The organism is Paenibacillus sp. FSL H7-0918, from assembly GCF_038007025.1.
Taxonomy (GTDB): domain Bacteria; phylum Bacillota; class Bacilli; order Paenibacillales; family Paenibacillaceae; genus Paenibacillus_AQ; species Paenibacillus_AQ odorifer.
The window spans coordinates 1-115,343 of the sequence record NZ_JBBOWJ010000002.1 but is presented as its reverse complement, the minus strand read 5'-3'; the positions used below and the strand labels follow the sequence as shown (position 1 = coordinate 115,343).

Sequence of the window (115,343 nt, the reverse complement as noted above, 5' to 3'; positions counted from 1 at the left end):
CTTTGGTTCCTAACCTAGTGCATAATATTACAGTTGGTCTGGAAATTGTGCCGGGCCCCCTAAAGGAAGCATTGGTCGAAGGGATTTTCAAAGTATTGGATGGGGAAGTAGATCTGCGGCCATTAGCGTTTGCGGGAGTAGCCGTAGTTGGACTTTTAATGGTGACAGTTGGGCCCGTTGCAGTTGTTACTGCGGCGCTTACTGCAGCGTTAGCTGCGCTCGTTGTCACTATAAAAGCTCTGGTTGCGCTTTATGTGATTGGTTTTGTAATTGACAGTGTGATTCCCTGGATTGAGCAAAGGGTGGAGGATATCAAGGAGAGAGTAGTTTCCTTTTATAATCAAAGTGTTGAATTTGTAACGAATATGGTGACAGAAGCTGTCCGAGTGACTAATTTGATCGGTGATAAAATTGCGGAGTTTTCACAAAAGGTAAAGCACGCAGTTTCTGATTTTATGACGAAAATGAAAGAGGGCTTCAATCGTTTTGTAGAGAATGCCATTCAATATGTTGAAGCTCAGAAGGAATATTGGATTAGTGTAAAAGACAAAGCGATGAAGAAAATGGGGGATATATTCCAAAGTGTAAAATCTAAAATTAAGAAAACAAAGGAAGAATTTATCGCTGGCGCACGCACGATTAAAGATTCAGCGATCAGCAATGTTAAATCGACCGTAACGAAAACCATTACGAAGATTGCAGTTGCATCTGCTAGTGTCATTCAAGGAGCTAAGATCTTGGCGAATATGGATAAACTGGAGAGTCTGCAGAAAAGTCTGGTGCGTAAGGAAGAGAGCATTGCTGAAGTCGTCGAGAGGATATTATCTATAGCTTCTGGAGTAAGTTCTAACGTGGGCAGGGCTTACAGTGAATCTTATGTTCAAGCTCAATTAAGAGAAGTTCAACGTTTAAGCAATGAAGTCCGGACGCAGAAAAATCGTGTAACAACAGCGATAAACGGAAAAACTGCAGGTTTAAGATACACTGTTACAAAATATCGAGAGATTGAATCTAAAATTGTTGCTGCTGCCCGTGCAAGTACTACCACAATACACCTGAACTAATTATATCAGGAAATAGAAAGATAAATTTGAGAGGAGCAATTATATGAAAAAAATAATTAGTTCGCTGCTTTTATTACTAATGGTATCCCTGATGACTTCTGCATTTTCAGGTTTTGCAGCAAGTCTTCCATTGAGAGTAGTAGTAAATGGAGAAAAAGTTATTTTTCCAGACGCCCAGCCTTTTATCGATGCGCAGCAAAGGGTACAGCTACCCGTGCGTTTTATAAGTGAAGCGCTTGGAGCTAAGGTGTTATGGGACAGTAAGGCTAAAAAGGCAACAATCTCGCTTGAAGGCAAAACAATGGGTGTCTATATCGGGAAAAAGAGTTATGAGCTCAATGGAAAAACAAAACAAATGGACACGGCTGCATTGTTCAAACAGTCAAGAACTTTTGTCCCACTTCGATTTGTATATGAAGGACTCGGTGTAAACGTGAAATGGGATGATGCTGTGAAGACGGTCTACATCACTACTCCTTCAGGTGAAATAGCTACCTCTGATAAGCCTGCTACGGGAGAATCAACGAATGGAGCCAAGACGGTAACGATTCATGGGTTTGAAATCCCGTATACCCATCTGGGGGCCAATCTAGAGTCGACTTATATTACCGATTCACAGCTGACAGTATACAACAATGATGATCGGAAAGCAGGTCAGTATCTTTTTCAAATTACAATTACATTTACTAATATAGGCTCTGACCCTGCACTGGAGGCGAAGGAAGCAGAGAATATTCTTAGACAAAACATTGAGGGCGATGTCGTAGATTCGATTATGAAGTATGTTAGAACAAAAACAAAAAGAATGGATGAGCTAGAATATAAAGTCTTCCAAAGCAAAGATTATAAAATTGATGTAGACTCTCCTGGTATGGGGGATATAGGAATCGCAGTATGGCCGAAGTAAGAGAGGTGAAGGTATGAAAAAATCGATATGGCTTAGTATAGTGACAATATTCTTATTCCAATCTATAGCTTCTTCAGTTTTCTCTGAAGAGTCAGTGAATGATACTTCTAACAATCTTCCAAAAACAGCGACAGCTGTTATCGAGAAGATCAATAAAGATATGGCGGAGCTCTATAAAAAATCTAATTATTACACAATGGAGACTAATAAAGGAAAGTTAAGAGAGGATTTGTTACAAAACCAGATAAAATCTAACAATAGTAATTTTGAGATTGTCTATGGTGGAAATCATGAATGGCTTGAGCATAGCAATATGTTTGCTTTTTCCGGGTATTCGATTGATGGGGACTCGGTCTCAACTGAGGGAGCTCCATGGTATGCTGGATGGAGCGGGATTCAAATTCAGAATTTTAATATGATTAAGGAACCTTGGAAGGACTCGGGCGTAAAATCAAGCTACAAAATTAGAAAAAATGATTTTGATGCATTTGTAGGTAGGGATATTGAGTATCTAGTGAATTCCGGCGGGACTTTTGAGCAGGCTATTCTTACTGGACTAAACCTGAGCTATGCCGGTAAGAAATATGAACGGTTCATCTATAACAATCAAGACAAGGAGTATAAAGACAGGGTTGTATACACTCAGAATACTACACCGTCTAAGGGAGGGCGATGGATAGATTATGTTCACGTCCTGCAACCGCCTACCTATCTGTCTTGGGGATCAGGGAGGATTTACATCCAAGGTTCCAACGGAAATATTACTTACTTAGGCATTCCTATCGCACCGTTTATTTTGCAGGTAAATGATTTATCCCCTCATTTCGAAACTTTGCCAACCGGCGCGGTAGCTGGACAAGAGGTAACCGTTGGAATCAGACTCAGATCCAGCTTCGCCACCCAGAAAACAACAGATTACGCTTGGAAGATCACGAGTAACGGAAAGGAAATCCCTGTAAGATACCATGGTCATGCGTCAACGTTAGCAGGTGAAATTATGCTTGCGGCTAATACGGCTGACAATATTCTTTTCGCGACATTTACAATGCCTGATGAGGACGTATACATCCAGTTTAATCTGAACAGGCTGAAGTCACCTAATGAAGTCTTTTACGGAAATAATGAGATTTACGGATGGATTAAGAAGGTCAACTCGATGCCAACAACTAAAGGCTCCTTCGATCTGGATTATAATGTGTTATCGAAAAAAGTGAAATTCGGGTTAGCCGATGGCGCTGCTATAAAGGCTGTTCTACAACCGCAATATTCTGATTTTACTTGGAGTGGGAATGCTACAGGCGCTTTGGAAGTAATCAATAATTCGGATACTATCTATCGTTATTTCCGTGTGGAGAATAATCCGCTGGTTAACGATGCCGCCAGTACTATAGTTAGACAACCTGACATCATAGCTAGTCTACAGCGCCCTGATTTTGGTGATGATCCTGTTAACGGTAAGTGGTACATTAATCCGGCTCCGTATACACCTAATCAAAAGTCAGGTAATATCAGTTTCCAGGGTACTGTGAGCAGAAATTTCACTCGTAATTATCAGGTGTGCAGCACAACAAAGAACGGGGAAGGTAAAGATGTTGAATCTTGTCAAACATATACGGAGAGCGGCAGCACTTCAGCTCCGTTTACACCAGGTGAGGATGTCAAAACCATTCGGACTTATATTTATAATGGGGCCAAACAAATAGCACCTAAGCTGTACAAGAATTCAATAGACAAGAATAAAGCGGATTCTTTGATTCGAAAGCTCTTCTGGACAAGTGAGCCTTACAATTATAATGTAATCCGCTGGATGGCTCATGAAGATGAAAATAAGAACTTACAGGATTGGACGAAAGTAAAGGGGCAATTCGAGCGAATCTTCACACAACAGGCAAGCGGAGATATCGGCTGGAAGGTAGAGAATAGCATGGCTCAAGCTTATAAGAAAGCCAGAGCTACCGCTAAAAAGATGCTTAACGACAAATCTAATTATGATACCGCCGTGTTTGCGACGGATAAGCAACTTCAAGGGTATGATTATCCGATTAAATCCGGATATTATTTTAATCCTGTTGGAACGTATACCTTTACACTGGAGACAGTTACGTTTAAAGATACGGATAAAGACACGAAGGACCATAAGGATCTTGTTGAGGAACTTACGAATTCTTTCCGATATGAAACTGATCTTATGTATATCAATAATGATAAAGTTGCGGTCAATCTGCGGAATGAACCACTGAGCAAAAACGGGAATAACTTTGCAAGAAAGCCAGCAGCTTTATCCGTAGAGGATAACACCGGAGTGAATGATGCGAAGTTGCTGACGGTGGAGAACAGCTTTACTAAAGATGTGGAAGAGATCCCATATTCACAAGAAAGAGAAAGTGATAAAGGCACCCATGAATTCTGGAAGAATATATTAGAGGGTTACTCACAGTCTAGTACACTGGGAAGCTTCAACAATTTCAAATACCGTGAATATGTGGGCTTGAATCAGAATATATACAAGATCACGGAAAAGTCTACGGTGACGATTACGATTAATAAGGACCATATTCCTGTCTATACTACAGCTGAAATGCCAGATGGGAAGTACTATGTTAAGGCTTGGCTGGCAGATGTGGAGCTCTCCAAGAGTACCAACGCGTACAAATCACTGGGCAAGCTTGTCGGCATTAAGCCGCTGGATCAAATTGAGGTTACGGTAAAAGGCTCTATGTTTGATGACTTAAATAATTAAACATCAATAGTCTCCCTTCATGCAAAAAAGCATGAAGGGAGTTTTATTATTGTGATAGCGCTTCATCCAACGTATAATAAGGGCTGTTGATTGTTTTATTTTATATTAATTTTTATTTTCAAACTGGATGGCGGATTATTGCTTAATGGAGAAGGGAGATAGTTGCTATGAAGTTATTGGGAGCGATTGAAGCAGGCGGAACGAAGTTTGTATGCGGAATTGGTTATGAGGACGGTACCATTCTGGACCGAGTTAGCTTTCCGACAACAACACCGGAAGAAACGATGGGACTCGTAATTGACTATTTTAATGGGAAGAATGTAGAAGCTTTTGGTATTGGATCGTTTGGACCGATTGATCCCGTGCTGGACAGCCCTACTTATGGTTACATAACAACGACACCAAAACCTCACTGGGGACAATATAATTTGGTAGGTACAATGGCTGAGCAATTTAACGTGCCGATAGGTTTTGATACGGATGTGAATGGTGCAGCGCTTGCGGAAAGTAAATGGGGAGCGGCTAAAGGTCTGGACAGCTGCCTTTATATTACGGTTGGGACAGGTATTGGAGCGGGAGCAGTAGTTGGAGGTCAGATGGTGCATGGATTGTCTCATCCTGAGATGGGACATATTCTAGTTCGCAGACATCCAGAGGACACGTTTGAGGGCTACTGCCCTTATCATGGCGATTGCCTTGAAGGGTTAGCCGCAGGTCCGGGGATTGGCAAACGCTGGGGACAACCAGCAGGCGAGCTACCTGTTGACCATCCAGCTTGGGATATGGAAGCTCATTATCTTGCACATGCACTTATGAATTACGTGTTGATTCTGTCTCCCGAAAAAATCGTAATGGGCGGTGGTGTCATGAAGCAAAGCCACTTGTTCCCGCTAATTCGTACCAAGCTGCAGGAGCTGCTGAAGGGTTATGTTCAGCATCCAGCGCTAAATACCGACATCGATAATTATGTTGTGCCACCGCAGCTTGGAGATAACGCAGGACTTGCAGGTGCGATTGGACTGGCAACTTTAGCTTTGGCAAGAAACTAGTATAAAAAGATATTGACTGTTAGGAAATATATGGTATTGTAGGATCTAACAGTATAGCATTTAATGAGGGAGCACCTCTTTCACGTTTATCGTGAGAGTGGTGCTTTTTTGCGTTTTCCGAGTCTGACAGTGTGGCATTCACATCAGCGAATAAGTAGCTCAGACCGGTAGGTATAGTGCTTGCTGAAGACTAGAAAGGCAGGGATGAATATGCAAATTGTATTTATGAATCGCTTATCCAGAATATCCGGGGTGGATCAAGAGGTGTTCGCTCAGCTATGGATTGGAGAGGAAGAAGGAGTGTGGAGTCTGGGCTGGCGTGATTTTTCAGGCGGTGAGGAAACACAGGAGCATTTGTGGTACGCGGGTGGTTCATGGAATGAAATGCTTTGTGTTTACAGGCATGAGCTGGCGGTGAAGATGGGGGATGGCTATCGGCCGTTGATTGATGGCGTATTTCATGAAGAAGACGGCCTTACCGGGCGTAATCAGGAGCAGCTAAGGCTGCAATATTACAGTGAATATAATGGGAACGAAGCTATATATGAGGAGTTATGTGCTTGGCGCCGCAGCCGAGCTTCTAGTGAACGGAAAGCCCCTTACATTCTTGCCAGCAATCGTTTGTTACGTTTGATAAGCACTTTCTTGCCACATACACCAGAGGAGCTGCTGCAGATCCCTGGTGTAGGGGAAGGAAAGGCAGCCCAATATGGCACGGATTGGTTGGCTATAACCTCTACGGCTGCAAGGGAACATTCCTTTCCTTTGAATTGGGTACACCAAGAAATTGAGGAGGATTCTTTTGTATCCTGGCTCTATAAACAGAAAGAGGTCAAATATAAGAAACAGCTAGAAAGACTGCGATTACGGCGAATTCTGCTGCAAGGGATCGAGAATGGGTTAGGGTTAGAACAGCTTAAGGTGAACAGTGGAGTGAACCGTCGCGAACTGATTGAAGCGGTAGAGGAGCTGGAAAGAGAAGGTTATTGCGTGGAGAAACTGATCGAGGTAGAACTGAAAAATGTGCCGCAGAATGAGCAGGAGGCGATATGGAATGCCTATGCAGAGGTTGGAGATCTTTTTCTAAAGCCAGTGCTGCATAAGGTGTATGGGGAGGATTTTTCAGCAGCAGAAGGGCTGGATAGCTATTATGAACGTCTGCGGCTGATCCGCATTCGTTTCCGGCGGGAGCAAGCTCCTAAAGTGGGCATGGCGACCAGTTTCTAGTAGCTTTTTATCATATCAAAAAGACGAAGGCTTCCTTACACCATAGGGTTAAAGGGCCTTCGTCTTGCCTATTCGTCCGTTTATTTTCATAGCCATTCTTTCTTGCGGAATACATACAGCATCCCACAGCCTAACGTCAACATTAGACCTATAACGGCAAAATAACCGTATTTCGTATGCAATTCCGGCATATGATCAAAGTTCATCCCATAGATTCCGGTAATTACGGTCAAAGGCATGAATATCGTTGTAATCGCGGTAAATACTCTCATAATTTCATTGGCGCGGTTGGCGATACTGGATTGGTAGGCCTCACGTAAGTTGCCCATGAGATCGCGGTACGTCTCAAAAGTTTCGGATATTTTAACTGCATTTTCATAAATGTCGCTAAAGTATTTCTGCAGCTGATCATCAATCAGACGGAGGTCTTTTTTATTCAGGGTATTGATAACCTCTTTCTGTGGTCCCAGCATCTTCTTTAACCATAAGATCTCACTTCGCAGACCGATAATCTCACTCAGATGAGATTTCTTGGTATGCATTAGGATATCCTCTTCAAGCTTCTCAATCCGGGCTTCAATTCGGTCACCTACGGAGAAATAATTATCTACGACAAGGTCGATAAGCAGGTAAAGGAATTGGTCGGGTTCGCTAACCTCTTGTTCCCATAACATGGGCTTCAGGACGCGTAGCTCGTGAATCTTTTGTTTCGTTACAGTAATAATATAATGTCTGCCCAAGAATATATTGAGCGCCCGCAGGAAGATTTCCTCATCATCAAAGCGGATGCTGTTTACAACAATAAAGTAATGACTTTCGTATATTTCGATCTTTGGACGTTGATCCTCTTCACTAAGGCAATCCTCAACAGCGAGATCATGCAGGTTGAACAGGGGCTGAAGCAGCTCCAAATCCTCCACATCTGCATCAATCCAATAGAACCCTTCTGTTGGGGGTGTCAATGTTTCATCAATTTCATCAATAGGTGTAAAAACCCCTGCATTCACCAGCCGGATTTTCATCTGATTCCACTCCTTCTATCCCCGGGTCTTCACCAGGGACTGCTAATTAAGCACAGAGAAAAAATCAGCTTGGCCGGCGTTACAATCAATACAAGAGGCCGAATGACGATTCGAGGGCATGAAGAAGAACTGCTCCCGCCGCCGGCAAGCTGATGATTATCCTGTGTGGTTGCTCATTCTGTACACTTAATTGCGAGCTCGGGTCGCCTTCCATTCTTCTTCTCACCTCTTCTTTTCGTTCAGGTATGAAATACTTGTCTAGTATAACAACGGAGTATGCCTCTTTCAAGCAAATTTATTGTTACTTTGAGGCTACTTCAGCATTGTATGGACTTGACGAAAAGGAGGTTCATGATTTAAAGTAAATTTTAAAGAAATTTAATTGAATACAGCTAAATCTTATCAAGAGCAGGTGGAGGGACTAGCCCTATGAAACCCGGCAACCGGCGTGTGAACGCACGGTGCTAATTCTTGCGGAACTTTGCTGACGACTAAACCCCGTCCAAAAGTTTCTGGCAGATGAGAGAGGCGCATATGACTGTAGATATGACCTTTCTCGTTTTCCGAGAAAGGTCTTTTTATTGTTCAGAAAGCCGCGATGTGACAACATAACCTAAATACAGTTAAGGAGTGGAAAGACAATGCCAATTAAAATTCCCGACAGTTTACCAGCAAAAGAAATACTATCCGGTGAAAATATTTTTGTGATGGATGATAGTTTGGCTTTCCATCAGGATATCCGCCCACTAAGGATTGCTATTCTGAATCTCATGCCGACTAAAGAAACGACGGAGACTCAATTGCTGCGTTTAATAGGAAATTCACCGCTACAAGTTGACGTTACCTTGCTGCACCCACGCTCACATACTTCTAAGAATACTTCTGCTGAGCATTTGAGAAGCTTTTACAAAACTTTTGACGAGATCAGCCACCGCCGTTTGGATGGTCTTATTGTTACAGGAGCACCCGTAGAGCAAATGGAGTTTGAGGAAGTATCCTATTGGGAAGAGCTAAAAGAGATTTTTGAATGGAGCAAGGATAATGTGACCTCGACCATGCATATCTGTTGGGCGGCACAGGCAGGGTTGTATCATCATTTTGGTGTTCGTAAAGTGGCTTTGCCTGAAAAATGTTTTGGAGTATTCTCCCATACGATTAACCAAAATAACATTAAATTGCTGCGCGGCTTTGACGAGGTATTCCATGTACCGCATTCCCGTCATACCGATGTCTCCCGCGAAGATATTGAGAGCAATCCAGATCTGCAGATTCTGGCGGAATCCGAAGAAGCTGGTATGTATCTAGTAGCTACGACCGACGGCAAACAAATATTTGTGACCGGACATTCCGAATACGATCCATTATCCTTGAAATGGGAATATGATCGTGATTTGGAGAGGGGCATGGAGATGGCCTTGCCGAAACACTATTTCCCTAAAGATGATCCAGAACAAACACCTCCTGCAGTGTGGCGTGCACATGCCAACTTATTATTCTCTAATTGGCTCAATTACTATGTATATCAAGAGACACCTTACGATATCGACCCGATTGTTTATTAAGATCAGCGCTACATTACAATTTAGGAGGCATTTATCATGGACGACAAACTTAGGATTGAAAGCAGACTGGCACAAATAGGTTCACAAGAAGATCCGGCTACCGGAGCCATTAATTTTCCTATCTATAATGCTACGGCATTCCGTCACCCGAAGCTTGGGCAGAGCACAGGTTTCGATTATAGCCGTACCAAAAGTCCAACCCGTTCCGTACTAGAGAATGCGGCTGCGGAATTGGAGTCTGGTGATGCAGGTTTTGCCTGTAGTTCTGGGATGGCAGCTATTCAAACCATATTTACCCTGTTTGGGCAAGGCGATCACTTGATCGTTTCGCTGGATCTTTACGGCGGGACCTATCGTTTGTTTGAACGAATTATGTCCAAGTTTGGAATCACTGCTTCCTATGTAGATACGAATGATTTGGATGCGCTTGAGGCTTCACGTCTTCCAAATACGAAGGCGATATTTATTGAAACGCCAACGAATCCTTTGATGATGGTTACGGATATTGCAGCCGTTGCTACTTGGGCCCGTCATCATGGGCTGCTCACAATTGTAGACAATACACTGCTGACTCCATTTTTCCAGCGTCCTCTGGAATTAGGTGCGGACATTGTAGTCCATAGTGCTACCAAATATTTGGGCGGACACAATGATGTACTTGCTGGTCTTATTGTATCTAAAGGAGCTGAATTATCCGCTGAAATAGCGATTCTACATAACTCTATTGGCGCTGTGCTTGGGCCAACAGACAGTTATCAGCTGATGAGAGGCATGAAGACACTGGCCCTGCGTATGGAACGGCACGAGAGCAATGCGCTAGCAATTGCCCGCTATCTACAAGAGCATCCGGCGATTGCGGAAGTGTTCCATCCAGGCCTGCCGGATCATCCGGGATATGAAATCCAGAATCGCCAGTCCTCGGGCAATACCGGAATTTTTTCTTTCAAATTAAAAGATGCCAGATACGTAGAACCTCTGCTTCGTCATATCCGGCTTATTGCCTTCGCGGAGAGCCTCGGCGGGGTTGAATCGCTAATGACCTATCCTGCAGTACAGACGCATGCCGATATTCCTGTGGAAATTCGGAATGCGGTGGGTGTAGATGATCGATTGCTGCGCTTCTCGGTTGGCATTGAACATGCGGAGGATCTAATTGCTGATCTTGGTCATGCTTTGGAGGCTGCGCGGGCGGAAATCGAAACGAAGTAAAAGTAACGGCAACCCAGATCGGCACCGAATTGCTGGAAAATATCGAGGATCTATCTCAACGTTGATTTAGAGCTGGTGTTGGACGAAGGATGAAATAGAGCTGTCTCATAAGCCGGGAATTGGCTGCTGGGATAGCTCTTCTTTTTGGACTTTTTGCTATTGGACACAGCTGACCTTAGACACAGCATTATTACACATTTGAAATGTTAACGGACTCCACAGCAGCTATTGCGCTAAAAACCTGCCTTCATGAGTCTCTTGTCAAGGAATAGCGTCGCTGGAGTCCATAACTATGCTCCAAAGGCTAAATACTAACTAATAACGTCATCTGTGTCCGGCAGCCTCCAGGAATTTTGATTCACCGGGTGCAGGCAGCAATGTAAAGACTCTTTCTGCTGGATGGTATCTTGCTAAGAAAGTAAAAAGTTTTTCAAGCTGTTCAGATTGTGATACGATGAGGAAATGAACTGTTCATTTATTAAAATATAAGGTATAAGTTACATACTATACTTTATCCTTATGTTACTACGAGAAACGGTTGTTATCTCTAAAGGACGACAACGTTATTTTTCTTGTGATTTTGTGAATCTACCATATCCCTAAGGGTTTAAAAGGAGGATGCGAACGATGAGTACGATAGATCTTATTTTGGATAAAGCCCTGCGGGGTGACCGTCTCCAATTGGAAGATACCATCCGACTATTCGAGAGCAACGAAATTGAGAAAATGGGTGCTGCTGCAAACACTATTATGGAACGCTGGCATCCGGACCCGTTAGCCACATTTGTAATTGGCCGTAATATTAACTATACGAATGTATGTGATGTGTACTGCCGTTTTTGTGCTTTTTACCGCAGACCAGGCTCGGATGAAGGCTATGTGCTGCCAGATGAAACGATTTATCAAAAAATTGCTGAAACGATTGCTGTTAATGGTACAGAAATTCTTATGCAAGGTGGAACTAATCCTAACCTTCCATTTAGCTACTATACAGATATACTGCGCGGAATTAAGCAACGTTTCCCTGAGATTACAATGCACTCCTTCTCTCCTGCGGAGATTATGAAGATGAAAGAAGTATCAGGATTACCGTTGGAACAAGTGGTTCGTGAAATTCATGCTGCGGGTCTGGATTCCTTGCCAGGCGGAGGCGCAGAAATTCTTGATGACCGTACACGCCGCAAAATCAGCCGGCTAAAAGGCTCGTGGCGCGAGTGGATGGATGTAATGCAGACAGCACATAAAGTGGGTATGAATACAACAGCAACAATGGTGATTGGGCTTGGAGAAAGTATGGAAGAACGAGCTTTGCACTTACTACGTGTACGTGAGGCTCAGGATGAGTGTATTGCCAACAAATATGATTCTGAAGGTTTCTTGGCCTTTATCTCATGGACATTCCAGCCGGACAATACCAACCTGAAGCTGGACAGACAAACGCCTGAGGAATATCTGAAGACGGTAGCGATCAGCCGCCTTGTGTTGGATAATATTAAGAACTTCCAATCTTCTTGGGTCACTATGGGGCCAGAGGTCGGCAAGCTCTCCTTGCAATATGGCTGCAACGATTTCGGCAGCACAATGATTGAAGAGAACGTAGTATCTTCTGCGGGTGCGACTTACAAGGTAAACATCGAGTCGATTACTCAGCTGATTCGCGAAGCAGGCAAAGTTCCAGCACAGCGGAATACACGTTATGATATTCTGCGGGTGTTCGATGATCCTAATGCGAAGATTGATAATGATTTTGTAATGCAGAACTAATATATATTAATTATTAATCAACGCTTGATGCTTGTTAATCCTTAAGTGGATTACTGAGCATCAAGCGTTTTTTTGTAAGGTTAGGTTTACGATCATTAGCAAGTCTTATTGCAGAACACATCTGAATCTTCGCTTGTTATATCATCCGCTAGGCGTACGGACCCAGTGGACCTTAATTGCAAATTCAGCGCTTCTTGAGTCGGGGTTCGGACCCCAGCGACGCTATTCCTTGAAAAGAGCCTCATATAGGCTGGTTTTTAGTGCAATAGCGTCTGTGGGGTCCGATAGCATAGGGAAAATCGGAAAATGTGGCATATAAGAGCATCAGTGTCCGATAGAGCAGATGTATACGAACACTATGAACTAATGTTAACTACACAAACTAAGGTTGGTGTGGAGTACGCCTTTTAACGAAGTTTTATATAAATGTGAGCATAAAATTATTTTTTTATTTCTTTTTACCCATTCACATTATTATCCAAAAGTGATATCATAATCATATCAAAAGAATATCTAGTGGGGGTGCTTCTATGAAAGAGAAAACGCTTCGTCCTGTCAGTGGATTTTGGGTTCTCGCCTTAATTGCAGTTTGTTTAGCTGGGGGAATTTATGGTGCGGTTCAAGAGTATGTCGCAGTGCCAGTCATTCTGTTCGTTGTAGCTGGGGTATTATGTACAAGTGTTACGGTTGTGCAGCCCAATAAGTCGGTTGTAGTTACCTTTTTCGGGCAATATGTAGGGACTATCGTGACAAGTGGCTTGTTTGCAGTCATTCCGTTCAGTTTGCGCAAGACGGTTTCCCTCCGCGTACGTAACTTTAACAGTGTCAAGCTGAAGGTTAATGATGTGGAAGGTAATCCGATTGAAATTGCTGCAGTTATCGTATTTAAGGTAATTAACTCTGCAAAAGCGCTTTTTGATGTAGATAAATATATGGCGTTTGTGGAAATTCAAAGTGAAACAGCGCTGCGTCATGTGGCCAGTAAATACCCGTATGATAACTTCAATGAATCGGGCATGTCCCTGCGGGCCAATGCAGATGAGATTGCTAAAGAATTGGCAACCGAGCTGCAAGAACGTTTGTCGATATCTGGTGTAGAGGTCATTGAAGCGCGGCTCACACACTTGGCTTATTCCACAGAGATTGCCAGTACAATGTTGCAACGTCAGCAAGCATCTGCAATTCTGTCCGCTCGTCAAATCATTGTTGAAGGCGCCGTGGGCATGGTCGATATGGCGATTAAACAGCTTAAAGAGAGTGGCGTGGTTGAGCTTGATGAGGAACGCAAAGCGGCGATGATTAATAATCTGATGGTTGCGATCGTGTCGGAGCGCGGAGCGAGTCCGGTCATTAACGCCGGCTCGTTGTACTAAGGCGGTGCATCATGGCGGCCAAGAAAAGCTTTCCACTGCGGATTGATCCGGATTTACATGAGGCGCTGGAACGATGGGCGGGAGAGGAATTTCGCAGCGTAAACGGACATATCGAATACTTGTTGCGTGAGTCTTTGAAACGTGCAGGCCGCTTACCTGAAAAAAAACGGCGAGAGGAATAACCATAGAAGGGCTGTTTCAGCATCCATGTATTGGCTGCAAGAACAGTCCTTATGTGTGTCTTCTGACTGTGTTTCTATCATTTTGGACCCTTTTCTGACTTGACTGTCAGAGAGGACAGATTTATAATTACTCCATAATTCACGTTAACAGCATTGACGAAGATATGAGTTGATTGTTCTGGACCGTTCAGAGAGAGGAAACTTAGGCTGAAATTTCCTCCGGCATCCTGCTTTCGATTTACCCCTTTGTAGCTGCGGTTTTGAACTCCCTGCAATGGGATAGTAAGAGCTGCCGGTTCATGGTCGTTACTCCATGCTTACGAAGGATTCTATCTTCACTCCGCTTGAGGATTCAAGGGAGGCTAGAGAGAATCGAATTTGGGTGGAACCACGGGTGTAATCGCTCGTCCCTTTGCGGGACGGGCGTTTTTTTGTGTGCGTGGATATTGTTGTTCCGCAAAGGTTAAAGGGCCCTTAGGCTTAATTATATGAAGGAGGAATTAGCAATGTCAGTAAGTATTAAGCTTCCGGACGGTTCTGTCCGTGAATACGCAGAGGGTAGCAGTATTGATGATGTAGCAGCTTCTATTAGCAGTGGCCTGCGCAAAAATGCAGCAGCGGGGAAATTGAACGGTATCGTTGTAGATTTATCTACTCCCCTTGAAGAGGGCGCACTGGTAGAGATCGTAACTTTGGATTCACCTGAAGGTCTGGAGGTTATGCGTCACAGTACAGCTCACTTGATGGCTCAAGCGGTTAGACGTTTGTTCGGAACAAAAGAAGTTAAGCTTGGTGTAGGTCCGGTCATTGAAGATGGCTTCTACTACGATATGGATCTGGAACATCCTCTAAATCCTGAAGATTTGCTCAAAATCGAAAAGGAAATGGACCGCATAATTTCGGAGAACCTGCCGATCGTGCGCAAAGAAGTTAGCCGCAAGGAAGCCCTTGAAATTTTCGGTGAGCTAGGTGATCCTTACAAGCTGGAATTGATCGAGGCATTGCCTGAAGATAGCGTAATTTCTATCTATGAACAAGGAGAATTCTTCGACCTATGCCGTGGACCCCATGTGCCGTCGACTGCTAAGATCAAAGTCTTTAAATTGATGAATGTAGCCGGTGCTTACTGGCGCGGCGACAGCAAGAATAAGATGCTTCAACGCGTATACGGCACAGCTTGGATTAAAAAAGCTCAGCTTGATGAGCATCTTCGTCTGCTTGAAGAAGCGAAGAAACGCGATCACCGGAAGCTTGGTAAAGAGCTTGAAATCTTTACATTTAATCAATTGGTAGGACAAGGCTTGCCAATCTGGTTGCCTAAGGGTGCTAAATTGCGCAGTATTCTGGAGCGTTATATCGTAGATCTGGAAGCAAGTCTTGGCTATCAGCATGTATACACACCAGTTCTGGGTAATGTTGAACTGTACAAAACTTCAGGACACTGGGAGCACTATCAAGAGGACATGTTCCCTAAGATGACTATCGACAATGAAGAATTTGTTCTTCGTCCAATGAACTGCCCGCATCACATGATGATTTATAAGAGCTCGATGCACAGCTACCGTGATCTGCCGATCCGTATTGCTGAGCTTGGTATCCAGCACCGTTATGAAATGTCAGGCGCATTGACTGGCTTACACCGTGTGCGCTCGATGACTCTTAATGACTCCCATATTTTCTGCCGTCTGGACCAAATTAAAGGCGAGTTCATTCGTGTAATCGAATTGATTAAACAGGTATACAGTGACTTTGGTATTAATGACTACCGTTTCCGGTTGTCCTATCGTGATCCTAAGGATACTGAGAAATATTATGCGAATGACGAAATGTGGGAAACTGCACAGCGGATGTTGCGTGAGGTTGTAGAGGAAGCTGGACTGCCGTTCTACGAAGCAGAAGGCGAAGCTGCATTCTATGGTCCTAAACTTGATGTGCAAATTAAGACTGTATTAGGTAAAGAAGAGACTCTGTCTACTGTACAAATCGACTTCTTGCTGCCTGAACGTTTTGAACTGGAATATATCGGCGATGATGGTCAAAAACACCGTCCAGTCGTTTTACACCGCGGAATCTTGGGTACAATGGAACGTTTCGTTGCCTTCCTGTTAGAGAACTTTGCGGGCTCGCTGCCGCTTTGGTTATCTCCACAGCAGGTTAAAGTAATTCCTGTATCGACAGCGTTCGACGATTATGCCAAGGAAGTTACAGACAAGCTGCGTCGCCGTGGTATCTCTGCTGAAGCAGATCTCCGCAATGAGAAGCTGGGTTATAAGATTCGCGAAGCTCAGCTTGAGAAACTGCCATACATGTTCGTAGTTGGCGAGAATGAGATGAACGCTCAGACGGTTTCCATCCGTAAACGCGGGGAAGGCGACATTGGAGCTAAGCCGCTTCAAGAAGTGATTGAGCTCTTGTCTCAGGAAATTGCTGATCGTGTGATCTCCTAGTTTCTTGTAATTATCAACACCAAAATTACGTCTAAATAAGACCTCTGTTATATGCCAATGAGGATCAACTTCTGATCTTCATGTATAAAATTTTGTGAATCGGGAAACCTTCGCTAATAAGGGGGAGGTTTTTCACATGAACAAAATGGGCATATTTCAGAGGTTTTGGTGTCTTTTTGTCACCATCGTTTTGCTATTGACCGCTGCTGGAATCATTCCAGAATCTAAGCAACAGGCAGTAGGGGCCATTGGGACAGGAGACACTTTACAGCACACGGGTATTAACAAAACGCTATCGAACGAGTTGCAATATACCAAGGCTAATTCTGTGTTTATGAGAACTACAGATGATAAGGTCATTCTTGCGACTGGCCGTGCCACACTTATGTCAAACGAGGCGCATTCCGTCGCACCTGTAATACCTGCAACAACAAAAAATAAACCAGCAGCGACGAAGGCACCGCAGAGCACCAAAGCTCCAACCACTAAAACAAACGGTGGCAGCGGATCTTCCAAACAGTTACCAAATTCTATTCCTGTAGCCGCACCTGCGGAAGACCAGATCATTACTTCAATGAAAGTGATGGCGACTGGATATACTGCGGGTTATGAATCTACAGGTAAAACATCTAAGCATCCCGAATATGGAATTACCTATTCAGGGGTAAAAGTGCGCAGAGACAAAAATACAGTCTCAACCATTGCTGCGGACCCTAAGGTTTTGCCGCTGGGGAGTATTCTTTATATACCGGGCTATGGATATGCCATAGTTGCTGATACAGGCTCGGCTATTAAAGGGCGGAAGATTGATCTGTATTTTGCTACTACGAAACAGGTGTATAAGGAATGGGGCAAAAAATCAGTTGTAGTTCAACTCATTAAGCGTGGTAACGGGACTTGTACGGAAGTCATGCTGAAGAAGCTGAGCCAAGCGATTGAGACTTACAAAGCAGTACCGCAATCCATGCTCGAAGAATCCATTTAAAGGGATTGAACTTATTTTCACTTGGTCATGCATAATAGTGACATCACCTTGCCATAATACGGACTGGGGCAAAGCAATTGCCTCTTCCGAGATGTTCTCTTAGTAAGCATATTCTATGCTGCATAAGAGAAAAGGAGGTGAATTCCGTGGCCAATAACAAGAAATCTAAAGTACAAGAAAATTACAAAACACCAAATGAAAAATACAATGCTGAGTTTGCTGTTGAGAATGACGGCGCTACTAAGCAAAGTGGAAATACTTCTAAACCAGCTCAGAAACCGCAACAATAATGCGCTGACTGAAGCAGAAGACTGCTGAAAAAAAGAGACTGTCCAATTCAGTTAATTACTGAGGGACAGTCTTTTTTCATATATAATGAAGTAAATAGAATTTTATCCCATTCATCTCAGTCTAGAGACTGAGGGGAAGTTCCTTCTCTCGCCGCTGTTTCTCAGTACTTCATTCCTGTAGACTAAGGCTATAAGATTGAAGAAGAGAGCGTTCCACTACTTTAAAGGGGAAATGAATGATGAAAAGAAGGTTCACCAGCCAGGTTTTAGGCGGCCTGATCCTGATAGGGATTGGAGCTATGTTTCTACTGAGACAATTAGGTTACACTGATTTCAGCTTAGGTTACCTGATTTCGAATTATTGGCCGGTAATTTTGATCCTAATGGGAATGAACCGGCTTTTAGGTACAGGGGATGGACAATCCAAAGGTTCTTCACCTATCGGCGGCTTTTTCTTTCTGGCGATCGGAGTGTTTTTCCTTGGACGGAATTTAGATTGGTTCGATATTTCGGCCGGGGATTTTTTCAAAATGTTCATTCCAGTTATGTTGATTGGCGGCGGACTTTATGTGATTTTTAAACCACGCGGTTCAGTACCACCTGTGCCACCAGCTCCACCGTCACCACCAGATCACTTTCCTTCAGGAAAAAGCTCACTAGATGTGGAGCCGCCCAAACCACTGGATTCCACACTTGATGAACAATTTGAGCAAAAATTCGGCAAGGCTTCTGGTCAACGCGACTGGAAGGACTATCTTCAAAAAGATGAAGAAGACGATGAGGACGAAACAGGATCTTATAAGTCCAGCGCTGAAGCACGTTGGCAAGAGAAGCAGGAACGACACGAGCGCAGACGTCAGGAACGTCATGAGCGTCATGCACATAGACATGGTAAATGGCATGAGGAATTCCATGAATCAAATAATCAAAAGGAATCGACCAATCGTTCTGCTTTTATCGGAGATGTCCACATGGGGCGCGAGCATTTCCAACTGAAGAACACGAATATCTCGCAGTTTATCGGCGATACCGTACTGGATCTGACGAATGCACAGATTGCTTATGGCGAAACGAGGATTAATATTTCCGCTTTTATAGGCGACATTAAAGTGTACATTCCGAATGATATGGATCTTGGCATCTCGGTGAACAGCAGTTCTTTTATCGGGGATATGGAAGTTCTGGATCAGTCTCGCAGTGGTTTTATGAGCAGTGTACAGTGCAAGACTCCTTATTATAAAGAAGCAGGCAAAAAAGTCCGTATAAATGTAAGTGCATTTATAGGTGACATTAAAGTTAAAACGGTGGGTTAGATGGGGACAATCTTCAGTAATACCAAATGGTTGCTGTTGTTTTACTTTTTGCTCACTGGAGCGGTAAGTGCAGGATTGATGTATGCAGGCACTTGCCTTGGTTATATCGAAGTGAAGGATTATCGGATGTGGCTGTACTTATGTCTCGGGATTGTGTTGTTCACCGTAGTTATCGGCTATATGGCAGGCCAGCGGATTCAGCGCCGGATTGATCATCTGGATCTGAATATGCTGCAGGTAGCCAAAGGAAATCTGTCCGTGCGGATGCCAGAAAGTGACGATCAGTCTTTTGCCCGAGTGTATCACGAGTTTAATGTCATGATGGATACGGTCGAGAATAAGATGCAGCTTCTACAGCGATTGGGTGAACAAGAGGTTATTGAGAAGGAACAGGCAGCGGAGAGTGCGGTGTTGGAGGAAAGAAGGCGTATGGCCCGGGATCTGCATGATACGGTGAGCCAACAGCTTTTTGCCATCCATATGTCGGCTTCTTCGCTGCCTAAAGTGCTGAAGGTCAATGAAGCTCAAGGTCAAATGGTCATGGACCAGTTGATTACAATGTCTCAGATGGCACAAAAACAAATGAGAGCATTAATTGCACAACTGCGTCCGGTGGAGCTGGAAGGTCGAAATCTGTTCGAGGCGCTGGAAAAATGGTTTCCCGATTATTGCCGCCAGAATGGCTTGAAAGGAATGAAGGAGCTCGAACTTCAGGGCGAGTTATCGGAAGCAATCGAACATCAGCTGTTCCTAATTATTCAAGAGGCGATGGCGAATATCGTGAAGCATGCCGGGGCTAGACTGGTGAGTCTATCGCTGCGTGAAGGATCAAGACAAGTTGTGTTGAGTATTAGTGATGACGGTCAAGGTTTTGAACATGTGCAGCAAAAACAAGGCTCCTACGGTCTCACCACCATGCGCGAACGGGCGGAGAAACTGGGTGGGCAAGTGGAGATTATTAGCCGCAAGGGTGCGGGAACGACGATCCGTGTACATATTCCTAAGTTTGTTCAAGGGAACCCAGAATTAGAGCAGAATAGATCGTTAGGAACAGATACACAGGACGAGGAGGAGTAGAGCATGAGTGTCATAAAAGTGTTGCTCGTAGATGATCATGATATGGTACGGATGGGCCTCAAAACTTATCTAATGCTGGAGCCTACATTCGAGGTCATCGGTGAGGCGGCGAATGGACAAGAGGCGCTGGAGATGCTGCGTGCGGGTGGACATGAAGGTCTGCCTGACCTCGTGCTGATGGATTTGATGATGCCAGTGATGAATGGTGCCGAGACCACAAGAGCAGTGCTGGCTGAATTTCCTGGCCTCAAAATCGTGATCCTCACCAGCTTCCTGGAGGATGATCTTGTTGTAGATGCTATAGAGGCTGGTGCAGTCAGCTACGTGCTCAAAACAGTGTCGGCAGAAGAGTTAATCTACGCATTGCAAGGGGCTTACCGCGGCATGCCAGTCATGACGGGTGATGTGTCACAGGCGCTGACCCGTGGTATTCGCCAGCGCACCGTGCAAGGTGATTCCTCCGGTTTAACAGAGCGTGAGAAGGAAGTCCTGCTGCTTATAGCTGAGGGCAAGACCAATAAGGATATCGGTGAGGAACTGCATATCAGCATCAAGACAGTGAAGACGCATGTCAGCAATCTGTTGATGAAATGCGAGCTTGATGACCGTACCCAGTTGGCTATTTACGCTCATCGGAAGGGCTGGGCTCAGGGGTAGGACTTGTAGACTAAGGTGCATTACTATTTGAAATGGTTTTAGAAGCTCGGGCCGCGATGTTTTTCGCGCCCGAGCTTCTTTTTTTACTTTCCTGCCTAATCTCCTCCCATTTGCCTATATCTTTTATCTGCGCTTAAATTGTTTTTAATGTGACCTTAAGGTTTAAAGTACAAAATAAGAACATGAAAACAAATTAATCCTTGTCACGGCGACAGGAAGCAGGAGGAAAGATAAACATGGACGATAACAAAAACAACTTCAATCGCGACAATGGACCAGCACCAGATCGGGAATGGGACAATAATAACAATAGCAGCAATAATAATAATTCATCTGAAGCAGGATCATCATCATACTACTATTCTTACGGACCTTTTAAATCTTTGAACAAAGATGAGAATAACGCTGACGGCGGCGCACAGCACTACAATCGGATGGAGCCAGAACGTGTCGAGGTTACACCTCCACAGCCTGTAAAGCCATTACCTTATAACACATCGCTTCGCACCACTGGCTATGATGGCAATGGTGGTGGCCGCGGAGGAAATGGCGGTGGCGGTTCTGAAGGTGGCGGTGGCTGGCAATATAATAAAAAACCAAAAAGCTCGTTAAAAACAGTGCTGGTATCATTCCTAGCCGGTATGGTCGTTCTCTCGGGCTCAATGTATATGGCAGACAGAGGTAACTGGTTTACGGGAGATACAGCTACAACGGTTGCTAGCTCCGGAACGAATGGAACGGCGAAGACAACGGGCGAGAGTGCAGGTGTTGCGCCTTCTACTTCTACTACATCCTTGGTGACTGGATCTCGTGATGTGACAGGTGTTGTTGATGCGGTGGGACCAGCAGTTGTTAAGATTGAGACACTAGTTAAATCTAATTCGCGTAATGGAAGCTCATCCAGCCCGAATCTGAGTGATCCCTTCTCACAATTTTTCTTCGGGGATCAATACAGTGGAAATGGTTCTTCCCAAAATGAACAGGATTCCAAATCAGGATCGGATTCTTCATCACAGCTTATCCCTTATGGAATTGGAACAGGCTTCATTTATGAGAAATCCGGCTATATTTTGACCAACCAGCACGTAATTGACAATGCCGATGTAATCCAAGTCACCGTGGATGGCGTAACCAAGCCTTATGAAGCGAAGCTGCTAGGTTCTAGCAAAGATCTGGATTTGGCTGTGCTTAAAATTGAAGGAGATAGTGATTTCCCTACAGTAGCACTGGGAGATTCGGATAGCATAAAGGTAGGTTCAGAAGTGGTTGCTATCGGTAACCCGCAAGGCTTCGACCATACTGTAACTTCCGGTGTTCTTAGTGCAAAAGGACGCAGTATTGATATTAACGAAGAAGATGGCAGTGGAACACGTAATTACAAAAACCTGCTGCAAACCGACGCTTCTATCAACCCGGGTAACTCAGGTGGGCCGTTGCTCAACATGAATGGGCAGGTAATTGGGATGAACGTAGCCGTCAGCACGGATTCTCAAGGTATTGGTTTCGCAATCGCTGTGAATACGATTAAAGAAGTCGTAGATAAACTGGAAGCCAACCAAGCCATTCCGAAAGAGCCAGTACCTTTCATTGGTGCAACTCTTATGACGATTACAGATGAGGTTGCTAAGCAAATGGGTACGGATATTAAAGAAGGTTCTGTGGTTGCAGATATCATCTATAAATCCCCAGCGTATACCGCTGACCTGCGCCCTTACGATATCATTACCGGTGCGAATGGAACGAAGTATGCAACCAACCAAGATCTGATTACTTTCATTCAAACGTTAAAAGTTGGTGACAAAGTAACATTAAATGTTGTGCGCGACGGTAAAACCATGGATCTCTCAGTTACCATCGGTAACAAAAATGATTTTGATACAACGACTACACAACAAAGTCAGCAGCAATAATACCGGACGGTAAGTCACACGGAAGGGGCGACCCTTCCGTTTTTGTCTAATTGTGATGTAAACTGCTACAATATATAAAAAGAACTGAACAATGGGGGCTGCTTGATGCGACCGAATATTCTAATTATTGATGATGACGAAAAGATTATTTCTATGCTGCGTAGAGGTTTAGCTTTTGAAGGTTACGATGTGAAAACAGCGGTGAATGGAGCGGATGGATTACGGGCAATCTTGAGCAGTGATCCGGATGTGGTAATTTTGGATGTAATGATGCCTCAGGTGGATGGCTTTGAAGTATGTCGCCGCTTGCGGGAAGGGGGCAGTAATGTTCCTGTTCTCATGCTTACCGCGAAGGATGAAATTGAGCACCGTGTAAAAGGGCTTGATCTGGGTGCGGACGATTATCTGGTTAAACCTTTCGCGCTGGAAGAACTGCTTGCACGTGTACGTGCGCTGCTTCGGCGTAAGAGTGAGCAAAACGAAGGTGGAGAGCAAGCGGTTTCTTATGAAGATATTACGCTGGATGTGGATTCACGTGAGGTTACCCGCGCCGGTAAAAGACTGGAGCTAACAGCAAAGGAATTTGAGCTGCTTCATCTTTTTATGCAAAATCCGAAACGTGTGCTTTCTCGGGATCTGATCATGGATAAAATATGGGGTTATGATTATAGCGGTGAATCTAATGTGCTTGAGGTATACATAGCTATGCTACGTCAAAAGACGGAGGAGCATGGCGGTAAACGCCTCATTCAAACGATCCGGGGTGCCGGTTACATTCTAAGAGGTGACAACTAACATGTCTATAAGATTGCGGCTGACTGCTTGGTATTCAGGGATTTTGGCCGTTATGCTGCTGGCCTTATCAGCCGCAATTTACGGTTTTGTTTATTTTAATACTTATGGGGACTTGAAGGATCGTATACAAAAACAGGGTGAGCAGCTTGTAACCAATCTCAATCCTAACTGGGCGTATGACGGTTCATTGCAAAGTGTGAGCATAAACCCCTTCTTCGGCAACAAACTGGAGGAAGCTAATATTCTGGTGCAAACCTATATCTATAATAATGAGAACCTGCAAAAGTCAGAGAACTTGCATTATCTAGATATCCAATTCGAAGTACCGAAACTGGAAGATATTGATAAAGCTCACGGGTTCAAACAGACTACGCTTGGCGGATATCATTTGATGGTTTATCAGATACCGATATATGACTTGAATAAGAGTCCTGTGGCCCTTCTGCAGGTGGCAACACCGTCAAATTCGGAAGACAAGCTCTTGGAGCGTTTAAAAAATATACTACTCGTAGGTTCTTTTGCTACCCTGATCGCGGCATTTACCTTCGGCTTGTTCCTTGCGCGCAAATCCATGAGTCCAATCGGCAAAGTAATTGAAGCTGCGAATGGGATTCAGACGGGGAATGATTTAAGCTCGCGGATTGAATACGATGGGCCGCCAGACGAGATAGGAAGACTTATTGAGACCGTTAACAGTATGCTTGGGCGTATGGAAGGATTCTACACAGAGCTGGAGGATTCGTATGCGGCTCAGCGCCGTTTCGTTTCAGATGCTTCACACGAGCTTCGGACACCGCTCACTACGATCCGCGGAAATATTGATCTGCTGCAAAAGGTTTGGGAGATGGAACCCGGAGAAGGGAAGATGAGTGAAGCTGAGATTCGCCAGCTATCGCTTGAATCGGTGCAGGATATCGCAGACGAGTCTAAGCGTATGAGCCGCTTGGTAGCGGATATGCTCTCGCTCGCGCGTGCGGATACTGGACGTACTTTTGATATAGAGCCCGTGGCACTGGAACCGATGATGAATGAGATTGCGCGCCGCGCCTCTTTCCTGCCCCGTCAAGCCGAGTGGGTTACAGGTGATATGTCAGTCTTAAATGGCAAATATATAGTTGGGAATAAAGATTATCTACAGCAAATGCTCTTTATTTTTATTGATAATGCTTTTAAGTACACGCCTTCAGGCATCGTGAGTTTGGATACCCTCTTCTATCAGAATCAGATTGGCATTCGGATCACTGATACAGGGATTGGTATGGATAAAGATGAGGTTCCATATATCTTTGACCGTTTCTATCGTGCAGATGAATCGCGTGGAATTACTGAAGGGATTGGGCTTGGCTTATCCATTGCTAAGTGGATTATTGACGAGCATGGTGGATCTGTGGAGGTTGTTACACGCCAAGGCGAGGGTACCACTTTTGTCATATGGTTGCCGCTTCTCTTTGCTCCGCCGCTGGAATAGGGTATAATTTAGAAGTGTCCTATTACAGAGGTCAATGAAAGCAGAAAGCTGGTGAACTCATGGAAGTCATTAAAATCTCTCCCCGGGGATATTGTTACGGAGTTGTCGATGCAATGGTTATGGCACGGCAGGCTGCGCAAAATCTCGATCTTCCCCGGCCGATTTATATACTGGGTATGATTGTTCATAACAGTCATGTCACGAATTCGTTCGAAGATGATGGCATTATTACTTTGGACGGACATAATCGTCTGGATATTCTGGATAAAGTGGATAGTGGGACTGTCATATTCACTGCACACGGGGTTTCTCCTGAGGTACGCAAGATGGCTAGGGACAAGGGTCTAACTACGGTCGACGCTACCTGTCCTGATGTCACGAAGACCCATGATCTTATTCAGGAAAAAGTAGATGACGGTTATGAGGTCATTTATATCGGCAAAAAAGGCCATCCGGAACCGGAGGGTGCTGTGGGTATTGCCCCTGAGCATGTGCATCTGATTGAAAAAGAAGATGAGATTGCTACGTTATCCATCTCTTCTTCACGTATTGTCATTACGAATCAGACTACTATGAGCCAGTGGGATATTAAACACATCATGAAAAAGCTTCTAGAGACCTTCCCAGGTGCTGAAGTGCATAATGAGATATGTATGGCTACCCAAGTACGTCAAGAGGCTGTGGCGGAACAAGCGGGGCAATGTGATCTGGTGATTGTTGTCGGTGATCCGCGAAGCAACAACTCCAATCGTCTGGCACAGGTGTCGGAAGAAATCGCTGGGGTTCCTGCCCATCGTATTTCTGATGTGTCTGAACTCCAAACAGAATGGCTAGAGGGTGTAAATATCGTCGGGGTCACTTCTGGCGCGTCCACACCTACACCTATCACCAAAGAAGTGATTAACTACTTAGATCAGTATGATTCGGCTAATCCGGAGACGTGGGAGATCAAACGTACAGTGAATATGGCGAAGCTGCTGCCACCGGTTAAGAATAAGAGTGCAAGTACTACTTAATGTAATGGGCTAGGCTCGAACTTATATATTATGAACGCTGCAACAAGAGCGCTTAACTTCGTCAGTCGAGGTTAAGTGCTCTTTTTTATCGAAAGAACGCTTCCGGCATAGGAATTAGAATATAGATTGACTATAATCGTTTTTTGAGGTAAAATTGCTTTAGTGATTAAAAGCATAAAAGCTTAAAAGCGAACACGCGTCGTAGCGCGATAGTACTTAGCGGAATTATTATAAATTTTAAATGTAGAGAGGGAGTTATAAATATGATCGTCATTACATCAAATCAAACACCGGAAGAGCAGGTTAAAGATATAATTGCCGTAATCGAAAAAGAAGGTTTGCAGGTGCATCTCTCCAGAGGAGCAGATCACACGGTGATAGGTTTAGTGGGAGGCGTCACTCCTAAGCTCGCCGAGCATTTGCGGCAAATGAAGGGTGTAGAGAACGTCGTGAAGATCTCCAAATCCTACAAGCTGGCCAGCCGGGATTTCCATCCTGAGGATACGATTATTGATATCAAGGGTGTGAAGATTGGTGGAGAAAACCTGGTGATCATGGGCGGACCTTGCGCCGTTGAGTCTCCAGAGCAGATTGATGAGATCGCCCGGCTTGTTAAAGCGTCTGGTGCTCAGGTACTTCGTGGAGGCGCGTTTAAGCCCCGTACAGGACCGTACAGCTTCCAAGGCGTAGGTGTGGAAGGTTTGACTATGATGGCTGAAGCAGGAAAGCGTCATGGGCTGTTGACCATTACAGAGGTTATGACACCAGAGTATGTTGATATCTGTGCGGAGCATGCGGATATTCTGCAGGTGGGTACACGGAATATGCAGAACTTTGATTTGCTGCGCAAGCTGGGGACCTGTGGCAGACCTGTTCTTCTAAAACGTGGCTTCAGTGCGACCTACGATGAGTTGCTCAATGCAGCGGAGTACATTTTGGCAGGCGGTAATAAGGATGTAATGCTCTGTGAGCGCGGGATTCGCACATTTGAGACCTACACTCGTAACACGCTGGATCTATCGGCTATTCCTGTGCTACAAAGCTTAAGCCATCTTCCAGTAATCTCTGATCCAAGTCACGGAACCGGTCGTCGTGAGTTAGTTGAGCCTATGGCCAAAGCTTCTGTTGCTGCTGGCGCAAATGGTCTAATTATTGAAATGCACACAGATCCGGACAATTCCATGACAGGTGATGGTGTTCAATCGTTATTTCCTGATCAGTTTGATAACCTGCTTAAGGATCTGGAAAAGCTGGCTCCAATTGTTGGACGTAAGTTTTCAACTTCGCCAGAAGCGGTTTCGGTCCTATAAAATTTAATCTAATAGCTTCCTCGGAAGCCCTCTTAACCCGCGAGCTAGTGGGAAAAGAGGGTTTTTTTGGAGTTGGATAAAATAAATGTGACATGGAAATATGCGAAAATAACAGATTTCACGAAAGCGTTAGAATATCTTACATTGCTGAAAGAAATACCTGACATAAGCATTGACGATGTTAGGTATGAGATTTATAATTACGACAGCAAAAAAAATTAAAACAAGAACATTTGCATACTGTGAGCGGCCTAATGTTCGGAACTTGGGGGAGGAAAAATTCATGTCGGTTGAAAAAGTGTTGCAAACAATTAAAGAGAACAATATCGAGTGGGTAGATTTTCGATTCGTAGATTTAGGTGGTCGTGCCCACCACATCTCTCTGCCAGCTTCTGAAGTGGAAGATGAAACTTTTGTAAATGGGGTAGCATTCGACGGTTCTTCCATCAAAGGTTTCCGTGGTATTGAAGAATCAGACATGGTTATGATGCCTGATCCGAATAGTGTATTCATAGATCCGTTTACAGCTCATCCAACGCTGAACGTGATGTGCGACATTTTCACTCCTGATGGCGAACGTTATGAGCGCGATCCTCGCGGTATTGCTGTGAAAGCAGAAGAATTCCTGCAAAAAAGCGGAGTAGGTACATCTGCATTCTTCGCGCCTGAATCAGAATTCTTTATCTTTGACGATGTTCGTTACGAAAGTGGCATGAACAGATCCTCATTCTTCGTAGATTCTGAAGAAGCGGCTTGGAATACGGGTCGTAAAGAAGAGGGCGGCAACTTGGCATTTAAAGTTGGTGTTAAAGGCGGATATGTTCCTGTAGCACCAGTTGACTCCCAACAGGATATCCGCAGTGAAATGTGCCGTCTGCTCGCTGAAGTTGGACTACGCATTGAACGTCATCACCATGAAGTAGCCACTGCAGGTCAAGCGGAAATTAACTTCCGTTTTGATACCTTGAAGAAAACTGCTGATAATCTCATGACTTATAAATATATTGTACAAAACACTGCACGTCAGTATGGCAAGGTAGCAACCTTCATGCCAAAACCGCTGTTCGGTGATAACGGTAGCGGAATGCACGTGCATCAATCCATCTTTGACGGAGACACTCCTTTGTTCTACGAAAAAGGCGCTTATGCTAACCTGAGCGAAATGGCTCTTCATTATATCGGTGGTATTTTGTACCATGCACCAGCATTGATCGCTTTGACTAACCCAAGCACCAACTCCTTTAAACGTCTGGTTCCTGGCTACGAAGCACCGGTTAACTTGGTTTACTCCAAAGGAAATCGTTCTGCAGCAGTTCGTATCCCGGTAGCAGCTGTGACACCAAAAGGCTGTCGTATCGAATTCCGCACACCGGATTCCACAGCTAACCCTTACTTGGCATTCTCCGCAATGCTGATGGCAGGCCTGGACGGAATCAAGAACAAGATTAACCCGCAAGAACTGGGTTATGGTCCTCTGGATAAGAACATCTATGAATTGTCTGATGCAGATAAAGAAAAAATCCGCAGCGTTCCAGGCAGCCTGAGCGAAGCGCTTGATTCTTTGGAAGCTGATTACGAGTTCCTAACAGAAGGCGACGTATTTACTAAGGACTTCATCGATAACTATATTGCTCTGAAACGTTCTGAAGCACAAGAGGTTGCCATTCGTGTTCATCCACATGAATACGCCTTGTACTTCGATCTATAAGATTCCTGCTATTATAATCTTTATAATAAAAGAAGCTGTCTCAAAAGTAGTGAATTCTACTTGGGGCAGCTTCTTTTTTATGAATCAGGAAAAGTAATGGATTTTACTGTGCCCTATGACTATATGCTAAGAAAGACTACACTAGCCCCCGTTCAGGAGCGCCGCAGGACTCTCTAATGATAAGCTCGGGCTCCACGCTGAAAGAACTCGTGCCGGATTGGTTGTTTATTAGATCATATAGCATTAGCGCTGCTAGGCGGCCGATCTTATCTTTATTTTGGCGGATGGTAGTCAATAGGGGTGTTGTATAATTGCAGGCCTCGATATCATCACAGCCAATAATTGCGACAGTTTCAGGAACGGCGATAGAAGCCTCTTTAAGGGCACGCATCGCCCCTATAGCAAGCTGATCGGACGCCGCGAAGATCGCTCTAGGTAAATTTCCATTCTCAATCATTCTACGCATCGTCTCATACCCGCTGGCCTCAAAGAAGTTACTTCCGTTTAAGAACCAATTCTCGTTAATAGGCAGTCCTAAATCTTCAAGAGCTTTGCGATAACCACTTTCGCGCATATTGGAGATGTCTGAATCTGAGGAACTGCCGATATAGCCAAGCTCTCGATAGCCCAGTAAGTAAAAGTGTTCCACCACTTTGGAGGACATTTTGAAATTATCCGACATGATAAAACCAGAGTTGTCACCGGTCAGCTTTAAATCTACGCCGATACACGGAATTGCACTGTTGTCTAATTCGCTGATAGAGGTTTCTAGCTCCTGTCCGGATAGAAGCACACACCCATCTACATTAAAATGCTGGCAACGGGCAAGATAATCGTTAGTATCGCCACTTTGGAATTTTTCATTGGAAAAAAAGATAAGGTCGTAACCTAGTAGTCCCATTTGTTTTTTGAATGAATTTAGCACCTCGATGAAAAAAGGGTGGGTAAAGTCGACATTCAGCATTCCGGCAAAAATCACTCCGATTAGATTGGATGATTTCGTAGCCAATGTTTTAGCTGAATTGGAGGGGGTATATCCAGTTTCTTTTATAATTTGTTGAACCCTTGTCTTGGTATCTTCCGAAATATCACTGTAGTTATTAATGATTTTGGATACTGTCGAAACAGAAACTCCAGCAATTTTCGCTATATCTTTGATGCTGTAGGCCAAATTAAGTCCCCCTTATAGTGAAAAATCTTCCGTAATATATGTTTAAAATCTACTCAAGGCTATTTTTTATGACTTGAATTTATGATTTACGAAATAGTTTCGTTACTTATTTTATAGTTCAATAAGATTATAGTCAATGGAATGTTTACTCCTAAACTAGGATTATGCTTGGTTTTAAAGGCTTTTTTGAATATTTGGTTCAAAAAACGTTCAAAAACGAACAAAGAAAAAAGACTTTACAAAGACAAATAACGATGTAATAATAAAAACACCGAAACCGCTTTCTGTGATATCGTCCTTACTGTTTCGTGATTTTCAGAAATTAGCATGTGGTTTCGTTAAAAGGGTCATAACAAATTATCTGGGGGGTAACAAAATGGTAAAGAAGCTTTCTGCGGTATTGTTGAGCTCAGCGCTAGTGCTCTCATTAGCAGCATGTGGAAACAGCAATAACAACGCGAATGGTGAGGCTACTCCGGGCAGCGGAACAAACAAGCCTGCATCTGGTGATAAGAAAGTGATTAAGATCTTACACTGGAAACAAGAGAATATTAACAAGGTCATTACAGAAATTAATAAAAAGTTTGAAGAAAAATATCCGGAATACAAAGTGGAGTACACAACCACGGGTCCGGATGATGAATTCAAACAAGCACAAAGAGCAAGAATTACTGCTGGTGACGTAGATGTTCTTGCCGATCTATCCGGTATGAGATTGTCCCCGAAAGATTGGACACCAGGTGCGAAAGTGCCAGACTGGCAACAATGGATTGATTCCGGACTGATTGCTGATCTGAGCAACGAAGCTTTCGTTAAAAACTACAATGCGAATGATATTGCTAAAGCCGGCACTTATAAAGATAAAGTGTATGCAATCCCAACCGGTAAAGTAGCAATGTCAGGATTCTTCTATAATAAAGAAATTTTTGAACAAAACGGTCTGACTGTACCTACAACTTGGACAGAGTTCATTAGTGTTCTAGATACATTGAAAGCTAAGAGTATTGTTCCAATCGTAGTGGCTGGTAAAGACGTATGGCCATTGAAACTGCCAGTGTTCGGTTTGCAAGCTAAGATTCTGGGTGGCGGCAACCAACAACAATGGATTGAGGGCGTTTGGAAGGGAACTTCGGCATTTAACGATGCTGAGGCTGTAGAAGTATTGGAGAAAATGAAGACGCTTCAAGATAACTACATCATCGACGGTTTCTTGGGTATCGACTATGCAACAGCACCTTCGTTTTTCGCAACAGGAAAAGCAGCTATGATTGCTGACGGAACTTGGGATGCTCCTACGATCGCGGCAGCAAATCCAGATGTGAAATTTGGTTACTTCCCAATCCCAGCTACAGAAGATGCTGCTAAGAATAATTCTCTTGTCGGTAAATACGATGTAACTTGGTATGCAGCAGAAAAAGGCCCGAACAAAGAAGGCGCTTTGAAATGGCTGGAATTCTTCTCTGAACCAGAAAACTACACAGAATATGTTAAAGCAGCAGGATTCTTGCCTACACAAGACAATATTGCCACTGAAAGTGATTTTATTGACAAAGAACTTGCTCCATACATGACTGGAGATTTCGAACTTGCTTATGAAATTATGATGATTAACCGTGACAACGTTGGTGAACACATTGCAGCTGAAGGCGTTCACACTGAGTATTTGGCACCAGGCGGCGAGTTTAAAACCGCTAAAGAGCTTGCAGACGTACAACAAAAAGAATGGGAAGCAGCAGCACCTAAATAAGTAGCTATCCCAATAAATAAAAAAGAATCTACAACATACTGTACACCAAACATGTTTTACAGCTTCGGGGTCTGTTTTGTGCAGGCCCCGATCATTTTATTGAATTAGGATTGGGTAGGTGAGAGAAATGTATCCGTTCGGGAAAGGTTTTAAACGATATATACCGCTTCTGCTGCTAATGATTCCATTATCATTGTATGTAATTTTCTATTTTGGCCCATCTATGATGACGGTCATCTATTCATTTACAGATATCACTAACGTTCCTGGAAGCAAGATGAGTTTCGTAGGCCTTGACAATTATTATGATGTATTTTACTCAGGAAATTCAGGCGAGCGTTGGGATTCCATTATACGTACTATTTATTTCATGGTCATTGTAACCATTGTACAGAACGGTGTCGGTCTGCTTATGGCCGTAGTTATCAATCAGAAGCTGAAAGGTGATTATTTCTATCGCGCGGTATTCTTTTTACCGGTTGTGCTTGGTGTGGCGGTAGTTGCACTGGTATGGGGCATGATGTTCGATCCGCTGAGTGGTCCGGTTAACCAACTGTATGATTCTTTGTTCGGTTATAAAGATATGTTCTTTGGAAGCTTCACTCATGCGTTCGGTTATATTATATTTACGCAAATTTGGATGTATATGGGATATTCGATGTTGATTTTCCTTGCGGGACTACAATCCGTACCGAAAGATTTGTATGAGGCTGGATATATAGACGGAACTACGAAGTGGCAATCTTTTAAAAATATCACATTCCCACTTATCGCTCCATCCTTTACGATTAACATTATTTTGTCTATTATCGGTGCGATGTCCACCTTTGATATTATTCTCGCAACTACGGACGGTCGCTTTAACACAAGAACGATGGCATATGACGTTTATAAAGAGACGTTCCGTGGTTCTCTACAGATGGGACTTCCTTCCGCGCTTTCCGTGGTTCAGTTCCTTATGATTCTGGTGTTTGTAGTATTTGCAGTGAAACAAATGCGTAAGAGAGAGGTGGAATATTAATGAAGGATTCCAAAACCGCCAAAACTCTCTCTTATATTCTGATTGCAGTGTTGCTTGTTTTGTATATCATGCCGTTGTTATTTGTAATCAATATTTCATTCAAGTCCTTTACAGAATATCTGTTAGATCCTATCGGTCTCGTAAAAAGTATTCAATGGGATAATTATAAAGAAGCTTGGCTACAGGGTAATTTCTCTAATTATTTCATAAACAGTCTGCTGTATACAGCCGTAGCAACAGTGCTGACCCTAATTGTTTCGTTATTCGGGGCCTTCCCGGTGGCGAGAAATTATGTGAAGTGGAGCGGGTTTATTTATTTGTTCTTCTTGATGTCTCAGTTCCTGCCGAATCCAATGGTCGCACAGTTCAAGCTGATGCTTACCATGAAACAGGAGCTAGGATTTGTAGGTTATGACACGAAGCTGGGTTACATTCTCCTTAAAACAGGCGGAACGGGTATCGTGTTCATGATGTTTGTAGGTTACATCAAAGGAATTAGCCGGGAGATGGATGAAGCAGCAGGTATGGATGGCGCTGGATATATGCGTTATTTGTTCCAGATCATCATGCCACTTATGAAACCAGTAATTGCTACAGGTGTTATTCTAACAGCAATTAGTATCTGGAATGACTTCGTGGGGCCGGTCATGTATTTACCGAGTCCAGAAAACTATCCAATCACCTTCGGGCTTAAAGAATTCCGCGGTCAATACGGAAACAACTGGCCTATGTTGGCGTGCGGGATCATGATCGTATCTGCACCGCTTATCATCCTATACACCTTCATTCAAAAGTATATCGTTGACGGTGCATTGGCAGGTGCGGTTAAAGCTTAAGTAGTTGTGTAAATGAGAGGATGGAGAGAATGGATCGTAATAAAATTCATGGCTTCGAATTCACCGGAAATGATGGGGAATTCAGGCTTCAGCAACCGGATCGCAGCAGTTTTCTATATTTCCCTCTAGTGAATGAAGGGGGAATGATGTCGACAGTAACTCCAAAACTTCATGGTCAGGTTACCACAGGTCATAATTCATTTTTAACACCGCCATTATCTGTTGAAGATTTGCATAATTCGCGGGCTTCCCGCAACTTCTGGGTATACGTAGACGGCAAGGGAGCTTGGTCGGCAGTGGGGAACTCCGCTAAGCAAAATGCCGATTTTTATACATCGTCTACTGATGAAGCAGTACTAGAGGCTGGTTTCTTGTGGCAACGCGTAACGCGTTGTAACGCAGAGATGGGTGTTAAAGCAGAAATCACCAGCTTTGTGCCAAGTGGTAATGATAAAGTCGAATTAATGAAGGTTACGTTGACCAATACAGCAGCAGAGGCTATTACGCTGACACCGACAGCGGTAGTTCCGATTTACGCGCGTTCGGCGGATGATCTGCGCGATCATAGACATGTAACCTCCTTGCTTAACCGGATTTATACTTCACCCTATGGTGTTGAGGTTCAGCCTGCGCTCTCCTTTGATGAGCGGGGACACCGCATCAATCACACTTCTTATGGAGTATTTGGTGCAGAGGGTGACGGCAGTCAACCTGCGGGGTTCTTTCCGGTGCAGGAGGAGTTCATTGGAGAAGGTGGAAGCCTGGATTGGCCAGAAGCTGTTATCCTGAACAACACGCCGGAGATTGGCAAGGGCGGAGGCGTACAAAGAGAGGGATATGAGGCTATCGGGGGTCTTCGTTACGAGACGCTTACTCTGTCTCCTGGTGACAGCCATTCTTATATAGTAGTTATGGCGATCCATAATGAGAGAATTGACGTGGATGCTTTGATGAACAAATATGGTACATCTGAAGCTTTTGATCATTTGCTTGAGGAGACTAAGGCCTTCTGGGCAGATAAAGTGAATATGGTAGAATTTCATACCGGTGATTCAGATGCTGACCAATGGATGAAATGGGTTACGATTCAACCCGTGCTGAGAAGACTTTATGGTAACTCCTTCTTGCCTTATCATGATTATGGAAGAGGCGGACGTGGCTGGCGGGATCTTTGGCAGGATTGTCTAGCACTCCTTATTATGGAACCGGCTGAAGTACGGAGCTTACTGCTGAACAACTACGCTGGGGTAAGAATAGATGGTAGTAATGCCACTATTATCGGTCAACAGCCTGGTGAATTTATTGCCGACCGTAACAACATCCCGCGGGTGTGGATGGATCATGGGGCTTGGCCGTTCTTAACTACTATGTTATATCTGGATCAGAGTGGTGATCTTGATTTCTTATTGCAGGAACAGACGTATTTCCGCGATACCTTTATGAGTCGCTGTAAGGAACGTGATACTTCATGGGATACCTCGCTAGGAAGTGATCTCAGAACAACTTCTGGTGAGGTTTATAAAGGTACGATTCTGGAACATATCCTGCTGCAAAATCTGGTTCCGTTCTTTAATGTTGGAGAGCACAATAATATCCTGCTGGAGGGTGCAGACTGGAATGATGGTCTTGATATGGGCGCAGACCGGGGTGAGAGTGTAGCTTTCACAGCATTCTACGCAAGTAACTTATTGGATATTTCTCGTGTGCTGCGTACGCTAAAGACTTCTAAAGGGCAAGAGACAGTTGAATTGGCAGAAGAAATGAAACTATTGCTAGATTCGCTTGGTGAGCAAGTGGATTATGAATCTGTATCAGGCAAGCATGAAAGACTTAATCAATATTATGCTGCCGCTCCGAACAAAGTTAGCGGTATTCGTGCAGCACTCGACATAGAGACAGTAGCGGACGATCTGGAACAAAAAGCAGAGTGGATCTTTAATCACTTGCGCCGCAATGAGTGGGTGGAAAGTGAACAAGGTGGAGGCTGGTTTAACGGTTATTATAATAATGATGGAGAACAAGTGGAAGGGGAATTCGCAGAAGGCGTTCGAATGACGCTTACAGGTCAAGTATTCCCGCTGATGGGTCATGCAGCTGCGCCAGAGCAAATTCCGCATATCATTGCCGCCGTGGATCGTAATCTACTGGATGACAAAATTGGGTACAGACTTAATTCCCGTTTTGGAGGCATCCAGCAGAATCTGGGTCGCGCCTTTGGCTTTGCCTTTGGACATAAAGAGAACGGTGCTATGTTCAGTCACATGACCATCATGTATGGCAATGCGTTGTATAAACGCGGATATGTGAAAGAAGGACATAAAGTATTAGAATCTCTGTATAGCTTAAGTACTGACTTTGCAAAAGCCCGCATATACCCAGGAATTCCTGAGTATATTAACGAGCAAGGCAGAGGGATGTATACGTATTTAACAGGATCAGCAAGCTGGCTGCTGTTAACTATGGTTACTGAAGTATTTGGTGTAAAAGGTAAGCTAGGTGATCTTTTGTTGGAACCGAAGCTTGTTAAAGAGCAGTTTGATTCCGAGGGAAAGGCCTCTATTAAGACAATCTTCGCGGATCGCGAGTTTGAAGTGGTCTATAAAGCCACAGGAAGCTTAAACTACGGGGAGTACCAAATACACGCTGTTACCCTGAATGGCAGCGAGGTGACGCTGCAGCGCGGCTCAGGAAGTGCGATTATTCCGCGTGAAGAGTTGCTCTCTCTGCAGACAGAGAAATGCCACTTGATTGAAGTGACATTGGCGTAGCTTTATACGATATTTTAAGACGTCTGCACCGTTATTCATAGCGGCTGCAGACGTTTTTTTCAATAATGAATATTTATTCATTGTAACAATGAACGAAAGGGCGCGTTAGGTATGGGTTACAGACTGTCAAATGGCATATTAACTGTCGATATCGCTGATATCGGAGAGTATAAGGGCACTCGTTTTGACTGGACAGGATTTATTACACAGGTGACATTAGAAGAGGGGAAACATACGTTTTGTGTGCCGGAAAGCTTGAAGCCAGACGAAGGAACTGGGGGCAAGGGGCTTTGTAATGAGTTTGGCATTTCCCGGGCAATTGGATATGATGAAGCACCAATCGGAGGCTGGTTTCCAAAAATCGGAGTCGGATTGTTACAAAAAGGAAATTCCCCATTATACAGTTTCAATGAGGAGTTCCCCTTAACCTCTTTTAGTAAGGATATCGAAGCAGGGAATGATGCGGTCACCTATACGATCCACCCAATGGAAAGCAACGGATATGCTGTGCAGCTAACCAAAACGATTTCTTTACAGGGGGATCAATTAATAATTGCATATGAACTGCATAACAAAGGGCAAAAGCCTTTCCATACGGAGGAATATATTCACAACTTCATCGGAATCGACGGGTTGAATATTGGGCAGGATTTCGAACTGCGTCTTCCGAGGGAAGTCAAGGTAGTAGAACCAGAATCCTCCTATACGAAAGAATTGCTAGAGGTATCCGGGAATACCCTTACTTGGTCAAAGGAACCGGATAAACCCTTTTATTGCAAGTTGAGCGGTTGGGAAGGTGAGGAAAATGAGTTCACCTGGGAGTTGGTTCATAAGCCTAGTGGAACAGGCGTGCGAGAGAGTGGGGACTTTCCAGTAGAACGTATGGCCCTGTGGGGAGAAGGTCATGTAGTCTCTCCTGAAGTATTTGTGAACATTAGTCTTTTACCGCGTCAAAGCAAGAGCTGGCGCCGATCTTACCGGTTTTTCACTGCGAAATGAGTACCGTCTTAACCTTTTATGTGAATAATTATACTTGCTGGTGCGGGAGAATATTGCTATCATAACCATATCCATATTGATAGGAGAGAAAGGGTGGGGAGCAGTTTTGAATAAGAGAGCATACAATTTTAATGCCGGACCGGCAGCATTGCCGCTTACGGTACTGGAACGCGCACAAGCGGAGTTTGTTGATTTCCGGGAAAGTGGAATGTCTATCATGGAGATGTCGCACCGTGGTGCAATTTACGAATCCGTGCATAACGAAGCGCAGGAACGTCTGCTTTCGCTCCTCGGCAATCCGAAGGGCTATAAGGTATTGTTCGTACAAGGCGGAGCAAGCACGCAGTTTGCAATGATCCCTATGAACTTGATTTCCGAAGGCCAAGTAGGTAGCTATGTAATGACAGGTAGCTGGGCAGATAAAGCTTATAAAGAAGCCAAATTGGTAGGAGGGGCTCATGTTGCTGCTTCTTCCGAAGATAAGAAATTCTTGGCTATACCTGAATTAAGTTCGATCAAAGCTGCGGAGAATGCTGCTTACCTTCATGTTACTTCCAACGAGACCATTGAAGGAACGCAATATGCAGAATTTCCGGATGCAGGCTCGATTCCGTTAATCGCGGATATGTCTAGTGATATACTTTGCCGTCCAATCGATGTGAACCAATTCGGAATGATCTATGCCGGAGCACAAAAGAACCTTGGACCTTCAGGCGTGACTGTAGTTATCGCGAAAGAAGAATTGCTTGCAGAATCACCTTCTAACATTCCTACTATCATGCGTTACAGCACTCATTATAAGAATAACTCTCTTTACAATACACCTCCATCTTTCTCTGTATATATGGTGAACGAAGTATTAAAATGGATTGAGGAGCAAGGCGGCTTAGCTGGCATCCATTCCAAGAACCTTGAAAAATCGGGTCTGTTATATGATCACATCGATGGAAGTGACGGTTTCTACCGTGGTGTTGCAGAACAAGGCAGCCGCTCTATTATGAACGTTACTTTCCGGATGCAATCAGAAGAACTCGAAAAGCAGTTTGTCAAAGCTGCTGAACTGGAAGGTTTTGTCGGCTTAAAGGGTCACCGCAGTGTTGGGGGCTTGCGTGCTTCCATCTACAATGCAGTTCCTTACGAAAGTGTAAAAGCACTATCCGATTTCATGAACCATTTCCGGCAAACTCAAGGTTAATGAATTCTATCTATAACCTTCCGCCTTCTTGGTGGAAGGTTTTCAGTTTGTTTGGAGAAGCTATGGTTAGGCACTAGAGTAAAACATCTGGCTATTAAGCCTTTAGAGAGGAAGGAACCATATAATGGCACTCCATATCGTATTAGTCGAGCCGGAAATTCCGGCCAATACTGGCAACATTGCGCGTACTTGCGCCGCTACCGGCACTCATCTTCACTTGGTTCGTCCACTCGGATTCCGTACAGACGATGCTACATTAAAAAGAGCAGGATTAGACTATTGGCATGCTGTTACTATTGAATATCACGACTCCTTTGCTGAGGTTTTGGAGAAATATAGCGAGGGGCGTTTCTTTTACGCAACGACGAAAGCAGAGAAAAGATACAGCGACTTTAAGTTCCAAGATGGCGATTTTTTTGTTTTTGGCAAGGAAACGAAGGGGCTTTCTGCAGAGATTCTAGAAGCAGGTAAAGAAACAAAAATGCGCATGCCAATGAGTGATGCTGTGAGATCTCTGAATTTATCCAATTCGGCAGCAATTATTGTGTACGAGGCGCTTCGACAATTGGATTTCCCTAATCTTATTTAAAAAAAGACAAATTTTTTATTTTTTTCAGCAGGATTCGACAATTAGGTAACGAAATATATTGAAAGAGCCGAAATAAGTAGTAGCTACTAAATAATTTTTCTTGAACAGGAGAGGTGTACGTTAGTTATGAAACCTGCTGGTGTAGTTCGCAAAGTGGATCAGTTGGGTAGAATTGTTCTGCCTAAGTCCCTGCGTAAAAGGTATCAGATGAATGAAGGCGACCCGGTTGAAATTTTGGTACAGGGTGACCATATCATCTTGGAGCGTTACCGTCCAAAATGTGTTTTCTGTGGATCGATGGATGGTGTAAGCGAATATAAAGATCGTTATATTTGTTCTGCATGCCTTTCGGAAATGACTCAATTGCCAAGACATGCCTAAGAAGTACATATTTTGAATTTTGACAGCCAAGAGCTTATAAAAAAACTGTCCTCTTCGTAGAACTCTTCTACTTGGGGGGCAGTTTTTTTATGTATACAAAAAATGCCCCCGCACCAAGTGGCTGCAGGGACATATCGGCTTTATAGGCCTTTTGTTTTGTCGTCGTTGTAAGATGAGGTAAGGATGCCGACCGTAAATAACACAAATACGAACATTACGATCCAAAAGGTTAATGAGAACGACATACTGGCACCTCCAATAGCGAATGTATTCGTTATCAAGATTATAACCTGCAATTTAATAAAAATAAACGCAAATGTGATATGTTACATAGACAATTTACTATATTATTTAAAAAACAGAAAATTCGTTGGCACAGCTCTTAGATTTCCATCGGATGGTTTATTGATAACTCTTCCGTTAAAGATCAATGAGGAAGATCCACCACCATCTAAATTATAAGCATCTACGAGACCCATATTCGATAATTTGTTCTGAATCTCCTCCAGCTGTGCACCAGAGCTGCCATACTCATTATATCCATCCGCTACAAAAAGCAGGATCTGATCATCTTTATATTTGCCGATCACGGTACGTGGTGCCCGATTAGGGGATGTTTTCCACTTTTCGGGTATGGGTGTTTTGATGTTGTTTTTAAGGAGGACAGGCACAAAGGTGGCGCCGAATACCGGATCTAGCTGATCTAATTGTGCGCGACTGTAGAATTTCCCGCCGATTAATTGCCCGGATTTGTTCAGCCCAACAAAACTTAGGTCCTTGTACGTCGGCTCAAAACCGTATAAATACTTTCCATCCACTACAGTTGTGCTTAAGGGATAACGTTTTCCGGATTGATCTGCAAAGCCGCCCGCATTAATACCAGCAATTGCACCATTACGCTGTACGGCATGCATAGTAGTTTCCGCACCGGAGGCTGTCTCCGCCAAGCTCATCTTCATAGCGGTCGGGTCCTTCAATTTGATTTTCAACGCATAAGCTTTGTAGTTTCCTGGATTCAATCGATATAACTCAACTCTTATACGGTCGCTAGTAACGATCTCTGAAGGTATACCAAGCTTGGCTGAAATCCTGCGGTTATAGATCAGTTCAGGCCGGGTCGCCTGAGTCTGTGCTGTTTCGACCAGCTTATTCATCGTAGTGGTAGTCTCTTTATATAGCTTGGCACTAGCGCTGACAGCATCAATGGTGTAAGCTGCGGAGGCCTCTGCCAGCGTCAGCTCTTTTTTTAAGGAAGCTGTTTCATTCACTGGCCCAGCGCTTGGTGTGAATTGTCCTACATCAAGGTCTAGCTGTAGCGGTGGTCGATACCACGACATACAAATAACCAAGCCTATGAACGGTGCAGTTAGAAGCATGAAGAAGCGGTTTACTCTTTTGACTGGCGTCATCATTTGATCAGATCCATTTCTTTCTTCAAAGCTTCTAACTGTTTGCTTACCTCACTCAATTGCGTATATAGCTTGTTGCTGTTATCTGTCTTGGCACTAGCATTATCTTTAGTGAAGGTTAATAGTTCGTTAAAGCTTTGCACTGTATTCTGCAATTCCTTCACTTCTTCAGAGAGAACGGCAATTTTTGCTTCATAGTCGGTCTTCAAAACGGTAAGCTGCTGCTGGCTCTGAGTACTAAGTTCGGTAAGCACCTGTTGCTTCAGATGGTTCGTGTAGCTGTATACAGCATATACGCCGAGTCCGATCATCATAATCCAGAACAGTAAAAACCATTTTACGGAAGGGCCGTTTCTCGCAGTAGTAGAGCGCGAGCGTACCGGAGACGTTTCCGCTAGCGGTTGCATTTTATCACCTCGGGTTGGTCTTTTTTTCAAGTCCCCATTCTATCAGACTTTGACAAGATTCGCAAAAATGTAAGAGAGTATGAAAACTAGAAAAAGTAATTGCATCCTATTAAACTACTGCGATACAATTTCTATAGATTGGAATTCTGATAGACGTACACAAGGTAACCAGCTAGAGATTATACAGACAAGTCATCATACAGCCTTGCTTGCGTTTTAACCGGAAACGCTGCGGCGCTTTCCTTTCTAGATGATTATATATAGAGCAGGGGGTCAGGGCATTAATGATGAAGGTTTGGCAGGTGGTCATTGTGGGGTGTCATCCTACAAGTATGCTGGGGACAAAATTGATTTTGGAAGAGGAAGAGGGGCTTAAGGTTCTGGGAATGTATTCCACTTGGGACGAAGGCGCTACCATCGTAAGGGAAAAAAATCCCGAGCTAGTGCTAGTAGATTATCATATGCCTGAGGGGAATATTGAGAGTGTGCTGTTAAATATGAAAAAAAGCTCACCAAACTCACATTTTGTCGTGATGACAGACGAAGACGGGCGAGAACTGCTTCAGCCCCTCGTAGAACTAGGAGCCAGCGGGATATTCTCGAAGGGAGCTTCTCCCCGTCAGCTTTTACAGCTGATCCTGGGTTTACGGGAGGGTTTTCTTTCAATGCCCTTGGAATGGATTGAAAAAGGAGCTTGGCCGATTTCGACATTTAAAGGATTAGATGATGTTTTGCAACTGACGGAGACAGAGATGTTTATCATGGAGCGAATCGTTCAAGGGATTACCTACGATAAAATTGCGCTTGAAATTGCGGTAAGCCGCCGGTCCATTGATAATTATTTGCGCAAAATCTATGTAAAGCTAGATGTTTCGACCCGGGCACAAGCGATTGAGAAATTCGCGCTCTTCTCAAGACAAAACAGGCAAATCTACGCCTAACCCACGCTTTACGACATAATGACGTATGGGGTGGAATATTCTTGGAGTAGAAGTAAGAATATCATGTTGAATGGGTAACCATCCCATCCTTGGATGAGGATGACGAAGCCGTTTCTACTTGGTAACAGGGAAGGGGGATTTCGCATGATTTACGAATTTTCTGCTCGCGCACACACATTGTTGTCGTCATCGCTTCTTAGTATCCGCACCCAAACACGGAGAAGCTCCATGATATCGCTAGCTGAAGAATTACCAGCGGAAGAACTATTCCCATTGTCACTGCTTGCTGAAGCAGCATCTACGGTGATTTCAGCAGATGCGGGAGCACTGCAATATGGTGATCCTGCAGGGTACGGACCGCTTCGGGAGTGGCTTGCAGGGGATTGGCTTAAAGAAAAAGGGGTAAATGTTGTTGAAGGTGGAGTTCTGCTAACAACGGGTAGCCAGCAAGCCATTGATTTGTTGTCGCGGGTGTATATTGATCCAGGAGATCGTGTATTAGTAGAAAATCCGACCTCTCCAGGATTTTTGCAGACTCTTCGGATGCAGGGGGCCGTTATTATTCCTGTACAGGGTGATTTGGACGGGCTTGATCCGGAGCATTTGCGGAGCCAGATCGAGCTGCATAAGCCGAAAATGCTGTTCGCAACCCCTAGCTTTACCAATCCAAGCGGCATTTTATGGAGTTTGGAGAGACGCCGCGCAGTATTGGATTTATGTATCGCATATAACATCTTGATTGTGGAAGATGATTCTTATGGGGATTTGCACTTCCAGAAGCAGGGTGAACACAAGGCTAAAAGATATCCGTCTTTGTATGCACTGGAAAATATCAGCGATGGCGGACACGTGCTTTATATCGGTTCGTTCAGCAAGACCGTTGCGCCCGCGCTGCGGACGGGCTGGGCGGCAGGCAGCCGAGTCTTGATCAGAATGATGTCTGCGGCTAAGCAGATGGCCGATTGGCAGTCGAGCGCATTAAATCAGCGGCTGCTGCATCATTTATTGGATGTGTCTGCGTTTGATCTGCGTGAGCATATCGCGCAGCTGAATCGAGAGTATAACACCCGTCTGAAGCTTATGGTGGAACTGCTCAAGCGGCCTGCTTGGAAGGGCAGCTCCTATGACCTTCCATCAGGAGGCATGTTCCTGTGGGTCGCACCACCAGAGGGAATGGATGTTATGGCGTTGCTCAAATGTGCGCTAGGTAAGGGAGTGGCTTTTTTGCCAGGTCCGTTATGTAGTGTAGATGGAGTCAGCAATCACCTTCGCCTTAACTTTAGCCATCCCGGGCGGGATGAGCTGCTGCTTGGCATGAATCTGATGAGCGAAGCGGTTAAGGAGTTCACAGCACGGAGTTAGGTAGTGGAATGAAAGTTGTGAATGAAATGATTGAAATGATGAAAACACAACACAAGACACTTTTAGAGCTAAAACAAGGACAGAATTACAAGTCGGCAAGACGAAGTTCGTGATGTGAGATTAATTAGGGAAATCCTCCCTAAAAATGGTCGATTTGAACTCTAAAATGGACTGTTTAGGGAATTTCTCCCTAAAAAATCAAGGGATTCCCCGTTTTAGGGGTAAATCTGCGAAAATCAGGGAGGAATTCCCTAAAATGCGGTTTTTAGCGTGTGAATCGAAGAATATTGGGGAGGATTTCCCTAATAACTTAGTCTGCCCTTTTCGGAATGGTGTTTTTAAAACTTATTTTGCTTTGAATGATTTAGTATTAGTGGATGTTGAATGTAGTATAGGGTTCTAATGTGAATGATTCAGCAAGAGTAGCTTGTTAAAGTAAAAGTAGAGAAAATGGTAATTAGTAAATAGCGCTCGTGTTCGAAGATTGTAAATAAGTTAGTTAAGTACAGTTAAGTACAGTTAAGTAGAGCCGGATGAGGTACGCATGAGATATGAACGTGGTAAGAGTGAGATGCAAACGTGGTACGAATGAGTTACTAATGTGATGAAAATGATTTGCGAACGTGGGAAGAGCGAGTTACGCACGTGTAATACGAATGTGGTATGTATGAGATAGAGCGTGGTACGCTCCAGATACTAATATGTTAAGTGTAAGTTAAGAACATGGAATGCACAGAGATAGGATTTAAATAAGATTAGACATTCGAAAAAGCATCCCGTAGTTGGGATGCTTTTTGGCGTTATGTACACATGTTATGTGTGCATCAGAATAATAAGTTTAAAGTTTGAGTAAATGATTAGAACCGAGCTAAAAGAGTAAGACCCGACTAAAAAGAAATAATCGATAGAAGGACTGTCCAGGCTAGGTTAGCTAATTAATGGGATGATTGGTGTTATTGGTTACGCCGCTTGTTATCGCGGCATATTCCACCAGCGCCGCATGACCAGCTGGGGTCAGGGTGTAACGCCCACGGCTTACCCGGTGAAACCAGCCGTAGTAGTTGTTCTGAAGCATAGCGGCGGCGGTGGGTACGCCGCTACGCTTCCGCAGCTCGGCCGGAGTGATGCCGGCCGAGCGGGGAGCGCTTCCTGCGGCCAATACGGCCGCTGGAAGCGTGCTTGAGGCAGCGCTAGGGGCACCGCTTCGCGTGCCTGCCGCCGCTGCCTCCCGTGCTGCCGCGTCCCCGGCAGCACGGCTCTCCGGCGCTGAGCTCAGCGCCGGAACCTGTTCAGCGGTGCCCGCCGCTGAACGTTTGACAGCTGCGAGCGAAGCCTTCGCAGCTGCCTTCTCTGCAGCGGCGGCGGCGTCCGCCTCCGCTGCTTGCAGAGAAAGCGCGACACGCAGCGCTTTCTCGCGGTAGGCCGTCACGAGCTTGACGCGCGTGCTGCCGCCGGTGTTGTAGTCTCCGCTGCGCTCGCGGAACTCATAGAGCAGGCGTTCGCGCCGCCGCTTGTTGCTGCGCTGCGCAGGCGGCTTCTCGTCTGGCTCTACGAGCACCTCGACCAGCGGTGCTTTGGTCTTATAAAAGATAACAGTGATCAGCCCAAGACCGAGCCGGCGGCATAATCCGCTAAGCTCGCCCCAGCGCTGGTTCACCGCTCCTTTTTTATCACGGACACGTTCCACTGCGAGATAGACGGTGGGACTGAGCTTCAACCGTTCTACCCCTTGCAGCAGTAAGGCGAGATTGAATGATTTTTTCATCTCCACGATCAGAGGCTGATCAACGTCCTCCCGAATCCCCACCAAATCGCAGGTCCGAACCTCACCTTTGATGCTGTAACCCTGCTTTTCAAAAAAAATCTTCAAAGGAGCATATAGCTCCGTTTCATGTCGTACCGCCATCTTGTCACTCCCGTAGGCCTTTATTTTCGGGTTTCCCAATAAGGTTTTACAGCCATTTTCTGATTCTCTATTATAGCACAGTAAAAAAGAGGTCAACTATTCCGCGCTTGCCGCATAGGTATGTAATACACTTTTTAACGCTATAGGAGAGCAAGTAGAAGAGCAAGTAGGAGCGCAAGAGGAGGCAGCGAGCAATGGACATTTTTGAGCGTATAGCTTCGTATCGGGCTGAGAACGACCGGTTGGCGTGGAGCGGCACCTTCAAGCAGTATATAGAACTGTTGAGAAAAGACCCCTCTCCCGCAAAAACCGCTCACTCCCGCGTTTATGACATGATTAAGTCGCACGGCGTAGAGGACATAAACGGACGCAAACGGTATAAGTTTTTTGAACAGGAGATTTTTGGACTTGATCGTGCAGTCGAAAAGTTGGTCGAGGAATATTTTCACTCTGCAGCACGTCGGCTTGATGTTCGCAAACGGATTTTGTTATTGATGGGACCTGTCAGTGGTGGGAAATCGACCCTGGTCACGCTGCTTAAACGTGGTTTGGAACAGTACTCGCGGACAGATGCGGGTGCGGTATACGCAATAGAAGGCTGCCCGATGCATGAGGACCCGCTGCATTTGATCCCGCTGGAGCTCCGTCCGGAGATTGAGAAGGAACTTGGTGTACGTATTGAGGGCAACTTGTGCCCATCCTGCCAGATGCGTCTAAGAAATGATTATGCTGGTGACATTGAGCAGGTTAAGGTGACGCGTGTTATTTTGTCAGAAGAAGAGCGGGTAGGGATTGGTACTTTTAGTCCCTCTGATCCGAAGTCTCAGGATATCGCCGATTTGACAGGAAGTATTGATTTTTCGACCATTACTGAATTTGGTTCGGAATCTGATCCGCGTGCCTACCGTTTTGATGGGGAGTTGAACAAAGCTAACCGTGGGCTGATGGAATTTCAGGAAATGCTCAAATGCGACGAAAAGTTTTTATGGAACCTGCTGTCACTGACGCAAGAAGGCAATTTCAAGGCTGGCCGCTTCGCGTTGATAAGTGCGGACGAAATGATAATTGCTCATACAAATGAAACCGAGTATAAGTCGTTTATTTCTAATAAAAAGAATGAAGCGCTCCAATCCCGTATGATTGTTATGCCTGTTCCGTATAACCTCAGAGTTTCGGAAGAGGAAAAAATCTACGCGAAGCTGATCGCCCAGAGTGATATGAGTCATGTGCATATTGCACCACATGCGCTGCGTGCCGCCGCTATTTTTTCTATCCTAACCCGTCTTAAAGAAAGCAAAAAACAAGGTATGGATCTGATCAAAAAGCTACGGATGTACGATGGCGAAGAGGTCGAAGGCTATAAAGAGGCCGATCTTAAAGAGATGCAAACGGAGTATTTAGATGAGGGCATGTCCGGAATTGATCCGCGTTATGTTATCAACCGCATTTCCAGCGCTCTGATCAAAGGAGATCTGCAGTGCATGAACGCACTGGATGTCCTGCGGGCGATAAAGGATGGCCTGGATCAGCATCCGTCGATTACAAAAGAGGAGCGGGAGCGTTATTTGAACTTCATCTCCATTGCCCGCAAGGAATATGATATTTTAGCGAAAAGTGAAGTACAAAAGGCATTTGTCTACTCCTTTGAGGAATCTGCGAAGACACTTTTCGAGAATTATCTAGATAATATCGAAGCTTTCTGCAACTGGTCGAAAATTCGTGATCCGCTGACGGATGAGGAAATGGAGCCGGATGAGCGGTTAATGCGTTCGATTGAAGAGCAAATTGGAATCTCTGAGAATGCAAAAAAAGCGTTCCGTGAAGAGATCCTGATCCGGATTTCCGCGTATTCACGCAAAGGGAAGAAATTCGAGTACAACAACCACGACCGCCTGCGTGAAGCGATTGAGAAAAAGCTGTTCACAGACCTCAAAGATATTGTCAAAATCACCACCTCGTCCAAAACACCTGATGAAAGTCAGCTCAAACGAATTAACGAGGTATGCGCCAGACTTATTGATGGACATCACTACTGCCCAATTTGCGCCAACGAGCTGCTGAAATACGTGGGAAGTCTGCTTAACCGTTAAAAAAGAGTTCATTTATGCGGGGTGTTCCAAAAGCCATGAAAATGGCTGTGGAGCACTCTTTTTTTGCCCTCCCATGTTGTATTTTCTTCCTTTTACCCTCCTAATGTTAATCTAAACGCCGCAACCCGTCTGACTAATTTGGCTGTTGTGCGTAAGAAGTTGCTAAAGGACACAGGTGACCCTAAACGTAGATTTTGAGCATATTTCGCAGGCTATCGGACCCCATGGTCGCTATTAGCAGGAAAAACCCTAAATATGAGCCGTTTTTGACTAATAGCTGCACTGGAGTCCGAAACTCCGCTCAAAAGGCGATATTTTTGCAATTAACGTCATCTGGGTCCTTTAGTCAGTCGTTGGGAGCAACAGAACTGAAGAGTAAGTAGTTACGTGGATCCAGCGTTGTCTACTTCGAGGCTTACCCAAAATGATGGTGACTAAGAATACGCAGAGTTATGATCCTTTTGTAAATGGAGGATCACTGCTCTGTTTTTTTATACAGGCAATAATGCAGCTCAGCAAAACAGGAACAGTCCATCTCCAGCGCAGTTGATATAATGAAATCACCGTACGGGGAAAGGCTGGTGCTGCACTTGAATTACAGTAAAGATATAGAAAAATGTATTGAATATATAGAAGCTCATATCAAAGAAAATATAACGGTGGAAGAAATAGCGACGGAGGTCGGATATTCGGTGTATCATTTTTGCCGAGTGTTTAGCTTGTGCAAAGAAATGTCTGTGATGGAGTATGTGCGGAGCCGAAAATTATCCTTAGCCTCAATTGAATTATTTGCTGGAAAAAAGATCATTGATATTGCGCTGGACTATGGTTTTGAAACACAAAGTGGCTTTACTAAAGCTTTTCGCAAAACCTTTGGTTATAGTCCGACACAATATGCAGCGCGGATGGATGGGTTTAGTAAAGGAAATTCAATATTTGATATCGGAGGTTATATTATGAATCCTGTTTTTGTTCGTAAGCCTGCTTTTAAGGTGGCAGGTTATGGTATCCAAACTAATGTTGCGGGTAGTATGTACACTAAGGATATTGCTTCTTTTTGGAGCCATTATGAGGGTGAAAACCTGGAGTCCAAAATGTATAAAATACTAAACCCGCCTAAACACGGAGAAGTTGGTTTATGTATTCCGTCTTCAGATAACGGTAATGCCACCTATCTTTTGGGTGTTATTGTTGAGGACTACTCCAAGGTAGAAGCTGATATGTTGACGATGGATGTCCCAGAAGCCGAATATGCCGTGTTTACAACACCTCCAGTGGATACTTCAACGGATACAGAGCAAATAGAGTTTGCCCAAGTCATAAAAAGCAGCTGGAAGTACATCTTCGAAGAGTGGTTTAAGGACAGTGGTTACGTTTATGACGAGACTAAGCTGGATTTTGAGTTTTACGATGAGCGCTGCCATTCGCGGCCAGATACAGTGATGGAGATTTACGTTCCTGTGAAAAAGTTGACTGAATAGTCGATAAGGGCAAAGACCGCGCGGTGATAATTGTAATTTCAGAAATGTTTGGACTTTTGGTCGCTGACAAAGGCGAACGCTACGCGCCTACATTTTCAAACTTCCTTACGTTACGTTCACCTGAGCATTTGCCATGTGCAGTTATTAAGTTGATATGAGGGTGTCGATGGAGGTCCGCAACGTGTTACCGCTGTGGGTCTCCTTTTTTAGGAACTCTCATATGGAAACCAATGATAATTTTGGGGTGTTTTTTTATCTAATCAGTTTATGTTTGACGAGTATGATCTTCCGTAGTGTAATAGAGTCAATAAGTAAGGTAATTCGAAAATAACAGGGAGTGAAGCAGATGATTAGAGAAGCGAGAGCTGATGACTGGAAAGACATAGCGGAATTATTAGAACAGTTGGGATATCCGGATACAGAAGTGTTCATGCAAGAAAAAATAGAAAAGCTAATCCTACATCCGGACGAGGAATTATTGGTTTTTGAGGAAGATGATCAAGTGGTAGCTTGTATTTCCATGCATTACATACCCCAATTAGGTCTGGTAGGAGAGACTGCAATTATAAGTTATCTTGTGGTGAGCAATGCCATTAGGAGCAAAGGTATTGGACGAAAGCTTGAGGAGTATTGCGCTGATTTAGCTAGAAAAAGAAACTGTGATAAAATTCAGGTTCATTGTCATTCCAGAAGAACTGATGCGCATAGATTTTATGCCCGGCAAGGATTTGTTGAGGCTCCAAAATATTTCTCGAAGTCGTTAAAAGAATCTGAATCCTCATTTTAGTCATAGCAAAAAGCGGCAGACCAGGGTGTTAATACCCATCTAGGTCTGCCGCTTTTTTTAGTTTAAATAAACTTCCGCTGCACCTTTTTGCCATCGTATGAAAAACGCGCCTTTTTGTCTTCCACAACCGTCTGTAGATGAACCGTCCGCCCCCATAAAGAGTAGATGTGAGGGAGTGTGCGCTCCAGATACTTCAGATCCAGCTCGATGCTTTCATAGCGATGAGTTATAAATAATTCACCATTCTTCTCGAAGTCTGCGTCCTCAATGACCAAGTAAGGAGACCCGCCATTGACCCGGGCGAGCACCAGTTGATCTCGTACATTTTCCCATGCTTTATCGGTGATTTTCCATTCGGGGCCTTTTTTCTCAAAAACATAAAGATCGAGGTCGTTCACCAATTCCTTCGACAGATAGCTGCGGATAAAGGAGGTATCGGATTCCAACTCACGTACTTCAAAGATTTTCTCACGGTCCCAGCGGCGTTCGATGTCTTCAAAGATTTTCAGCCCCAGATAGTAAGGATTCAGGCTTTGCCGTGAGGGCTGCACGACGGATGAATTTAGTTTTGCGTATTCCACTGTTTCCTCTTCGGTCAGATCTAGTTCGCGAACGATGCGCTGATGCCAGTAGGAAGCCCAGCCTTCGTTCATGATCTTCGTCTCCATCTGCGGCCAGAAGTAGAGCATTTCGTCATGGAGCATCGTCATGATATCGCGTTGCCAATCCTCCAAAACAGTAGAATATTGCTGGATAAACCAGACCATATCTTTTTCTGGCTCAGGGGGGAAAGCACGGTTTCCAGAGGGTGCTTCCTGTGGCCCAGTATTGCTTTTATCTAAATTCCATAATTCGTCATAAGGATTGGATGATTTCGTGCCGCCTGGAGGGGCATCTTTAAGCTCCTTCATCTTAGCTTCCAGTAGGTGAGTTTTGCCCAGCTTGCGTGGCTGGATCAGACTGGGGTCTATATGCTCCTGGATAGCCAGCACTGAATCGATGAAGCTCTCCACAGCATCAGTACCGTAGGTTACAGAATAACCGGCAATCCGATCTGCTGTAGCTGACATACTCTCGACCATATCTCGGTTGGACATGGAGAAACGCATATTATTTTTGAAAAAATCACAGTGCGCTAGCACATGGGCAACGATCAGCTTATTCTGAATCAGTGAATTTCCATCCAGCAGGAAGGCATAACAAGGGTTGGAGTTAATAACGAGCTCGTATATTTTGCTCAGTCCGAAATCGTATTGGGATTTCATTTTATGAAAGGTTTTTCCAAAACTCCAGTGTCCAAATCGTGTAGGCATTCCATAAGCGCCGAATGTATAAATAATATCTGCGGGGCATATTTCATAACGCATGGGATAAAAATCTAAACCGAAGTCAGTGGCTATTTCCGTAATCTCGGCAATGGCCCGCTCTAGCGCATTAATTTCTTCGCTTGGCATGAATCTTTCTCTCCCTCCAGCTTGGGCTTATGCTGCAACCTATTCTGACAAGGCTGCAAAGGTTCCGCGACAATGTCCGGGACTGTTCCATTTAAGTATATGGGAGAGAAGATGAGTGTATGACGTTCTGAATTTCTGAGTGAAGATAATGTGATTTTGTATACATTATTGGAAGGAAGCACTAGCTTTTTTGTATGCGAATTCTATCAACGGTATCCTTCTCGGTGAATTCGGACTCAGATGACGTTATTTGCAAATTTCCAGCCTTTTGAGCAGGGTTTCGGACCCCACAGACGCTATCCCACAGAAAGAGGCTCATATGTGGTGTCTTTCTTACCAATAGCGGCTATGGGGTCCGTTAGCATACCAAAAGTGGAATAATACTGCGATTAGTGTCATCTGTGTCCGATAGGTGCCCAATAGGTACCCGATAGAAGCTCCATATGTGTTCGAAAAGTATTCCATAGGTACCCATAGTACTCCACAAGTATCCGATTAGTACTCCACAAGTGTCCAATTAGTACTCCACAAATTCCCAATTGCTCACCACACGAGCATAAGCAGTTCAGAGAACGTAACCTTCCCCATAGTTCCCAAACCCTCAGTACACAAACCTCCGTTGCGCCCAATAGCTGAATAGGAAGATTGAAGCCTCGGTCAGTAGCTTGGCGGCGACAAGCGGAATAATCAGCTTTTCATTATAGAAATAGAGTAGCCCATAGTTGAACAACAATACGAGGATCACCAGCGCAAAATATTTGGGAAGCGATGCCTGAATCTTGGAGCGTTTGCCGCCCGTGAAGACATATTTTCGGTTCATAGAATAGTTGAAGACAGAGCTGCACAATCTCGCGGCCGCGACGGACAGGAATAGGTTATGGCTGAGCCTTTGAAACAGGAATAAGAGTGTGAAGTCGAGCAGGGCTGACAGCAGCGAAGAAGTGCTGAACATCAGTATCGGCAGATAAATCCGGAAGGAGTCCATCAGAGGCCGGAAATGGGATGATTTATTATCGTCCAGATAGACGGTATCGATGTACTCTTCCGTAATGGTGTACCCCTCTTTATGGGCAGTCAGCAGCATGTTCATTTCATATTCAAACCGTTCGCCGGGAATCTGGCATAGCCAATCAAGCATTGATAGGGGGTAGCCGCGCAGCCCAGTTTGTGTATCATAAATCTTAGTACCTGTAGTTAAGGAAAAGACCGTCCGGGTTACAGAGTTGCCGAAGCGGCTGCGCAGAGGAATGGTTCCGGTGAACCGGCGGCTGCCGAGTACGATTCCCGGAGTAGTCTGGTTCCGCAGAGATTCAACGATCCGGTTAATATCATAAGGCAGATGTTGGCCGTCGCTATCCGCGCAGACTACATAATCCGGCAGACCGGCCTCCTGAATATACTGGAACCCTGTCTTCAGAGCACGTCCTTTTCCGAGGTTGACTTCATGGGTTAGGACAGTGCAGCCGAATGCTTCGGCCATATCGAAGATTCCACGGTAGTGCGGGCCGCTGCCGTCATCCACAAGAACAATAGGTTCAAGCTGGAAATTATACAGCTGTAAAATCAAATCGAGCAGTCGTTCATCGGGCTCATAGGCTGGGATCAGTATAGTCATGATGTTGCACCCTCCTTGATATAAAGAATGTCGCTGACGCCCCGCTCCTTGTTTTTGCCCTGCGGATTATTTACGACCCGTCCCATGAAGTACATAGTGGATGAACCACCGCCGTCCAGATTGTAGGCTTCTGTGGCGCCAAGGTCGGACATTACATCAGCTAGCTCAGTAAGGGTCATCCCACGGCTGTACCCTTCATTGCGCCCGTCAACTACGACAAACACATAATGGTTTGGTGCGATCATACCCACTGCGGTGCGGGGATTCGCGTTCTGGATGGAATGGTTGCCGAAGTTGGTATCGATTTTGACATTGCTGAAATCACTGGCAATCTCCCCGTCCTGAATCAGAATCGGACCAAAGGAAAGGGTATCGGTGGTCCCTTGCGCCAGCAGTTCAGAGGAAGAAATCTCTTCCTCGTTATAGGTTTGCATTGTCCCATCATCGAACAGCGCCATTGCATCCCGCACAGGATCATCACGATACACCGTGCCGTTACGGATTATCACTCCGTCATTGCGGAAGCCATAGTAATCACCATTGATGGCAAAAATCGCATGGTTCGCGGAAGCAATGTCCGAGGTATCCTCAGTGATGTTTGTTCCAAAGCTGTTGTCGGCAAAAGCAGTGCGCAGACTGCTCGCTTCCTTGAGGACGATATCAGCGACAAAATAAGTGATCTGGTCTGAACCGGAACCGGTCTGCACTTGGTCGATCTGGATCTGAATATCATCGCTGGAGTAATTCCAGTCGTCAGAGGTTGCGTTAACTTCGGCAGTTGTAACGGCTGTAGCTCCTGAGCTGCTTGTTGTAGCTGCATCATCCGCAACTACGACTTCGACATGTTCGATTAAGTAACGATCTGCCAGACTATATATCACTGTGCCGAGAAGCAGGAGGACAATGATCATCACGATCAGCAGCTTTCGTTTGAAGCTCCAGGCTTGCTTACTTCTCTTGTTCAACATTGAAGCATCACCTCATTTTGTAAGTTGTTAAGGCCATAATACCTGGGCTACCTTTAATGAAACTGAAATAAAAGCTGAAATAAAAACCGAAATAGTAAGAGCTCCGGGAAATTGGTATAATTTAACGAAGAGGTTTTCGACTACGGGGAGGTTTGGACATGCCACAGCGTGTGCTGCTGATTGAGGACGACGAAGCAATCAGTGAAATGGTCAGGTCTTATTTGGTAAAAGAAGGTTATGAGATTGAAGCTGTATTTGACGGTGAAGTAGCGGAGAGAACATTTCGGACCGGTGGTCCATTTGATCTTGTACTGTTAGACCTTATGCTGCCGAAGCGTAGCGGGACTGACATTCTTCAGACTATTCGTGCGGGGAGTCTGGTTCCAGTGTTGATCATGTCCGCTAAAGACAGTGATGTAGATAAAGCGCTTGGGTTAGGCTTTGGGGCGGATGATTATATTACGAAGCCCTTTTCTATGATTGAGCTAGCGGCTAGGGTGAAGGCAGCGATCCGTCGTGCAGGTTATGCATCTCCCAGTATCCAAGTGGAAGATCAAGCTCCGGTGAAGCAAATGATCTCCATTGGCCGATTGACTGTAGATTTAGATAACTTCTCTGCGTTGAAGAACGGGGAAGAAGTAAAGCTAACGTCGAAGGAATTTCATATTCTTAAGCTGTTTGTGACGCATCCGGGCCGAGTATTTACCAAAGCGCAGATTTATGCGAGCGTATGGGAGGATGATTATTTCGGGGATGAGAACGTCATTAATGTACATATGAGAAGATTGCGTGAAAAAATAGAAGACGATCCCTCCCATCCCGAATACATTAAGACGTTATGGGGCATCGGGTATAAGCTGGGAGAACAGCTATAATGATTGCGGTGCTAGGTGTTGTCATTGTGCTCTTACTCGCCGTCATTGTGTGGCAATATCAGAATTCGCGTAAAGCTTCTAATGATTTGCGATATATGCATGACAAGTTAAGCAGCATTATGGAGGAAGGCTCACATGAAAGATTGCTGCTGTTCAGCGGTAATTTGGAGCTGCAAAGCGTGCTGATTGACCTGAACCGGCTGCTGGATATCAATCATAAAGGAAGCATTGAGCGCGTAAGGCTGGAGAAATCCATGCGTAATATGCTGTCTAATATTTCTCATGATCTTAAGACTCCGCTAACGGTTGTGCTTGGTTATATTGAGACCATTCAACAGGATGAGCATTTGCCGGCCGGGGAACGGGAACGAATGATGAAGATGATTCATCAAAAAGCCAATGAAGTGATCCAGCTGATGAACAAGTTTTTTGATTTGTCCAAGCTGGAATCAGGGGATCGGGAAATTGCGCTTTCACGAGTTGAGGCAGGTGAAGTATGCAGACGCAACATCCTTTCTTTCTATGATATCCTCAGCGCTAAGGGCAGTGAGGTGGAGATTGAGATTCCGGATGAGGCTGTTTACTTCATGGGAAATGAAGAGGCTCTTGATCGAATATTGTCCAATCTGTTGTCGAACGCAATTTCTTATGGCGACGCTGGGAGCGTATTAGGATTAAAGCTCTATAGTGATGAGAACAAAGTATACATAGAGGTGTGGGACCGGGGAAAAGGCATCAGTGAAGTACACCAGGATAAAGTATTTGAGCGTCTGTATACGCTGGAAGACTCAAGAAATCGGGCTTATCAAGGCAGCGGTCTAGGTCTGACGATCACCAAAAGATTAACGGAGCAAATGAATGGAACGATTACACTGGTTAGTCAGCCGTATGTGAGAACGGTGTTTACCCTTACTTTTCGCAGATTACGCTTCTAAGGAATAGAATTGTGCGCAGCTTAAGATTTTCGTAAGAAACGAGTAATAAAAAAGAAAATTCTGCTGTGTACAATAAGAACTAAGGAAGACGAGACGAAAACAAAGGGGAGCGCGGAATTGACTACAATACTTCGGACAAGAAATTTAACGAAAACCTATCAAGGTAAAGAAGTCGTCAGCAATGTGAATATGAATATTAAGCAAGGTGAAATTTACGGGTTTCTTGGACCCAATGGTGCTGGCAAAACTACCGTGATGAAAATGGTCACGAACCTCGTTAAACCTACGAGTGGAGAAATTGAATTTTTTAATGAAAAAATGACTGAGCATTCTTACGAAATGCTGAAGCGGATGGGCTGCATCATTGAATATCCAGTGTTTTATGATAAATTGACAGCCAAAGAAAATCTGATTTTGCACGGAGAGTACATGGGCTATTATGATCCGCAAGCGATTGGTGAAGCGCTGGAGCTGGTAAAGCTCACAGGTGTCGATAAAAAGCCGGTGAAGCAATTTTCACTTGGGATGAAGCAACGTCTGGGTATTGCCAGAGCCTTCATGACGAAACCTGAGCTGCTCATTTTGGATGAGCCGATTAATGGGCTAGATCCTGTGGGAATCAAGGAGATGCGTGAAGTGTTCCGGATGCTTAGCCGTGAATATGGAATGACGTTACTTGTATCTAGTCATATTCTGGGGGAAATAGAGCAGATTGCTGATACGATCGGTGTGATCCGGCAGGGTGCTCTGGTAGAAGAAGTGGCGATGGATTCCATTCGTGGCCAAAATACTGAATATATCGAAGTGGTTACGAATGAGATTAATAAAGCAGTGTATGTGTTGGAGCATAAGCTTGGGCTTAATAATTTCAAAGTGCTGGACCATATTACAGTTAGAATATATGACGGTGGAATCTCACAACGTGATCTGAATAAGGCGTTAGTGCTAGCAGATGTGGAAATTGAAAGTATCAGCAAAAAACAACATACGCTGGAAGATCATTTTCTGCAATTGATTGGGGGTGAAGGCATTGCTTAAATTAATATCTTTGGAAATTCGGAAGAATAAGCTAAAAACGCTTCTTACAGGTGTAGCAATCGTCAATCTTGCGATTCTTGCGTTTATGATTATGGTTTTATTCGTTGATCAAAATGAGAGCGAACCGTCATTTGCTTCTTATGCAGAGTTGTTTGAGGGCGTGTTCGTTTTTGTAAAGGCTGCTTATATTATTTTCGCTTCGGTTATTATTAGCAAGCTGGTGATTGATGAGTATAAGAACAACACCATTACTCTTCTCTTCATGTATCCTATCTCACGTAAAAAGCTGATGACTGCGAAAATATTGATAGTGTTCGCCTTCACATTTGTTGCCATAATCGTGGCAGACATTGTAGTCGGCGCTATCCTAATAGGATTCAATTCCTTTGCAGGGCTTATTCCGGGTGAACTGACCCTTCATGTAATCACTTCAGAGCTGATTAAGTTAGGCGCAAACGCTTTTTACGCAGCGGGTATTGCTCTAATCCCATTGTACTTTGGAATGAAGAAAAAATCGGTCCCTGCCACCATCGTCTCAGCTGTGTTAGTTACCTCCTTAATTTCTGGGGGATTTGATCAAGCTCGCTTAGGTAATTTAGCGGCGGTGTCGATCTCACTTGGATTGCTAGGAGCAGGTATTGCCTATATGGCTATTCGCAACATTGAACATAAAGATATAGCCTAATAGATTCGGAATTCACCCCCTTTTATAACCCTTTTGTAACGATGAAAAAGCATCGTGATTGGGGTTATAAAGGGGGGATTTGACGTTTATCTACGACTGATTTCCGTAATTTTGATATAATAGATATGAAATATATTTTAAATTTTAGATGAACATTGCTCGTTTAGGGGTAATGATAATGGATGAGAGAGCCTGAGGGGATGTGAACTGTGGATAAAGACTGGACGTCCATTCTGAGACGGTTGCTTTCGGAAGAGAGCGCTTATAAATCGTTATATGACCAACATCCTGATTTGATATTCGTTCTGGATAGACAAGGTCGCTGCGTAGGAACCAACCGAACTTTTCATCTAGGCTTGAGCGCAGAAGCGAAGTTGCAAAATACAAGTCCGATATCAGCAAAGAGAAAAAATCTTGGCAATATTGCTAGTTTTGAGGCTGCTCTGCAGGGGAACTCCTCAAGCTTTGAGCTACAAGATTTAGAGAATCCCAAAAAAGGCTCGGATTGCGTAGGCGTTAAACTTTTACCCATCAGAACGGAAGAAGGGATCGCCGGGGTATTCGCGATTACCCAAGTGGCTAACGGAAGCGCTCTTTTACATGCGGAATTGTTACAAGACTGGCTAGATGAATTAGCGGACACCTTAGATACTGAATTACCTATCACGGGCGAAGTGGAGATAAGCTCCAAAGATAGCTCAATAGTAGCTGTGAAGGATCAACAATCGAGCCTCATTCTGAATTCCGTCTCCGCGGGAATCTTTGTGCTGGATACAACGGGGCGTGCTCTATTTATTAACCGTGAGGCAGCGGATATGTTAGGCTACCAACCAACAGAATTGATGGGTCTGAAGCTTATGGATTATATCCATCATATCCAAGGTGATGGTTCGCGTTATTCGACACCTGATTGCCAGATTAGTCTTACGATAGAGGATGGAGTCATCCGCAAGAAAGATGATGAGATCTTCTGGCGTAAGGATGGCACCAGTTTTTTTGTTAATTATCGGGTAGCACCTCTTATTGATGAAGGGCTGATCGCAGGTGCGGTTATTGCCTTCAGTGATATTACGAATGAGCGAGAAATCATTCGTGCGAAAGAATCAGCAGAGCAGGCAGCGCAAGCCAAATCTGATTTCTTAATGATGATGAGCCATGAAATTCGGACGCCGATGAACGGGATGATCGGAATGGCTGATCTATTGTTGGATACTGAACTTGGAGAAGAGCAGCGAGGTTATGCCGAGATTTTACGCAGCAGTAGTTATACGTTATTACAGATCTTGAATGATATTCTTGATTTCAGCAAAATGGAAGCAGGTAAAATGTCACTGCAATCCGAGAAGTTTGATCTCCGCGAGATGATCTCAGACGTCATTGATTTATTTGCACCGAAAGCGGAAGAGAAGAAGCTGGCATTACGTTGGTGGATGGATACTAGCGTTCCAACCATAATCATTGCTGATCCGATCCGCTTGCGGCAGATTGTCGTGAATCTGGTAGGCAATGCGCTGAAATTCACGGAACGTGGGAGCGTGACCCTATCGGTGAAGAACATTCCACTATCTGATGAACAAGAATTTTTGTTGGAATTTTCAGTGCGGGATACAGGTGTAGGAATTGCCGGTAACAAACTCAATCTATTGTTTCAATCTTTCTCACAGCTGCATCCGTCCATAAACCGTAAATATGGAGGCACAGGCTTGGGACTGGCGATTTGCAAGCAGCTTGTGGAGCTGATGGGTGGGACGATCTTTGTAGAAAGTGAAGAGAATCACGGTTCTACGTTTCGTTTTATGTTGCCTTGCAGAGCAGAAGATATAGAGCTGGAAGTAACTTCAAACTAGGGGGGTTACACACAAATCTCCGGTCCATTTGCTTAAGAAGCAATGGCCGGAGATTTGTGTGTTATTAGTCCTGAAGCATATACATGAGACCTACAGTATGCGGCCCACAATGGCTGCCAATTACACAACCCGCATGGAGGATTGCTATTTCATTAACTTGAGTTTTCTCTCGTAGTGCTGCCTCCAGATAGAGCGCATCTTCTTCCGCCAAGGTATGGACCACGATGAGCAACTCATTATCCATTCGATCGACATGAACCAAAGCGTTCTGGAGCATTTGTTCCACAGCTTTTTCTTTTTTGCCACGGATTTTGCTGGTAGGTATGATGCTTCCATCTACCAGTCTAAGAACAGGACGGATTTTGAGCAGACTACCGATGAAGTTCTGCATGCCTGAACAGCGTCCACCCATATATAAGTAATCTAGCGTATCCACAACGAATTCAGTTTCCACAAGGCTGCGGCTGTGCTCCAGCATGGCTGCAATCTCTACGGCAGAGTGGCCCTTTTCAGCAGCTCTGACAGCCTTCATAACAAGGAGGGCAATGCCTCCGCACAAGGTTTGTGAATCTATAACCTGTACGCGTCCCTCAGGAAATTCCCCGGCAGCCAAAAGTGCATTCTGATATGTAGAGGATAGTGAGGAGGAGAGACTGATATATACAATATCTTGTCCGCTGCTAATCACGGGTTGAAATGCAGCAATGAAATCTGCTGGCGAAGGTGCTGCCGTTTTCGGCAATACTCCACTAGCGGCTACACGGCGATACACTTCCTCGGGTGTAATATCTTCACCATCTTTGTAGGTACCTTCTTCAAATACAACATAAAGAGGAACGATGCCGATGTCATAAGTATCCTTCCAGTTTTGAGGTAAATCGGAAGTGCTGTCTGAAAATATTTTTACAGTAGACATGAAATTCTCCTTCACCGATAATTCGGATGACAATAATCATTATAGAACTACATAATCTATTTATTATACCAAGACTATGCCAATTCTCAAAATGAAATAGTAGGCAATCACAAGAAAAAAGACTATCGGGATTTCGATAGTCTTTTTAGTTCTATTCTTTTTTCGTAACAGGGATCCATATCTCACAGCGATAGTCCTCTGCGTCTGGTCTCCCTGGAAGATATAGCTCAAACTCAGGTCCGCCTGTGTGCTCGTAGCCTGTGGAAGGGAACCACTCCTGGAAAATGCGTGCCCATACCTGCTGGATCGCATCAGGCATCGGCCCTACTGAGGTGAACACAGCCCAACTTGCAGCTGGAATTGTTGTAGAAGCAAAGCCCTGTGCATCAGTCTCTGGAGTAGCTTCGACAGCGATCCAATAGGAGAAGGTTTCTTTATCATGGTTCATGTCAGAGCAGATGCCTAATAAATCCTTATCTTCACCGAGCTCAATCAGCTTATCTGACGTACCATTTTCATTAGCTTCTATCCACAACTGAGGGATGCGGCGCAGATTCTCCCCATCCTTCGTTGTCATTTCCTCTACTAGTCCGATAACATTAAAAGCGTCTCTTTTCTCAATTCTGTAGTCCATTTCTTTATCTCCCTTCAGTGATAGATGGAAGGAGAGTCTAGGGAAAGCCTTGAGCTGTACCCCTGACTCCCGCGCAGCAGAAGGAGTAATTCCATGTGCCTTGCGGAATGCTTTGGCAAACGACTCGGGCGAGTCATATCCGTATTTCAGTGCAACATCCAGCACTTTAACTTTAGAAATAGCAAGCTCCTGTGCAGCCAGAGTTAATCTGCGCTTACGGATATAGTCTTTAATAGATACTCCGGTAAGCATATTGAACATGCGCTGGAAATGAAAGGGGGAGGAGTAAGCAACCTTGGCGATTTCTTCAATGGTCACAGATTCCTCCATCTTGCTCTCCATATAATCTAAAGCTTCTTTCATGCGGATAAGCCATTCCAAGTCCGTCATCTCCCTTTAAGTTCATACTATCAGGCTGCATTTGCAAAATCCTGTTATTCCGTGCTCTCTAATGACAGGTAGCAGGCAGAAGGATAATCTCATAAAAAATCATCCTAAATAGTATAACTCAGGAAGATAGACAAAGTTAGTCTTTCAATCGATACACTCTTGCTTCATAAGGTCGTAATAATTCCCGTGTGGGTGCATCATCAGGGTAATTTCCAATAATAAGTTCCGTAGCCTTACTTAGCTCTGCGGAAAGATCAACAGTCTGTGGAACCTCATTGAAATTGAGCAGCACCAGCCACTTCTCGTCATCCAGAGTACGCGTATAGGCATAAATATCCTCATGCTCTGGCAAAAGTAGCTTGTATTCGCCATAAGCCATGATCGGATTTTTTTTGCGCAAAGCAAGCAGCCTTTGGTAATAATAGAAGATGGAATCCGAATCCGCCAGGGCCTGCTCCACGTTAATTTCCTTGTAGTTCGGATTAACTTTGAGCCACGGCTCCCCTTCAGTAAAGCCGGCATTCGCAGAATCATCCCATTGCATCGGAGTACGCGCATTATCACGGCCTTTGATATGAATAGCGTTTAGCACGCTGTTAGGATCAGCGCCGCCTTCGGTAACCTTTTCGCGATACATATTGAGGATTTCAATGTCTTTATAATGTTCAATGGCTGTGAACTTTACATTAGTCATCCCGATTTCTTCGCCTTGATAAATATAGGGCGTTCCTTTCAGCGTGTGCAGTAAGGTAGCGAGCATTTTGGCAGAGATCACACGATACTTACCGTCATCCCCGAATCTTGAGACCATACGTGGCTGGTCATGATTGTTAAGATAAAGACTATTCCAACCCTTATCCGCCAGACCCACTTGCCATTTATGAAGAATATCGCGCAGCTTCGACAACGTCCACGGGGCTACGTCCCATTTGCCGTCAGGACCCGAGTCCACATCCATATGCTCGAACTGGAATACCATTTGCAGCTCTTTGCGTTCCTCGTCCGTGTAAAGGATGGCATCTTCAACTGTAGCGCCAGGGGTTTCGCCGACAGTCATAATGTTATAGTTGGATAACACTTTGTCATTCATTTCATGTAAAAACTCATGAACACGTGGTCCATTCATATAATATTCGCCACCCCAAGCAAGTTCCCCGGGAGCAAGGCCGTCTCTATGAGAGGAAGGGAGACCTTCCACTTTGGAAATCATATTGATTACATCCATTCGTAGACCATCCACACCCTTGTCGAGCCAGAAGGTGATCATCTTGTATAACTCCTCACGCAGCTGCGGATTCTCCCAGTTGAGATCCGGTTGCTTGCGCGAAAACAGATGCAGATAGTATTCACCAGTGGTTTCATCCAGTTCCCAAGCCGGGCCGCTGAATACAGAACTCCAATTGTTGGGGCGCTCACCATCTGGTCCACCCGGACGCCAAATGTAGTAATCGCGATATGGATTATCTTTTGAAGAACGGGATTCTACGAACCAAGGATGCTCATCTGAGGAATGATTGATTACAAGGTCCATCATCAGTTTTATGCCACGGGCGTGCAATCCAGTCAGTAATTCTTCCCAATCCTGCAATGTGCCGAACTCATCCATAATATCTTGATAATCGCTGATGTCATAACCGTTATCGTCATTTGGTGATTTATATACAGGTGACAGCCAAACTACGTCGACACCTAGCTTTTGCAAATAATCCAGACGTGAAATGATTCCTTGCAGATCTCCAATCCCGTCACCATTGCTATCTTGAAAGCTGCGGGGATAGATTTGGTAGACAACGGCTTCTTTCCAAAAGGTTCTGTTCATTCAAAATCACTCCTTATATAAGTTATCTTCCTAAAAAATAAAGAGACCCCAAAAGCATTAAGCTTCAAGGGTCTCTTGGGTGTAAGTTTTATACTGTGACGGAATTGCTATCAGCAGTGATGCTGCTTAGTCCGTTTACGGTATATTCTTTGTCGTAGATAGTAATAGAAGCAGGGATATCAGTTTCATTCGTAACAGTAACTTGTGCATCCGTAACGCTTACTTTCAGACGGGAGCCGCGGAACATGATTTTAAAAGAGTAAGCGGTCCAGTGACCTGGGTTAGATGGGCTCAGTGTCAGTCTGCCGTCATGCACGCGGAGTCCGCCGAAACCATGTACGATTGACATCCAAGTACCAGCCATGCTAGTGCTGTGCAAGCCGTCTTCTGTATCATTGTTATAGTTATCAAGATCCAGTCTTGAAGTACGCAAGTACATTTCATAGGCCTTATCCTTATATCCCAGCTCACTGGCTAGAATGGAGTGGATACAAGGGGAAAGGGAGGACTCATGAACAGTGATCGGTTCATAAAAGTCGAAGTTACGTTTTTTGGTATCGAGATCGTAACGGTCACCCAGGAAATATAATCCCTGCAGAACGTCTGCTTGTTTAATGAAGCAAGAACGCAGGATACGGTCCCATGACCATTTTTGGTTAAGTGGCAGATGCTCACGTTCCAGATCTTTGACTTGAATGATCTCTTTGTCCAGGAAGCCATCTTGTTGTAAGAAGATACCCAGCTCTTCATCCGCAGGATAATACATCTTAGCAATGATGTCTTTCCATTTTGTAGTTTCGCTCTCTTGCAGCCCTAGTTTGTCAACTAGCTCAGCATAACGAGTAGGCTCATTTTCTTGCAAGTATGCCAGTGCTTCCATGGTATATTCCATAGTCCACGAAGCCATACGGTTCGTATACCAGTTATTATTAACGTTATTCTCATATTCATTCGGGCCCGTTACGCCGAGCATTACGTATTTGTCTTTGCGTGATGCATAGTGAACACGTTCTTCCCAGAAGCGGGAGATTTCCACGAGAACCTCAAGGCCATATTGTCCCAGATAAGCTTTGTCTCCGGTGTAGTTCACATAGTTGTAAATAGCGTAGGCAATGGCACCATTCCGGTGAATTTCTTCAAATGTAATTTCCCACTCGTTGTGGCACTCTTCACCGTTCATAGTAACCATTGGGTATAGCGCACCTTTTTTGAATCCAAGCTTACGGGCATTTTCTTTAGCTTTCTCTAAGTGCTTGTAACGGTAGATCAACAAATTGCGGGCAATGGAGGAGTCCGCCGTACTGAGATAGAAGGGAACGCAATACGCCTCTGTATCCCAGTAAGTGCTGCCGCCGTATTTTTCACCGGTAAAGCCTTTCGGGCCAATGTTCAGGCGGTCATCTTCACCATTATAGGTTTGATTGAGTTGGAAAATATTAAAGCGAATCGCTTGCTGAGCCGAAACGTCACCTTCAATGATGATATCGCTTTCTTTCCATTTTTCTCTCCAAGCTTCAATTTGTTCGGTCAAAAGAGTTACAAATCCGGCTTCCTTAGCAGCTTGCAGAGCAGTTTGGGCGGCGTCGACCAATTGTCCCAGACCGTGATTCCGAGAAGTAACATTGGCTACATATTTATAAATGACGATTTGATTGCCCGCTTGTGCGGTTACGTCCAGTTTGCTGGCTACATATTTCTCTTGTTCGATCGCTTCTGCTTCGGCAGTTACCTTCTCACCATTGACAAGGATATCAAAATCCATAGCAGAGGTGACATGGAAGTCGAGTTTCTTAGTCTTAAGAGTGAGATGTCCATGATCAGGTCCCGCTTGTTTCTCAACTTCATTCCAGAATTTCTCGTCATAGTTGGAATCCTTGTTCTTCACATCACCATCAAGATAAGGAGTAATCGTAATCTTGCCTGAGAAATTAACAGGAATGATGGAATAGCGAATCGCGCCGATTTCTTGACGAGTCATGCTTACGAACCGGATACTTTCTACTTTAACTTCCTTACCATCTTCGAGAGTGGCAGTGAAGCTACGGGAGAGCGTTCCTTCTTTCATATTAAGTACACGGCGGAATTCGGAAACGGTGCACTTTGCCAGATCAAGGGGGATACCCTCGATATCAATGTTAATACCGATCCAGTTCGTGCTGTTAAGTACTTTGGCAAAATATTCAGGATAGCCGTTTTTCCACCAGCCGACACGTGTTTTGTCAGGGTAGTAGACGCCCGCCATGTAGCTGCCTTGCAGGCTGTTGCCGCTATATTGCTCTTCGAAATTGGCCCGGCCACCCATAAATCCGTTACCAAGACTAAATACGCTTTCAGAAATTTCTTGCGTCTGTGGATCAAAGGATTCCTCAATAATGGACCATTCATCAATTGTTAAATATTGTTTCACGATAACCGCTCCTTTAAATATGTTAGGGGGATATATAAAATGAACAAATCTTTTGTTAAACTTCCGGTGATATAAAAGTGACTGCGATGAATCTTTGGACTTTCGATCGCTGTTATAATCAGATTTCTATATTTAAACCACATTTTGCGGATGAAATCTGATTATAAAGGCGAACGCTATGCTTCTACAGTTCCAAAATTCCTCTCCGTCACTTCATCACCAGAAAGTTAACGATTAATTATTAGTTCATTTAATCTCTGGTAGGAATGTCCATAACAACTCAAATCAGTACTATTTGAGTTCATTATGTTCACTATATTTATGCAAAAGATTCTTTGAGCATGGACACACTCATATGAGCGAGCGATGGAACCACAATATTCGCTGCACTGAGGGTTTCCGGCGAACCAATGCCAACACTGAACATACCGGCCCGGGTAGCGGCCTCAATTCCCGCTTCTGCATCTTCGAAGACTACACAATGTTCAGGTGCGGCATCCAGTGCTTTGGCTCCTAACAGGAACACTTCCGGATCTGGTTTAGCAGCACTAGTATGAGTTCCATCGATGATTGCATCAAAGTAAGGGGTTAATCCGGTATTATTCAAGATCGTCATAGCGTTTTTACTGGCAGAACCGAGAGCGACTTTGATGCCATTCGTACGGCACTCTTTTAGGAAATCAAGCGCACCTGGCAGAATCTCAGAACTGTCCATTTTCGCAATATATTCGACATAACGATTATTTTTCTGTTCCGCAAGCTTAGCTTTCTCTTCTTCAGCAATCGTTAGTCCACCGATTTCCAGCAAAATATTTAGTGAAGCCGTTCTGCTGACTCCCTTAAGGCGTTCGTTATCTTGTTCTGTGAAAAGAAACCCCAGTCCATCTGCAAGCTCTTTCCAAGCGATATAATGGTATTTGGCTGTATCGACGATTACTCCGTCCAAGTCGAACAAGCAGGCTTTAATTTCCGACATTGTAGTACCTCCTAAAAGTTTTGACAGCGTCGTGATCCAGCGGATGCCGTATTAGAATCTTATTAAACCGTTTAAACTTTGATTAAGATGTGTAAGTTTATCCTAACCTAAGATCCTAGAAATCACCCATAAAGAACTGGATCATTAAGTATTGTATGATTTAGCGCAAACGTTTGTACAGATTTTCAAAAAATAAATGAAGCGATTAAACGCTTCACTTATTCATTCGGTTTTATGCTTTGCCTGAGAGTGCATGGATGACTCTCTCACGATCAGACGATGGGGAATGACAAATCGGTTGGTATGACCTGAACCGTTATCCGGACTCTTGATATTTTGGATAAGTACTTGTGATGCGGTGTAGCCAAGATGATAAATTCCTATATCAATACTGCTGATCGGAGGACTAGATAATTCAGATAATGGAATATTGTTAAAGCTTACAATGGCGAGATCGTCTGGAACCTTGTATTTCAGTTCATTCAACCCGCGCAAAATTCCGAACGATACCATGTCATCCACCGCTACCAGCGCAGTGGGTCGATTCGGCAAATTCATGAAAAAGGACATCGCTCTATAGCCGCTATCCTGTAGAAATTCACCCTCTACAATCCATTCATCCCGCATTTCTAAACCGCTATTCTGCAATGCTTTACGATATCCGGCGAGACGGTCACGAGAAACGATTAGATTAGGTGGTCCACTTACGAAGCCAATACGTTTATGCCCCATGGAAATGAGGTGGTTCGTAGCATCGTATGCTGCCATCACATTATCATTATCGACTGATAAAATATTCTCATATTTATCACTCCGGCCAACAAGCACGAATGGATAATCGTTGCTCTCTAGAAAATCAATAACGGCATCATCCGTACGAGAGTAAAGCAGAATAACGCCGTCAACACGGCGACCCTTCAGAAGTCGTGAAACGGCTTCCAGTTCTTCTTTCTCGTTCGCTCCGGAGCTTATCAGCACATCATAACCGGAACGGCTGGCTTGTGTAACGATCCCGCGAATTAATTCCATAAAAAATAGATTAGAGAACAGCTCTTCAGCAGGTTTAGGAAGACTGAAGCAGATGCTGTTAGTAGTTTTCGACACCAAGCTCTTAGCCATCATGTTAGGGGTATAGCCCATATCCTCCATAATAGCTTTAACTTTGCGGGAAGTTTCCAGGCTGATTCTGGGATGGTTGGACAATACCCGGGATACCGTGGAGGGAGATACTCCCGCTTTCTTGGCCACATCCTTAATGGTAACTGTCATTGAAACCTCCTTATGGAACCGTTTGCTTTACACAGTAATATTAATCTAAGAGTTCTAAATTGTAAATAGATAAAGTCATTCAAAAGGAGGAAATTGCTACTTTTGGAAGGAACACAAGAAATTTCAATGCAATATTGTTGCTTTTCACCAAAAAAGTATGAATGATTCGGGAATTTTGATCTTAATATGTATAAATGCGGTCTGAATTTTGTGAAAAGAGCATTCGCTGAATGCAAACGTATGGCTTAAAGGATGCAAGAACTTAGCTGAAAGGAAGGGAAGAACAAGTTTCGTTTTTATTGCGGCTTTAAATTGAGCTTTTATTTTAGAAAATACTGGTTGACAATACCGTAAATTCGGCATTAGTATGTAAATCAAAATACAGCAAGCGTTTTCATTGGGTATTTTTAGGCTGTAATCAGTTGCACTAACGATCGGGTTTTATGGACTAGTGTTTGTGCATAGCTTTTTGCAAACGATTGCACTAATTTCGACATGATGTATCAAGCTTTTACCTTGATAGAAGGATGGTGACAGCGTTGAATTGGCTTGACGAGCCCTACATATAGACCTTCTTCACCTTCAGAAGGAATTCGCATGATTTATAATCTCATAAATTGGTGGGGTTTGTGAAATCATGTATCCGCTTGCAAAAAGGGAATTCATAATTATGGGAGGTTTTGCAAAAATGAAAATAAGTTTATGGGGGAAGAGGGCATTTGCGATCTTTATGATCATTGCTCTCGTGTTCTCTGGTCTTGGACTACATCCTGTTAATGTTACAGCAGCAACGACGAAGGTTGTGTTGGTCGGGGATCTGCAGTCTAAATTTACATCGACAGATGCGGAAACGCCGGGTAAGGATTGGGATGAGACATCGGTAGTTACCCAAATGACCTATTCAGATAATGGCCTATATTCTTTTACAGGCACATTGCCGGCAGGAGAATATAACTACAAGGTTACTCTAAATGATTTATGGGATGAGAACTATGGATTCACAAGTTACACCAATCCTCAGGGGAGCAATGATGGGGAGAATATTCATATCAAGCTAGAAACAGAGACTGCCGTGACCTTTTATTATAATGACTTAACTCATAAAATAGCCGACTCCACGTATTACACACCGATTGCTTCCGCTAAACTACCAAGATTGACAGGAAACCTGCCGGCAGAAGCACTTACCACATTATCTGATCCTGATTTTGATGATGTTTACAGTACGGTGGCTACCCTTCCTAAGGGAGATTACACCTACCAAGTTTCTGTTCCAGGAGACGGTGAAGCCGGGGATCAATTGTATCCCGAAACTGCTAATAATCTGAGTCTTCCTTCCGATCTGCCGGTTAACTTTAAATTTAATCCACTGGATGGCAGTGTGACAGCTGAATATAAAATTCCTTCTGAACCTGTTGAGGTTACCCCTGTTCCGGCTGGACACATCCGTATTCACTACAATCGGACAGCTGGTGACTATGAAAATCAGGGATTATGGACATGGGATGATGTTCAATCCCCTTCCGCAAATTGGCCAACAGGGGCAACTTCATTTCCTGAAGGGCAAATCGATTCTTATGGTGCTTATGTTGACGTGCCAGTGAAGGATGGAGCCAAGAAAATTTCGTTTCTTGTGGTAAACCGAGTCACTCAGGCTAAGGATGAAGGCGATAAACTCTTTGCCATTAACACGCCTGAGACGAATGAAATTTGGATCAAGCAAGGGTCAAATGATGTAACACCGTATGAACCAGTTGCACTTGCTCCTAATACAGTGCGAATTCACTATACCAGAGCTGATACAAATCATGATCAATACGGACTGTGGCTGTGGGATGACGTCGTAGCCCCATCCGAAAATTGGCCGTCTGGTGCCACTCCTTTTGTGGCAGATCAAACAGATCGTTATGGTGCATATGTTGATGTTCCGCTTATTGAGAACGCGAAGAAAATTGGCTTTATTGTGATGAAACCTTCGAACGGTGATAAGGACGGTGACAATAAAACCTTTAGCCTGCTGGATCGATACAATCAGCTATGGGTTAAAGAAGGAGACAACAATGTTTATGTTTCTCCGTTTGGAGAGACACCAATTGGCTTAGTATCCGCAGAGGTGTTGTCGACGAGCAAAATCCTTCTCGGCTTCACACTGACTGACGGTTTGGATCCAGCAGCCTTAAAGTCAGCAATTACAGTTAAGGATAAAGAGGGTGCTGCAGTCCCGATTACTGCGGTAACCCTTACAAGCAAAACTTCAATCGAAGTGGATACAGAAGCTTTTGATTTGGAAAAAGTTCCGCTTAGCGTTACCTATTCAGGTAAAACAGTCTCCGCCGCAAGTGGCTGGAGAATGCTTGATGAAATGTACAATTATACAGGAGACGATCTTGGAGCTACGTATAATGCTGACAAAACAGCCACATTGAAATTATGGGCACCTAAAGCAAGCGGAGTCGTTGTAAATCTTTACGATAAGAATGACTCTAACGTGCAAGTGGGTAGTGTTGCTTTAACACTCGGCGAGCAAGGGGTTTGGTCAGTCCAGCTGAAGCCAGCTGATTTGACAGGCACAACGGCAACAGATGTAAGGGGCTTCTTTTATCAATACGAAGTAACGAATGACGGTGTAACCCATAAGGTCCTTGATCCTTATGCTAAATCAATGGCGGTATTCACTGTGGATACCACAGGTGCTGCTGGTGCCGGCGGGGATACAGTGGGCAAAGCGGCTATCGTTGATTTAAGCCAGACGAACCCTGATACCTTTGGGTATGCTGATATAAAAGGCTACGAAAAACGTGAGGACGCCATCATCTACGAAGTCCACGTGAGAGATTTTACATCGGATGTATCGATCGAGGATAGTCTGAGTGGGGAAAGATGGGGTTCTTATAGCGCTTTTGAAAAGAAACTTGATTATATTAAATCTCTTGGTGTAACGCATGTTCAGTTGCTTCCTGTGATGGCTTGGTATTACGGGGATGAGACGAAGATGGGGACTAGAGAGCCAGATTATTCCGCAAAAAACAATGAATACAACTGGGGGTATGATCCTCATAGCTATTTCTCTCCGGACGGGGCTTATTCACAGAATCCTGCCGATCCAGAAGAGCGGATTAAAGAACTAAAAGGTTTGATTGATGCCGTGCATGAAGCTGGAATGGGTGTCGTTCTGGACGTAGTGTATACTCACATGGCTAAAAAAGAATTTTTAAACGACATCGTACCTAATTACTATGCCTTCCAAGATGCAAACGGCAACTTTATCGGGGGGTTCGGCAACAATTTAGCCACCAACCATAAAATGGCTGAGAAGCTGATGGTTGATTCGGTAAAATACTGGTTTGAAGAGTATAAGATTGATGGAATGCGCTGGGATATGATGGGCGATGCGACAGCTGATGCTGTTCAGCATGCTTATGATGCCGCGGCAGCAGTGAATCCGAAGGCACTCTTTATTGGTGAAGGCTGGAGAACATTCGGCGGCGCTGCGGCTGATCCTTCTCTCGCTGGGCAAGGTGCAGATCAGGATTGGATGGACAAAACGGATAGTGTCGGTGTTTTCTCCGATGAATTCCGTAATGAATTGAAGTCTGGTTATGGTTCCGAAGGTCAGCCTAGATTTATTACCGGTGGAGCACGTCCGATCGCTACAATCCTGGACAATATTAAAGCTCAACCTTCGAATACACCAGCAGATGATCCGGGTGATATCGTCCCATACATCGAAGCTCATGATAATCTGACACTTCATGATGTCATAGCACAATCGATCAAGAAGGATCCGGATATTGCTGAGAATGAGCTTGAAATTCAGCAGCGGATCAGATTAGGAAATATGCTCGTATTAACTTCTCAAGGTACAGCCTTCATCCATGCCGGTCAGGAATATGGGCGGACTAAGCAGTGGAAGGGCACAACGGATCCTGAGGATAAATTCACAGAGATGTTCGACAATAACAACCAATCGTTTGGCTATTTCATTCATGATTCTTACGATTCATCGGATGCAGTTAACATGTTTGATTGGACCAAAGCAACGGATGAATCTAAGTTCCCAGTACAGAACACGACAAGAAAATATACGTCGGGTCTGATGGAGCTAAGAAAATCAACGGATGCCTTCCGATTGGGCGATAAGGATTTGGTTGACTCTAACATTAACCTGATTCCTGCTCCAGAAATGAAGGATAACGATCTTGTCATCGGTTATTCCAACAAAGCAACAGATGGTACTGGCATCTATTATGTCTTCATGAATGGTGACAGCACAACTAGAAAGCTGACCTTATCTGAGGATTTGACGGGTGGTCAAGTGCTTGTGGACAACGATGAAGCTGGTGTTACAGCGATACCGGCTGCGCAGCAGACAGGTTTTATTTTGACAGCAAATTCAATTACATTAGAGCCTTTGACGGCTGTGATTATTCAAAAGGAAGCTGCACCAGTTAAGCTGACCTCTTTGGAAACAGATAGTGCAAGCTACACGCTGGCAGCAGGAAATACGCATCAAACCGCTGTTTTTGCGAAATATGATGACAATAGCAGAAGTAATGTTACTAAGAAGGCTACTTACCTTTCCAATAAACCTGAAGTGGCTACAGTAACTGATAAAGGTCTAGTCAAAGCGGTTGGGCTAGGAACGGCAACCCTTACTATCTCTTATGAGGGTGTTTCCACAACCGTCACCGTTAAAGTTACTGACAAACGATATGTTCAATTCACTTATACCCGTAGCGATAAGGACTATAAGGATTGGAATATCTGGGTTTGGAACACTGGAGCTAAAAATGACCAGATTGATTTCACAACCTTTAAGAATGGCACAGCGAGCGTTCTGATTGAGGTTGCGGAGAATGCAACAAGCGTTGGATTTGTCCTGCGCAAAGGTACGGATTGGAACACGGGAAAACAAGACTACCCGGACGATCGTGTCATACCGTTGACCCCTGGTGAACCGTTCACTAAGGTGTATGTAACCAGTATGGTTAAAGAGCTTGATATCAAACCAAGTATTAGCGGCCCCATTTTAAAAGATGGAACGATTACTTTCAGATACCGCGACGACGCTTTGTTCCGTACTGGAAATATGGACGCAATAACAGCTGCTAAAGTAAAAGTGAACGGCACTTCGTATCCAATGATCTATGATCCGGCTAACGAGTGGTTCACTTATACACTGGCTGATTTAAAAGAAGGTATGTATAAATATACTTTCTTGATTACTAAAGACGGCGTCACTACCGAAATTACAGATCCAAAGAATACGGTGAATGATGAATCTGTTATTGATTATCATCAACCTGTCGTTACGATTACGGCATCCGTAAGTCCAGAGGCAGTCACATCCAATCAGAATGCTGTTGTAAGCATCAACGCTTCCTCTTCGGAAAAAGTAACTTACTCTGAAGCATATATGGATTTAACCAATCTTGGAGGACCTAGCAAAGTTAAGCTGGATACGGAACTCTTGAAACAAACGGTTGCTGTGAAAGACACGGTGTCAGCGGGCATCAAGGATATTCCGATTACGCTCGTAGACCAATACGGCAATGCACATAAGGAAAAGGCTACACTTGAGGTGAAAGCAAGAGCCTATACAGGGGATAAGCTGGATTTTGATTGGGATGAGGCCCGGATTTATTTCGCGCTTACAGACCGATTTAAAGACGGTGACCCAACGAATAATGAGAATGTAAATAAAGATCATCTGGAAGCTTATCATGGTGGAGATTTCCGGGGGATGATCGACAATCTCGATTATTTGCAAGAGCTAGGAATTAACACGTTATGGATCACGCCAATCGTAGATAATATTGATTTTAACAAAGGCGTTGACTTTGGCAGCGAACAATATGGATACCATGGGTATTGGGCAAAAGATTTTACCAAGCTCGACGAGCATCTTGGCGATATGGCAACCTTCAAGGAGCTGATCGAAAAGGCGCATGACAAAGGGATCAAGATCATGGTTGACGTTGTACTCAATCATACGGGTTACGGTCTGAAAGCTGAGGATACCTATCCGACAATTACAGCTGAGGATAAAGCACGTTTCGAAGGGATGCTGCGCACGGATGGTGTATCCGCAGATACAGATCCAATTAAGGGTGAGCTTGCTTTCCTGCCAGATTTCAAGACGGAAGATCCAGCCGTTCGTGAAAAAATTATCGCTTGGCAAACAGGCTGGTTAGACAACGCACGTACGGAACGTGGAGACACGATTGATTATTTCCGTGTGGATACAGTCAAGCACGTGGACGATACGACTTGGAAAGCCTTTAAAAATGCACTGACAGCGATTGATCCAAACTTCAAAATGACCGGCGAATACTTCGGTGGAACCATTGATAACAATGGTGGAATGCTCGAAACTAGCCAGATGGATGGTCTGCTTGATTTTGGATTTAAAGATGCAGCCAGAGATTTTGCAAATGGTAAGGTAAACAGTGTGGATGCTTATCTGCAGGAACGTGAATTAAAGATCGATAATACGAAGATGATGGCTCAATTCCTGAGCAGTCACGATGAGAATGGTTTCTTGTCTGATTATGTGGGAGGCGATAAAGGCAAGCTGAAGATTGCTGCAGCTCTGCAAATTACAGCCAAAGGACAGCCGGTAATATACTACGGAGAAGAACTGGGGAATTCCGGAAGCAATGCTGGAAATATGTCTGAAGGTCAATTCAGTGAGAACCGTAAGGATATGCCTTGGGATCAATTGACGGCAGAGAAGCCACTACATGACCATTTTCAAAAGCTGTTGAATATCCGTGCGAAGTACTCCAAAGTGTATTCCAAAGGTGCGCGCACGAAGCTCGCAGGTTCAGATGATTCAGGTTATTTAGCTTTCAACAAATCTTATGAAGATGAGAACGTAGTGACGGTAATCAATACTAAAACTAGTGGGAATTCTGTAACGATTCCAGTACCGTTTGCTGCCAATTCATCGGTAACCGATGAATACAGCGGTAAAACATACATGGTTTCCGAAGATCAAAAGGTAAATATTGATCTGCCAGGCAGAGATGAGGGAGGCACGATTATTTTGGCGGAAGTATCGGATGTTATACCGACACCAACGCCGATACCAACGCCGACGCCGACACCAACGCCGACGCCGACACCATCGTCGACGCCAACGCCGACACCAACGTCGACGCCAACACCGACACCAGCCGCACGACCCAACGCCGTACACCAACGTCGACGCCAACGCCGACACCAACGTCGACGCCAACACCAACACCAACATCGACGCCGACGCCGACACCAGAAGTAACACCGTCGCCTGAGGTGACACCAACACCAACGCCAGAAGCCACAGCGGCACCAACCTCTGGAGTTGTTGTTAACCCTAGCCCTACGCCGCCAGCGGATACTCAGGTTGTGAATGAGGATAGCTTGAAGAATGGTAAAGACGGCAAGGTGCAAATTGATGTTGCTGCCGGTAAGACAGCGGTACGCTTACCTTTACAAGCTGCACAAATACTAGGAACTAATGATCTTGTGTTTAAAATGGGAGATCTGTTAGTTACTATCCCTAGCCAGCTTTTAAGTACAATGCCAAGTTTAGCTTCAGGTATTGATGGGGTAGGTGCCCAAATCTTGCTTGAACTGAACCCACTGGCGCAGTCTGCTGCGAAAGCCATAGTAGACGGTATAAACAAAGATAGTGCTCATATTAGCTCTCTTTCCGATGTATTTGAATTCAGACTTAGCGTGCTGATGAAAGACGGTACTCGGATTGTAATTAAGCAGTTCGATGAGCCGATTACGATCTCATTCAAGATTAAAGGGCAATTCAACAAAGACTTAATCGGAATCTATTATTTAAGTGATAATGGCGGGTTAGAGTACGTGGGAGGACAGCTGAATGGAGATGTGATCACGGCACAAGTCACACACTTCAGTAAGTATGCTGTGCTTGAAATCGATAAGTCGTTCAAAGATGTTCCTGCAACCTATTGGGCATTTAAGGCGATTCAATCACTTGCCGCCAAACAAATTGTGTCAGGGGTCACTACCTCTGAGTTTGATCCAAAAAGTAATGTTAGCCGTGCGGAATTTACAGCACTACTAGTACGTGCACTTGGCTTAAAAGCGGAAGGGCAGGTCCTGTTTACTGACATCAGGTCAGATGCATGGTATGCCTCATATGTAGCCACAGCTACTAAGCTGGGTATTGTTAGTGGACGGAGTAATAATAGTTTTGCGCCGAATGCATCAATTACCCGTGAGGAAATGGCTGTTATGGCGATCCGCGCACTTGAAGTGAAGTCTGGTAAGAAGCTTGAACCTGTAGCAGTCTCTACGGCATTTACTGACGCTTCAAGTATTAGCAAGTGGGCGGAAGCCTATGTGAAGACTGCAGCAGACTTAGGACTCCTGCAAGGCCGAGAGAACAAACGATTCGCTCCAAAAGCATGGATGACACGCGCAGAAAGCGCACAGGTTATTTATACGCTGCTGAGCAAGTAGGCTAAACTAAGGTGTGCTGAATTCTGGCACCCCTTAGTTTGAGCAGCGGTTAGCATTTTAGTATGCTCCAAAAGAAAACAGGGTATCCCGAAGCGATTATCGCTTGCGAGATACCCTGTTTTGATATGCTGTATGGCTGGGCAGTGGGAAGAAAAGAAATCTTTTAGATGATTGCCTTTAGGATAGCGAATCCATAGGCTGGCATTTTCACGATCAGCTTGCTTCGTTCTGTGCGCATTGTTTCGCCTGTAAACAAGTTCTCCCAATCCCGCTCGTCTACGTCAATACGGAAGGTCTGAGCGGTCTCTTCACTGTTGATTAGTACCACAATCGTCTGCAGATCCAGCCGGCGCTCATAGGCTAGCTTGCTGCCTTGTTGTCCTGCCTCAAGGAAGGTAAATGTACCTGTGCGGAGAGCAGGGTGGTTATTGCGTATTTTAATAAGCTGACGATAGAACTCGAAGAGCTCTCGATCCTGCTTTTCAGGGTTCCACTCCATGCATTTGCGGCAACCAGGGTCACCTTCACCGTCCATGCCGATCTCGTCACCGTAATAGATGCAGGGAGTGCCCATAAAGGTGAATTGGAACAGTGCCGCTAATCGCATCTTGTTTTTGTCTCCAGCAGCCAGCGTAAGCAGTCGTGGAGTATCGTGGCTGTCCAGCAGATTAAAAGCAACTTCACTAGCCTGCAGCGGGTAGCGTGATAACTGTTTACCAATGGAATTGGCGAATCCTTCAGCATCAAGAGTGCCATTCACAAAGAAGTCAAGGACGGCGTCAGTGAAAGGATAGTTCATAACGGCATCAAATTTATCGCCTTCCAGCCAAGGTGCAGATTCATGCCAGATTTCCCCCAATATGTAGGCCTCAGGATTAGCACGTTTAACCACCTTGCGGAATTCCCGCCAGAAATCATGATCCACTTCATTGGCAACGTCCAGACGCCAGCCATCGATCCCGACTTCTTTGATCCAGTATTCTGCGACTTTCAGTAAGTATTGTTTAACTTCAGGGTGTTCTGTGTTTAGCTTTGGCATTAGCGGTTCAAAAGCAAAGGTGTCATAAGTAGGGACACCGTTTTCAATCTGAAGCGGAAACTTACGAATATGGAACCAATCTTTAAAGGCGGAAGCCTCTCCTTTTTCTTGAACATCTACAAAAGGAGCAAAGGTTTTGCCAGAATGATTGAATACGGCATCTAGCAGGACACGAATCCCACGTTTATGGCAGCTATCGACGAGCTTTTTTAAAGTCTCAATATCTCCAAAATGCGGATCGACTTTCATATAGTCTTCTGTATCGTATTTATGATTAGTAGTTGCATCAAAGATAGGTGTGAAATAAATAGCAGTGATCCCAAGCTCGTTAAGATGATCTAAATGATCAATAACCCCTTGCAGGTCGCCGCCAAAAAAATTGGTTGGTGTTGGTTCGGAGCCCCATGGCTGAACATTTTCCGGATCAAGGCTCGGGTCACCATTTGCAAAGCGTTCTGGGAAGATCTGATAAAAAACAGCGTCCTTTACCCAGGCAGGCGGAGCGAATACGTCAACGCGGTTAATGAAGGGGAATTCGAACAGCTTGTTTGGGTTTTCCGGCCGCACCGTTTGAAAGTCACTTTCGGTCATCCAAATTCGTTCGTTATCTTTTTGAAGTAAGAAGCCGTATTTCAAGCGGCGGTAGAGAGGTACTGAAGCACATTCCCAATAGTCAAACATAGCATCGGAGGTGAAGAGGGTCATGGGAATTAGCTCTTTTGTGGTATCCCAAGCATATTTATCTCCAGCAAAGGCGAACACTTCGGTTAAATCCCCTTTTTTAGCGCGTAGACGCAGGTGAATCGTACTTTCATTATAGGCATAAGACCAATTTAACCGCGGACGATGATACACTGCTTCCAGTAACATGATAAATCCTCCTAAAGTTTTGTTAGCGTTACTTCCTCGGAGACTTCGGCAAAACCGCATCGAAAGCATACGCTAAGTTTTGTTAGCGTTACTTCCTCGGAGACTTCGGCAAAACCACATCGAAAGCATACGCTAAGTTTTGTTAGCGCTACTTTCTCGAAAGCATAAACTATTCCCGGACGATACTCCACAGAGCGCGTGGAATGTAGAATGTCGCTATTGTTATTGGTTGCACAGTTTTTTATGCAACATGCACTAAATCAGTAGCCGAGTAGCACATAACAAAGAGGCACAACCACCGCGAAGTAGCTTGCCCGAGGTTGTACCTTTGATAAGTAACATTGCCTTTTAATTATATAGAACAGGAGGCAGACAAGGGATGTTGTGCTTCATGCTGGACAGCCTCTTAACGTTTTGGATTATAGCATGGAATAAAAGGGCTTTCAATACTCTTGTTCAAACCATTGCACTAAATTTCACTAAAGTAAACGAGCATTGTGAAGGGCAATTTATGAGAAATCTCTTGAAATAGAGAAAATGTGGCATATTAGGGGCAAATAAAATAGATATTCCAATAATAAACACATGAATTATCGACTAATTAAAAGATATCATGTGAAAAATGGAGATATATGCCTATAATGTATATCAAATAATGGAAAATGACCCAATACAGTATATGCAAACGTTTTTAAAAACAATCGTTACTGTTGTATGATGTACTCATGAATGAAGCGCTTTCTTACCTGTGAAATGCAGATACAGAAGGAGCAAGCTAAAAGAAGAACTTTTTTTTTAGCCTTTCTGAAATCGTTTGCGCAGATTACAGCACTACTATTTTCCATCTTACGTTTTTAAAAATTGGGAGGGGTTAAAGTAATGAAATTGAAAAAAATGATGGTTATCACCGCAGCTTTCTCAATGGCTCTGTCCGTTACAGCATGCGGTTCCAACAACAACAGTACGAATAACGGGGGCAACAACGCAGCAAAAGCTACTAATAATGCTACTACAGAGACTGCAGCGCCAGAGAGCACAGATGCAGCAGCAACAGATGAAATTGTACCTGAAGATGGCGCAACTCTAGTGGTATGGGAAAGTAAAGAAGAAAGACCTTTTGCAGATGAGATTGCTAAACAGTTCACAGCAAAATATAACGTTCCAGTCAAGGTTGAAGAATTGGCACCACCAGATCAAGTAACTAAACTTACTCAAGATGGTCCTTCAGGATTAGCGGCAGACGTTATTCTTATCCCTCACGATAACTTAGGTAAAGCGGCAAGCGCGAGCTTGGTTCTTCCTAACGATGTCTTCGGTGAAGAAACAAAAGCTAACAATACTGAAGCTTCGATTATCGGATCTTCGTACGAAGGCGAATTGTATGGTTACCCAAGAGCAGCAGAAACTTATGCATTGTTCTACAATAAATCGCTTGTTAAAGAAGCACCTAAATCATTTGATGATGTTCTTGCATTCAGCAAAACATTCACGGATAAATCGAAAAATAGATATGGGATTATGTGGGAAGTAGGAAACTTGTACTTCAACTACATGTTTATCGCTTCCGATGGCGGATACCTCTTCGGTAAGGATGGTACGGATAAAGATGATATCGGTCTTGCTAACGATGGCGCAATTGCAGGACTTAAAGAATTTGTGAAACTGAAGGAAGCATTGCCAATTAAGAGTGGTGATATCAACAGTGATATCAAACGCAGCTTGTTCAACTCTGGTGATGTAGCTATGGATATCACAGGTCCATGGGAGCTTGGAGGATACAAAGAAGCTCTTGGTGACAACCTTGGTATTGCTCCAATCCCTACAGTGAATGGCAAAACAGCAATTACATTCTCTGGTATTAAAATTTTCGCAGTTAACTCGTTTACTCAATATCCGAATGCTGCTAAATTGTATGCGAATTTTGCTTCAAGCAAAGACGCTCAGCTGTTACTGAACAAAACCATTGGTTCGGTTCCTACAAACAACGAGGCGCTTCTTGATCCACAGATCTCTAGCGATCCATATGTCTCTGTTTTTGCAGAACAAGCTAAGAACTCCCAACCGATGCCTTCTATTCCTGAAATGGGTAACGTATGGAGCCCAGTGAATGCTGCCCTTCCAGAAATTTGGGATAAAAATGGGGATCCAAAAGCAGCAATGGACAAAGCTGTACAACAAATCAAAGATTTGAATAACAGTGCATCCCAATAAGGATCATAATTCACTGTCTTAACAGCATACAGTGAATCAAGCTGCCCGCCGCATGTTTAGCGGCTGGCAGCTTCTTATTTTCACTCGGAGAGGAGAACGGAAGCGAAATGCAACGACATCGCACGAGGGCCGCAATACTGTCGACGATTTTTATGGGATTGGGACAAATATATAACCGCCAATTCGTTAAAGGAATATTATATTTAGCCGTAGAAGCTGTAGCCGTTTTTTATTTTATTGAGAACCTTGCCAACTCTTTATGGGGCATCGTAACACTAGGAGAGAATCCGAGTCGTCTGGTTAAAGTGAAGGGGATCGCCAAGATGGTTACCGGTGATCACTCGATTTATATCATGATCCAAAGCTTGATCACCATCCTTATTCTTATTCTATTGATTATCGCGTGGTATTTGAATATCAGAGATGCTTACAAGATTGGAGAAAAACGTGATAACGGTCTTCAGGCAAACACTTTTAAACAAAGTGTTCGTTATATCCTGGATTACAAGTTTGCTCAAGCGTTTCTAGTCTTGCCGGGCATTGGTGTTCTATTCTTTACGATTATGCCAATTATCTTCATGATCCTGTTGGCCTTTACGAACTATTCCGCACCTGATCATCTTCCACCCGCCAAATTGGTGGACTGGGTTGGATTTCAGACCTTTCGTAATTTATTGGTCCTTAAGACATGGAGCCACACTTTTTATGGTGTATTAACATGGACAATTATATGGGCAGTTCTTTCAACCATTACTACATACTTCGGAGGACTGTTGGTCGCTTTGCTGGTGAGTCAGAAGGGCATTCGCTTCAAAGGAATGTGGAGAGTAATTCTGATTGTGCCTTACGCGGTGCCACAGTTAATCTCGCTTCTGCTCATGCGCAACTTATTTAACGGTCAATTCGGGCCTATCAATCAATACATGGGGTATTTTGGATTGGATGGTTTACCGTGGCTGACTGACCCATTCTGGGCTAAGGTTACCGTAATTATCGTTAATATGTGGGTAGGTATTCCTGTTTCTATGCTGCTTATCATGGGCGTTCTGACTACTATCCCACGGGATATGTATGAAGCTGCTGAGGTGGATGGAGCATCGGGTTATCAGAAGTTCCGTATCGTAACGTTGCCGATGGTATTGTTCTCTACAGCACCGACCTTGATTACGCAGTTTGCAGGTAACATCAACAACTTTAACGCGATCTTCCTATTAACTGGTGGTAGTCCGGTAAATGGTGACTATCAATATGCCGGTTCTACGGACTTGCTAGTAACCTGGTTATACAAATTAACGCTAGATCAGAATAAAAACAACATGGCTTCGGCAATAGGGATTATTATCTTTATCATTGTCGCTTCATTCTCCCTGTACAATTACCGCCGGACGAAGTCATTTAAAGAGGAGGATATGATCCAATGAGCAGAAAAGTCGCGAACTTTATTCGCTTAGCAGGTAGTTATATTATCTTGATTGCTTTGTCGATAGCTGCACTCTATCCTGCCCTTTGGATTCTTTTAGCTTCTTTCCGACCTGGTAAATCATTGTACAGCAAAACGTTTATTCCCGAGCAATTCACTTTATCACATTACAGAGAATTGTTCACATCACCCAGCTATATGTTTGGGACTTGGTATGCCAATACCTTGAAAATAGCTGTGTTCTCGATGCTTATCGGGGTAGTTCTTACTTTGTTAACCAGTTATGCCGTATCCAGATTCCGGTTTAAAGCGCGTAAAACAGCGTTATCCACCGTATTGATTCTTGGTATGTTCCCTGGTTTTATGAGTATGATCGCTATTTATATGCTGCTTAAAGAGTTTAATTTGCTGGATACACATATTGCGTTAATTATCGTTTATGCGGCCGGGGCGCCGCTGGGAGGGACCTTTATCGCCAAAGGTTTCCTCGATACGATTCCTCGTTCCTTGGATGAGGCCGCTCGTATTGACGGGGCGAGCAATTTCGGAATATTTATGCGAATCATCTTACCTTTGTCACGTCCTATGATCACATATATGGCCCTGACTCAGTTTGTTGGACCATGGGTGGACTTCATTTTTGCGAGACTCATTCTGCGGACTAAGGAGAACTGGACAGTTGCAGTGGGGATGTGGGATATGGTTAACACCAATCAAAACACTAACTTTACCTTGTTCTCTGCGGGTGCGGTTTTGATCTCCATTCCAATTATGATTTTGTTTGTATTCTTGCAACGTCTGCTAGTAGATGGCTTGACAGCAGGAGCTAGTAAGGGGTAAACCCATTCGCTCGCTTCATGCTAATAAATGATCAGGGTACAGCCTTTATACAGAAATGGAGGGCTGTACCCTTATTTCGTCATGGGGAGTGAACTTAATGAAAAAGTCCTGGACTCTATATTTTAAATCTGTTGGAGTTAAACTGTTCGTTATTTTATTTAGTTCTATAGTTCTCTTATCCTCCGTGCTAGGATTGACTTCCTATTTTGCCGCTAAAAATATCATTACGAATGAGGTTGCTGCAGCCTCCACACAATCTGTAGTTCAGGCAGCGGACAAGCTGGATTTTGTGCTGGCAGAGTATGAGGCACTATCAAGGCAGTTTGCACTCGACTCTGTGTTAAAGGGTGATTTAGAAAAAATAAATAGCGGCGAGCTTACAACTGTGGCCAAAGCCGGTGCTGAAGATCGGATTCGCAGAAAGCTGGACTTGGTAAAAGGGTCTGATGAGCGGATGTATGGCGTCAGGCTGGTATCCAAGAGCTTGGTAGACTCAGAATCTTATAAGTCTGCTGGTATAAGTGGGATTCGTAGTGATGAAGGCATTTCTGCAAGATTAGAGCAAATTGCCGCAGCTAAAGGAGAGCCAGTCTGGTTTCCCGTTCGTGAGAAAGGCTTTTTTGATGCTTATACTGAGCCCTCCTTAACTATGGGGAGATTGCTACGTAATCTTTTACATCCCGAAGCGGAGTATTACATGCTAATCGAAGTGAAAGGGAAGGCCATGACTGAAATGCTGTCTAACCTTCAGATTGGGATGACCGGTGAAATTCGTATCTTGAGTGCGGATGGCAGCATTGTGTATGGTGCGGATCATGCCAAGCTGGGTCAACCCTCTTACATAAAAGTTTCAGAAGAACAAGGGAAAGAGCAAAATCATTCATTTACAGCGGAGGATGAGAACGGAAGTTCTCAGCTTGTTGTATACCAGCCCCTGGCGACTGCCAAGTGGATGCTTATGGGGTATGCTCCTGTCAGTGATTTTACTAAGTCTGCGGACAAGCTTTTATATATCACATTTTCTGTGGTGCTGGCGGCAGCCTTAATAGCACTACTAATTGGTTATATTCTTGTTCGATTGGTAGGGCGCCCGCTGGGTAAGCTGGCAATCTTGATGGAGGAAGGAGAGCGTGGGAACCTACAGGTACGAACCAATTTCAAGGGCAAAGATGAGATTGGCCGCTTGGGTCAAAGCTTCAACAAAATGATGGAGCAGATCTCCTTACTTGCAAGGCAGAGCGGGAATTCGGCAGATGAGGTCCTCCTTACTTCGGAACAATTAGTACAAGCATCAAGTACAATCTCCCTCCATGCCAGAGAGGTTGCGACCGCTACCGGTGAGATTGCAGCGGGGTCAGCCAGCCTCGCTGTTGAAGCCGAACGCAGTTATCACAATGTTGAGATTATCGGCAACAAAATGAGTGAAGTGACGGAAATAAATACAGTGATGGACCATTCAGCAGAACGGGTCATTGAGGTTAGCAATCAAGGTACAGAGCTGATGAAACTGCTGGTAGAGCAAAGTGAGTCTACGGTAGAGATGATCAATCGAATTCAAGATAATTCTACTAAGCTCAGAGAAAGCACTCATTTAATTCGCAGTATACTCAGCCCTATGATTGCTGTGAATAAGCAGACCAATATTTTGGCACTAAATGCTACCATAGAAGCAGTTAGAGCAGGTGCGGCAGGTAGAGGGTTCATAGTGATTGCTGATGAAATCAGGCAGCTCGCTAACCAGTCGAATGAATCGATTCAATCGGTCTCCAAGATCACGGAAGAGATTGGTCTACATATCGAGAACACCGTTAAGGATATCAATGAAGCCGCTCCTAAGTTCCGTGAACAAATCTCTTCTGTAAGAGAGTCGTCAACGATATTCGCGAGTGTCAAAGAGGAAATGGAACATTTCATGAAACATATTAGTGAATCTTCTGCTTCTGTCCTCGAACTGATTGAGTTCCAGCGTCAACTCGGTGAATCCATGGCCAGCGTAAGCTCCATCGTCCAGCAAACCACTGCTTCGACGGAGGAGGTAGCTTCTATGTCATCTCAGCAATTCACGGTTAGTGAGGAATTGGTTGCCCTATCGGAAAAGCTGGAGGGCTTGGCCGCCGATCTTAAGCACTCTTTGGTTTCTTTTCAAGTATGACAATATTATTCTAATAGAGACGGGCAATTTTCCAATATAATGGAGAGTTGCTCGTTTTTGTTGATTGATTGCTATCGGACGTTATCTTGTCTTCGAAGTGGCTAAAGAGATACACTTGTATTAAGTAATAAATGAAGAAAGTAGTGATCCATTGACGAACTTAAATCTGAGCCCTAGCGGGAGTCTTTTTCAGCAGGTTTTAATCGAGGGAGATTATAGTCCTCATTTTTTTGCTTACTATTATAAACAGTGGAATAACTACAATATGTCTTACCATCAGCATAATTCAACGGAAATCATGTATTTGATCTCAGGAAGTTGTATCGTAGATGTCCGTCCAAGCTCAGGAGGAGAAGAGAGAGTTCGGCTGAAGCGGGGAGAATTGATCATTTTAGACGCGAATGTTCCGCATAGGCTGATTGTTGAAGAGGGGGCACCTTGTCGGATGCTAAATGTGGAATTTGGGTTCATGGAATATAGAGGGGTTGCACCCTCTGTCGGCAAGCTAGCCCGTGAAGAAACGGCGCTCGCAGAAATGCTGCAGCTTCCTTTTTCCAGTTTAGTAATGCCTGATCCGGAGGAAATCTATCATGTTCTAAAGGGACTTGTGTTAGAGCTTGATCAGAGCGGCGGAAAGGGTGGAAGTATGGTTGATTTATTATTTTGTGAGCTTCTGTTGCGGTTATCCAGACTTCGGCAAGAGCAGCTTCATACCAGCCAACAGCACTCGCAGCTTTATGTGCGCCGGAGCATTGAATTCCTGCATCAGAACTATGACCAGAACATTCAGGTTAAGGACATCGCTGCCGCAGTTAATCTGCATCCCGGATATTTGCATCGAATTTTTAAGAGCCATACGGGTCGGACGCTCAGCGATTACTTGAACATGTTGCGAATGGAGAAAGCGAAGATGCTGCTTGGGCAGAGCGACATCCCGATTGCTGAAATTGCAGATTACGTAGGAATTAGCAGCAGGCAATATTTTCACCTTCTTTTTAAAAAATACGCCGATTGCACGCCTGTAGAATTCCGCAATTCCATTGAGCGTCACGCCTGGAGTTATGAAGAGCATGATTTTCAGTAGATAGGTTAGGATTTTTGACACCTTCTTTCAAAAGAGGTCATGATATTGGTTACGCTTTCCTAAGGTCCCTTGCTACAATGGACAGGAACAACCAATTCATTACCGGAGGATGATAACCATGTCATTTAAAGTGTCTTTTATAGGGGCAGGCAGCATTGGATTTACCCGTGGATTGTTGCGGGACTTACTAACTGTACCGGAATTTAAAAATATCGAAGTCTCATTTATGGATATTAACAGCCACAATCTGGAGATGGTCACGGAGCTATGCCAGCGTGATATTAAGGAGAATGGTTTAAATATACAAATTCAGGCGACAACGGATCGCAGAGAAGCACTGAAGGATGCCAAGTACGTATTTTGTACTATTCGGATGGGTGGGCTTGAAGCCTTTGCTACGGATGTGGACATTCCCTTAAAATACGGAGTGGATCAGTGTGTGGGAGATACTCTGTGTGCGGGTGGCATCATGTACGGGCAACGCGGAATTGCGGAGATGCTGAATATTTGCCGTGATATTAGGGAGATGGCAGCACCGGATGTACTTTTGCTTAACTATTCGAATCCGATGGCTATGCTGACCTGGGCCTGCAATAAATATGGTGGTGTTCGGACCATCGGTCTATGTCATGGTGTACAGCATGGGCACCAACAAATTGCAGATGTGTATGGTCTTAGGAAATCCGAAGTTGATATTATCTGTGCGGGCATCAATCACCAGACCTGGTATATTTCAGCAAGTCATGAGGGGAAGGATCTGACCGAAGGTCTTTTAGAGGCTTTTGAGAAACATCCGGAATTCAGCCGTACGGAAAAAGTGCGCATCGATATGCTTCGTCGCTTTGGCTACTATAGTACAGAATCCAATGGACACTTAAGTGAGTACGTGCCATGGTACCGTAAACGCAGTGATGAAATTATGGATTGGATCGATCTGGGGAGCTGGATTAACGGAGAAACAGGCGGTTATCTGCGTGTCTGCACGGAAGGTCGGAATTGGTTCGAGACCGATTTTCCAAACTGGATGAAAGACCCGGCATTGGAGTATACGAAGGAGAATCGCGGGGAAGAGCACGGCTCTTATATTATAGAAGGATTGGAAACGGGACGAGTGTACCGGGGGCACTTTAATACAGTGAACAATGGCGTAATCTCTAATTTACCAGAGGACGCCATTATCGAAGCACCGGGATATGTAGACCGGAACGGGATCTCCATGCCATTGGTAGGTGAATTGCCGCTGGGTCCTGCCGCCGTATGTAACGTGAGCATTTCAGTGCAACGTCTGGCGGTTGAAGCAGCTGTACACGGCGATGATAAGCTGTTACGTCAGGCATTTATGATGGACCCACTCGTTGGTGCTGTATGTAATCCAAAAGAAATCTGGCAGATGGTCGATGAGATGCTCGTCGCAGGGGAACAGTGGCTGCCTCAATACAGCGAAGCTATTGCTAGGGCCAAGGAACGTTTGGCTTCAGGAGAGCTTATCCCAACGAACGCTAACAACGAGGGCGCTGCTCGCCTGAAGGTGAAGACGGTGGATGAGATGATGCAGGACCGGGAAGCAGCGAACAAAAATGCTGGTGAGTCTGATAAAGGCAAGGATAGAGAGAAGGTTCATTAGGCTGTAGCGTTGAAAGCTTTTTAACTATAAATAACCTCCGCATTCCAGAGTTTGGGATTGGAGGTTTTTTTAGGATGTAAATCTAAGCGGGGGAAAAACAAAACAGCAGTCATAGCTTACGAAAACAAGCTGACATGGGTGGGGAGTACAAGTTTATCGGTACCGATCCAAATTGTGAAATTAGGTTTATAGTAGGAGTTATTATGTAACTGAAAAAAGAAAGTTAGTTTAATTTCACTGGCTTATTTTTTTATCTATACCGTAGCGCCGAGGGCTACAGTAATCCCACACAGTTGCCCTACATACTATACTGACGCATTCCTCGATACTTACGGACTCAGATGAGCAATTTGCCCATCCCCGATACTTGCGGTCCCAGATGACGCTATTCGTCCATTCCACGATACTTATGGAACCAGATGACGCTATTCGCCCATCCCTCGATACTTTCGGACCCAGATGACGCTATTTGCCCATCCCCCGATACTTGCGGACCTAGATGACGCTATTTAGCAATTTATCGCCTTTGGAGCGTATAATCGGACTCCAGTGCAGCTATTGCTCAGAATGAAGCTCGTTTTTGGTGTTTTTCATGCCTATAGCGGCTATGGGGTCCGATAGCAAGCCAAATATGCGATAAAGCTACGTATAAGGTCATCTGTGTCCGAAAGCGCCGATCTCCCAGAATCCCACAGTTGCCCTACATACTATTCTGACGCATCCCCGATACATACGGACCCAGATGACCCTATTCGTCCATCCCTCGATCTTACGGACCCAGATGACGCTATTCGTCCATCCCCGATACCTACGGACCTAGATGACTCTATTTATCAATTTATCGCCTTTGGAGCGTATTATCGGACTCCAGTGCAGCTATTGCTCAGAAAGAGGCTCTTTTTTGGTGTTTTTCGTGCTAATAGCAGCTATGGGGTCCGATAGCAATCCAAATGTGCGCTAAAGCTACTTATAAGGTCATCTGTGTCCGAAAGCGCCGATCCCCCAGAATCCCACAGTTGCCCTACATACTATTCTGACGCATCCCCGATACTTACGGACCCAGATGACCCTATTTGCAAATTTATCGCCTTTGGAGCGTATTATCGGACTCCAGTGCAGCTATTGCTCAGAATGAGGCTCGTTTTTGGTGTTTTTCATGCCTATAGCGGCTATGGGGTCCGATAGCAAGCCAAATATGCGATAAAGCTACGTATAAGGTCATCTGTGTCCGAAAGCGCCGATCTCCCAGAATCCCCAGTTGCCCTAATTGGATTTCCAGCGCATTCCCTGATACTTACGGACCCAGATGACGCTATTTGTCCCTCCCCTGATACTTGCGAACTTAGATGACGCAATTTACGAAGTTTGTTGTTTTGTTCAAGAAGGAGCAAAGCCAAAAACGCGGATGTCCCATCAGCCATTTTTGGCTTTTGGGATACCCGCGTTTTGGAGTGGGGGATTAAGAATTAACCGTACCCTTTGGACTAAAGAAGGTCTTCAGCGCCTGATACACTTCTTTTTTGTCTTTAATGACGTAATGCATGAATTGTTCATGTTTCAGATGGCGATAAGCTGACATCAAGGTACTGCTTCGATTGTATTGGTTCACCTCACCGTAGCCGAACATATTGCTTCGTTTCAGCAGTTCTCCGATCAGCTTCACGCAACGTTCGTTGTCGGAGGTGAGATTATCACCATCGGAGAAGTGAAATGGATAAATATTGTACTGCGCAGGCGGGTAGCGGCTATCGATAATTTCAATCGCTCGTTGATATGCCGAGGAACAAATCGTTCCCCCGCTTTCGCCACGGGTGAAGAAATCATGCTCACTGACTTCCTTAGCCTCCGTATGGTGGGCGAGAAAAACAATCTCTACCTTCTCATACTGGCGGCGCAGAAAACGGGTCATCCAGAAGAAGAAGCTGCGGGCGCAGTATTTTTCAAATGAACCCATCGAACCTGACGTATCCATCATCGCAATAATGACCGCATTGGAATGAGGTGTTCTAATATCATCCCATGTTTTGTAGCGCAGATCATCTGGGCTGATACTGTGAATGCCGGGATTTCCGCTGCTTGCATTGCGTCGAAGATTTTCCAGCAGCGTACGTTTTTTATCGATGTTGGACATCATCCCTTTTTTACGAATATCGTTAAAAATTATGGATTTGACCTCGATCTCTTCTTTATTCTTAGGCTTCAGATGAGGCAATTCCATATCCTGAAACAGAATGTCCTCCAGATCTTCCAGATTGACCTCTGCTTCCACGGTATCTTGGCCCGGCTGATCGCCTGCTTTTTCTCCTTTACCGGGCTGTGCCGATTGTGAATCGCGCCCAAGCACATCGCCAACCTGACTTTCCCCGTCGCCCTGTCCTACATGCTTCTGTTTACGGAAGTTATAAATAATCCGGTATTCATCCAGACTGCGAATCGGAACCTTCACAATCTGCTTACCGCCTGACAAAATAATATTTTCTTCGGTAACGAGGTCAGGCAAATTATCCTTGATGGCTTCTCTGACCTTTTGCTGATGGCGTTCCTGATCCTGATGACCTTTACGATGAAGGGACCAGTCTTCTTTTGAGACTACGAAGGAAAAGGGACCGGATGATTGCGACAGGATGACCACCTCCCATGGAATATGAAATGTTGATTGAGGCAATTTTTTGCAAAGTATATATTTGGATCCCCCGCAAAGCACCTGAGTACGCATAGAAAGCAAAGCCTCACTTTGTGGGGATGTTTTGGGGTTGTAACTAAAGTATATTCATGGGGATGAGGGATATGTGATTTCTTATTCACTGATCTCATCTACGGTCAGCACATAGCTGTTAGATTGGCTTTCGCCAGAGTAGTTACGTCCATCCATATTGAAAGAGTATTGAGCATTTACGGAGCCCTTAAGGAAACGACCCATTACCTGTTCACTCACCTGGACAAAATAATGAATGTTAACCATAGATGCAGCATTAACTACCCCCAGCGGCAAGGTGCCGGCAAATGAAGATTGTGGATTCGGAACTCCATCAATCACAATGCTGTTGGGATCAAGAAAACATTTTTCCGGGGTTAGCCGATTCAGAGATATTTCCGCAGGCCAATTTCCACTATTGGTTAGTGAGATCCAGCATTGGACTCGCTCTCCTGCTTCTACGATAGTTGGTTTTGCATGGACTACGAGTGAAATGACAGGTGTGACTACTAGGGTGGTAACTGTATTGGAACGAGAGGTTTGCCGTACGGTCCGTCCGTCTGGAAGCACAAAGGTATACTGAACACTACCATGGTTTTGTACGGCTGCGATTTCATGAATGTTAATGGCTGCAGGTATACTCACTTGAAAAACTACAACTGCTGTAGTTCCGCCTCTTAAAGTACCTAACTGGATGCCTTCCGCTGGTCGTGCACCTTTTTGCAACACTCCATTTAAGAGAACACTATCCCATACGAAAAGAGTACCTGAAGGTATGGCATCTGTTAGGACTGCATTTACAGCCAGATTCCCGTTGTTCGTTACCGTAAGCTCATATCTCAAATTATCGCCCGGAGCTGCTGTAACATGATCCACTTTTTTACTAATGTTGACCCCCGCTTGGACAAGTGAGACAACCGCAGTGTTACTTTCGGTCGTAATTGTATGCTCATCGACTGCATAGGTGACAACCGCGCTGTTGGTTAAGGCCAAAGAGGGAGAAAACTCTGTTACTCGGACACGAAAAGTAATATCAACACTTAGGTCTGTGTCCAGCGAACCGAGTAATATCCCCTGTGCCGGGTCTGATTCTGGGTAATAAATCCCACCTGCAATGACACTCCCCGGTATAAACACCGCCCCGTCCGGAATAGAAATTATTGCGTTGATTTGAGTTAAAAGGCTGTTGCCTTCATTTGTAAGCCGCAAGGTGTAAGTGACTACATCCCCTATAAAAGAAGTCGGAGTACTTGCAGACAAGGAGGTCGAGAGCTGGTAGGAGCGTAAAGAAACCTGTACGGAATTTGAAAATAGATCACCTTTAACGATTCTTCCCTCCGGTGTGGAAAAAGAAAAACGGCCTAGCGCTTTATTTTGCAGCACTAGGGAAGACGGCAGGGAAATGATGACGACTTGAAAGGCGATGCTCACTTGATTCTGCGGTGCAATAGAACCAAGGGGGATGCCTGAAGACGGTGTAGCCCCCGGAAGAGGCACACCGTCTCTGAGCACACTGTTGGAAATAAAGGATACACCTTCTGGAAGAATGTCAAACACCGTCAAAAAAGCATCTGTATTTCCATTATTACTGGCTGTAATGGTATACACCAAAGTGTCGCCTAAAGAGGCGTGGAGTTTATCTGTACTCTTCAGCAATGAAAGCACGGGGCCCACGACCGGGGTGTTAACGGTATTGGAATAGACAATTCCGTCAACACCCGCTGCCGAGTTGAAGAGTACCATGGACTGATTGGTTACGACAGGTTGGGTACGTGAGCCGGGAATCATAACGCTACTACCTGAACCTGGAAGGTAATGGTTGAAGAAGCACCTGCAGCAATTGTACCAATTGCGATTCCCGAAGCCGGACTGCCACTAGGACGTGGGGCTCCATCTACGGTAATGCTTCCCGTTACGAACTGGCTGCCAGCTGGAATAGGGTCAACCATGATGACATTATTAACTGGTGAAATCCCTAAGTTGGTGACAACAATCGTATAGGTGATGATATCGCCCACAACCGCATCAATAGAAGTAGTGCTCTTAACCACACTTACGTCTGGTGAAGATACAGGGATAATTAGGACGTTTGAGACAGAGGATCCCGTGAGTAAACGTCCATCTGGTGGTGTGAATGTGAAATTTGCTGTAGCTTGATTGACTAACTGTTGTGGCGAAGGGAGGGAAGCAATAGTAACCTGCAACGTAATGGTTACTGTTACTGTACTTCCCGGAGCTACCGACCCAATACTTAAGCCAGTAGCCGGATCTGATCCTGGTTGTGGTACCCCATTCACGAGCACGCTGTTTGGAACAAAGACAGCTCCGTTCGGAATGGTATCGGTAATAACTACATTTGCTATGAGGTTACCAGTATTCGTCACATTTAAGGAGTAAGTAATCGTATCTCCGACAGTTGCGGCGGTTCTGTCCGCCCCTTTGACAACTACAATGATAGGTTGATATACCGGAATAACAAGTGTATTTGAGAATGAAGATCCTGAGAATGCGCCGGAGGTGAAACTGACGGAAGCTTGATTACTAAGCGTTGCAGGATTAGGCAGCACATTGACAATCGTGTTGAACGAGACTTGAAAAGATGCTCCCGGTGCAAGTGTACCGAGCGAGATCCCGTTCGCTGGGTTGGCGCTAGGGCGTGGAGTGCCATCTACGGTCACACTGCCAGCGACAAAGCTAGAGCCTGCAGGTATTGGATCACTGAGGTTAACGTTACTGATATTTGCTATTCCACTATTGGTAACAGTGAGGTTATAAGTGATGGTATCGCCAACAACGGCATCGGTAGCTGTCGAAGATTTAGTGACGATAACGTTCGGTGAGGATACTGAGATTGTTGTTGTATTGGAATTGATCGAATTGTTAAATGTCCGTCCATCTGGAAGTGTGTATGCAAACGCGACGGAAGCTTGATTGAGCAGCTGTTGGCTTGCCGGCAATGTTGTGATAAGCACTGAGAACATTACAGACAGGCTTCCATTCGCGGAGATTACCCCCAGTGGGATCCCGGCAGCTGGGTCTGCTCCTGGAGCAGGAGCGGCTTGAATGAGTACACTATTTGGAATAAACGTTGTACCCGCTGGAATGGTGTCACTCAGGGTTGCTAAAGCTCCGTAGTTACCTGTGTTGGTCACATTTATAGTATAAGTAATCGTATCCCCAACGGTAGCATTGACTGAATTGGAGCTTTTTGCTGCTGCAAGGATAGGCAGATAGACAGGCGTCGTGACGATATTTGAGAAGGCTACATTTGAGACAACACCTGAGGTGAAGCTGACTGTTGACTGATTATTTAACAATCCAGTAGGCGGCAGTGAAACTACATTTACGGTAAAAGCAACAGTTACGGTTACACCGGGTGCTATGCTGCCTAGGGTCACTCCAGTAGCTGGGCTAACTCCTGTGCGAGGCACACCGTCCACAAGCACGCTGCCTGTCACAAAGGTGGTGCCGGCAGGAAGGGCGTCTGTGAAGACCACATTATTTACAGTGGCAATCCCGTTATTAGTTAAAGCTATGGAATAAGTAATAGTGTCACCGACTGTAGTTGATGTTGTGGTTGTAGTTTTAACTACAGCAATATTAGGTGAGGAGACCGGAATAGTGACGGTGTTAGAGAGTGCAGACCCATTAAGTGTACGTCCGTCGGGTAAGGTGAAGCTGTATGCTGCGGTTCCTTGATTGACCAGTTGCTGAGGACTAGGCAATGAAGTGATGTCAACCGTGAAAATGACTACGGTCGTTCCTCCAGGCTGTATTATTCCAGCTGCAATTCCGGTGGAAGGATCCGCTTGCGCTAAAGGGAGTCCATTGATGAGCACACTATTCGGAACAAAAGCCGTACCTGCGGGAATATTATCCGTCAATGTTAAATTAGCAGCATAGTTTCCTGTGTTACTCACTGTCAGTGTGTAGCTAACGGCATCGCCAACCGTGGCATTGGCTGTACTAGCACTCTTGACTACGGCAATGTTCGGCTGGAACACAGGGACAGTAACGGTATTAGAAAAAGTGGAGCTTGAAATAACACCTGAAGTGAAGGTAACAGATGCCTGATTGATGAGTGAAGCTGTAGGAGGGACGGAGGTAACAGTAACACTGTAAGTAACCAGCGCTGATGCACCGGCTGCTAGAGTGCCGATAGATATCCCCGAAGCAGGATTCAAGTTCGGGAATGGAACTCCGTTGACAGACACGCTGCCTGTTACAAAAGTACTCCCTACCGGTGTAGGATCATTGAGTAAGACGCTAGTAACAGATTCTATACCATTATTAGTTATATTGACGTTGTAAGTGACCGTTTCACCAACAGCAACTGATGTTGAAGTAGTGCTCTTGGTAACGACAATGTTAGGAGCAGAGACTTGTAAAGTTACAGTGTTAGACACCGCAGTCCCAGATAACGGTCTACCGTCAGGCGGAGTAAAGGTAAAGCTTGCAGAAGCCTGATTACTAATCTGCTGAGGTGTTGGCAGGGAGATGATATCAACGGTGAAGCTGACTGCAATACTGGCACCAGGAGCGACATTTCCTACAGCTATCCCTGTATCAGGGGCTGATCCGGGTTGAGGCATGCCACCTACAATGACACTATTAGGAACAAAAACTGTACCTGCTGGAATGTTATCAGTTAGCGTAAGATTTGCAGCCAGATTACCTGTGTTGCTAACAAGCACTGTGTAGATGACAGAATCACCGACAACTAAAGCATCGAAATCGCCGTCTCCATCAGCGGCACTTTTTAATAAGGAGATTTGGGGCTGAATAACTGGTGTAGTTGTGATATTAGATGAAGAAGAACCGGAGAATACACCGGATGTAAAACTGACAGACGACTGATTGTTAATCTGTGATGGTATCGGCATCGTTATCCTCACCTCGAATGTTACGGTAGCTGTGGCGCCAGGGCTCAAACTACCGATTGGAATGCCGGCGGACGGAACTGCTAGCGGCAGGGTAGTGCCACTTACAATTACGGTTCCGGGAATAAAAGCGACATTCTCAGGCAGAGGATCGCTGAGAATGATATTGCTTACTGTTGCAATACTGTTGTTGGTCAATACAGAGGTAAAGGTAAGGATATCACCAGTAACAGCAGTAGCAGCGTTTACGCTTTTTACAACACTGACGTTAGGGGCGGACACTGGGACAGAGAGCGTATTGGACACTACATTTCCACCGAGCTGACGCCCGTCTGGAAGGGTGAAATTATATGTCGCTGAAGCAGAGTTCAGCAATACTTGTGATGGAGGCAGGGCTGTGATTGTGACCAGAAAACTTACGGTGACACTATCACCAGGAGCGAGCGGTCCAACTGGAATGCCAGTTGCCGGATTATATCCGGGCAAAGGTGTTCCTCCAATAATGACACTATTCGTGTCAAACACGGCTTGGGGTGGCAGGATATCAGTTACTAATAGAGTAGCTGCAATATTCCCGGTGTTGCTGATCAGGATGGAGTATGAGAGAGATCCCCCTACAGATGCCTGGGCTGCATTGGCGCTTTTGACCATACTAAGGATGGGCTGAAATACAGGTGTTACTATCGTGTTTGAGAGCGAAGAACCGGTGAACGCCCCAGAGGTGAAGGAGGCGCTGGCTCTGTTTGTAAACTGTGCTGGACTTGGCAAGGAAGCAACATTCACTCTAAAAGACACCGTGACAGAGCTGCCCGCGGCGATACTTCCGATTGCTATACCTGTACTTGGGTTAGCCGCTGCAACCGTCGAACCGTTGACAGTCACACTGCCTGCTACAAAAGCTCCCCCCGTAGGAATAGGGTCAGAGACAACAACGTTAGTAACAGTGACGCTGCTTGGGTTGGACACTATGACTGAATAAGTAAGATTTTCTCCAACCGCTACATTAGTTAGATTTGCAGTTTTGGTTAGTGTAATGTTTGGAGCGGAGACCGGAATGGTTAGGGTATTGGATAGACTGGTCCCGGAGAATGATCTTCCACTTGGCAGTTGGTAGGTGTAATTGCTATTGCCTTGATTATTCAGAACAGGTGGAGCAGGCAGAGATTGTACAGAGACAAGAAAGGTCACAGGAACAGCTGCCCCTGAAGCTAAAGTGCCTAAGTTAATTCCTGTAAGTGGAGAGTCAGCAGGTCTAGCAACACCGTTAACAGTTACACTTCCCGAGACAAAGGTGCTTCCTGAAGGAATATTGTCGCTCAGAGTTACAGCCGCCCCGATATTCCCTGAATTCTGAACATTTAACGTATAAAGAATATTGCCACCTACAGTTGCACTGGAAACGTTCGAGCTTTTTGCAATTTGGATTACAGGCTGATACACGGGAGTTGTAGTCGTGTTTGAGACTGAAATGCCAGTAAAAGCACCCGAGCTAAAAGAGGCACTAGATTTATTCAATAGCTGAGCGGGACTTGGTAATGAGATAACGTTGACTTGAAAAGTGACGGCGACGGAGCTTCCTGGAGCGATGGTACCGACAGCAATCCCTGTTCCAGGATTAGCTGAGGGTTGTGATACACCGGCGACGGTGACACTTCCGGGAACCAGCGATGTACCCGCAGGTATGGTATCTGAGAGTGAAACGTTGGTAACTGCTGCAATTCCGTTGTTACTGATTACTGAGGTGTAGAGCAGTATATCTCCGACAGTTACGTCGGTGAATCCAGCGCTTTTGACTACGGTAACATTGGGTGTTGTAACGGGAATAGACAAAGTGTTGGACGAGGCAGAACCAGCTACCGTTCGCCCATCTGGAACTTGAAACGTATAAGCGGCGCTTGCTTGGTCAACCAACTGCGGCGGTGAGGGAAGACTATTCACGATGACCCGAAATTGAACAGTAGAACTGCCACCGGCTGGAACCGTACCGATAGCAATCCCCGTGGCAGGGTTACCAGCGACAGGATTTCCATTGACGGTGAAGCTGCCTGCGACGTAAGAGCTGCCTGAGGGAATGTTATCCGTAAGTGTTGTTAACGCGCCGATATTTCCTGTGTTCGTGATTTGAAGAGTATAGGTGATCTGATCTCCAACCGTAGCATTGGCGGTACTGGCTGATTTCACAATGTTAAGGACGGGTGAATATACAGGTAAGGTTACTGTATTAGATGGAATGACCCCCGTCATGATAGGGCCTCCGGCTACACTTTGAAACGTAAAGGCAGCGTTGGCAGTATTTGCGATATTTTGTGGACTTGGCGGCAATGAAGTGACTTTGGCTTGATATGTAACCGTTATTGAACTGCTTAAAGCTAATGAGCCTAATGGGATTCCTGCTGTAATATCAAAAGTAGGCCTTACGACGCCAGCAACGACTACGCTTCCAGTTACAAAAGTGGATCCTGCCGGCAGCGCATCTGATAAAACGACACTTGCTGCTCCTGCTGTTCCTGTATTACTGACAGTCACCGTATAAGTTACCGTATCACCGACTATGGGGCCGGCTACATTAGCGCTTTTAGTGAGGTTTATTTTAGGAGCATTGATATCAACCTGTATGGCATTACCGTTGAGTACATAAGCATCGCCTGAGGTGGTTAATTGTAATACGGCTGAAGATTGATTGTTTATCAGCCGGGCGGAGACGTCAACATTGGTAATATCCCAGCCTTGACGGCCGCCGATAATGTTGGTCCCTGGGTTTCCATTGGTTTGATTGCGGTTTCCAAAGGTACCTGTTGTGTTTAGATTACCTGCATCATTGTTAATCTGTGACGCAAAAAAGTTGTTGGCAAAGTTGTTTGGTCCCGATAAAGCAACAAGTGTAGCCGAGGTTGGACCAAATAACGCTTGATCCCCCGAACGGTTGGCATCCCCCTCCTGTGCGCTGAATAACGCTCTGCCGCCAAGCGCACCTGTAATTGGTGTTGCGAAGCCTGTGATCGTAGTTGAAACTGGGGCTGAGGTTGCCTGTACAAGTATTGCACCTGCCCGTAGGGACATATTGCGAAAAGGTAAGGCTGTATTTTGGTAGATTACGCCTAATGTCCAGCCAGCATGGTTGGCCGTGGAATCACTAGGGATAACAATCGTACCCACTACACCGCCAGTGGTGTAGGTGCCGGCGCCGCCTTGTTGGATAATGCTGGTCACGTTGGCGGAACGAACATATGCTGATGCACCACCTCCCAAATCGACTACGTTGCTCGTTGCTGAATCGGGAGTAACGCTGAATGTAGTGCCAGCAGGAGTTATTAGGGAGACAGGATTGTTAATGGCCGAACTGAGGTTAACGGTTCCGTTAATATAGGTACCGCCCCATATCAGTTCTGCATACAGCACTGTGCTGCCAGATGGTAGGACCAGTATGGCTGCTGAACTGTTGCTTGTATAAAGACTAGTAGTTCCGCTAGGATAGGAACCAAATGTCGATGAAGTATTAACAGTAGTAAAGCCACCGATGCTGTCTAGTGTCCCTGGCACTCCGATCGTATCGGAGCGGCTAAGTCCAAGCGTGTTGCCGGTAAATGTGATAGCACCGGTCGCATTGATCGTTGCCCGTACGACTAGTGGAATGATTCTCACCTCCTTCGAGGTTGATTTTGGCCAAAAGTGAACCGTCCTATAGTTAGGACGGCACAGTTAATACCTGTATGTTAGCCTATGATACAAAATGGGTATTAGTGTATGTCCCATCTTAAAATTATAGAAAAAAATGTCTGTTTTGTGATTTAAGTCTTCGTTCGACAAGAACATGAGGTTCAGGATAATGACTTCTGCTCATCAGCTCCAGCTCCTGATCAGTGATATTGTGCTTGACTACGACAAAATGGTACATGATTTCATGCACTACATTTGCTTGAAGGGTCTTTAGTATTTCTAGTTCTTCAGTTTCGTAAAGCGGATCTTCATAAGGGTGTTGATAGAATAACTCCATCCGCAGCAACCGATAATCGAAGGGTGGTGCGGGTACAGGGTAGTCTGGAATAGCTGGGCATACTGGACCGGATGGGGGTTGGAAGAAGGATCCTGTAAAATGCCGGGGGGTATATTCGTCAAACTTCTGCTTAAAGGAAGGATTGGACATATGGGCAAAGCTGTGGGCATAGGGTGCTAGAATGCAAACAACTGCTTTATGGATGCTAATTCTGTGAATTTCCGCCATGGCTGCGAATAAATTGTCCACATAAGGCAGTACACGGCTAGCCATAACAAACTCAGCGCTATTGTCAGGGAGAGGAATCTCTTGGCAAATATCACAGACAATATCTACAACAGGACCCGCGATCCGATCGATCCCGAGATAACCTGCTTCCTTATTAGATCCACAGCCGATATCGATTTTCAAGGGGCTCACTCCTTTGGGATAAATCAGGCTCACACTATTGTATTAATACCGCTGTAGCCTGCATCCGACGGATGCCTAATAGAGGCTGGAAGTTATCTAAAATTACTTCATATGAAACTTTCATAGAGTGGTTAACGTTATAAGAGTATACTTATGAAGATGACTTTGAAAATAATCGCCACATAGAGGAGGCACTCAACATGAAAAAACAACGTTCATTACCCGCCATAGCAGCGATTGCTGCCTTAACATTTGCCTTAACCGCTTGCGGTGGGGATAATTCGGCACAGACTTCAGGAGAACCGACTGCAACACCTTCTCCAACTCCAACCGAGAGCGCAAGCACAGCTGAGCCTACAGAAGCTCCAAGCACTCCCGTACCCACTGAGAACCCAAGTACAGCCACACCAACCGAAAATCCGAGCACAGCTAAACCTAGTTCTACTCCAAAAGCTGAAGGTAAAACAATAAAAATGACGGCCGTTTATATCGGACAAATAGATAGTCATTCCGTTGAGATTGCGACAAAAGAAGGTCCAACCGCTTTTGAGATTTCAGCTGGAATGGAGAGTATACTTGATACTTTGAATTCAGATGATTCCGTAGTTATTGAATACGTGGAAAAAGCAGTGGAGGGCGATCCGTCCGTCAAGCAGCGTGTGCTGACAAAGCTGGCTCTAGCAAAATAATTGAATGTATTGATTTGCAAGTAGAGGGTGTCTCAGCAATCATATAGTGGTTGCTGGGACACCTCGTATTTTTTAAGCATAGTTCTTGCTCAAAACACTAGACTTTGTTTGATCAATCACAGTCCGCATACCTAGCTGCATCATTATGGATTAGGAGCCACACTATTGGATCTAGCTGCACCACTATGGATATAGCAACCCCACTAACGGAACTAGTAGCACCACTATGGATATAGCAGCCCCACTATTGGATCTAGCAGCACCACTATGGATCTAGCTGCCCCACTAACGGAACTAGTAGCCCCACTATGGATCTAGCAGCACACTAACGGAACTAGTAGCCCCACTATGGATCTAGCAGCACACTAACGGAACTAGCAGCCCCACTATGGATCTAGCAGCACCACTAACGGATCTAGTAGCCCCACTAACGGATCTAGTAACCCCTATATTGGACTCAGCATTATCGGACCCAGCAGCCCTTAAACGCAGCTTTTCCCTACATTTAATTCGCTATCGGACCCCATAGCAGTTATTTCTATGAAAATCGCTCAATATGATCCTTTTTTAATGCAATAGCGTCACTGGGGTCCGAAACTGTGCTCCAAAGGCGAAAAAAACGTAAATAACGTCATCTGAGTCCGTGAGCCGCGGATGACGGGGAAAACTCAGCATCATCGGACCCAGCAGCCCTAAAACGCAGCTTTATCCGACATTTGAATTGCTATCGGACCCAGCAGCTCTTAAACGCAGCTTTTCCCCACATTTGATTCGCTATCGGACCCCATAGCAGCTATTGCCATGAAAATCGCCCAATAGGATCCTATTTCGATGCAATAGCGACACTGGGGTCCGAAACTATGCTCCAAAGGCGAAAAAAACGTAAATAACGTCATTTGAGTCCGTGAGCCGCGGATGAAGATGAGGACTCCCCAATGCAGATTTTGGATTCAAACATAAATAAAGGTATCCTCACAACCCGCTCAAAGTTGTTGGGATACCCTTTTTAATGAAGTTAGCATGTTTAAAAGAAGCTTAAAGCGTTCCAGCATTGACTAGGAAGGTTGTAATAAGCAGCATAAAGAGTAAGATAATAACACCATTGACTATCGTGCCAATAATGCCAAACACCTTGCGACGTTTCCGAATGGAAAGCCCAATGATGCCGATGACTACACCGATTACATTAAGAGCAGCCAGAATAATAACCGTTAATCCTAGAAGCATTATGAATTGCGAGGACTGGCTTAATAGTTCGGAATTCTCATTAACCAATGAAGAAGACTTCATTATAATAGAGATAAAGATGGCTGCATAGCCGATGATCGACACGAGACAGATAATGAACGAAGCAATACCAGGTCCAGAATGTTGAAGATCATGTTCTACTTTTTGATGCGTAGATGATAAATCAGCGCTTGGGTAAACCGGATGAGGGTTGGGATTTCCCACCTCTGCCGCAGGTACGTCTGATTTTGACAGAGAATTTAAGTCCATGGTTTGCACTCCTTGAGAGATTAGAATGAAAATGTTGTTAATATCCACTTTTTCATATTGATGCTAAAAAAGCAACCCCTGAATGAGGCAAAATAAAAAATGACTGCTGGAAATAGGAACTGGCATTACGTTATGATAGAATGAGTCTAAAATTAAGGGGGTGTAATCATTTGCAACGGAAATTTATGGCCTGGGGGGCTGTGCTAGCAATGCTGGCAGTAGGAATTGGTGCTTTCGGTGCCCATCTACTAAAACCAGTGATCAGTGAAGACTATATGAAGGTATATGAGACTGGTGTGCAGTATCACTTGGTACATGCGCTGGGGGTAATTCTCATCGCACTGGCTGTGGGCCAATGGGGCGAAAGTGCCCGATTACGTTGGGCGGGCCGATTGTTAATTGCAGGTACCATTTTGTTCTCTGGCAGTTTGTATGTTCTGAGTATCTCCGGAATTAAGGTGCTAGGAGCGATTACACCTATCGGTGGGGTATGCTTTATAATTGGCTGGTTATGCCTTGCGATAGAGGGATTTTCACGTAAAAAGTCGTCTTAGTTGTTAAAAAAAAGAAAGACCAATAAGCACCTGTTCCCCAAAGAGGGAGGGTGCTTATTGGCTTGTAACGCATGCGCTTACAGAAACTCGTCGATTTCATTTAGATTAAAGCTGTACACCTGCTTCTCATCCACATGGTAGACACTTATAGAGTTGGCTGCTTCATCAAAGTTTAAAATACGACAGGGCATGGACACTTGTTTCCCGTACCGGTTCGCTCGTAAACGTACCAATTGATTATTCTGAATATACTGACGAATCTTCCCGTATGCATCAGCTGGCGTCTCAATGGCCGTTTGCTGTGCAGGCGTTTCTGCCTGTTTTTTTATCGGTGTATCCAGCTGCTTCTTCGTAGATTTTGGAGGCAGCTTTAATGAAATGGGAGGAGCAGAGTTTTGATTCAAAGCTAGTTTAGCGGAGCGTAGCAAGCTGTCAATGGTTCTCCCTAATTCAAGACCGGAGTTAATGTTGAAATCTGTGATATGGTCATTATTGTTCAACATTTCGAGCAGAAATTGCAGTGCAAGCGGGTTGGTACGGGCATTAATCAGGATGTCGACGTTAAATAAATAATTGCCGTCTGTGCGTTGTAGTTTCTCGTCCATAAATCCCCCAGCTTTTCGTTTAGAACATCTCTGAATGGTTACAGGAATGTAATTAACTATAACATTAAACATGCAATATTCATATACCCAGGACTACTGGAATAGGGACTATTATACTGCATTTTATACTAGGCATAGGACTACCGTCAGCACACCCACAGGAAAATTAGCATACATATACAACGTGGATAGTGAAAAAAAGGAGGTGCTGCTATTGGTTACTATGGAGCCTATTACAGTAGGTGAACATACGCTGATCGGGGTAGAGGTTAAGCTTCCCAAAACTACACTGCTCTCCATCAGCACGAACCGAGGTTATATTATGTGCGGTGCACTGGATGTCGGTCTCCTCAATGAAACACTTAGTGATCGGCATATCATCGCAGCTCGTGCGGTGGGTGTACGGACGCTTGCCCAGCTTTTAGCTGCCCCGTTGGAGTCTGTAACGATAGAAGCAGAGAGTCTTGGCATCGTACCAGGTATGACGGGTGCGGAAGCGTTACTTCTTATGGTCTGACCGGAAAATTTAACAATTCCAAACAAACGGGGCTTAGGCCCTTTTTGTTTGTGTGCAAGTATTCACATTTAAGCATAATCGGGTGTGTCTTTGCTAATGCTAGAACAAATAAAGATGTTATGGAAGGCTTCTCCTTGTTTCGTATTACAGGTAAAAGGGTAAATTAAGAATAGACAAGTTACTACCGGACGAAGGAAATAGTAACCGGTAAATATAATGGATAAGGTAGGGATCATCTCATGGCTAAAGCATCGAATAAAGTAAATACAACTTCACTGGAACAGATCATGAATCGTCAGGTTGCTAACTTAAATGTCCTGTACGTAAAAATTCATAACTTTCATTGGTATGTCAAAGGAGAACAGTTCTTCTCCCTTCATGTGAAATTTGAGGAATTATATAATGAAGTAACCCTTCACATGGATGAAGTAGCAGAACGCTTGCTAACCATCAAAGGCAGTCCGGCAGCAACATTGAAAGAATATTTGGAATTAGCTACAATTCAAGAAGCTACAGGTAAGGAAGATACACGGGGAATGGTTCAGTCTCTGATTGAAGACTTCGCCACCATCTCTGAAGAGCTGACAGAAGGCATCGAGCTTGCCGAAGAAACCAAGGATCAGCCAACCTCAGATATGTTCATTAAAATCCGTAGTGATCTGGAGAAACACCAATGGATGCTACGTTCGTTTCTTAGCTAATCATTAAGCAGTTTGAATAAGGCTTCCTGCGGGAAGTCTTATTTTTGCGTAGTCTTATGTTTAATGAAAATCTTCTCTGAGTCACAAGTGATTAGCTAAAGAGAAATTTGTAAAAAAACAAGGTTTGATATAAAATTAGTGAGAATCATTGATAATCATTGTGATTCAATTTATAATAATTATAATGTGATAGAAAATCTAATTGTGCTGGGAATCAGGATTATCCTGTTTCAATACAACTTTTGATTTCGCAAATCGATCAATGGAGGGAATAATATTATGGCAGCAGAATTTGTCATTGAGGGTCTTAAAGCGACGATTGAGGGAAAAGAAATTTTGAAGGGGATTAACCTTCAAATGAAAGGTGGCGAAATTCACGCCATCATGGGACCAAACGGTACAGGTAAAAGTACTTTGGCTTCGGCGCTAATGGGTCATCCTAAATACGAAGTAACTGATGGAACTGCAACTCTTGATGGTGAAGATCTTCTGGAGATGGCTGTTGATGAACGCGCACGTGCAGGTCTTTTCCTTGCAATGCAATATCCAAGCGAAATCTCTGGAGTAACTAACTCCGACTTCTTGCGTTCTGCCATTAATTCCCGTCGTGAAGAGGGAAGCGAAATCTCGTTGATTCGTTTTATTCGCCAAATGGAAGCAAAGATGAAAGAACTAGATATGAACCCTGAGTTTTTACACCGTTACTTGAACGAAGGCTTCTCCGGTGGTGAGAAGAAACGTAATGAAATTCTACAAATGATGATGCTGGATCCAAAAATCGTGATCTTGGACGAAATTGACTCCGGTCTTGATATTGATGCTTTGAAAATTGTAGCTGAAGGCGTAAACTCCATGCGGAGCGAAGAACGCGGCTTCTTAGTTATTACCCACTATCAACGTCTTTTGAACTACATCAAACCTGATTATGTTCACGTTATGATGCAAGGTAGAATCGTGAAATCCGGTGGTCCAGAGCTTGCACAGCGTCTGGAAGCAGAGGGTTATGAATGGATTAAAGAAGAACTCGGAATTGAAGATGAAACTGTAGGGCAAGAAGCGTAAGAAACGCCAGGAAGGAGGAGACCACTATGACGACACAGACCATTCTTCCGGTGGATGCCGAACGCTTGAGCGAATTATCGCACAGCAGCGGCGAACCGGGTTGGCTGAAAGAAAGCCGCTTGAAGGCACTAGAATTGGCAGCTACTCTGACACTGCCTAAATTAGAGAAGACACGGATTGATCGTTGGAATGTCAATAATTATGGTAGCTATAAAGCAAGTGAACCTTTTGCTTCGCTAAGTGATGCACCTGCATCTATTTCTTCCTTGATCAAGGATCAGGAGGAAGGCAGCCTGATTATTCAACGCAACTCCGGTGCAGTATATACACGTATCGCTCCTGAGCTTGCAGAACAGGGTGTTATTTTTACAGATCTACAGACAGCTGTTAAAGAACACGGAGATTTGGTTCAACGTTACTTGCATAAAGCCATTCAGCCAGACGAACATTCTATCGCAGCGCTTCATGCTGCATTGTGGAATGGTGGAGTATTCCTCTATGTTCCTAAGAATGTTGTTATTGAAACTCCGCTTCAAGCAGTGCTGTTAACGGATGATGCGGAAGCTACTTTTGTTCCACACATTCTGGTCGTAGCTGATACTAACAGTTCCGTAACCTATGTAGACAACTACGTATCGGATAAAGAAGAAGCTGGACTACACAATGGTGCGGTAGAGGTATTCGTGGGCGCTGGCGCTAAAGTTCGTTATGCTACAGTGCATCAGCTTGGTGTAGATACTACAGATGTAACTTATCGCCGGGCTGTTGTTGAGAATGACGGAGTCATCGAATGGATCGTTGGTGAGATGAACTACGGAGATACTGCGAGTGATACCAAGTCTGTGCTTAAAGGCAACGGTTCTAGCTCCGATGCTAAAGTAATTGCAGTAGGTACGGGATCACAGAAACTGAATTACACCACTCAAGCTCAGCATTTTGGCAAAAGCACACCAAGTGACATGATCACTCGTGCAGTTATGCGTGATTCTGCTACTTCTATCATCAACGGAATCACCAAGATTGAGAAAGGTGCTACTAGAGCGGACGGCCAGCAAACGGAAAAAGTATTGATGCTGAGTCCAAAAGCCCGTGGTGACGCCAATCCGATCCTGCTTATTGATGAAGATGATGTTACAGCCGGCCATGCCGCTTCCGTAGGACAGGTCAATCACGAGCAAGTCTTTTACCTAATGTCCCGCGGAATTACACGGCATGATGCAGAGACTCTGATCATCTACGGCTTCTTGGCTCCTGTTGTGTCACAAATTCCACTGGAGGGACTGCGCAATCAGCTCCAATCTCTTGTGGAAAGGAAGTTAGTGCAATGATTAGCAACGCCATCCGGGAGCAATTCCCCATACTGAACCAAAATGTGAACGGACATCCACTGGTCTATCTGGACAGTGCTGCTACTTCACAGAAGCCTCGGAAAGTAATTGAGGCGGTCAAATCGTATTATGAGTGGGATAACGCCAACGTACACCGTGGCGTCCATACTTTAGGCAGCCGAGCAACCGATGCCTACGAGGGAGCCCGGGAGAAGCTAGCTAAGTTTATTAACGCCCGCAGCACTAAAGAAATTATCTTTACGCGCGGAACAACTACAGCCTTAAATCTTGTGGCCTCTTCTTACGGACCCTCTGCTGTGGGTGAAGGCGACGAAATCGTCATCACCTTAATGGAGCATCATAGTAATCTGATTCCATGGCAGCAGCTCGCTAAGAAGACCGGTGCTACATTAAAATATATACCGTTGCAACCTGATGGAACGGTTACGTTGGAAGCTGCCGAGCAGACGATTACGGATAAAACCAAAATCGTTGCTATCGCTTATGTATCCAACGTTATGGGAGTAACTCATCCTATTAAAGAGCTTGCGGCTATTGCTCATCGTCATGGTGCAGTAATTGTCGTAGATGGTGCACAAAGCACACCACATATGAAGGTCGATGTGCAGGATCTGGATTGTGATTTCTATGCACTATCTGGTCATAAAATGCTCGCACCCACCGGAATTGGCGCTTTGTATGGCAAGAGAGCACTTCTCGAAGCCATGGAGCCCGTCGAATTCGGTGGCGAGATGATCGATGATGTGGGTCTTTATGAATCCACATGGAAAGAATTGCCTTGGAAGTTTGAAGGCGGTACGCCGATCATAGCTGGTGCTGTTGGTCTAGGTGCAGCCATTGATTTCTTACAAGAAATCGGTTTGGATGAGATACACCGCCATGAGAAAGCTCTTGCAGCGTATGCAGAGCAACGTCTGTCAGAGATCGAGGGTCTGAACATTTATGGCCCTCGAAATCGAGAAGTCGGCGTTGTCACCTTTAATCTGGGTGACGTTCACCCGCATGATGTCGCTACAGTGCTAGATGCGGAAGGCATTGCCATCCGCGCCGGGCATCACTGCTGTCAGCCGCTGATGCGCTGGCTGGAAGCCAGCTCTACAGCACGTGCAAGCTTTTATCTGTATAATAACGAGCAGGATGTAGATCGACTGGTGGACGCTTTAATCAAGACAAAGGAGTACTTCAGCTATGAACTTGGATGACTTATACAGACGCGTAATTATGGATCATTATAAAAGTCCTCGAAATCGCGGTTCATTTGAAGATGATGCTCTAAAAATTGAACTGAATAACCCAACCTGTGGTGACCGGATTACTCTTCAGCTTAAGGTAGAGGATGGAATCGTAAAGGATGCCCGTTATAATGGTGAAGGCTGTTCGATCAGTATGTCGTCGGCTTCGATGATGACTGAGGCGATCAAAGGACAAACGGTTGAACGTGCGCTTGAACTGGCTGATAACTTCTCCTTACTGATGAAGGGTGAAGACGTGGATTTTGGAGATTACGAAGACATTGAAGCCCTTTCGGGTGTGAATAAATTCCCTGCGCGGATCAAATGCGCAACACTGGCTTGGAACGCACTTCGTAAAGGAATTGACGAAGAAGAGCAACATAAATAACAGTAGAACAAGGAGGCTGACACCATGGCTAAGAAAGCGCCTGATATGGAAGAATACCAGTACGGGTTCCGTGATGAGCATAAATCGATATTCCAGTCTGGTAAAGGTTTGACGGCCGAAATTGTTAAAGAAATTTCAGCAATCAAAAATGAACCACAGTGGATGCTTGACTTCCGCTTGAAATCTTTGGAGCAGTTCCGTAAAATGCCAATGCCAACATGGGGCGGCAATATGGATGATTTGGACTTCGAGGATATTCAATACTATGTAAGACCTTCAGAGAAGCAAGGGAAGACTTGGGAAGAAGTTCCTTCCGAAATCAAAGAAACCTTTGATAAGCTGGGGATTCCGGAAGCGGAACAGAAGTTCCTCGCCGGCGTTTCGGCACAATATGAATCTGAGGTAGTCTATCACAGCATGCAGAAGAGCCTTGAAGATCAAGGGGTTATTTTTACAGATACCGACACTGCATTGCGTGAGCACCCAGAGCTTCTGAAAAAATATTTCGGGACGATCATCCCTCCAACCGATAATAAGTTTGCCGCACTTAACAGTGCAGTTTGGTCAGGCGGCAGCTTCATCTATGTTCCTAAAGGTGTGAAATGTGAAGTTCCTTTGCAGGCTTACTTCCGTATTAACTCTGAGAACATGGGACAATTCGAACGTACTTTGATCCTTGCTGATGAAGACAGCTTCGTGCACTACGTAGAAGGATGTACTGCTCCAATCTATAGCACGAACTCTCTGCACAGTGCGGTTGTTGAAATCTTGTGTATGAAGAACGCTCGCGTTCGTTATACCACAATCCAGAACTGGGCTCCAAACATCTACAACCTCGTTACGAAACGTGCGGTTGCAGAAGAGAATGCTACTATGGAATGGGTCGATGGTAACATCGGTTCCAAGCTGACCATGAAATACCCTGCGGTTGTTCTTAAAGGCCGTGGTGCTAAAGGTTCAGTACTATCCATCGCGGTAGCAGGTAAAGACCAGCATCAGGATGCGGGTGCCAAGATGATCCATTTGGCTCCAGATACAACATCCACCATTGTATCGAAATCCATCAGTAAACATGGCGGTAAAGTAACTTACCGTGGTCTAGCTTCCTTCGGCCGTCAAGCAGAAGGTGCGAAATCGAACATTAAATGTGATACGCTAATTTTGGATAATGAGTCCACTTCGGATACTATTCCTTACAATGAAATCATGAACGATAACATCGTTCTTGAGCATGAAGCAACCGTGTCTAAAGTTTCTGAGGAGCAACTGTTCTACCTGATGAGCCGTGGCCTCACAGAAGCAGAAGCGACTCAAATGATCATCATGGGCTTCATCGAGCCGTTCACAAAAGAACTGCCGATGGAATATGCGGTCGAAATGAACCGTCTGATCAAGTTCGAGATGGAAGGTTCTATCGGTTAATTAGAGCGCTTATGAATGGAGGCTTGTCCTCCCAACGCTTATATTTCTTCAAAGCATCCGTAGATATTTTTCTACGGATGCTTTTTTATTGGCACAATTGAAAAAATCCCCGAATGCTCCGGGGACACACCTTTAATATTTTCAATTATCCATTTCCGGCAACGGCAATTCCACTGAAGGATCTGGCTCCCAGAGATGCCGTTCTAATCGCTGATGCTACAATGGTGTATTGGATCTGGCCGGTAAGCACATCGGTTGAAGGCGGATAGTCGACAGCGGTGATTCCAACCATTTCATATTGGGTCGTTGTATTATTAATGTTTCCGGGGTAAGTTGTACTAAAAATTAATATATTATTGCGGTAAATACTAAAAGTAACATCATTCTGAACTATAATGCTGACATCAACACTAAGTCTGGCAAAAGCATTCAATGTGACTCTCACTAAGCCTGCATTTGCAGGTGTAACATTTACTGTCTGAAGTCCAATGTCACCGAAAATTGCACTTGAACGAACTAAATTAAGACTTTGTGCATCCATAGTGCTGCCCTGTGAAATTCGCATATCAAGAAACTGTATACTCATCCTATTCACCTAACCTCTCATTGTAGATTTTATATTTTATGAGAGAAAAAATAGAATGGTGTGTAAGATACAAACAGATAGCGGGTTGATTATATGAAACGCTGCTAAAACCCAATTATAAACAGAACCCCCGCCAATCACTTGGCGGGGGTTTTTATATGGTATAGGCTACTGTTTTGCCAGATCATTCACTTCTTTACTAAAAGCCTCTGAATATTGATTAAATTTACCTGCATCAAGTTTTAAGCTGTTATCGTTTGCTTTTGGAGGTGTCTCCTGGATCTGTTTATATAAAAGATCAATTTCTGGGGAAAGCTTGGCCCATATTTTTTTTATAGAATCATACTTAGTATCTAACTCGTTCATATATGTATCGTATTCTTTTTTCTCTTCCATGGCTTTGCCAAGCTGTTCGATCGTAAAGTCAATGTCCATGCTCGCTCCTGTACTGCTTGTACCACTTCTAGTGTATGAGATAACATCTACAAACCCAACATTCCAAATGTCAGCAATAACAAAATTGCTTATTTCTCTTAGCATTTTTTCAGGTGAGGGTGCTGTATCAGTTTTTGAGGAGATTTCCCCGAAATTAAACAAGTTTTTAGATTCGTTGATCGCTGTGTTTGCGTCCGTAGGGTTATTGTTATTTGTATTGCTACACCCTGAAAGAAGGATAATGGCGATAATACAAGATAAAACAAGCTGCTTTTTCAATATAGTTCCCCTCCATAATATAAGTAAAAAGTGTTGTATTACTATATTACGGTAAATTGTGGTAAAAGTTTTACATCTGAAGCAAATTTAAGACGGCGAAAAAGTGAACTCTTCGTATCCCGGAATAAATTCCAATAATTATGCAAAAAACCGAATAAAGGTCCTCCTAATATTACACGATGATTACAATAATCATGTAGATTCTTAATTCATCAGGATTAAGGAGGAAACACGAGCATTTTAAGATAACGAGGGTCCTTTATATCATGTAGATGCTGCTTTTTTCCGAAATAACCGCAAAAACGCGCAATTCTCCCCTTTGCCGCATTAAATTATGGATGATACACTGCTTAAAGTCACTAAATTGTAAGCGCTAAAAAAAGCTAGCTTACGATGTAACTTTTGCTTTATACAAAAAATTGCTTACTAAGTAAGCCTTAAGGAGGAGAGATATGGATGTTCTCAGGCAACTGCGCGGTTATTATCGGGAGAAGCTGCATTTTCTGATTCTTTCGATTATATGTTTGGCCGCTGCAACTGCAGTGGGGCTGATTACCCCCAATTTGTTAAGAAAGCTGATCGATGATGTTATTGTGCCACTTAAGTTTACAGAGGTGCCAGTGCTCGCATTGAGCGTGTTAGCTGTAGTAATAGTAAAAGCATGCCTGCAGTTTGCACATGGATTTTTTGGAGGACGGCTAGGTAACTTTCTTGCATACCGGCTGCGTAATGCTTGTTATGAGAAGCTGCAATTCCTATCTTTCCGTTATTATGATACCGCGAAAACGGGAGATTTGATGTCCCGGCTAACCGGAGATTTGGAAGCGATTCGTAACTTTATCGGTTTCGGTTTTGCTCAGTTGCTGAATGTCTTTTTTATGGTCATTTTTGGTTCGATTATGATGTTCTCACTCAATTGGCAGCTTACTCTAGTAACTCTGATTACGATGCCAATCCTGGCGTTTATTGCGCTAAAATTCGAGTCTAAGATTCACCCGGCCTTTCAAGAGATGCGTCTTGCACTCAGTTCTCTGACAACGGCTGTACAGGAGAATATCACGGGTGTGCGCACCGTCAAATCATTTGCGAGAGAGGCTCATGAAGTAGAGAAATTCTCACACCGCAACGAACGTTATAAGAATAACCAGATTTTTGCCGCTGAGCTCTGGAGTAAGTTTTTTCCGGCGATGGAGTTTTTAGCATCGATCAGTGCAGCTATTCTGCTTGGAGTAGGCGGAACGTTAGTTATTAAGGGGAAAATGTCACTAGGCGAACTGGTTGCTTTTTTCAGCTTAATTTGGTACATCATTGGACCGATTTGGGGTCTTGGATTCCATATTAATAACTATACACAGTCCAAAGCATCGGGAGAACGTGTATTGGAAGTACTTAATCAGAATATTGATGTGAAGGATAAAGAGAACGCCCGTGAACTGGTACCTTCTGAGGTTAAGGGAGATGTAGCGTTTAATCACGTCACATTTGCTTATGGGAACAAAATGCCTGCGGTTACAGACATTGATTTTGAGGCCAAATCTGGTGCGGTTATAGGGTTCCTTGGAGGTACGGGCTCTGGTAAATCGACCATTACACAGCTGATGATGCGTGCTTATGACGTTAATGAAGGCAGCATCACACTGGATGGGATGGACATCAGAGAATACAATGTTCGCAGCTTGCGTTCACAGATCGCGACAGTCTTTCAGGAGACCTTCCTGTTCTCCTCCTCAATTCGCAACAACATCTCCTATGGGTTGAAAAATGTAAGCATGGAAGAAATTATCCGAGCTGCACAACTTGCCAAAGCCCATGATTTCATCATGGAGATGGAAGACGGTTATGACACTGTGGTGGGTGAGCGCGGAATGGGTCTTTCCGGTGGACAAAAGCAACGGATTGCCATCGCTAGAGCCCTGCTTAAGAATCCGCGGATTCTTATCCTCGATGATGCGACCAGCGCTGTCGATATGGAGACGGAGCACGAGATTCAAGCCGGATTCCAAGAGGTCATGAAGGGGCGCACTACACTTATTATTGCCCATCGGATCTCCTCCTTGCGCCATGCGGATCAAATTATCGTCATGAACGAAGGTCATGTACAGCAGCGTGGTACCCATAAAGAGCTAATTGAAGTGCCGGGTCCTTATCAGGATGTATACCGGATACAGTATGCTGATTATCTGGCCAGAGCGACGGGAAGAGGGGAGGAGGGAGGCATATGAAACTTGAAGCCAAACCAATGACCGCTACGGGAGCAAAAAATAAAGCAGCCGAGCAGCAAGAACTGGATGAACGTTTTGTATATAAAGATGATGATGTCATCGATAAGGCTTTTGACTGGAAGCAATTCACCAGACTGTTCGGGTACATGAAGCCTTATGCAAAGCAGATGCTTCCATTGGTGTCCATCATGATGATTCTGGGAACCATCACGAAGTTGACCGTCCCGTTCCTAACAAGTTTAGCCATTGACCGTGCAATTGCGCCAAAGGTAGGGAATCCCAGCTTATCACTGCTTTATTCGCTTACAGCAGGTGTAATCGTCTTATATCTGATTCAATGGATTGCGGGAGTGTACCGGATTAAATACACGAACATCATAGGCCAAAGAGTGATTTATGATTTGCGCTCAGATTTGTTCAAGCATATTCAGAAGCTCTCCTTTAACTTCTTTGATAAACGTCCGGCAGGTTCGGTATTAGTACGGGTAACCAATGATATCAACTCTCTGCAGGATCTGTTCACAAACGGGGTTGTCAATCTGATGATTGACTGCGTGCAGCTTATGGGGATTACCATTATTCTGCTAGTGATTAACTGGAAGCTAGGTCTTGCAGTAATGGTTACGGTTCCGATTATGTTCTTTGTTTCAACTAAGCTGCGTCAAAAGATTCGGATCGCTTGGCAGGATGTGCGGATGAAGAACTCCAGAATTAATTCTCATTTAAATGAATCGATTCAGGGAATCAGAGTCACACAAGCCTACACCCAAGAACAAGAAAATATGAATTATTTCGATGTTATGAATACCGACAGCAAAAAATCCTGGAACAAAGCCTCTGCGATGAACCAGGCGTTCGGTCCGATTATTGAGGTCACAGGTGGTTTTGGAACAATGATCCTCTTTTGGCTGGGGGCTTATCTGATCCAATCTGGAGAACTCACAGTAGGTATGCTGGTAGCATTCAGTTCTTATGTCAGCAACTTCTGGGACCCGATTAATCGCCTTGGGCAGATGTACAATCAGCTGCTTGTGGCAATGGCTTCCTCGGAACGGATCTTTGAATATTTGGATGAGCAACCGGCGGTGCAAGATAATCCTGGTGCTAAGCCAATGGGAACGATTCGTGGGGATATTAACTTTGAAAAGGTCATTTTTGAATATGAAAAAGGCCGGGCTGCATTAAAAGGTATTGATCTGGATGTAAAAGCAGGACAGTCGATCGCGCTCGTAGGTCATACAGGTTCTGGTAAAAGTACGATCATTAACCTGATTGGCCGGTTCTATGATATTAAGAGCGGCCGAATCACGATAGACGGTGAAGATATCCGCGGGGTTACGTTAGACAGCCTGCGAAGGCAGATCGGAATCGTGCTGCAAGATACCTTTATTTTCTCGGGAACGATTCGGGATAATATCCGTTTTGGCCGTCTGGAGGCTACAGATGAAGAAGTGGAAAATGCCGCAAAAGCCGTGGATGCCCATGACTTTATCATGAAGCTGCCCGGAGGGTATGAGACTGAGGTGGAAGAGCGCGGCAGCGCATTGTCGATGGGACAACGTCAGCTGCTCTCCTTCGCCCGGGCGCTTTTGGCAAATCCGCGGATACTAATCCTGGATGAGGCAACTGCCAGCATTGATACGGAGACGGAGCTGAAGATCCAGGAGGCACTCAAAATCCTGCTTCAAGGCCGAACCTCCTTTATCGTAGCGCACAGACTCTCTACCATCCGTCATGCGGATAAAATAGTCGTCCTCGATCACGGAGAGATTAAAGAAGAAGGAAACCATCATGAGTTGACATCCCGTGATGGGGTATACAATGGTCTGATCGAAGCGCAATTCCGCTTCCTATAGACCGACAGAACGGAATAGAACAAAACAAAACAAAACAAAACAGAACAGAACAGTACAGAACAGAACAGTACAGAACAGAACAGAACAGTACAGAACAACAGCTCATTCCCGTTGCTTAGGCAACTGCGGGGTGGGCTGTTTTTTATAGGGATATAGTGATTAAGGTGGTCGGGGCTTGGTGGATCAGAGTAGAGTGGAATATGGCAGAGGTATTACGGAACAAGGCAACCGAAGAACGGAAGAACGGAAGAACAG

The 115,343-nt window shown here is 44.5% G+C and carries 82 protein-coding genes and 1 riboswitch (1 of these 83 running past the window's edge); of the genes, 59 read left to right on the top strand and 23 right to left on the bottom strand.

Annotated elements, in window-relative coordinates; translation table 11 throughout:
- From MHI15_RS14575 to MHI15_RS14555, 5 genes are all read left to right on the top strand, one after another.
- Positions 1 to 1,064, top strand: partial view of an Mbeg1-like protein gene (locus MHI15_RS14575; protein ID WP_341164540.1) — the 3' portion only. The gene continues 853 nt to the left of window position 1, outside the view; the window shows 1,064 of its 1,917 coding nt (coding positions 854-1,917); its start codon lies off the left edge, out of view; its stop codon occupies positions 1,062 to 1,064.
- 43 nt (positions 1,065 to 1,107) lie between these two features.
- Complete coding sequence (locus tag MHI15_RS14570; protein WP_076281070.1) at positions 1,108 to 1,971, top strand: copper amine oxidase N-terminal domain-containing protein; 864 nt, start codon at positions 1,108 to 1,110, stop codon at positions 1,969 to 1,971.
- 13 nt (positions 1,972 to 1,984) lie between these two features.
- On the top strand, positions 1,985 to 4,711 hold the full coding sequence (locus MHI15_RS14565) for a hypothetical protein (RefSeq protein ID WP_076281069.1): 2,727 nt from the start codon (positions 1,985 to 1,987) through the stop codon (positions 4,709 to 4,711).
- Positions 4,712 to 4,878: 167 nt separating this feature from the next.
- Positions 4,879 to 5,760 carry an ROK family protein gene (locus tag MHI15_RS14560; RefSeq protein ID WP_051491338.1) on the top strand — a complete coding sequence of 294 codons (882 nt, stop codon included), beginning with the start codon at positions 4,879 to 4,881 and terminating at the stop codon, positions 5,758 to 5,760.
- A 210-nt stretch (positions 5,761 to 5,970) separates the two neighbouring features.
- Positions 5,971 to 6,987: an HRDC domain-containing protein gene (locus MHI15_RS14555; RefSeq protein ID WP_248547956.1), complete on the top strand. Its 1,017-nt coding sequence runs from the start codon at positions 5,971 to 5,973 to the stop codon at positions 6,985 to 6,987.
- Between the two features lie 86 nt (positions 6,988 to 7,073).
- Here MHI15_RS14555 and corA read toward each other — a convergent pair whose 3' ends face one another.
- A complete protein-coding gene (gene corA / locus MHI15_RS14550; RefSeq protein WP_036684479.1) occupies positions 7,074 to 8,009 on the bottom strand; it encodes a magnesium/cobalt transporter CorA in 936 nt (311 codons plus the stop codon).
- A gap of 396 nt (positions 8,010 to 8,405) precedes the next feature.
- A riboswitch (SAM riboswitch) is annotated at positions 8,406 to 8,535 on the top strand.
- A 115-nt stretch (positions 8,536 to 8,650) separates the two neighbouring features.
- Here corA and metA point away from each other — a divergent pair.
- The 17 genes from metA (at position 8,651) to glnA (ending at position 29,075) form a co-directional block, all read left to right on the top strand.
- Entirely contained in the window at positions 8,651 to 9,571 is a 921-nt protein-coding gene (gene metA / locus MHI15_RS14545) for a homoserine O-acetyltransferase MetA (RefSeq protein WP_076281068.1), read from the top strand.
- 36 nt (positions 9,572 to 9,607) lie between these two features.
- Positions 9,608 to 10,780 (top strand): PLP-dependent transferase, encoded by a 1,173-nt coding sequence (locus MHI15_RS14540; protein WP_341164539.1) that lies wholly within the window; start codon positions 9,608 to 9,610, stop codon positions 10,778 to 10,780.
- A 627-nt stretch (positions 10,781 to 11,407) separates the two neighbouring features.
- On the top strand, positions 11,408 to 12,544 hold the full coding sequence (gene mqnC / locus MHI15_RS14535; RefSeq protein WP_076184682.1) for a cyclic dehypoxanthinyl futalosine synthase: 1,137 nt from the start codon (positions 11,408 to 11,410) through the stop codon (positions 12,542 to 12,544).
- 530 nt (positions 12,545 to 13,074) lie between these two features.
- Positions 13,075 to 13,917: an SPFH domain-containing protein gene (locus tag MHI15_RS14530; protein ID WP_036684473.1), complete on the top strand. Its 843-nt coding sequence runs from the start codon at positions 13,075 to 13,077 to the stop codon at positions 13,915 to 13,917.
- An 11-nt stretch (positions 13,918 to 13,928) separates the two neighbouring features.
- Positions 13,929 to 14,099 (top strand): toxin-antitoxin system HicB family antitoxin, encoded by a 171-nt coding sequence (locus tag MHI15_RS14525; RefSeq protein ID WP_036684471.1) that lies wholly within the window; start codon positions 13,929 to 13,931, stop codon positions 14,097 to 14,099.
- 506 nt (positions 14,100 to 14,605) lie between these two features.
- Positions 14,606 to 16,546, top strand: a complete 1,941-nt coding sequence (gene thrS / locus MHI15_RS14520) for a threonine--tRNA ligase (RefSeq protein WP_076135889.1) — start codon at positions 14,606 to 14,608, stop codon at positions 16,544 to 16,546.
- A 136-nt stretch (positions 16,547 to 16,682) separates the two neighbouring features.
- Positions 16,683 to 17,531 (top strand): 3D domain-containing protein, encoded by an 849-nt coding sequence (locus tag MHI15_RS14515; RefSeq protein WP_256717209.1) that lies wholly within the window; start codon positions 16,683 to 16,685, stop codon positions 17,529 to 17,531.
- A gap of 146 nt (positions 17,532 to 17,677) precedes the next feature.
- The gene (locus MHI15_RS14510) at positions 17,678 to 17,821 is read left to right on the top strand and encodes a hypothetical protein (protein WP_156113077.1); all 144 of its coding nucleotides are present in this window, start codon (positions 17,678 to 17,680) and stop codon (positions 17,819 to 17,821) included.
- A gap of 239 nt (positions 17,822 to 18,060) precedes the next feature.
- Positions 18,061 to 19,134 (top strand): cell wall-active antibiotics response protein LiaF, encoded by a 1,074-nt coding sequence (liaF, locus tag MHI15_RS14505; protein ID WP_076126418.1) that lies wholly within the window; start codon positions 18,061 to 18,063, stop codon positions 19,132 to 19,134.
- Positions 19,135 to 20,211, top strand: a complete 1,077-nt coding sequence (locus MHI15_RS14500) for a HAMP domain-containing sensor histidine kinase (RefSeq protein ID WP_076126420.1) — start codon at positions 19,135 to 19,137, stop codon at positions 20,209 to 20,211. It begins immediately after the preceding gene.
- A gap of 3 nt (positions 20,212 to 20,214) precedes the next feature.
- Positions 20,215 to 20,868: a response regulator gene (locus MHI15_RS14495; protein WP_036684464.1), complete on the top strand. Its 654-nt coding sequence runs from the start codon at positions 20,215 to 20,217 to the stop codon at positions 20,866 to 20,868.
- 236 nt (positions 20,869 to 21,104) lie between these two features.
- The gene (locus MHI15_RS14490) at positions 21,105 to 22,778 is read left to right on the top strand and encodes a S1C family serine protease (protein WP_076126421.1); all 1,674 of its coding nucleotides are present in this window, start codon (positions 21,105 to 21,107) and stop codon (positions 22,776 to 22,778) included.
- A gap of 105 nt (positions 22,779 to 22,883) precedes the next feature.
- Positions 22,884 to 23,573 (top strand): response regulator transcription factor, encoded by a 690-nt coding sequence (locus MHI15_RS14485; RefSeq protein WP_076126423.1) that lies wholly within the window; start codon positions 22,884 to 22,886, stop codon positions 23,571 to 23,573.
- 1 nt (position 23,574) lies between these two features.
- Positions 23,575 to 25,041: a sensor histidine kinase gene (locus tag MHI15_RS14480; RefSeq protein WP_341088754.1), complete on the top strand. Its 1,467-nt coding sequence runs from the start codon at positions 23,575 to 23,577 to the stop codon at positions 25,039 to 25,041.
- Positions 25,042 to 25,100: 59 nt separating this feature from the next.
- On the top strand, positions 25,101 to 26,057 hold the full coding sequence (locus tag MHI15_RS14475) for a 4-hydroxy-3-methylbut-2-enyl diphosphate reductase (RefSeq protein WP_076126427.1): 957 nt from the start codon (positions 25,101 to 25,103) through the stop codon (positions 26,055 to 26,057).
- Between the two features lie 263 nt (positions 26,058 to 26,320).
- Positions 26,321 to 27,367, top strand: a complete 1,047-nt coding sequence (gene aroF / locus MHI15_RS14470) for a 3-deoxy-7-phosphoheptulonate synthase (RefSeq protein ID WP_076126429.1) — start codon at positions 26,321 to 26,323, stop codon at positions 27,365 to 27,367.
- Positions 27,368 to 27,650: 283 nt separating this feature from the next.
- A complete protein-coding gene (glnA, locus tag MHI15_RS14465; RefSeq protein WP_036684454.1) occupies positions 27,651 to 29,075 on the top strand; it encodes a type I glutamate--ammonia ligase in 1,425 nt (474 codons plus the stop codon).
- A 136-nt stretch (positions 29,076 to 29,211) separates the two neighbouring features.
- Here the strand turns inward: glnA and MHI15_RS14460 are convergent, their stop codons facing one another.
- Positions 29,212 to 30,246, bottom strand: coding sequence for a LacI family DNA-binding transcriptional regulator (locus MHI15_RS14460; RefSeq protein ID WP_076101584.1), 1,035 nt, complete (start codon positions 30,244 to 30,246; stop codon positions 29,212 to 29,214).
- Between the two features lie 376 nt (positions 30,247 to 30,622).
- Between MHI15_RS14460 and MHI15_RS14455 the strand changes: the two genes are divergently transcribed.
- The 8 genes from MHI15_RS14455 to MHI15_RS14420 all read left to right on the top strand — a co-directional run bounded on the left by MHI15_RS14455 (position 30,623) and on the right by MHI15_RS14420 (position 39,782).
- The gene (locus MHI15_RS14455; RefSeq protein WP_076126433.1) at positions 30,623 to 31,993 is read left to right on the top strand and encodes an ABC transporter substrate-binding protein; all 1,371 of its coding nucleotides are present in this window, start codon (positions 30,623 to 30,625) and stop codon (positions 31,991 to 31,993) included.
- A 127-nt stretch (positions 31,994 to 32,120) separates the two neighbouring features.
- On the top strand, positions 32,121 to 33,014 hold the full coding sequence (locus MHI15_RS14450; RefSeq protein ID WP_076126435.1) for a carbohydrate ABC transporter permease: 894 nt from the start codon (positions 32,121 to 32,123) through the stop codon (positions 33,012 to 33,014).
- Complete coding sequence (locus MHI15_RS14445) at positions 33,014 to 33,850, top strand: carbohydrate ABC transporter permease (protein ID WP_341164538.1); 837 nt, start codon at positions 33,014 to 33,016, stop codon at positions 33,848 to 33,850. The genes MHI15_RS14450 and MHI15_RS14445 overlap by 1 nt, the downstream gene beginning before the upstream one ends.
- A gap of 29 nt (positions 33,851 to 33,879) precedes the next feature.
- A complete protein-coding gene (locus MHI15_RS14440) occupies positions 33,880 to 36,618 on the top strand; it encodes a GH36-type glycosyl hydrolase domain-containing protein (protein ID WP_076192810.1) in 2,739 nt (912 codons plus the stop codon).
- Positions 36,619 to 36,729: 111 nt separating this feature from the next.
- Positions 36,730 to 37,617 carry a hypothetical protein gene (locus tag MHI15_RS14435; protein ID WP_341164537.1) on the top strand — a complete coding sequence of 296 codons (888 nt, stop codon included), beginning with the start codon at positions 36,730 to 36,732 and terminating at the stop codon, positions 37,615 to 37,617.
- Between the two features lie 106 nt (positions 37,618 to 37,723).
- Positions 37,724 to 38,812, top strand: a complete 1,089-nt coding sequence (gene serC, locus MHI15_RS14430) for a 3-phosphoserine/phosphohydroxythreonine transaminase (protein WP_036684441.1) — start codon at positions 37,724 to 37,726, stop codon at positions 38,810 to 38,812.
- A gap of 124 nt (positions 38,813 to 38,936) precedes the next feature.
- Positions 38,937 to 39,401, top strand: a complete 465-nt coding sequence (trmL, locus tag MHI15_RS14425) for a tRNA (uridine(34)/cytosine(34)/5-carboxymethylaminomethyluridine(34)-2'-O)-methyltransferase TrmL (protein ID WP_076218323.1) — start codon at positions 38,937 to 38,939, stop codon at positions 39,399 to 39,401.
- A 126-nt stretch (positions 39,402 to 39,527) separates the two neighbouring features.
- Complete coding sequence (locus MHI15_RS14420) at positions 39,528 to 39,782, top strand: AbrB/MazE/SpoVT family DNA-binding domain-containing protein (RefSeq protein ID WP_036684437.1); 255 nt, start codon at positions 39,528 to 39,530, stop codon at positions 39,780 to 39,782.
- A 347-nt stretch (positions 39,783 to 40,129) separates the two neighbouring features.
- Here MHI15_RS14420 and MHI15_RS14415 read toward each other — a convergent pair whose 3' ends face one another.
- Positions 40,130 to 41,194 carry a phosphodiester glycosidase family protein gene (locus tag MHI15_RS14415; RefSeq protein ID WP_139331019.1) on the bottom strand — a complete coding sequence of 355 codons (1,065 nt, stop codon included), beginning with the start codon at positions 41,192 to 41,194 and terminating at the stop codon, positions 40,130 to 40,132.
- Entirely contained in the window at positions 41,191 to 41,598 is a 408-nt protein-coding gene (locus MHI15_RS14410) for a hypothetical protein (protein ID WP_036684435.1), read from the bottom strand. The genes MHI15_RS14415 and MHI15_RS14410 overlap by 4 nt, the downstream gene beginning before the upstream one ends.
- Positions 41,599 to 41,882: 284 nt before the next feature.
- Here MHI15_RS14410 and MHI15_RS14405 point away from each other — a divergent pair, with 284 nt between their 5' ends.
- Entirely contained in the window at positions 41,883 to 42,539 is a 657-nt protein-coding gene (locus MHI15_RS14405) for a response regulator transcription factor (RefSeq protein ID WP_036684433.1), read from the top strand.
- Between the two features lie 144 nt (positions 42,540 to 42,683).
- Positions 42,684 to 43,901, top strand: coding sequence for an aminotransferase-like domain-containing protein (locus tag MHI15_RS14400; protein ID WP_036684431.1), 1,218 nt, complete (start codon positions 42,684 to 42,686; stop codon positions 43,899 to 43,901).
- 931 nt (positions 43,902 to 44,832) lie between these two features.
- Here the strand turns inward: MHI15_RS14400 and MHI15_RS14395 are convergent.
- The gene (locus MHI15_RS14395) at positions 44,833 to 45,807 is read right to left on the bottom strand and encodes a DUF2161 family putative PD-(D/E)XK-type phosphodiesterase (protein ID WP_341164536.1); all 975 of its coding nucleotides are present in this window, start codon (positions 45,805 to 45,807) and stop codon (positions 44,833 to 44,835) included.
- 194 nt (positions 45,808 to 46,001) lie between these two features.
- Here MHI15_RS14395 and MHI15_RS14390 point away from each other — a divergent pair, with 194 nt between their 5' ends.
- From MHI15_RS14390 to MHI15_RS14380, 3 genes are all read left to right on the top strand, one after another.
- A complete protein-coding gene (locus MHI15_RS14390) occupies positions 46,002 to 47,897 on the top strand; it encodes a PrkA family serine protein kinase (RefSeq protein WP_036684429.1) in 1,896 nt (631 codons plus the stop codon).
- Positions 47,898 to 48,451: 554 nt separating this feature from the next.
- Positions 48,452 to 49,378 (top strand): AraC family transcriptional regulator, encoded by a 927-nt coding sequence (locus tag MHI15_RS14385; protein ID WP_254857052.1) that lies wholly within the window; start codon positions 48,452 to 48,454, stop codon positions 49,376 to 49,378.
- A 346-nt stretch (positions 49,379 to 49,724) separates the two neighbouring features.
- A complete protein-coding gene (locus tag MHI15_RS14380) occupies positions 49,725 to 50,165 on the top strand; it encodes a GNAT family N-acetyltransferase (protein WP_076184672.1) in 441 nt (146 codons plus the stop codon).
- Positions 50,166 to 50,227: 62 nt separating this feature from the next.
- Here the strand turns inward: MHI15_RS14380 and MHI15_RS14375 are convergent, their stop codons facing one another.
- From MHI15_RS14375 to MHI15_RS14365, 3 genes are all read right to left on the bottom strand, one after another.
- Positions 50,228 to 51,619, bottom strand: coding sequence for a SpoVR family protein (locus MHI15_RS14375; RefSeq protein WP_341164535.1), 1,392 nt, complete (start codon positions 51,617 to 51,619; stop codon positions 50,228 to 50,230).
- 601 nt (positions 51,620 to 52,220) lie between these two features.
- Positions 52,221 to 53,234 (bottom strand): bifunctional glycosyltransferase family 2/GtrA family protein, encoded by a 1,014-nt coding sequence (locus MHI15_RS14370; RefSeq protein WP_076301347.1) that lies wholly within the window; start codon positions 53,232 to 53,234, stop codon positions 52,221 to 52,223.
- Positions 53,231 to 54,202: a phosphodiester glycosidase family protein gene (locus MHI15_RS14365; protein WP_076303870.1), complete on the bottom strand. Its 972-nt coding sequence runs from the start codon at positions 54,200 to 54,202 to the stop codon at positions 53,231 to 53,233. The genes MHI15_RS14370 and MHI15_RS14365 overlap by 4 nt, the downstream gene beginning before the upstream one ends.
- A 158-nt stretch (positions 54,203 to 54,360) precedes the next feature.
- Here MHI15_RS14365 and MHI15_RS14360 point away from each other — a divergent pair, with 158 nt between their 5' ends.
- From MHI15_RS14360 to MHI15_RS14340, 5 genes are all read left to right on the top strand, one after another.
- Complete coding sequence (locus tag MHI15_RS14360; protein ID WP_036684414.1) at positions 54,361 to 55,077, top strand: response regulator transcription factor; 717 nt, start codon at positions 54,361 to 54,363, stop codon at positions 55,075 to 55,077.
- Positions 55,077 to 56,012, top strand: a complete 936-nt coding sequence (locus tag MHI15_RS14355; RefSeq protein ID WP_076195080.1) for a sensor histidine kinase — start codon at positions 55,077 to 55,079, stop codon at positions 56,010 to 56,012. The genes MHI15_RS14360 and MHI15_RS14355 overlap by 1 nt, the downstream gene beginning before the upstream one ends.
- Positions 56,013 to 56,129: 117 nt before the next feature.
- Positions 56,130 to 57,050 (top strand): ABC transporter ATP-binding protein, encoded by a 921-nt coding sequence (locus MHI15_RS14350; protein WP_076126453.1) that lies wholly within the window; start codon positions 56,130 to 56,132, stop codon positions 57,048 to 57,050.
- Positions 57,043 to 57,735 carry an ABC transporter permease gene (locus MHI15_RS14345; RefSeq protein ID WP_341164534.1) on the top strand — a complete coding sequence of 231 codons (693 nt, stop codon included), beginning with the start codon at positions 57,043 to 57,045 and terminating at the stop codon, positions 57,733 to 57,735. Before MHI15_RS14350 ends, MHI15_RS14345 begins: the two co-directional genes overlap by 8 nt.
- Before the next feature lie 209 nt (positions 57,736 to 57,944).
- Entirely contained in the window at positions 57,945 to 59,582 is a 1,638-nt protein-coding gene (locus tag MHI15_RS14340; RefSeq protein ID WP_076279395.1) for an ATP-binding protein, read from the top strand.
- A gap of 64 nt (positions 59,583 to 59,646) precedes the next feature.
- On the opposite strand, the gene MHI15_RS14335 is transcribed toward MHI15_RS14340, so the two are convergent.
- The 6 genes from MHI15_RS14335 to MHI15_RS14310 form a co-directional block, all read right to left on the bottom strand.
- Complete coding sequence (locus MHI15_RS14335; protein ID WP_076126458.1) at positions 59,647 to 60,498, bottom strand: DegV family protein; 852 nt, start codon at positions 60,496 to 60,498, stop codon at positions 59,647 to 59,649.
- Between the two features lie 151 nt (positions 60,499 to 60,649).
- Positions 60,650 to 61,513, bottom strand: coding sequence for an AraC family transcriptional regulator (locus MHI15_RS14330; protein ID WP_175618914.1), 864 nt, complete (start codon positions 61,511 to 61,513; stop codon positions 60,650 to 60,652).
- Positions 61,514 to 61,658: 145 nt separating this feature from the next.
- Positions 61,659 to 63,341, bottom strand: coding sequence for a glycoside hydrolase family 13 protein (locus MHI15_RS14325; RefSeq protein WP_036684397.1), 1,683 nt, complete (start codon positions 63,339 to 63,341; stop codon positions 61,659 to 61,661).
- A gap of 88 nt (positions 63,342 to 63,429) precedes the next feature.
- Complete coding sequence (locus MHI15_RS14320) at positions 63,430 to 65,748, bottom strand: glycoside hydrolase family 65 protein (protein WP_341164533.1); 2,319 nt, start codon at positions 65,746 to 65,748, stop codon at positions 63,430 to 63,432.
- Positions 65,749 to 66,067: 319 nt separating this feature from the next.
- Entirely contained in the window at positions 66,068 to 66,724 is a 657-nt protein-coding gene (gene pgmB, locus MHI15_RS14315) for a beta-phosphoglucomutase (RefSeq protein ID WP_076279393.1), read from the bottom strand.
- A gap of 222 nt (positions 66,725 to 66,946) precedes the next feature.
- The gene (locus MHI15_RS14310; RefSeq protein WP_076195090.1) at positions 66,947 to 67,993 is read right to left on the bottom strand and encodes a LacI family DNA-binding transcriptional regulator; all 1,047 of its coding nucleotides are present in this window, start codon (positions 67,991 to 67,993) and stop codon (positions 66,947 to 66,949) included.
- Between the two features lie 688 nt (positions 67,994 to 68,681).
- Between MHI15_RS14310 and MHI15_RS14305 the strand changes: the two genes are divergently transcribed.
- Both MHI15_RS14305 and MHI15_RS14300 read left to right on the top strand, forming a co-directional pair.
- Positions 68,682 to 75,275 (top strand): pullulanase, encoded by a 6,594-nt coding sequence (locus MHI15_RS14305; protein ID WP_341164532.1) that lies wholly within the window; start codon positions 68,682 to 68,684, stop codon positions 75,273 to 75,275.
- 14 nt (positions 75,276 to 75,289) lie between these two features.
- Positions 75,290 to 76,474, top strand: a complete 1,185-nt coding sequence (locus tag MHI15_RS14300; protein ID WP_341164531.1) for an S-layer homology domain-containing protein — start codon at positions 75,290 to 75,292, stop codon at positions 76,472 to 76,474.
- A 163-nt stretch (positions 76,475 to 76,637) separates the two neighbouring features.
- On the opposite strand, the gene MHI15_RS14295 is transcribed toward MHI15_RS14300, so the two are convergent.
- On the bottom strand, positions 76,638 to 78,383 hold the full coding sequence (locus tag MHI15_RS14295; RefSeq protein WP_341164530.1) for an alpha-glycosidase: 1,746 nt from the start codon (positions 78,381 to 78,383) through the stop codon (positions 76,638 to 76,640).
- Between the two features lie 879 nt (positions 78,384 to 79,262).
- Here MHI15_RS14295 and MHI15_RS14290 point away from each other — a divergent pair.
- The 6 genes from MHI15_RS14290 to MHI15_RS14265 all read left to right on the top strand — a co-directional run bounded on the left by MHI15_RS14290 (position 79,263) and on the right by MHI15_RS14265 (position 87,714).
- Positions 79,263 to 80,594: a sugar ABC transporter substrate-binding protein gene (locus MHI15_RS14290; protein ID WP_076126469.1), complete on the top strand. Its 1,332-nt coding sequence runs from the start codon at positions 79,263 to 79,265 to the stop codon at positions 80,592 to 80,594.
- A gap of 107 nt (positions 80,595 to 80,701) precedes the next feature.
- Positions 80,702 to 82,015: a sugar ABC transporter permease gene (locus tag MHI15_RS14285; protein WP_036684375.1), complete on the top strand. Its 1,314-nt coding sequence runs from the start codon at positions 80,702 to 80,704 to the stop codon at positions 82,013 to 82,015.
- The gene (locus tag MHI15_RS14280) at positions 82,012 to 82,854 is read left to right on the top strand and encodes a sugar ABC transporter permease (protein WP_076126471.1); all 843 of its coding nucleotides are present in this window, start codon (positions 82,012 to 82,014) and stop codon (positions 82,852 to 82,854) included. Before MHI15_RS14285 ends, MHI15_RS14280 begins: the two co-directional genes overlap by 4 nt.
- Before the next feature lie 97 nt (positions 82,855 to 82,951).
- On the top strand, positions 82,952 to 85,006 hold the full coding sequence (locus MHI15_RS14275) for a methyl-accepting chemotaxis protein (protein ID WP_339247494.1): 2,055 nt from the start codon (positions 82,952 to 82,954) through the stop codon (positions 85,004 to 85,006).
- Positions 85,007 to 85,157: 151 nt separating this feature from the next.
- Entirely contained in the window at positions 85,158 to 86,090 is a 933-nt protein-coding gene (locus MHI15_RS14270) for an AraC family transcriptional regulator (protein ID WP_341164529.1), read from the top strand.
- Between the two features lie 118 nt (positions 86,091 to 86,208).
- On the top strand, positions 86,209 to 87,714 hold the full coding sequence (locus MHI15_RS14265) for an alpha-glucosidase/alpha-galactosidase (protein ID WP_341164528.1): 1,506 nt from the start codon (positions 86,209 to 86,211) through the stop codon (positions 87,712 to 87,714).
- A gap of 1,459 nt (positions 87,715 to 89,173) precedes the next feature.
- On the opposite strand, the gene yhbH is transcribed toward MHI15_RS14265, so the two are convergent.
- From yhbH to MHI15_RS14245, 4 genes are all read right to left on the bottom strand, one after another.
- Positions 89,174 to 90,337 carry a sporulation protein YhbH gene (gene yhbH, locus MHI15_RS14260; protein WP_036684553.1) on the bottom strand — a complete coding sequence of 388 codons (1,164 nt, stop codon included), beginning with the start codon at positions 90,335 to 90,337 and terminating at the stop codon, positions 89,174 to 89,176.
- Between the two features lie 174 nt (positions 90,338 to 90,511).
- Positions 90,512 to 92,197: a hypothetical protein gene (locus MHI15_RS14255; RefSeq protein WP_341164527.1), complete on the bottom strand. Its 1,686-nt coding sequence runs from the start codon at positions 92,195 to 92,197 to the stop codon at positions 90,512 to 90,514.
- The gene (locus MHI15_RS14250; RefSeq protein WP_341164526.1) at positions 92,194 to 98,931 is read right to left on the bottom strand and encodes a DUF7507 domain-containing protein; all 6,738 of its coding nucleotides are present in this window, start codon (positions 98,929 to 98,931) and stop codon (positions 92,194 to 92,196) included. Before MHI15_RS14250 ends, MHI15_RS14255 begins: the two co-directional genes overlap by 4 nt.
- A gap of 118 nt (positions 98,932 to 99,049) precedes the next feature.
- Positions 99,050 to 99,694: a methyltransferase domain-containing protein gene (locus tag MHI15_RS14245; RefSeq protein ID WP_076126477.1), complete on the bottom strand. Its 645-nt coding sequence runs from the start codon at positions 99,692 to 99,694 to the stop codon at positions 99,050 to 99,052.
- Between the two features lie 200 nt (positions 99,695 to 99,894).
- Here MHI15_RS14245 and MHI15_RS14240 point away from each other — a divergent pair, with 200 nt between their 5' ends.
- Positions 99,895 to 100,383 carry a hypothetical protein gene (locus tag MHI15_RS14240; RefSeq protein ID WP_076303880.1) on the top strand — a complete coding sequence of 163 codons (489 nt, stop codon included), beginning with the start codon at positions 99,895 to 99,897 and terminating at the stop codon, positions 100,381 to 100,383.
- A 1,035-nt stretch (positions 100,384 to 101,418) separates the two neighbouring features.
- Here MHI15_RS14240 and MHI15_RS14235 read toward each other — a convergent pair.
- The gene (locus MHI15_RS14235) at positions 101,419 to 101,880 is read right to left on the bottom strand and encodes a hypothetical protein (protein WP_076301339.1); all 462 of its coding nucleotides are present in this window, start codon (positions 101,878 to 101,880) and stop codon (positions 101,419 to 101,421) included.
- Between the two features lie 170 nt (positions 101,881 to 102,050).
- On the opposite strand from MHI15_RS14235, the gene MHI15_RS14230 reads away from it, so the two are divergent.
- Positions 102,051 to 102,434, top strand: a complete 384-nt coding sequence (locus MHI15_RS14230) for a DUF423 domain-containing protein (protein ID WP_076305977.1) — start codon at positions 102,051 to 102,053, stop codon at positions 102,432 to 102,434.
- A gap of 77 nt (positions 102,435 to 102,511) precedes the next feature.
- On the opposite strand, the gene MHI15_RS14225 is transcribed toward MHI15_RS14230, so the two are convergent.
- Entirely contained in the window at positions 102,512 to 103,039 is a 528-nt protein-coding gene (locus MHI15_RS14225) for a hypothetical protein (RefSeq protein WP_036684355.1), read from the bottom strand.
- A 214-nt stretch (positions 103,040 to 103,253) separates the two neighbouring features.
- Between MHI15_RS14225 and MHI15_RS14220 the strand changes: the two genes are divergently transcribed.
- From MHI15_RS14220 to sufB, 7 genes are all read left to right on the top strand, one after another.
- Positions 103,254 to 103,556, top strand: a complete 303-nt coding sequence (locus MHI15_RS14220; RefSeq protein WP_036684352.1) for a YunC family protein — start codon at positions 103,254 to 103,256, stop codon at positions 103,554 to 103,556.
- A gap of 239 nt (positions 103,557 to 103,795) precedes the next feature.
- A complete protein-coding gene (locus MHI15_RS14215; RefSeq protein ID WP_036684350.1) occupies positions 103,796 to 104,257 on the top strand; it encodes a Dps family protein in 462 nt (153 codons plus the stop codon).
- Between the two features lie 279 nt (positions 104,258 to 104,536).
- On the top strand, positions 104,537 to 105,319 hold the full coding sequence (gene sufC, locus MHI15_RS14210; RefSeq protein WP_036684347.1) for a Fe-S cluster assembly ATPase SufC: 783 nt from the start codon (positions 104,537 to 104,539) through the stop codon (positions 105,317 to 105,319).
- Positions 105,320 to 105,345: 26 nt separating this feature from the next.
- Positions 105,346 to 106,647 (top strand): Fe-S cluster assembly protein SufD, encoded by a 1,302-nt coding sequence (gene sufD, locus MHI15_RS14205; protein WP_036684344.1) that lies wholly within the window; start codon positions 105,346 to 105,348, stop codon positions 106,645 to 106,647.
- Positions 106,644 to 107,870: a cysteine desulfurase gene (locus MHI15_RS14200; RefSeq protein WP_076219340.1), complete on the top strand. Its 1,227-nt coding sequence runs from the start codon at positions 106,644 to 106,646 to the stop codon at positions 107,868 to 107,870. The genes sufD and MHI15_RS14200 overlap by 4 nt, the downstream gene beginning before the upstream one ends.
- Positions 107,857 to 108,288, top strand: coding sequence for a Fe-S cluster assembly sulfur transfer protein SufU (gene sufU / locus MHI15_RS14195; RefSeq protein WP_036684339.1), 432 nt, complete (start codon positions 107,857 to 107,859; stop codon positions 108,286 to 108,288). The genes MHI15_RS14200 and sufU overlap by 14 nt, the downstream gene beginning before the upstream one ends.
- A 24-nt stretch (positions 108,289 to 108,312) precedes the next feature.
- Positions 108,313 to 109,710 (top strand): Fe-S cluster assembly protein SufB, encoded by a 1,398-nt coding sequence (gene sufB, locus MHI15_RS14190; protein WP_036684335.1) that lies wholly within the window; start codon positions 108,313 to 108,315, stop codon positions 109,708 to 109,710.
- Positions 109,711 to 109,855: 145 nt separating this feature from the next.
- Here the strand turns inward: sufB and MHI15_RS14185 are convergent, their stop codons facing one another.
- Together MHI15_RS14185 and MHI15_RS14180 are read right to left on the bottom strand one after the other, a co-directional pair.
- On the bottom strand, positions 109,856 to 110,296 hold the full coding sequence (locus MHI15_RS14185; RefSeq protein WP_076191066.1) for a hypothetical protein: 441 nt from the start codon (positions 110,294 to 110,296) through the stop codon (positions 109,856 to 109,858).
- Positions 110,297 to 110,464: 168 nt separating this feature from the next.
- Positions 110,465 to 111,010, bottom strand: coding sequence for a hypothetical protein (locus MHI15_RS14180; protein WP_076191068.1), 546 nt, complete (start codon positions 111,008 to 111,010; stop codon positions 110,465 to 110,467).
- Positions 111,011 to 111,462: 452 nt separating this feature from the next.
- On the opposite strand from MHI15_RS14180, the gene MHI15_RS14175 reads away from it, so the two are divergent.
- The gene (locus MHI15_RS14175; RefSeq protein WP_076191071.1) at positions 111,463 to 113,232 is read left to right on the top strand and encodes an ABC transporter ATP-binding protein; all 1,770 of its coding nucleotides are present in this window, start codon (positions 111,463 to 111,465) and stop codon (positions 113,230 to 113,232) included.
- A gap of 17 nt (positions 113,233 to 113,249) precedes the next feature.
- Entirely contained in the window at positions 113,250 to 115,088 is a 1,839-nt protein-coding gene (locus tag MHI15_RS14170) for an ABC transporter ATP-binding protein (RefSeq protein WP_036684176.1), read from the top strand.
- The last annotated feature ends 255 nt before the right edge of the window (positions 115,089 to 115,343 follow it).

What these genes read in the sequence shown, in the direction of transcription:
- MHI15_RS14570 (WP_076281070.1), top strand. Translation starts at nt 1,108, where the DNA reads ATGAAAAAAATAATTAGTTCGCTGCTTTTATTACTAATGGTATCCCTG.
- MHI15_RS14565 (WP_076281069.1), top strand. Translation starts at nt 1,985, where the DNA reads ATGAAAAAATCGATATGGCTTAGTATAGTGACAATATTCTTATTCCAA.
- MHI15_RS14560 (WP_051491338.1), top strand. Translation starts at nt 4,879, where the DNA reads ATGAAGTTATTGGGAGCGATTGAAGCAGGCGGAACGAAGTTTGTATGC.
- MHI15_RS14555 (WP_248547956.1), top strand. Translation starts at nt 5,971, where the DNA reads ATGCAAATTGTATTTATGAATCGCTTATCCAGAATATCCGGGGTGGAT.
- corA (WP_036684479.1), bottom strand. Translation starts at nt 8,009, where the DNA reads ATGAAAATCCGGCTGGTGAATGCAGGGGTTTTTACACCTATTGATGAA.
- metA (WP_076281068.1), top strand. Translation starts at nt 8,651, where the DNA reads ATGCCAATTAAAATTCCCGACAGTTTACCAGCAAAAGAAATACTATCC.
- MHI15_RS14540 (WP_341164539.1), top strand. Translation starts at nt 9,608, where the DNA reads ATGGACGACAAACTTAGGATTGAAAGCAGACTGGCACAAATAGGTTCA.
- mqnC (WP_076184682.1), top strand. Translation starts at nt 11,408, where the DNA reads ATGAGTACGATAGATCTTATTTTGGATAAAGCCCTGCGGGGTGACCGT.
- MHI15_RS14530 (WP_036684473.1), top strand. Translation starts at nt 13,075, where the DNA reads ATGAAAGAGAAAACGCTTCGTCCTGTCAGTGGATTTTGGGTTCTCGCC.
- MHI15_RS14525 (WP_036684471.1), top strand. Translation starts at nt 13,929, where the DNA reads ATGGCGGCCAAGAAAAGCTTTCCACTGCGGATTGATCCGGATTTACAT.
- thrS (WP_076135889.1), top strand. Translation starts at nt 14,606, where the DNA reads ATGTCAGTAAGTATTAAGCTTCCGGACGGTTCTGTCCGTGAATACGCA.
- MHI15_RS14515 (WP_256717209.1), top strand. Translation starts at nt 16,683, where the DNA reads ATGAACAAAATGGGCATATTTCAGAGGTTTTGGTGTCTTTTTGTCACC.
- liaF (WP_076126418.1), top strand. Translation starts at nt 18,061, where the DNA reads ATGAAAAGAAGGTTCACCAGCCAGGTTTTAGGCGGCCTGATCCTGATA.
- MHI15_RS14500 (WP_076126420.1), top strand. Translation starts at nt 19,135, where the DNA reads ATGGGGACAATCTTCAGTAATACCAAATGGTTGCTGTTGTTTTACTTT.
- MHI15_RS14495 (WP_036684464.1), top strand. Translation starts at nt 20,215, where the DNA reads ATGAGTGTCATAAAAGTGTTGCTCGTAGATGATCATGATATGGTACGG.
- MHI15_RS14490 (WP_076126421.1), top strand. Translation starts at nt 21,105, where the DNA reads ATGGACGATAACAAAAACAACTTCAATCGCGACAATGGACCAGCACCA.
- MHI15_RS14485 (WP_076126423.1), top strand. Translation starts at nt 22,884, where the DNA reads ATGCGACCGAATATTCTAATTATTGATGATGACGAAAAGATTATTTCT.
- MHI15_RS14480 (WP_341088754.1), top strand. Translation starts at nt 23,575, where the DNA reads ATGTCTATAAGATTGCGGCTGACTGCTTGGTATTCAGGGATTTTGGCC.
- MHI15_RS14475 (WP_076126427.1), top strand. Translation starts at nt 25,101, where the DNA reads ATGGAAGTCATTAAAATCTCTCCCCGGGGATATTGTTACGGAGTTGTC.
- aroF (WP_076126429.1), top strand. Translation starts at nt 26,321, where the DNA reads ATGATCGTCATTACATCAAATCAAACACCGGAAGAGCAGGTTAAAGAT.
- glnA (WP_036684454.1), top strand. Translation starts at nt 27,651, where the DNA reads ATGTCGGTTGAAAAAGTGTTGCAAACAATTAAAGAGAACAATATCGAG.
- MHI15_RS14455 (WP_076126433.1), top strand. Translation starts at nt 30,623, where the DNA reads ATGGTAAAGAAGCTTTCTGCGGTATTGTTGAGCTCAGCGCTAGTGCTC.
- MHI15_RS14450 (WP_076126435.1), top strand. Translation starts at nt 32,121, where the DNA reads ATGTATCCGTTCGGGAAAGGTTTTAAACGATATATACCGCTTCTGCTG.
- MHI15_RS14445 (WP_341164538.1), top strand. Translation starts at nt 33,014, where the DNA reads ATGAAGGATTCCAAAACCGCCAAAACTCTCTCTTATATTCTGATTGCA.
- MHI15_RS14440 (WP_076192810.1), top strand. Translation starts at nt 33,880, where the DNA reads ATGGATCGTAATAAAATTCATGGCTTCGAATTCACCGGAAATGATGGG.
- MHI15_RS14435 (WP_341164537.1), top strand. Translation starts at nt 36,730, where the DNA reads ATGGGTTACAGACTGTCAAATGGCATATTAACTGTCGATATCGCTGAT.
- trmL (WP_076218323.1), top strand. Translation starts at nt 38,937, where the DNA reads ATGGCACTCCATATCGTATTAGTCGAGCCGGAAATTCCGGCCAATACT.
- MHI15_RS14420 (WP_036684437.1), top strand. Translation starts at nt 39,528, where the DNA reads ATGAAACCTGCTGGTGTAGTTCGCAAAGTGGATCAGTTGGGTAGAATT.
- MHI15_RS14415 (WP_139331019.1), bottom strand. Translation starts at nt 41,194, where the DNA reads ATGATGACGCCAGTCAAAAGAGTAAACCGCTTCTTCATGCTTCTAACT.
- MHI15_RS14410 (WP_036684435.1), bottom strand. Translation starts at nt 41,598, where the DNA reads ATGCAACCGCTAGCGGAAACGTCTCCGGTACGCTCGCGCTCTACTACT.
- MHI15_RS14405 (WP_036684433.1), top strand. Translation starts at nt 41,883, where the DNA reads ATGATGAAGGTTTGGCAGGTGGTCATTGTGGGGTGTCATCCTACAAGT.
- MHI15_RS14400 (WP_036684431.1), top strand. Translation starts at nt 42,684, where the DNA reads ATGATTTACGAATTTTCTGCTCGCGCACACACATTGTTGTCGTCATCG.
- MHI15_RS14395 (WP_341164536.1), bottom strand. Translation starts at nt 45,807, where the DNA reads ATGGCGGTACGACATGAAACGGAGCTATATGCTCCTTTGAAGATTTTT.
- MHI15_RS14390 (WP_036684429.1), top strand. Translation starts at nt 46,002, where the DNA reads ATGGACATTTTTGAGCGTATAGCTTCGTATCGGGCTGAGAACGACCGG.
- MHI15_RS14385 (WP_254857052.1), top strand. Translation starts at nt 48,452, where the DNA reads ATGAAATCACCGTACGGGGAAAGGCTGGTGCTGCACTTGAATTACAGT.
- MHI15_RS14380 (WP_076184672.1), top strand. Translation starts at nt 49,725, where the DNA reads ATGATTAGAGAAGCGAGAGCTGATGACTGGAAAGACATAGCGGAATTA.
- MHI15_RS14375 (WP_341164535.1), bottom strand. Translation starts at nt 51,619, where the DNA reads ATGCCAAGCGAAGAAATTAATGCGCTAGAGCGGGCCATTGCCGAGATT.
- MHI15_RS14370 (WP_076301347.1), bottom strand. Translation starts at nt 53,234, where the DNA reads ATGACTATACTGATCCCAGCCTATGAGCCCGATGAACGACTGCTCGAT.
- MHI15_RS14365 (WP_076303870.1), bottom strand. Translation starts at nt 54,202, where the DNA reads ATGTTGAACAAGAGAAGTAAGCAAGCCTGGAGCTTCAAACGAAAGCTG.
- MHI15_RS14360 (WP_036684414.1), top strand. Translation starts at nt 54,361, where the DNA reads ATGCCACAGCGTGTGCTGCTGATTGAGGACGACGAAGCAATCAGTGAA.
- MHI15_RS14355 (WP_076195080.1), top strand. Translation starts at nt 55,077, where the DNA reads ATGATTGCGGTGCTAGGTGTTGTCATTGTGCTCTTACTCGCCGTCATT.
- MHI15_RS14335 (WP_076126458.1), bottom strand. Translation starts at nt 60,498, where the DNA reads ATGTCTACTGTAAAAATATTTTCAGACAGCACTTCCGATTTACCTCAA.
- MHI15_RS14325 (WP_036684397.1), bottom strand. Translation starts at nt 63,341, where the DNA reads ATGAACAGAACCTTTTGGAAAGAAGCCGTTGTCTACCAAATCTATCCC.
- pgmB (WP_076279393.1), bottom strand. Translation starts at nt 66,724, where the DNA reads ATGTCGGAAATTAAAGCCTGCTTGTTCGACTTGGACGGAGTAATCGTC.
- MHI15_RS14310 (WP_076195090.1), bottom strand. Translation starts at nt 67,993, where the DNA reads ATGACAGTTACCATTAAGGATGTGGCCAAGAAAGCGGGAGTATCTCCC.
- MHI15_RS14305 (WP_341164532.1), top strand. Translation starts at nt 68,682, where the DNA reads ATGAAAATAAGTTTATGGGGGAAGAGGGCATTTGCGATCTTTATGATC.
- MHI15_RS14295 (WP_341164530.1), bottom strand. Translation starts at nt 78,383, where the DNA reads ATGTTACTGGAAGCAGTGTATCATCGTCCGCGGTTAAATTGGTCTTAT.
- MHI15_RS14290 (WP_076126469.1), top strand. Translation starts at nt 79,263, where the DNA reads ATGAAATTGAAAAAAATGATGGTTATCACCGCAGCTTTCTCAATGGCT.
- MHI15_RS14285 (WP_036684375.1), top strand. Translation starts at nt 80,702, where the DNA reads ATGCAACGACATCGCACGAGGGCCGCAATACTGTCGACGATTTTTATG.
- MHI15_RS14280 (WP_076126471.1), top strand. Translation starts at nt 82,012, where the DNA reads ATGAGCAGAAAAGTCGCGAACTTTATTCGCTTAGCAGGTAGTTATATT.
- MHI15_RS14275 (WP_339247494.1), top strand. Translation starts at nt 82,952, where the DNA reads ATGAAAAAGTCCTGGACTCTATATTTTAAATCTGTTGGAGTTAAACTG.
- MHI15_RS14265 (WP_341164528.1), top strand. Translation starts at nt 86,209, where the DNA reads ATGTCATTTAAAGTGTCTTTTATAGGGGCAGGCAGCATTGGATTTACC.
- MHI15_RS14255 (WP_341164527.1), bottom strand. Translation starts at nt 92,197, where the DNA reads ATGATTCCCGGCTCACGTACCCAACCTGTCGTAACCAATCAGTCCATG.
- MHI15_RS14240 (WP_076303880.1), top strand. Translation starts at nt 99,895, where the DNA reads ATGAAAAAACAACGTTCATTACCCGCCATAGCAGCGATTGCTGCCTTA.
- MHI15_RS14235 (WP_076301339.1), bottom strand. Translation starts at nt 101,880, where the DNA reads ATGGACTTAAATTCTCTGTCAAAATCAGACGTACCTGCGGCAGAGGTG.
- MHI15_RS14225 (WP_036684355.1), bottom strand. Translation starts at nt 103,039, where the DNA reads ATGGACGAGAAACTACAACGCACAGACGGCAATTATTTATTTAACGTC.
- MHI15_RS14215 (WP_036684350.1), top strand. Translation starts at nt 103,796, where the DNA reads ATGGCTAAAGCATCGAATAAAGTAAATACAACTTCACTGGAACAGATC.
- sufC (WP_036684347.1), top strand. Translation starts at nt 104,537, where the DNA reads ATGGCAGCAGAATTTGTCATTGAGGGTCTTAAAGCGACGATTGAGGGA.
- sufD (WP_036684344.1), top strand. Translation starts at nt 105,346, where the DNA reads ATGACGACACAGACCATTCTTCCGGTGGATGCCGAACGCTTGAGCGAA.
- MHI15_RS14200 (WP_076219340.1), top strand. Translation starts at nt 106,644, where the DNA reads ATGATTAGCAACGCCATCCGGGAGCAATTCCCCATACTGAACCAAAAT.
- sufU (WP_036684339.1), top strand. Translation starts at nt 107,857, where the DNA reads ATGAACTTGGATGACTTATACAGACGCGTAATTATGGATCATTATAAA.
- sufB (WP_036684335.1), top strand. Translation starts at nt 108,313, where the DNA reads ATGGCTAAGAAAGCGCCTGATATGGAAGAATACCAGTACGGGTTCCGT.
- MHI15_RS14185 (WP_076191066.1), bottom strand. Translation starts at nt 110,296, where the DNA reads ATGAGTATACAGTTTCTTGATATGCGAATTTCACAGGGCAGCACTATG.
- MHI15_RS14175 (WP_076191071.1), top strand. Translation starts at nt 111,463, where the DNA reads ATGGATGTTCTCAGGCAACTGCGCGGTTATTATCGGGAGAAGCTGCAT.
- MHI15_RS14170 (WP_036684176.1), top strand. Translation starts at nt 113,250, where the DNA reads ATGACCGCTACGGGAGCAAAAAATAAAGCAGCCGAGCAGCAAGAACTG.